Genomic DNA, 115,343 nt, shown 5'->3' with positions numbered 1-115,343 from the left:
CCACCGCGTTATTCGGCTCCAACCACCCGCAAGGCCGCATCCCCGGCGAAGGCGCGGCCGGCCTGCTGCTGGCCGACGCCGTCCAGGCCAGGCTGCTGGCGTTCGGCGCCGAACTGCCGCAATTGCTGGCCATGAGCAGCGGCCAGCTGGCTCACTCCGCCGATGCATCGAAGCGCTCCAGCGCCGACCTGCTGCAAGAACTCAGCACCAAGGCGCTGCACGGCGCCGGCCGCGAAGCATCCTCCATCGCGCTGATCGCCGCCGACACCGACCACCGCACCAGCCGCGTCATGGAGTTGATGGGTGTGGTGTCGGCATCGACGCCGCAGCTCGATCCCGGCGTAGATGTGCTCAGCGTCGGCGCCAGCTGCGGCAGCTGCGGCGGCGTTACCTGGTTGACCGCGCTGGCATTAGCGCGGCAGGAAGCCGAGAGCCGCAACGCGGCCATCCTGTGCATCAGTAATCTTGACCCGTTCCGGCGCGATGTCGCCGTGATCGGCCCCGCCGTTGCCGTACCCGTTTGATTTTGACGAATTTTTCTAGAGCCCCAATCATGATGCAAAAAACCTGGCAATTCCTGACGACCCGCAACAGCCTGATCGTGATAGGCTGGCTGGCTTTCGCCGCCTGCTTGCTGATCGCCGCCGCCATCTTCGAATGGCCGGCCAGCGTCGCCTGGATCGTGCTGGCGATCGCGCTGCTGTTCGGCGCCATCGTCTGGCTATGGCGCCGTCAACGCCGCCAGCGCGCCGGCGCGCAACTGGGCGACATGCTGGAACAGCAGGTCAACAAGGCGCCCGGCAAACCCGATCCGGCCCAGCGCCAGGAAACGGACGTGATCCGCAAGCGCCTGCTGGATGCCATCTCCACCATCAAGGGTTCGAAGATCGGCCAGTTCTCCGGCAACGCCGCGCTGTACGAACTGCCGTGGTATATGGTGATCGGCAATCCGGCCGCCGGCAAGAGCACGGCCATCGCCAGCTCCGGCTTGCAGTTCCCGTTCGCCGACACCAAGATCGTGCAAGGCGTGGGCGGCACCCGTAACTGCGACTGGTTCTTCACCACCGACGGCATCCTGCTCGACACGGCCGGCCGCTACTCGGTCGTCGACGAAGACCGCGGCGAGTGGTTCGGCTTCCTCGACCTGCTGAAAAAATACCGCAAGAAGGCGCCGATCAACGGCGTCATCATCGCCGTCAGCATCGCCGAGTTGACACGCAACCGTCCGGAATTCGCCATCAACCTGGCCAAGAACCTGCGCCAGCGCGTGCAGGAACTGACCGAGCGCCTCGAAGTATATGCACCGGTGTACGTGGTCTTCACCAAGGCCGACCTGATCACCGGCTTCAACGAATTCTTCCAGGACGCCGAACGCGGCGAACGCGATAAGATCTGGGGCGCCACCCTGCCCTACAGCCAGTCCACCACCAGCGAGCAGATACTCGACCAGTTCGACGCCCGTTTCGATGAGCTGTACGACGGCCTGAAAGACCTGAGCCAGGCCAATATGGCGCTGCAATGGCGCGAGCGCATGCCGTCCGGCGTGTTCACCTTCCCGCTGGAATTCAGCTCGATCAAACCGTCGCTGCGCGCCTTCATCGCCACGCTGTTTGAAGAAAACCCATTCCAGTTCAAGCCCGTGTTCCGCGGCTTCTACTTCACCAGCGCCTTGCAGGAAGGCGAATCCGTCTCCGCCTCCTCGCACCGCGTGGCGCAGCGCTTCGACCTGAAGCTGCAGCCGCAGGAACACGAAGAAACCCATCAACAGCAAGGCTACTTCCTGCTTAACCTGTTCCGCAAAGTGATCTTCGCGGACAAGGACCTGGTCGCCCAATACGCCAGCCCGGCCAAGACGCGCATGCGCTACGCCGCCTTCTTCGCCGCCACCGCCTTCGTCGGCCTGGCGCTGGCCGGCTGGAGCTGGTCGTACATGAACAACCGCCAGCTGGTCGCCAACGTCCAGGCGGACCTGGACCAGGCCATCAAGGTGCAACAGAACCGCATGGACCTGCAATCGCGCTTCCAGGCGCTGGAGATCCTGCAAGACCGCATCGAGCAGCTGGACGGCTACCGTGAACACCGCCCTCTGTCGCTGGGCCTGGGCCTGTACCAGGGCGATCTGCTGGAGCGCAAGCTGCGCGAGGAATACTTCGCCGGCGTGCGTGAAGTGATGCTCAAGCCAGTGGGCCAGTCGCTGGAAGCCTTCCTCGCGGAAGTCAACAGCGGCGCCGCACAACTGCAACCGATGGCCAAGCCGGTGACGGCCGCCGTCACCGCCGCAGCCGGCGGCCCAGCTACCGACACCAGCGCATCCGCCGCCCCGGTCAACAACGGCGCCACCCAGTTCAAGGACGCTTCGCCCGCCAACGCGGAAGACGCCTACAACGCGCTGAAAACCTACCTGATGCTGAGCGATAAATCGCGCGCCGAAGCCGGCCACCTGAACGACCAGCTGACCCGCTTCTGGCGCGTCTGGCTGGACGGGAACCGTGGCGCCATGCCGCGCGAGCAAATGATACGCAGCGCCGAACGCATGATCTCCTTCTACCTGGCGCAGGTCAACGACACGTCGTGGCCGCAGATCGACGGCAAACTGGCGCTGGTCGACCAGACCCGCGACAACCTGCGCCGCGTGGTGCGCGGCATGCCGGCGCGCGAGCGCGTCTACGCCGACGTCAAGGCCCGCGCCGCAACCCGCTTCCCATCGATGACCGTGGCCCGCATCGTCGGCGACCAGGACAAGGAACTGGTACTGGGCAGCTACGCCATTCCAGGCAGCTTCACGCGCCAGGCGTGGGAAGGCTTTGTGCAGGAGGCCTTCCGCGACGCCGCCAACCGCGAAATGCAAAGCGCCGACTGGGTGCTGAAAACCTCCGCCAAGGACGACCTGACACTGGAAGGCAGCCCGGAACAGATCCAGAAAGCGCTGGTTGAACTGTACAAGAACGACTACGCCAAGGAATGGGGCAAGTTCATTCAAGGCGTCACCATCCGCGACCTGGAAGGCTTCGACAACGCCGCCGCCGCGATGAACCGCCTGGGCGATCCGCAAACCTCGCCGATCAACAAGCTGGTCACCACGGTCTACGAACAAACCTCGTGGGATAACCCGTCGCTGCTGGACGCCGGCCTGCAACGCGCGCAACGCGGCGTGTCCGGCTGGTTCCGCGAAACCATCCTGCGCCAGAAACCGTCGCAGCTCAACATCAACGTCAGCAGCTCCGGCAATGTGCAGAACGCCGCGCTGCCGCTCGGCCCTGTCGGCCGCGAGTTCTCCGGCGTCGCCCGCCTGGTGGTCACCAAGGACAAGGACGCGTCGCTGATGCGCGGCTATATGGAGCAAATGTCCAAGCTGCGCACCCGCTTCAACCAGATCAAGAACCAGGGAGACCCAGGCCCGGGCGCCAAGCAGCTGATGCAGCAAACGCTGGACGGCACCGGCTCCGAACTGGCCGACGCGCTCAAATACGTCGACGAGCAAATGCTGACCGGGATGACCGATGCGCAGAAGCTGGCGGTTCGCCCGCTGCTGGTGCGTCCGCTGATGCAGACCTTCGCCGTCATCGTCAAGCCGACCGAGACTGAAATCAACAAGGTGTGGGCCGCGCAAGTGCTGCAACCGTTCAGCAAGAACCTGGCGCTGAAGTATCCGTTCGCGACCGAATCGCGCGCGGAAGCCACCAACGCCGAAATCGGCGAGATCTTCGGACCGGACGGCGCCATCGCCAAGTTCTTCAACACCACCATTGGCCCGTTGGTCGTGCGTCGCGGCGATTCGCTGAGCGCCAAGACCTGGGCCGACATGGGCGTCAACCTGGCGCCGCCAGTGGTGGCGGCCTTCCCTAACTGGATCGCACCGCTGTCGGCGGCCGGCGTCGCCAACACCGCGGCATCCAGCGGCGGCGAAGCTCAGACCATGTTCGACTTGCAGGCGTTGGGCGCCGTCGGCGCGACCGAGTTCACCATCGAGATCGACGGCCAGTCGCTGCGCTGGCGCGGCCAGCCGCAGCCTTGGGTGCACATGGCGTGGCCGAATCCGCAAGGCGTGCCTGGCTCGAAGATCACCGCGATCACGCCGGAAGGCCGCACCGTCAGCCTGCTGAGCGAACCGGGTCACTTCGGTCTGAAGAAAATGATCGACGCCGCCAAACGCAAGCGCAAGGACAACGGCGTGTTTGAACTGAGCTGGGACAACGCCGGCGTGGTCGTCACCGCCAACCTGAAGATCGTCACCACCACGCAGGCCCCGGCGCCGCAACCGGTGCAGGCGGCGCAAGGCTTCAAGCGCCTGCGCCTGCCTGAATCGATCATCGCCGCCGGTACGCTCGCCGCACCAGCTGCACCGGCTGCACCAATGGCGCCTGCTGCGCCGGCCGCTCCGGCCGTTCCAGCCGCGCCGGCGGGAACGCCCGCGCCCAAGCCGCCGGCCGCGCCGTCGCGCACCGCCGCCGCCGCTGCGGGAGCCGTTCAATGAGCCGCGGCGCCACGCCGATCAGCGTCGGCTACTTCGGCAAGATTCCAAGCCGGGGCGATTTCGTCAAAGGCAGCGACAGCCCGGCACTGATCAAGGTGCTGGATGACTGGCTGTCGCAGGCGATGGACCTGATGAGCACCGACGCCCGCTGGAAACTGAACTACGACGCCGTCGCCCCGCTGCACTTCGCCTTTGTCGGGCCGCGCCGCCGGCACGCCATCGCCGGCCACATTGTCGCCAGCAGCGACCAGTCCAGCCGCCGCTACCCCTTCCTGATGATGGGCGCGATGGAGGTGGCCGAACCGACCGCCTTCGTGGAGAACTCCCCGCTGGTGCTAACACGGCTGTGGAACCGCCTTGAAACGCTGACCAAGGGCGTGCGCGAAGCGGGCGACCCCACGCAGCCGCTGCAGAGCGCCGCCAACCATATGATCGAACTCGATCTGCGTCCGGCCGCCTACGATGCCGCCTTCGAGGACTTCCTCGAGCTGCAAACCGTGGGCGCGCTCGACGCCATGCTGGCGCAGACCGGCTTCCAGGGCTCGGTGAGGCAGATCCTGCTGGCCCTGGGCATGCTGCTACAACCCGTCATGGCTAGCAGTTCCAGCCGCCTGGAGAAAAGCCTGCTGCTGCCGCTGCCGACCGATCCGATGTACCGCAACCTGGTCGCCGCTTTCTGGATGCACCTGATTACGCCATTCCTGGCGCGCGCCGATTTCGAACTGGCGCTGTTCGTCACCCGCATCGGGCAACGGCCGTCGCTGGTGCTGGGTTTCAGCGGCGCTTCGGCACAGACGCTGCGGGCCATCATGGACCCGCAAACGGCGCTGGAACACCACATCGACTTCGAACAACTGGATTGGGTGGAAGAGCAGATCGACACCGACTATGGCGTCAAGAAGCTGTCCACCTATCTGGCGCAAGCCAACCTGTCACTCAAGTCCGCGCTGGATTCCGTCGGCGCGGCGTTTATCGGAACCTGACCATGCGCTCTAATCAAATCATCGCCAACGCCCTGCTAGCAGCCCTGTGCGCGCTCGGCGCCGCCGGCGCCAGCGCCCAGAACCCAGGCCTGGCACCCGCCGCGCCGGAACCGGGCCAGGTACTGGCCAGCGGCACCGTGCCGGACGAAGGCAGCAAGGCCGCAGTCCTGGCCAAGCTGCGCGAAGTCTATGGCGCCGACAAGGTGGTCGACCAGATCGCCATCGGCCCGGTCGCCATGCCGGCCAACTGGAACGGCTACGTACAAAAGCTCATCACGCCCGATCTGAAGCAGATCAGCCGCGGCCAGCTGAAAATCGACGGCAGCAACGTCAGCCTGCGCGGCGAAGTAGCCAACGAGTCGGTGCGCCAGCGCATCGCCAGCACCGTCGCCACCAGCCTCAATCCGACCTACACCGTCAACAACGGCCTGCGCGTATCGGCGGCGGACCAGAATATCCTGGACACCACGCTGGCCAACCGCACCGTCGAATTCGAAAGCGGCAAGGCGACACTGACGCCGGCCGGCAAAGCCATCCTCGACGAGATGCTGGCGGCGCTGCTCAAGCTCAAAGGCCGCAAGGTCGAGATCATCGGCCACACAGACAGCGCCGGCCTGCGCGCCACCAACCTGGGCCTGAGCCAGGCCCGCGCGGAGACCGTCAAAACCTACTTCGCCGGCCACGGCCTGAATGGCGACCTGCTGACCGCCAGCGGCCAGGGTCCCGACCGGCCTATCGCCAGCAACGACAGTGCGGACGGACGCGCGCGCAACCGCCGCATCGAGTTCCGCATGGCCCAATAATCGAACAGAGGACATCATGTTTTCAGCAGAGCAGTTATTAATCCCCATCAGCGACAGCCGCCCTTCCGGCGAGGACCTGTCCTTCTCGCCAGACCTGGACGCCATCGGCCAGGCGCGCAAGTACGACGACCCATCGCTGGATCAAGGCGAGTGGGTGACGGAGTTGAAGGAAGCGGATTGGGAATTCGTCGTCAAGCGCTGCTCGGCGCTGTTGACGGAAAAGAGCAAGGACCTGCGCCTGGCAGTATGGCTGACCGAGGCCGCCGCCAAGCAGCATCACCTGCGCGGCCTGGCGGAAGGCTATCGCCTGTTGGCGGGCCTGTGCGAGCAGTATTGGGACATGGGATTGTTCCCGGAAGCCGACGGCGGCGACAACGACCAGCGCATCGGCAACTTAAGCTGGATATTGGCACGCACCCGCACGCTGATCCGCGAGCTGCCGCTGACGGAAGGCCGCAACACGGCCTACTCCACCATCGACTTCGAGTATGCCCGCAAGCGCGCCACTGGCAGCGACGATCAATCCGGCGCGCCCAAACTGGCGGACATGGAAGCGGCCAAGCGCTCCAACTCCGCACAGTTCTGCGCCAAGTTCGTCGCCGATGCGCAGTACTGCATGGACGCCTTGCTACAACTGGAGAAAGCGGCGGACGCAAAGCTGGGCCAGGACAGCCCCGGCTTCTCGGCCGCGCGCGACGCCGTGCAATCGATGCTGCACGTGATGCCGGCGGCGAGCAAATCCAACGGCGCAGCCGAAGCCCAGGCCGACGATTACGCCGATGAGCAGCCGTCGCACGGGGAAAACGGCGCAGCGGCGCCGCAGCAACGCGAAGGCGCCTCAGGCCCGATCCGCAACCGTACGCACGCGATCGCGCAACTGCGGGCGGTGGCGAAGTTCTTCCGCGATACCGAGCCACATAGCCCGGTTTCCTACTTCGCCGAGAAGGCCGCCACCGCCGGCGAACAAGACCTGCACACCTGGCTGCGTTCCGTCATCAAGGACGAAGGCTCGCTCTCCCACATCGAAGAGATGTTGGGAGTGCGACCTCCTAACTAACCAGAGTCATTCCCGCGCACGCGGGAATCCATACTGAGCATATGTCTGACGCGCTGCATGGATTCCCGCTTTCGCGGGAATGACGTTGCTTGAGTGTTATTCGCCGACCAGCTGGACGGCGTCTACTTCCTTGTAGCCATGCTGGACGTTGTTGGCGATGGTGATCTTGACGCCTTTGACTTTATAAGCAGTCTTGTCGAAGGTGCGCACGAACCAGGTGCGGCTGCCGCGCCGGTCCTGCTTTACCTCGCTGATGCCGGACCAGATGGTGTTCCACTTGCCATCCGTGTCCTGCAACTCCACCTTGTTCATCGCCTCCACACCATTGCCGCCGGGGATAATCACCCGCACCTCGGTCGCGTTGACCGGCTTGGCGTAGCTCACTTCCAGCCAGTCGAATCCCTTGTCCTGGTTGTTGTTAGTCCAGCTGCGGTCATCCGATGGGCCGGCGGTATTCTTGGCCACATTGACGTCCGACGGCGTCTTGCCATCGTCGTCGCCAAAGGTCGAACTGGCCTTCGCAGTCGCTGCCCACTGTCCCTTAGGATCGTTCAGGTACTTATCTTCCATCGTGCCGTAATCGAGCAAGGCCTGCTTCTTGGCCATTTCCTCCTGCTGCTCGGTCAGTTGCGCAGCGGCTGGCGCTGGCGCGGCAGGAACAGCTGCCGGCGCTGGCGCAGCGGCGACCGGCGCCTCTTCCTGCTTGTCCTTCTTGTGACATGCGGTCAGGATCAACGCAGACATCAAGATCGCAATAGTGGCTGGGTGTTTCATCATCGTGAATCTCCTTATTTAACGGTGTACTTGAATTGGCCCTGCTTGTTGGCGCTGACCTTGATCTTGCTGATCGCGGCGCCTTCGGCCATCTTGGTCAATACGGATTCCGCCACCTCAGGCAGCAGCGTGCCATTCAGGATATTGTCGACATTGCGGGCGCCGGAATCGACTTCCGTGCAACGCGCCAGCACCGCTTCGACCAATGCCTCGTCGTAGCTGAACTCCGCCTTGTGATTGACGCTGATGCGCTGCTGGATCTTGCCCAGTTTGAGCTTGATGATCTCCACCAGCACGTCGTCGGGTATCGGATAGTACGGGATCACCTTCAGGCGGCCCAGGAAGGCCGGCTTGAACTGCTTCATCAGGTGCGGACGAATCAGCTCCTCAAGCGCCGCCGGATCGGGCAGCTCGTCGCCGGTCTTGTTCAGGCAGGCCTGCATCATCGCGGCGGACGCCACGTTCGACGTCAGGATGATGATGGTGTTCTTGAAGTCGATCTCGCGGCCTTCCGCATCGTCCATCACGCCCTTGTCGAACACCTGGAAGAACAGCTCCATCACGTCCGGGTGGGCCTTTTCCACCTCATCCAGCAGCACCACGCTGTACGGATTACGGCGCACGGCCTCGGTCAATACGCCGCCTTCGCCATAGCCCACATAGCCCGGCGGCGAACCTTTCAGGCCGGAGACGCTGTGCGCTTCCTGGTATTCGCTCATGTTGATGGTGATGAGTTTGCGCTCTCCGCCGTACAGCACATCGGCCAGCGCCAGCGCGGTTTCGGTCTTGCCGATACCGGATGGGCCGACGAACAGGAACACGCCCTTGGGTTTGTTCGGATCGTCCAGGTTGGCGCGCGAAGTGCGTACGCGCTGCGCCACCGCTTCGATCGCATGCGGCTGGCCCAGCACGCGCTGTTCCAGCATCGGTTTCAGGTTCAGCACCGTCTTGATCTCGTCCTTGACCATTTTGCCCAGCGGGATGCCAGTCCAGCCGGCGACAATCTCCGCCACCACATGACCGTCCACCTGCACCGGCACCATCGGCGTTTCGCCTTGCAGCGACTTCAGTTCCGTTTGCAGCGCCTGCAAGTCCTTGCTTTGACCTGCACCGCCCTCGCCGCCGCCCTCCAATGCGACGCGACCGGACTTGATCTGCTCCGTCAGCGCCTTCTCCTTCTCCCAGCGCGCCGACAAATCGGCATGCTGCGCGGCGGCGGCGACGCGGCCGGCTTCCAGTTCCGCCAGGCGGGCGACGTGTGCGCTGCCGCCGGTGCTCTGCTCACGTTGCAGCGACACCGATTCCGCAGCGATGCGTTCCAGCTTGCGCGCCAGGTTTTCGATCAACGCCGGCGTGGCGTTCTGGCCCAGTGCGACTTTGGCGCAGGCGGTATCGAGCACGCTGATTGCCTTGTCCGGCAGCTGGCGGCCCATGATGTAGCGGTGCGACAAGCGCACCGCCTCGGTGATCGCCTCGTCGTACACGCGCACGCCGAAGTGCTTTTCCATCAGCGGCGCCATGCCGCGCAACATGGCGCAAGCCAGTTCCTCGCTCGGTTCCTCGACCTTGACGACCTGGAAACGGCGCGCCAATGCGGCGTCTTTTTCAAAATACTTCTTGTACTCGCCCCAGGTGGTAGCGGCGATGGTGCGCAGTTCGCCGCGCGCCAATGCTGGCTTCAGCAGGTTGGCTGCGTCGTTCTGGCCGGCCTGGCCGCCGGCGCCGATCATCGTATGCGCCTCATCGATGAACAGGATGATGGCGTGCGGGCTTTTCTTCACTTCGTCGATGACGTTCTTCAGGCGGTTCTCGAACTCGCCCTTGACGCTGGCGCCGGCTTGCAGCAGGCCCATGTCCAGCGTGTGGATCTCCACGCCCTTCAACACGTCCGGCACGTCGTTCAACGCGATGCGCAGCGCCAGGCCTTCCACCACGGCGGTCTTGCCGACGCCGGCCTCGCCGGTGAGGATAGGGTTGTTCTGGCGGCGGCGCATCAGGATGTCGATGGCCTGGCGGATTTCCATATCGCGGCCGATCACCGGATCGACCTTGCCGTCGCGCGCGCGCTGCGTCAGGTTGGTGGTGAACTGGTCCAGCGCCGGCGTCTTGGTCGCGGCCTTGGCCGACAGGTCGCCAACCGGATCGCCATCCAGCTCTTCATGCTCGCCGCCCTGCTGCGCCGCCACCGCCTCATCCGAGCCCGCGGTCAGCTTGTCCAGGTTATGCTTGATCTGGTCCACTTCAAATTTGGCGAACAGCTTGGAGCCGCGATACGCCAGTTGCGCCAGCTCCGGCTCCGTCAGCAACGCCTGCAGCAAGTGGCCGCTGCGGATCTTGGCCTGCTGGCCCGCTTGCAGGTCGAGCGATGCGATCAGCCATGCGTGTTCGAACAGCTTGGGCAAGCGCTCCGAGAACACCGGCGTACGGGAATTGCCCGTCTTCAGGCGCGCGATCTCCGCCTGTAAATCGGCCTCCAACATGCTGACGCTGATCCCGCTCTGCCGCGCGATGACGACGAAATCGCTCTTGGTCTGCTCCAGCAGCGCCAGGAACAGGTGTTCGATGTCCACCTCGTACTGCCCCAGCGAGACACACAGGCTGGCGGCGCGGGTGGCTGCCATGCGGCTGGTGTCGTTCAGTTTTCCGATCAGTGTTTTCAGGTTGATGCTCATGATGGTTCCTTTATTTTTTATACTGTATGAATCTCATAGCGCACATCGGCGCGGTCTTGCGTCTGGACGTCGGTGACAAGGAAGCTGTCCCACCCCAGTCGTCCGCCAACGCGATCATCTTCCAGCCGCGCCCCTTGCACGTCGGCCGCGCGCAGCACCAGCTGCACCTCGTACTCCAGCGAGAGGCCGGTAAACATGGTCAACATGCTTTCCAGCGCCTTCGCCGCTTTACCGCCGGGCAGGAAGGATTCGTAGCCTTCCAGGTCCAGCGGGCCTATCACCAAGCGCAATCGCAGGTCGCGCTGCCACACGCGCGAGCCGGCCATTGCGCCCGCGCCCAGCATGGCGTTGCCCATGCCAAGCATGGTCTGCTGCTCTTGCGGCACGTCGTACCAGCAGCCGATGAACTGCTCGGCCTTGATCTTCTGGTTGAAATACTCCGACAGCACCTTCGCTATCTGCACCGCCGACGCGGGACGCTGGCGCATGGCGGTGGCGAAGTAGCCGATCGACTCATCGAGCACGCCATCGCCGCCGTCCGACAGGCGCCGGCGCAGCGACTCGTTGCCCATGCCGGCCAGCGACAGCAGCAGCGGCAAGAAGGTGTCCTTGCCGTCGACCTGGTACTTCAGCTCCAGCCGGTACTTGCGCCAGGCCTCGTAGAACAGGGCCAGCGCGCGGTTGGAGAAGGTATCCAGGAAAGCGCGCGGACCATCGTCCTTTTCGTACAGGGCGTGCGCCGCGATGCGTTCCGTGTAATGAGCAGGCAGCGTGCCGCTACTGCCCAGGAAGCCCATGAAGGCCGGCGTGATGCGGATGTACTTCAGCTGCGCCGATTGCAGCGCCTCCGCCAGCGCGCGAGCGTCGGTCGGTACTTCGCGCGGCTCCGGCTGCATCGCTTCCAGCTGGCTGGCCGGGAAGTTGAGCGAAGTCGAATTCTGGAAGCGCAAATAGTTGGCGACCGCGCCCTCGCCCGGCGCGCCATGGCGCTTGAGCCACAGCTCCAGCATGCGCACAGCCTGGAAATACTCGAACCGGTACGGCTGCGCGAACAGCCGCTCGATTACAGCAGGCTCAAATCGCCGCTTCGTGGCGTGCATCGCAACAGCTCCTCTCCAGTTTTATTCGATACGATCACCAGTTGGGTGAAGCTGTTGGCGTGCACGTACAGGCCGAGGAAGCGCTCGATGATGTGGGCGAAAGCGTGGATGCCGCTACCGACGAAGGCTTCCTCGTCGATGGTCAGGCGCACCTCGATGCCGCGCACCAGGCAGGCGAACGGGTTTCCCGGCAGCCAGGTGTTGGCCGCCTTGTGCGCCACCGCCAGGATGCCGCCGATCTGCCGCTGCGACGATGGTGAGCGCGGCAGGTCGTACAGCGTCAGCATCTCGCGGAATGCATCCAGGCCGCCGTCCGACAGCGACAAATGGTTCAGCGACAGGTGCGAGATCAGGCGCCAGTGCGCGCCGCGGCCACGCTCGAAGCGGTGCGAGGACGTCGGCTTGCGCAGGAAGCTGATGGCGCGCACGCTGGAGCCGCCTTCCAGGAACAGGTCGCCGCCGCGCTGGCCGTAGCTCAGCGAGGCCGGCAGGTCGCGATTGGTGCAGCTCAGCTCCAGGCTCAGGGTATCTGTCTCCACCTCGGCCGGATCGAAATCGATGTCGACGATGGAGATCTGGGTTTCGTAGCCGGGGCTTTTCTCGGCGATGATGTCGTCGCGCCGCATGACCCAGTAGTGGCCATTCTTTTCCGGCGTCTGGCCGTGGCGCAGCGAGTAGAACGGGCGGAACTCCAGCACCGATTCGCCCTGCGGCGTTTGCCGCACCAGCTTCACGGAATCGATGGACTGCACCTCGTACGCAAACGCTCGGCGGGCGTCGGCCAGCACCGGATAGCTGGCGGTGGTGTGCGTCAGGCGTATCGGCTCGCCGCGCTGGCAGAACAGGTTGACCACCGGCGTGCAGCCCAGCAGCACGTTATTGATGTTCAGCGTGCCGAGCATACGCGCGGTGTTTGAATCGGTGCGCATGCCGGACAAGGCCAGGTGCAGCGTCACCGACTTGCAGCCGACCGGCAGCACGCCGGCCAGCGCGTGCAGGTCGATATCGAAGAAGTTGAACTTCTCCGGGAAGCAGAAATACTCGGTCAGCAGGCGATAAGCGGCGTGCGAGCGCGCCGAAAAATCGATCAGCGATTCTTCCTCGTCGAAGCCGGCCGGGGTCACCGGGATTTTATGCAGCGGTATCCAACGGCCATTGCCGTCCGCTTCCGCATAGGCGCACACGCCGCGCATGAACAGCGCATCGCGCAGCGCGGCGCAGAAGGACGGCTCGCCGTCGATGAACACGCGCAGCTTGGACAGTCCAAGCTGCGGCACCGCGACCTGGGCCGAAGTGCTGGAAATGGTCAGGCTGATGCTGGAGGTGGCGTTGGGCGGCGTACGCGTCGCTTCCGGCGCATCGATGATGGCGGCGAAAGCAGCATGCGTCAGCGCCAGCGGCGCGACCGTCACCGGATACGCGGTGCGGAAGGTACACACGGCGCCGCGCACGGGGCGCGTGGTCAGCTGCGTGCCGCGCGGGATCTCGCTGGCGGTGGTCAGCTGCGCCGCGGCGCCGCTGAAGTCCATGCGCGCGATCGAGCACGATGGAAACGGCCGCAGGTAATGCGGATACAGCACCTCGAACAGTGCTTCGGTAAATTCTGGATAGTCGTCGTCGAGCCGTTTGGCGATGCGCGAATTGAGCAGCGCGAACGATTCGATCATGCGCTCGATGTGCGGGTCTTCGCACACCTCGCCGCCGATCAGCAGCCGGCCGGCGATTTTTGGGTAGCGTTCGGAAAATTCGCGCGAATAGCGGCGCAGGAATCCCAGCTCCCTTTCGTAATACGGTAATAATTGGTCCAACTCAGGCTCCCGATTGCGCCACGCGGCGCGCCTTGCTTATGGTGTAGTGCAGGCTGGACGGCTGCAACACAGCATCAAAATTGACCGGTTCATGGGCCGAACTCACCACCAGCAGCGCCGTGATGGCGAAGTTGAGGCGGTTGATGGAGTCAGCGCGCAGTTCGAGCGAAGCCTGCACATTGCGCAGGCGTGGCTCGTGGCGCGCGATGGCTTTTTCAAGACATCGGCAAATAAAAGCGCGATCGTCGGTGCTCGACAGCGACAAGCCGGCAAAGTCATTCAAGCCGTATGTCACGATCGAGCGTCCGCATTCGGGATACCGCTTCAGCAGCTCTTCCGGGATCACGGTGCGCGTGTTGAGGAGCGCTTCCAGATCGCGCGCGACCGAGTCCTTCAAGTCCTCGATCGACAAGCGCGATACCGTGCCGCTGGAGGCGCCGTTGACTGGCATATCCATCAGCCGGTCAAACAGTCCCGGCGTAAAACCCTTCATCGGTATCCCATCAAACAGTCAGTCGATTACGCGGTCTTGTTAGCCGACAGATCCCAGCCACCCGAGGTGTTACCGCCCGAACCGCCGCCAACTTTTTGTTGGGTGTACTTCCACTTCACTTTCGAATACTTGATCGCCACGTCTTCAGTCAGGATGTTGCCCTGCTTGACGGTTGGTGCAACGCTGCTGATCAGAACATTTTCCAGTTCGATTTCGAAGTACTTGATACGCTCGCCATTGCCGTCGGCGCGCAGGAATTCCAGCTTAGCCTTAGGAATGGTTTTACCCGACGAGCAGGTTTGCAGCAGCAGAGGAGTAGCCAGGTCGGCCAGCTTCGAGACCACGATGTCTTTGTGCTCGGTACGCTCGGCGGTGTGGCCGCCGCCGGTCGATGCGGTAGCCGACTTAGGCTGCAGCACTTCCCATTGAACGGTCGATACCTCGATCCAGTCCTTGTGGGTAGCATCGGCGGATTCGCCTTTGATACCATCGATTTGCAGATAGACGTCGATTGCCATTGTTATTCCTTTCGGTTGTTAAAGTAAGTACTACGGTTGCTTAGTTTTTGGTCGATGCAGGGAGCTCCGCGACCAAACGGAGTGAAACGGACAGCTCGTCGAGCTGGAAGTGCGGACGCAGGAACGACACGGCGCGGTACACGCCCGGACGGCCCGGCACTTCGGATACTTGTACCGACGCTTCGCGCAGCGGGAACTGGGCTTTCTGTTCCTGGCTGGCGTTATCGTCCAGCAGCACGTACTGGGTCAGCCAGCGGTTCAGGAAGTCTTCCACGTTCGAGGCGGCGGCGAAGCTGCCGATTTTGTCGCGCATCATCGCCTTCATGTAGTGGGCGATGCGCGAGACGGCGAAGATGTATTGCAGCTGCGCCGACAGCACAGCGTTGGCGTTGGCGGCCTCGCTGTTGTACTTGCGGGCTTTCTGCGCCGATTGCGCGCCGAAGAAGGCGGCGTAGTCGGTGTTCTTGCAGTGGACCAGAGAGATGAAACCGAGGTCGCTCAGTTCTTTTTCGCGGCGGTCGGTGATGGCGATTTCGGTCGGGCACTTGAGCGCCACTTCGCCTTCGTCGGTCTTGAAGGTGTGGGTCGGCAGGTCTTCCACCAGGCCGCCGCCTTCCACGCCGCGGATCGCCGCGCACCAGCCGTAGTCCTCGAAGGCCGCGGTCAGCTTGGTGCCGAAGGCGTAGGCGGCGTTACACCACAGGTATTTCTGGTGATCGGTGCCATCCACGTCCTCGACGAAGTTGAAGCCTTCGGTGGTGGCGCCATCGGCCGGGTTGAACGGCAGGCGGCCCAGGAAGCGCGGCAAGGTCAGGCCGACGTAGCGCGAGTCTTCCGATTCGCGGAACGACTTCCACTTCGCGTATTCGACGGTGTCGAACACCTTGGACAGGTCGCGCGGCTTACCCAGGTCGCTGTAGCTCTCCAGGCCAAACAGCTCCGGCGACGCGGCCGAAATGAACGGCGCGTGCGCGGCGGCGGCCACGTGCGACATCTGCTCAATGAAGTACATGTCTTCCGGCTGGCGGGTGATCTCGTAGTCGCCCAGCAGCGCGCCGAACGGCGCACCGCCGAAGGTGCCGAATTCTTCTTCGTAGACCTTCTTGAACATGGTGCTCTGGTCGAACTCCAGCGCGGACTGGAAGTCCTTGACCAATTCCTTCTTGGTCGCGTTGAGCATCTTGATCTTCAGGTTCTGGCCGGTGGCGGTGTTGCGCACCAGGTAGTTCAAGCCGGTCCAGCTGCTTTCCAGCTTCTGGAATTCCGGCGCGTGCATCACGGCCGACAGCTGCGCCGAAATCATGCGGTCCAGTTCCGCGACGCGGGCGTCGATGGTGGCGGCCAGGTTGTCGGAAACGACCACGGTGCCGTCCATGACCTGGTTCACCAGTTCGGAAATCAAATCCTTGGCGCGCGCGTGTTCGGCGCTGGATTTGGCGACCTTGCTTTGCTCGACGATCTGGTCGAGCAAAGCCATTTCAGTGGCGGCGGCGGGCGCGCCGCCTGGAGTCAGTTGAGCGGACATGATCAGGCTTTCGTGGTTTGTTGGCCCAGTTCGGCCAATTTCTCGGTGCTGTTCAAGACGTCGTTGAGGATGTCTTCCAGCTTGTCGTTACCGGCCAGCTTGTTGCGCAGGTCGGCCAGCTTGGTGCGCGCTTCGAGCAGCTTGCGCAGCGGCTCCACCTGCTGCACCACGGCTTCGGGACGGAAGTCGTCCATCGACTTGAATTTCAGGTCGACCGCGAACTGGCCGGCTTCATCGCTCAACTCATTCGCTACGCGATAGGCGGCGCGCGGTTCGACGGCTTTCAGCACCTCGTCGAAGTTATCGCGGTCGATGCCGACAAAGCTGCGGTCCTTCAGGCGCTTTTGCTCGACTTCCGAATTGCCGCCGAAATCGCCGACCACGCCCATCACGAAAGGCAGTTCCTTGTTTTCGATGGCGTCGCCGATTTCAACGTCATAGGTCATCTGGACCCGTGGCGGACGGATTTTTTGTAGTTTCTTCTGGACGCTGGTATTTTTTGACATGGGAATCCCCTATCGTTGGGTTAAATGCGAAACGTTTTACTTACTTCAAAGCGTTGAAAGGATTGGCGCTCGAATCATCATCGGCCTTGGCCTTGCCTTTTTTGCCTTTGGCGGCAGTGCTGCTGTTATTGTTGCGAGCCGGATTGGAGGCTTGCGAAGGCTGCGGCGGCACCAGCACGGATTCGCCCAGGCTTTCGCGCAGCAGCTTGGCCAGGTCCTGCGACTCGGTGCGCAGCGATCCGGACAGATTGTTCTGGCGGCTCAGGTCCGACAGCGCGCGCGTCGACAAACGCAGGCCGCTGATGGCGATGATGCTGTTGGCCAGGCGGTCGTTCGGATCGCGCACCAGCACTTCCTGTGCGCTGGTAATGGCTTCGCCGTATTGACCGGCTTCATAACGGGTTTGCGCGATATTGGTCCACGGCGCCTTGTCGGCCGGGTAGGCCACGGCCGCCTCTTTCCACAACGTTACGGCTTGTTCTTTCTGTCCCGAACCGCTGGCCTGGCTGGCTTTGGCCAACATATCTTCCATGCTTGGCAGGGCTGGCTTCTGGGCGACCGGGGTGGTCATGCAAGCGCTGAGCGATGCGGCGCAGACAGCGGCGCCAATGAAACGGCCGATGCGGCCGAGGGAAATAACGGTATTCATGCTGTCCTCAAACTAAATATCAAAAAAGAATGCTTAATCACTAATTTATCCAACAGGCGCCACGTTATCAGAAATTTATTATTGACCGCGTTCAATTGAATTTTTGGTTGGGAAGAGGAATTTTTTAGTGCCGCAGAGGTCCGAGTTGCCTATTTTTTAAGCTGCGCACGATAGAAACCAAGCGGGCGCGGTAATTGGACAAGAAATGTTATTGTTCTGCTACTTAACAAATGGCATCAATGCGCCACACTCTCAAGGACGCACGCATGAGCAGCAAAATTCTATGGGGCGAAGGCTTATTCCTGCGCCCGCAGCACTTCCAGCAACAGGACCAGTATCACGAGCAGCGCCTGCATCAGAGCATGCTGGCACTGCATCCCTACGCCTGGGGCGTGAACCAGCTGCAGATCGACCGTGACGCCCTGGCCAACAACACCTTGCGCGTGCTGGAGTTGTCGCTGCGCTTCCAGGACGGTGAGCTGTACAGCGCGCCCGGCGAAGACGAACTGCCCGATGCCGTAGACCTGAGCCAGATGCTGCAATCGCAGCAGAGCGTGACCTTCTACGCCGCCCTGCCCGCGTTCAAGCCCTTCGGCGGCAATTTCGGCGACGGCGCCAGTGGCGGCAACGCGGTGCGCTTCCTGCAATCGAACCGCGAGACGCCAGACCTGTACACCCAAGCCGCGTCGGCGCAACTGAGCTACCTGAAGAAAACCGTGCGCCTGGTGTCGGAGTTCGAGCCGCGCGATTCGTACACCCACTTCCCGCTGCTGCGCCTGCGCCGCGCCGCCACCGGCGGCTTCGAACTGGATGCCGCGTTTGTCGCGCCCAGCCTGTCGATCCGCAGCTCGCCGCTGCTGTTCCTGCAACTGCGCCGCCTGATCGACGCGCTGCAGGCGAAAGTCAGCGCGCTGTACGGCCACCATCGCGAGCCGAGCAAACATGTGATCGAATTCCGCTCCGGCGACATGTCGTCTTTCTGGCTGCTGCACACGGCCAGTTCGGCGTTTGCCTCGCTGTCGCACTACTTCCATCATCCAACGCTGCATCCGGAACGGCTGTACGAACAGCTGCTGTCGCTGGCTGGCGCGCTGATGACCTTCTCGAAAAGCTGGACCCTGGCCGACCTGCCGCCGTATCTGCACACCGATCCCGGCCCGGGCTTCGCCCAACTGCACCAGATCATCCGCGAGCTGCTCGACACGGTGATCTCGTCGAAGTACTTCGCCATCGCACTCAAGGAAGTCAAGCCTTCGTACCACCATGGCATGCTGGACTCGCAGAAGATCGACGACAAAACCACCTTCTACATCGCCGTCTCGGCCGACCTGCCGGCCAGCGAGCTGGTGGACATCGTGCCGCTGCGCTTCAAGATCGGCGCGCCGGACGACGTCGAGAAATTCGTGCTGTCGGCCATGCCGGGCGTGCGCCTGACGCACGCGCCGCAAGTGCCGGCCGCCGTGCCGGTACGTCCGGACGCCTGCTACTTCGCGCTCGAAGCCAAGGGCCAGATGTACGAGCGCATGATTCAAGCCCAATCGATTTCCATTTACGTCCCCGGCGGCATGCACGACCTGAAGCTGGACCTGGTGGCCGTTACTTCCTGAACTGAGGATCAAAAATGAACGCAGTTACCGCACCTTCCCTGATGGGCGCCGGCGCCCCGGCCAGCGCCGCCAGCGCTCCGCAAACCCTGCTCGACCTGATGTACGACGGCTTCTACGCGCTGTTCATGCTCAAGAACGGCAACGGCCCGCAGGACGACGGCGAGTTCGCCCGCAAGATGACAGCCTTCCTGGACGACTTCGGCCGTGGCGCGAAAAAGCACAACGCCTCGCCGGACGATATCGACAACGCAAAATACGCCTTCTGCGCGGCGGTCGACGAGATCATCCTGCGCTCCACCTTCAGCATCCGCGACGCGTGGGAACGCCGTCCGCTGCAACTGGTGCTGTTCGGCGACCAGCTGGCCGGTGAAAACTTCTACAACCGCCTGGAGAACCTGCGCGCACGCGGCAGCGCGCACATGCAGGCGCTGGAAGTGTTCCATATGTGTTTGCTGCTGGGCTTCCAGGGCAAGTACATCCTCGAAGGCTCGGAAAAGCTGAACTACCTGACCTCGCGCCTGGGCGACGAAATCGCCCACATGAAGGGCAAGCGCGGCGGCTTCGCTCCGCACGCCGAACGCCCGGACCAGATCAAGCACAAACTGCGCAGCGACCTGCCGGTATGGGTGCTGTGCTCCGTGTTCGGATTGATCTGCGTACTGGGCTACATCGGCCTGCGCACTTCGCTGGACCACAATGCCGCCAACCGCATGAACGCGTATAACGACGTGGTCAAAATGGCGCCGCGCGCCGCCAACCTGACGATCACCCTGCCCTGATGGACCTGCTGTCACAAATTCCCTCGGCGCTCGGCCTGTTCGGCACGGGCCTGAGCCAACACGCGCGGCTGCTCACGCTGGCCAGCGCCCAGGATTCCGGCCTGCCCGAATCGCTGATGGCCGAACACTTCAGCGGCCGCGAAGGCGTCAACGAACTGTATGCGTTCGAGGTGGACGCGTTGAGCGTATCGACCGATCTGGATCTGACGATCTTCATCGGCGAAGAGCTGACCGTCACGCTATTGCAGCCGGATGGCAGCAAACGCGCATGGCACGGCATCTGCACCGAAGCCGCATGGCTGGGCGCGGACGGCGGCGTGGCGCGCTATCGTTTGCACCTGGAGCCTGCGCTGTCGCTGCTGCGGCTGCGCCGCGACAGCTATATTTTCCAGGACAAGAACGCCCAGGACATCGTCACCGAACTGCTGGCCGACTATCCGCAGCTGCGCTTTGAATTCGACGTCACGCAAACGCTTGAGCCGCGCGCCATCTGCACGCAGTACCGCGAAAGCGACCTCGAATTCTTCACGCGCCTGCTGGCTTCCGAAGGCCTGAGCTGGCGCTTCGAACACGACCAGGCCGACGATGAGAGTCAGGACGGCCAGGCCAAGCACAAGCTGGTCATCTTCGACAGCAAGGCGCGCGCACCGGATACGCCGGGCGACGCCGAGATCCGCTTCCACGGCGTGCGCGCCACCGACACCGACGACGCCATCGACCACTTCGCCGCGCGGCGCCAGGTGCAGGCCAACGCTATCAGCATCAGCAGCTGGGATCCGGCGCAGTTGTTGGCGCCATCGGCCGAACAGACATCCAGCCTGGATGCGGGTGAACTGCCGGTGCTGGCCGTGTACGACGGCAGCGGCGAGCGCATCGCCAGCGGCGCCGACAACGGCGTCGCCGCCGATCCGCACAGCCAGTTGATGCTGCAGGCGCTGGAACTGGAGAACAAGGTCTTCGAAGGCAAAGGCGCGGTACGCCGCCTGGCTGCGGGCCACGGCTTCCAGCTGACGCAGCACGAACGCTATGCCGACGGCGACAACCGCTTCCTGGTGCTGTGGGTGCGCCACGAGGCGCGCAATAACATCCAGTCGCAGATCAAGACGGCCGCCTCGCTGATCGGCGGCGGCATCGAGAACGGCACCTATCGCAACAGCTTCGGCTGCGTGCGCGACAGCGTGGCCGTGGTGCCGCGCGCCACCGCCGCGCCGCACGCCAGCACCGCGTTGGGGCCGCAGACGGCGACAGTGGTCGGCCTGGCCAGCGCGGTCGCCACCACGGATCGCGATCACCAGGTCAAGATCCAGTTCAGCTGGCAGCGCGGACAAAGCGCCAACGCCGGCGGCATGAGCCACAACACCGACAGCAAGGGCAACGCGCCCGGCGACGAAAGCTCCGGCACCTGGGTGCGGGTGGCGGAAGCGCTGGCCGGCCCGAACTGGGGCTCGCAATTCACGCCGCGCATCGGCACCGAGGTGCTGGTCGACTTTATCGAAGGCGATATGGACCGGCCGATGGTGGTGGCGCAGCTGTACACCGGTTCCGACTTGCCGCCGTTTTCGGCAGGCGTGGACTCGGGCGCAAATCATGCGGGCACGCTGTCCGGCATCCACAGCCACAACTTCGACGGCGGCGGCTACAACCAATGGCAGCTGGACGACACGCCAGGCCAGGTGCGCACGCGCCTCGCCACCAGCAGCGCCGCGACGCAGCTGAACCTGGGTTATTTGATTCAACAAGATCCCTCCTCCGCCCAGCGCGGCGCCTATCGCGGCAGCGGTTTTGAACTGCGCACGGACGCCTGGGCCACGGTACGCGGCGCTGAAGGTGTGCTGTTGACCACCAGCGCGCGCGCAGCACAAGGCAGCAGCGTGACGTCGACGCAGATGGATGCGGACGAGGCGCTCGGTGCATTGAAATCGTCGAAGGAACTGGCGGATAAGCTCAGCGAAGCGGCCACGCAGCAGCAGGCTTTGTCCAGCAAGCCGGCCGCCGAGGCACACAAGGATTTCATCGCGCAGCTCGATCCCAAGGAAAAAGGCAAGCATACCGGCGCGGTCAATGGCCAGCAGGCCGTCAAGGCCAAGGACGGTGCGCGCGATCTCGACGCGGCCAAGCCGGTGGAAAAATTCGGCGCCCCGCTGGTGCTGATGGACGCACCATCCAGCATCAACTGGGCCACGCCGGCATCAACCGTGCTGTTCGCGGGCCAGCAGCTGCACTGGGTGTCGCAAGGCGACGTGCACATGACGGCCGGGTTCACGGTATCGTCGGTGGCGGCCAATGCGGTGAGCTACTTCTCGCACGCGGGCGGCATCCAGGCCATCGCCGGCAACGGACCGGTATCGTTACAGGCGCACACCGACCAGCTGGAGATCCTGGCCGACAAGTCGATCACCGTCATCTCGGTCAACGACAGCATCGAGATCAAGGCCAACCAGAAGATCGTGCTGCAAGCGGGCCAGTCGTCGATCACGCTGGAAGGCGGCGACATCACGTTCGCCTGCCCTGGCAACTTCACCGTCAAGGGTGGAAAGCATGTGTTTGAGGGCGGTAGCAGTAAGCCAGCGCAGACTATTCCGTTACCGGATGGGCAAAGTAAGTTCAATAACTTCATAGCATTGAACTATAGAGATTTTTATGGCGAGCCAATGGAGGGAGTCGGCTACAAGATTCTTTTTGCCGGTGGAGCAATCATTTCTGGAAAACTAGACCAACAGGGGAATGCACATCACGATAACGTACCAGAAAAACCAATCTCTGCAGAGTACGAGGCACGGGAGCCTATGCCGGAGAAGCCATGGACCACTTTAAAAGAAATGCTCACAAAAGCTGAAGACAAATTCCGGGGAACAGACTCATTTTCCGGTACACAGAAGGTTAAAGGTTAATGAATGACGAATTTGAAAACGCGCTAGCTTGGTTTAGCGCCGCGCCTAAACGCTGGCTCGCCAGTGCAAAATCGGATCTCAGCGCGTGCGCCGAGTGGATCTGGGGAGTGCTACAAGGAGATTTCAATGAGGGAGCAAGTACCGCACAAGTGGCGACTGGCACAGTCATTTCCATGATTCCTTTTGTAGACCAGATCTGCGACGTGCGCGACGTCATCGCAAATTGTAAAAAAATCAATGGCGAACCACGGGAGGTTTGGCATTGGGTGGCGCTGGTCCTCACGTTAATCGGATTGTTCCCAACTCTGGGGTCCCTATTAAAAGGCTGTGGCAAAGTGGCCTTTTCATCCATACGTAAAGCCGCACACGTCAGCGGAGCAACGCCCCAAATCGCTCATTTGATTGAACAAGCTATTATTCAGCTGAATAAATTTCTGGCTCGTCCAGAGGTGGTCAAAACACTTAAAGCATTAAAAATCGACAATCCTTATAAATATCTTGCTACAAAATTTAGAGAACTGGCCAGTCAGATCAATGTTGGCAAACTGCTGACAGCTTTTGATGAAGCAAAAAAAGCAGCGAATAGTATGCTCGAGTTGGTTAAACGCTGGGGCGGCGAGACCATGGCAAAAAAAGTAACAGAGCTTTTGCATATGATTGATGGAGTTCGACGCCAAGCCGATCAAATGTTGGCCAAGGCACTGAAACCTGTTCAGGATATACTTAACAGGCTTGCTCGAAGGCTGGATATCGAGGCCGATATGGCATTTAGGGCGCACTTGAACGTCCGAAATCCACATGCAACCACACGTGTAACGGCCGCAATTGAAGAAGCTGAAATTAATGCAGGCCACCCGGCATGGGCAAAAGTCAATGGTGTTGAAACCTACCCTGGAAAGAGAAATGCTCCGCCCGCGAAGCCCGGTTGGAGAAGTACCGTGCCGGATCCTGGAGGGAAAAGCCATCCTATGGACAACAAGCATACGACCTTTCATACGATGGACCCTGTAGTCATTCCGCCGGGAGAGACCTTATATAGGGTGCTCGATCCGCAATCGGCTGACAATAGCATTTGCTGGATGAGAAAGGCAGAATTCGATAAGCTCAAATCCAAAGATGACTGGCGCAAACGATTTGCCGTATGGGCCAGTTGGAACAGCAACGGAGAATTCGTTACCTACGTAGTTCCTCCGGGACAAGGCCTGCATGTTTGGGAAGGAATTACGGCTTCCCAAACAATGGGGAAAAATAAAATCGTTCTAGAAGGTGGGGCGATTCAAATTGTCGTGAACCCAGATGACTTGATCAAAGAGGCAGTAGGGAAACGTCAGCGCACGCCTTGGAGCGGCGGCTACACCGATTTCGGCGGTGGAACTCTGGTTGGCGTTCCTGTTCTTAAAAACAATTGGTATGAAAAGAAATAGATGACTACAAAAATTAATCCTCAAGAAATTTTTCTTCTTGAACGTTACATCTCCGTCGCATATTTTGGCAAGCTGCGCGATGTATGGGCTGAAATGATTGTCCACGTAGAAAAATGCCTTGATGATTTCATGGTTCGCTTGCCCTTGGACTATCGAAATCGGCCATTGCCAGAACAACCAGACGTCGTGTGGGGAGAGCGTATATTGCCGAATTTTCGGAATACGTTTCAAGAGCTCTGCGATGGCTATATTTTATTATCCGGCGGTAGTCTCTCCGGCCTGAGCTATTGTCATGGGCCTATTAACGACTTTAAAGGCCAACAGGAATTTTGGTCAGGATGGATGAACTCCGATGATGAGACACGCTATCGAAAACTGCTGATCACTGCAACAAACATGGCAGGAAATATCGCGGCCACAGAGGGAGCTCACTGGGAGCTGTTTGAACTTGACAGGGACTATATGGAACCGTTGAGAGGGCCACTTGATTTGCCGGAGCATTGGCCCGTCTATCAAATTGATCAAAATACGACTGTTCTGACTGGTGATAAGCCTACTGTTGCTGGTATCTATGTGCCTGACGTCGAGAACAGCTGCGCAGAATATTTAAGCATCGAATTTTCCGAGGCGCCTGCTTGCCGCGCTTGGGTGCGTAGTGATAAGTTGATCGACGACAGGACAGGTAAGCAATATGGCACATCTGAGATTTTTGAAAATCAGCCGTGCAGATGGACTCTCGTCAAACGAATGAGCGAAGCTGGAATCTCTACGCAGCCATCGCTGCTTGCGTCGAAAGCGGGCCGTGTTCCGGCCGGTAGCCCCTGTCCGGAGTCAGGCTTTTATTTTACCCCGGCCAAAGAAAACTCAAGGGCACGCTTTATCGCAGGCGAAAAAATGCCCCAGTTCGACAGCAAGTATGGAGTCGTAATTTGGCAATGGGATACAAATCAATAAGACAATCCTGGCGGCTTCGCACAACATCGGCCTGCGCACTTCGCTGGACCACAATGCCGCCAACCGCATGAACGCGTATAACGACGTGGTCAAAATGGCGCCGCGCGCCGCCAACCTGACGATCACCCTGCCCTGATGGACCTGCTGTCACAAATTCCCTCGGCGCTCGGCCTGTTCGGCACGGGCCTGAGCCAACACGCGCGCCTGCTTACGCTGGCCAGCGCCCAGGATTCGGGCCTGCCCGAATCGCTGATGGCCGAACATTTCAGCGGCCGCGAAGGCGTCAACGAACTGTATGCGTTCGAAGTGGACGCGCTGAGCGTATCGACCGACCTGGATCTGACCATCTTCATCGGCGAAGAACTGACCGTCACGCTATTGCAGCCGGATGGCAGCAAACGCGCTTGGCACGGCATCTGCACCGAAGCCGCTTGGCTGGGCGCGGACGGTGGCGTGGCGCGCTATCGTTTGCAATTGGAACCCGCGCTGTCGCTGCTGCGGCTGCGCCGTGACAGCTATATTTTCCAGGACAAGAACGCTCAGGACATCGTCACCGAACTGCTGGCCGACTATCCGCAGCTGCGCTTTGAATTCGACGTCACGCAGACGCTGGAGCCGCGCGCGATCTGCACGCAGTACCGCGAAAGCGACCTCGAATTCTTCACGCGCCTGCTGGCTTCCGAAGGCCTGAGCTGGCGCTTCGAACACGACCAGGCCGACGATGAGAGCAAAAACGGCCAGGCCAAGCACAAGCTGGTCATCTTCGACAGCAAGGCACGCGCGCCGGATACGCCGGGCGACGCCGAGATCCGTTTCCACGGCGTGCGCGCCACCGACACCGACGACGCCATCGACCACTTCACCGCGCGGCGCCAGGTGCAGGCCAACGCCATCAGCATCAGCAGCTGGGATCCGGCGCAGTTGCTGGCGCCATCGGCCGAACAGACATCCAGCCTGGATGCTGGCGAGCTGCCGGTGCTGGCCGTGTACGACGGCAGCGGCGAACGCATCGCCAGCGGCGCGGACAACGGTGTCGCCGCAGATCCGCACAGCCAGTTGATGCTGCAAGCGCTGGAGCTGGAGAACAAGGTCTTCGAAGGCAAAGGCGCGGTACGCCGCCTGGCTGCGGGCCACGGCTTCCAGCTGACGCAGCACGAACGCTATGCCGACGGCGACAACCGCTTCATGGTGCTGTGGGTGCGCCACGAGGCGCGCAACAACATCCAGTCGCAAATCAAGACGGCCGCCTCGCTGATCGGCGGCGGCATCGAGAACGGCACCTACCGCAACAGCTTCGGCTGCGTGCGCGACAGCGTGGCCGTGGTGCCGCGCGCCACCGCCGCGCCGCACGCCAGCACCGCGTTGGGCCCGCAGACGGCGACAGTGGTCGGCCTGGCCAGCGCGGTCGCCACCACGGACGCGATCACCAGGTCAAGATCCAGTTCAGCTGGCAGCGCGGACAAAGCGCCAACGCCGGCGGCATGAGCCACAACACCGACAGCAAGGGCAACGCGCCCGGCGACGAAAGCTCCGGCACCTGGGTGCGCGTGGCGGAAGCGCTGGCCGGCCCGAACTGGGGTTCGCAATTCACGCCGCGCATCGGCACCGAGGTGCTGGTTGACTTCATCGAAGGCGATATGGACCGGCCGATGGTGGTGGCGCAGCTGTACACCGGTTCCGACTTGCCGCCGTTTTCGGCGGGCGTGGATTCGGGCGCCAATCATGCGGGTACGCTGTCCGGCATCCACAGCCACAACTTCGACGGCGGCGGCTACAACCAATGGCAGTTGGACGATACGCCAGGCCAGGTGCGCACGCGCCTCGCCACCAGCAGCGCCGCGACGCAGCTGAACCTGGGTTATTTGATTCAACAAGATCCCTCCTCCGCCCAGCGCGGCGCCTATCGCGGCAGTGGTTTCGAACTGCGCACCGACGCATGGGCCACGGTGCGCGGCGCGGAAGGCGTGCTGCTGACCACCAGCGCGCGCACCGCACAAGGCAGCAGCGTCACGTCCACGCAGATGGATGCGAACGAGGCGCTCGGCTCATTGAAATCGTCGATGGAGCTGGCGGAACGGCTCAGCGAAGCGGCCACGCAGCAGCAGGCTCTGTCCAGCAAGCCGGCCGCCGAAGCGCACAAGGATTTCATCGCGCAACTCGATCCCAAGGAAAAAGGCAAGCATGCCGGCGCAGTCAATGGCCAGCAAGCCAGTAAAGCGAAAGATAGCGCGCGCGATCTGGATGCGGCCAAGCCGGTGGAAAAATTCGGCGCCCCGCTGGTGCTGATGGATGCACCGTCCAGCATCAACTGGGCCACGCCGGCATCAACCGTGCTGTTCGCGGGCCAGCAGCTGCACTGGGTATCGCAAGGCGACCTGCACATGACGGCTGGGTTCACGGTATCGTCGGTGGCGGCCAATGCGGTGAGCTACTTCTCGCATGCAGGCGGCATCCAGGCCATCGCCGGCAACGGCCCGGTGTCGCTGCAAGCGCATACCGACCAGCTGGAGATCCTGGCCGACAAGTCGATCACCGTCATCTCCGTCAACGACAGCATCGAGATCAAAGCCAGCCAGAAAATCGTGCTGCAAGCCGGCCAGTCCTCGATCACGCTGGAAGGCGGCGACATCACGTTCGCATGCCCTGGTAACTTCACCGTCAAGGGTGGGCAGCATGTATTTGAAGGTGGTGCCAGCGCACCGGCTACGCTCCCGGTGCTGCCCGAAGGCGAACTTCCACCAGATACCTTGTATTTGGATCATCGCTATCATGATGACCAGCCGCTGGCCGGAGCCGCCTATTTTGTCAAACTGGCCGACGGCACCGAACGCACCGGCAAGCTCGATGCACAAGGCCGCGCGGTGATTACTAACATTAAGACGGGGATGGCTCAGGTTAGTTTTGGTCCGATGCCGGGCGCGTTCCAGCGAGTGGACAAAACGCCGACGCCCAATTACGATGCTGCCCCCTCCGGCGCGAAGATCGACAGCCTGATCGACAAGTATCTTAAATCGGACAACACCGGCAACGCCGTCTGAAAAGGAATAAGCATAATGAGCGACACGCAGAATCCTCCAGCCGGTTGGACACTAAGCCATTTTAAGGCTGTCTGTGCCGATGTGGGGAGCTGGACTTGGGGTACGGTTCAAGGGGCTTTCAACGAAAAAGCAAGCATCACCCAAATTATTGTGGACGCGGTCATCGGCATGATTCCGCTGGTCGGCGATGCAACAGCCGTGCGCGATCTGATCGCCGTTGTCTTTGGCCTGGCCGATGATGAGGAAAAACGCAATTCAACATGGCACTGGGTATTGCTTGTTGTTTTGCTGTTCGCACTGATCCCGGTGTTCGGCGGCGTCGTCAAAGGCGTGGGCCGTATCATCGTCAAGGTTGCCGGGGAGGCCGTCCATATGGCAGCGGCAGCCAGGGTGGCGCACATGGTCGAAGGCGCCAAGGAAATCATCGAGTTTCTGAACCGAATCGGCGTCAAGGATGCCGAGAAGTGGTTGCTCAAGCTGCGCATCGGCGACCACACAGGGCCCTTGCTCGAAAAGTTCGCGCACCTAATGGTCACTCTCGACAATATCCTGATTAAAACCGGTAACAAAATTTCCGGCGTGGCACCAAAGCTGGCCGAGCGTGTCAAGGATCTGCGCAAGAGTCTCGCCGAGGTCGCAAAAAAGGGCAAGGAAATGATACCGAACGCGGTAAAAGAATTCGATCAGAAACTGCGTGAGATTCAGGCTTACATCCGATCAGGTGGCGAGACGACTAGTCGCTTAGCAATGCATGAAGTAGCCACAGGTCAAAAGTTGGCGACACGTGCTGAAGAGCGGCGGCTGATTGAAGATGGTGTGCTGCCAGCACGGAATTCGCGGGGTGGATTTAACCAGAATCCGGATGCAGACTTAGCGGAAATTGCAAAATATTACAAGCCTGTACCTGGTTTTCCAGACCTGACCCACGCACCCGACCCAATAACCAAGAAATATAACAGTGTGGCCGCATACGCCGGGAAAATGGTCAATCGCGAATTGAAAGACGGCGAAGAAGTTTTCCGATTCTTCGGACCATCACGGACAACGCATGGAGTCCCGGTAGATGAGGCTGGGTCGGGCGGTGTTTGGTGGGGAGTAGGTCCCCCTCCCAAAACCGCCAAAGAATGGCGAGAGCAGGCGGCTGTGCTTGATAGCTTCAACGGCGACGGCTTCTATGTGTCAGCTAAAGTAGTCGGAAAAACCCGGCCGAAGGCTGTGGTGGGTACAGTATCGGAACAATTTGGTAAAAAAATTCCGGGGCAACATCTCGGCGGCGGAGCAACTCAAGCGTTCTTTCTTTTAGATCCGGGATTCAAAAAGATGCTAAACAAAGCCGGGCAGGATTTCGCTAACGGTATCCAACAGAGTAAGATTTTCGATCCCATTACGGGTCTCGAATTTACATTTTTTAAAACTGGTTGGACCGATGCAAATGGTATTTGGGGCTACCTCCACGCTCCAGGTATCACCACGACCCAAACCGCGCGCGTAGGCAGTCGTGAACAAGCAGCGAAACATAACGAACAGGTAGTCATTCATCCATGAGCCAATCTAAATCCTATCACTTCAATTCACTCCCCTCCGATTTGCACCGGCAGCAGATCTTTTATTGGCTACAGCGAGTCAGTTCGGTCACAGCTTGGCGGCGTATCTTGGGATACTATGAAGCTTGGGCTACGGCTACCGAAAATAGCGTACGTGAAGCTGATGAGAACGGTTGGAACGACCAGACATCTCTTCCGCAAGCTGAATATGCGCTTGTATTAAAGTGCTTGGCGCACTGCGAAGAAGGCGTCAATAGACTGGCCAAGGGTGACAAACGGGTATTCAGATTTGATGCGAATGGTGAATTTGCGATGGCTCAGCGTATGATTTTTCATTGGGCGGAAATGCTTTCGCGTATAGAACTGGGCGAGAACGTCATCAAAGAAAATACGCCTCTCTGGGCTGAGTTTTGCGAAGCGTTGACGTCGGCAGGTCAAGCTTGGCAAGAGTGCGCTCAACATATCTTGGAACCCCACTATCTCGACGAGCCTGGCCTTACATACTACGGGCCATGGTTGGAGGCGGAGCTCAAGACGATGTCCTTCCCTAGCGAACTGGAATCTGTCCCCGACCCGATTGACAATACGTTTGTACGTACGAACGAATACACGCCTTGCACAGGAATTTGGGAGCCGGTGGACTTACCAAAACCACCATTCCTGAGCTTACTTACGCGCGCGCCCAAGCCGCAACCGCCTTTCAAAATTGTCGGTGCAATGAACTACTTGCACGGAGGTTCGAAAGCTCCTCAGATCAAAATACAAACTGAGGACGGCAGTTTCCCTTGCGACACGACGTGGCGATTATTGTGGCGGGATGACCGCTATAAGGATGGATCCCTCCCCGAAGAAGAGTCGCATTACACCTTTACTCAACCTGAAGCAATTCGGGCTCCTCGCCCTGCGGTTTGGGTGGCGAAGGAAACTATTTGGGCAGAAACCGGCACTGTAGCTCAAGCTGCCGGAAAATGGCTGGTTGAATCTGATTTAAACGCAAGCGTCATACTGCAAAAAGGCGAGAAGCTGCCACTGCACCAAGGCCGCGAGGTGCGTTGGGTGTTAGCTGACAATTGATGACGAACGAAGTCTCCACATCTTAGTCGCGCCTCGATGAGCCAACCTGGTCCCGAAAATTCCGCCAAGCTGCCATCCGATTTGGAGCGGCAACAGATCTTTTACTGGTTGCAACGAATCAGTTCGGTCACGGCATGGCTCCGCCTTTTTGAATTCTATAAAGCATGGGCAACGGCCACAGAAAACAGCCTACGCGAGGCCGATGAGCACGGCTGGGGGCAGGAGACCTCGCTTCCTCAGTCTGAATATGCTCTCATTTTAAAGTGCTTGGCGCACTGCGAAGAAGGTGTCAATCGACTGAAAAAAGGCGATAAACGGGTATTTAAATTTTACGCAAATGGTGAATTTGCAATGGCTCGACGCATGCTTTCTCATTGGACGCAGATGCTTGAGCGTATTGAGTTGGGCGAGAATGGCATCAAAGAAAATACCCCGCTCTGGGCCGAATTTTGCGAGGCACTAATCTCGTTAGGCCAAGCATGGGGAGAGTGCGCCGTGCATATTCTTGAACCTCGTTACCTTGGCGAACCAGGTCTCACGTTGTACGGTTCCTGGCTTCAGGCTGAGTTGAAAACAATGCCTTTTCCAAAGGAGCTAAAGCCGGTCCCCGATCCGATCGATAACATCTTCGTGCGTACCAACGATTACACGCCGTGCTCTGGGGTTTGGGAACCGGTAGAAGCCCCAAAACCCTCGCTCTTGAGTTTAATTACTCGCGTTCCCAAACCTCAACCGCCCTTCAAGGTTGTCGGCGCCATGAACTACTTGCACGGTGGGTCGAGAGCACCAAGGATCACAGTGGAGACAGCGTCCGACAACATTGATCTAGACACCACATGGCGTTTGCTGTGGCGAGACGACCGCTATACCGACGGTACGATTCCAGAAGAGGAAGCACACTATCGGTTCAACAAACCGGACGCAGTTCTTCCCCCGGCTCCATTGATCTGGGTACCGAAAGAGACCATTTGGGCTGAGAGCGGGATTGCTGCTCCGTTCGCAGGAAAATGGCTAGCCGAGACGGACTTAAGCGCCAGTGTCATGCTGCAAAAAGGCGAAAAACTGCCGCTGCACCAAGGCAGCGAGGTGCGTTGGGTGTTGGCTGACGATTGAGGTCGAACAGAGTCTATGGATCTTGCATCGCGCCCAGCGAGCCGCCATGCAGCCGAAAGTAAGACGAATGAATTGAAAAACACGATGCAACAACCTCCATTTCAATTAAGCACACGACAAAAAATCCATGTCAGTCTGCTCTATCACTTTGCGTCGCTCGACTATCTCCAGGGATTGCAACAACGCTTACGCGCATTGATGGCTTCTATCGATCCAACGCTGGATCTGGCCAAGCTACAGCAGCGCGACGAGATCCTGACAGATGCCCGCTGGGACACACGCAACACATCAGAAAATTGGGGTAATAATGGTTGGCCATTCTTGGCTGACTTCGAGCTGTCCGTAGCCACCCATATTGCAAAACGTGCGTATGAAGTCTATTCGATCACCGGAGCCAATCAATGCGGACGCGGCATGGCTGAAATATCGCTCGACTGGATGACGCCTGATGAGCAAAGCGACTTTGAAGTTCGTTTTGAAGAGCTCTCCGTCTATGCAGGAAACATCGACGACACGATGAATCAAACCGAGGACACAGGTCGTTGGGACGATTTCAGCCTCGCGCTCGGAAGCAAGGAATTTCCCGAAGCCTTGGCACAAGCGCCCGCATTGCGGCTGCGCGCAGACGTCACAGCAAGAACCGGCATGGTTCCCGCACGTACAGGTGTCTACATTCCGATAGACGATCCGCGTGGTACTCCCCAATTCTGCTGGACCGGCAAACCTGCTGGCAGACTCTTAGCGTGCAGCACCTTCAACGATTTGGGACTGGAGGCTTTAGCGGAAGTTAATCCCGCCGATCTTTGGATCAACGAAGATCGTATGCATGCGTTCGTGCAGGATCATATAAGCGATCCGCGTCTGACATGTGATCCACTCTTCACGCGAAGTATAGCCAAGGCAAAATTGGCGCCAAGCCTAGTCGCTCGGAATGCTTTTACTTCCCGCCCATGCACTTGGATATTTGTGGAGCAGATTCACGACGAAATGCGCATTGAAGCTCATACAAGCGGCATCCAACCATGATCTTACACATGATTCGAGCTGTGCTTTTTACGCTCCTTTCCATGACAGCGGTCCTGTCGCAAGCTGCAGCAGAGCGGGATTCAAAAGATTCAGTTGAAGACATCGTGAACAATCAACGCCTGAGTCGCGCTAATCTCAAGTTCTTGACCGACGAACTCGCCATTGGCACAACGGAAGTCCGAGTGAATATCGTCAATCATCTAGAGAAGCTTGGTTTGGGGATGGATACGCCTACGACGGACAAGTTTCCAATTATCCGCGACCAGACAATTATTCGGGCGCTAGTGACGGGCGGTTTTGCCAAAGACGACGCCGCAACAAGCCGTGCCGCGACTATTTTGACCGAGCGCTGCAAGCCATCTGATCTGGCAGCGTTTAGCGGCGTCTACGCCGCTTCGCTACAACAATCGAAAGGCCAATACCTGTATATCGCCGCCAAAGCAAAAATACTGGAGGCGCGCCCATCTGTCGAGAAAATGGCGTTGCAGCCCAAGTGGCGTGACGAACCAGAACGACGCGCAGCGATTCGGATTGCTCAAGCAGCCCTGGGCAATACTCAAGTTGAAGATGAGTTCATCAATGCCGTCATCCAGGCAGAGAAATCCGCACCGCCCGCACCACCTAATCGCTTCTACAACGTGGGGGCAGCCAAAGACGGTACTGAATTAGCAAAGCGGTTAGAACCACTTGGCCTGATCGGCACACGACGTAGCCTTTTGCTTGTATGCAGCTACCTCCGCTCACCGCTGAAAAGCTACGTTCCCGATGTAAGCGAAAAATCGGTCCGGTATGCCGCGCTCGAGGCCCTGCTCTACAATTTTCCTGACGAGCGGGTATTGGACAACCCGCGAGATCTTCCAGGCTGGAGCACTGCCGAGCAGTTCTGCATTAAGAACCTCGGCGCGGTGTTCGACGGCCCGACTCCCGACATTCCGCCACATCAGGCCTACCCCACCAGACTACTCCCACCACCAATGCGCAAATAACCAGCGTTAGGCTAACCGCTCCCCATGGACCAACCTATTCCCAACGATACAGTCATGCTGCCAACCGATATGGAACGACAGCAGATTTTTTACTGGCTACAAAAAGTCAGTTCTGTGACGGCTTGGCGCCATATTCTTGAACTCTATAAAGCGTGGGCAGCCGTCACTGAAAATAGCGTGCGCGAGGCAGATAGGCACGGCTTTGGTAGTGAAACCTCTCTTCCGCCATCGGATTATTCGCTCATTTTAAAGGGACTGGTCCCCTTGGAGGCTGGCGTCAATCGACTGGCCAAGGGTGACAAACGCGTATTCAATTTTGACCTGTTTGGTGAGTTCGAAACGGCTGGACGTCCTCTTGGTCATTGGTCGGAAATGCTCTACCGAATACAAACGGGTGAAAATGCCATCAGCAAGCACACTCCATTCTGGGCAGACTTTGACGAGGCGCTGTCCAAGTTGGCCTATGCCTGGGGGGACTGCACCATGGCTATACACCCGTGTCGTGATCGTAGTTTGGCAACCCCTATATTTTATGGCACATGGCTCAAAGCTCAGTTGAAGACTCTGGACTTCCCAAATGAACTGGATCTGGTTCCCGACCCGATTGAGAACACTTTCGTTCGCACATACAGATCCTTGCCCTGCGCCGGAATCTGGGAGCCGATCGAAACACAGAAGACCTCATTCCTGCGTTCGCTAATCAAACCGCCGAAACCTCAACCTCCGTTCAAAGTTGTCGGCGCCATGAACTACTTTACCAGCGGGGCGTGCGCCCCACATTTGTCAGTAGAAACAGAAACCGATTACATCTATCGCTCCACAACGTGGCGTTTGCTTTGGCGGGACGACCGCTATACTGACGGCACGATCCCAGAAAAAGAAGCTCACTATAACTTCACCAACCCGAACACATCACCGGAGCGGCGCCTAGCAATTACAGAAACAGGACAATGGATCGGTGGGAATAGCGGAAGACCTGCCCGTTTCAGCGGAAGATGGTTAGTCGAATCGGATTTATCCGTCAGTGTCACGCTAAAAGAAGGCGACGAACTACCGCTGCACCAAGGCCTTGAAGTTCGCTGGGCGCTAGCTAAGAGTTGACACCAAATGAAATCTGAAATTTACAATGCTTCATCAACTACACATGCAATCCGGATAAACGCAAAGTTAAGCGCAGCCTTTGCAGCGATGTTCCTCCTTGCAGGCTGCGACAAGCCACCCGCCGCGCCTGCGGAGGAAGAATCGCAGGTAGGTGAACAAGTGGCACTGGAAAGTTTGCCTGCAGTGACGCCGCTGACGGTTGAACAAAGATCCTACGTGGAATTTCTGCTCAAGTCCATTTGCGAGGCTGTTCAAGCTAACCGGTCGTTGGCCGAAAAGGACTTGATATTCGGAAGCGGAAAATTTTTCTGGCCGAAAGATCCCAAGTACCCTACAAAAGCGCTGATCAGCTATGGTGCCCCGAATTTCAAAATCCGAAATATCGATATTGACTTCAGCCGTGTGGACGCGAACAGCCCGTGGCGCAGCGGCTCGATCTTCATGAGGCCTCGAAATTTCCCATTCGGCATTTATGATATGGGCTTGCGGAAGGAATTTTTCACACACATGACGTTGGAAAATTCTTACGTTAAGAAAAATGAGCACACTGCAATAAAAATCGCCAATGTTTTTGAGTACAGGCTACGCGAAGGTGGGAAAAATATGAGGTTGATATTTTGGGGTCGGCCCGATGTGTCGAGCATTGAAGACAAATACCCACGCAGCTTCTATGCATTCGAGGCTGAGTTAATTGACGAATGAAACCAAGAAATGCGAGACAATTCCATTCAGCGCCGAACGCCACTATGCTGTCGCTTCGTTATTGGCTCGGCCATTTTATGCACCCTACTTTATAGTTCTGCCCACGCAGCACCGAACGTTGCGTTCAAAATAATAGATCATTGGCATACAAGCCAGGTCAGAGTCTACGACTAATTCAAGCTGCTGCTCAAGGCGTTCGCCGCCCTTGATGAGGAGTTGGTACCAGAGTTGGATGCCAGCTTGGCAGTCGAGCTGAACATTCCGCCGCCACCGGAAACGGGATTGCCCGCCGGCGTGTCAGCGTCGGCGATGCGGGACTTGGGCGTGCGGGCGGAATACGAAGCGGCTTTGAACACGAATCAGAAGCATGCGAAGAACGCCATCTATCAGCATCGGCTACGCGAGAGCGAGAGCAGAGTGGAGAACGCGCTGAAAGCACTGGTCACCAAGGCCGCGCCGAGACAATTGAAACAAATGAACGTCAGTCTCTACCGCTCGAAACTGAGTGCACAACGCAAGATGCAAGTAGCAGCAATCCTGACAAGCGCTGCGATTGTTGAAAAATAGCCTTTAACGTCCCTGACGGAACTACCACAGAATGAATTCAACGAAAATGAAAACGCTTGTCGCATATTGCACCCTGGCCCTCACGCTGGCTTTGGCGCCTCCTGCTCACGCCGACGTCGCCTCCAGCCAGCAAGGCCTGCATCAATGGCCGGCCTTGAAAGGCAAGTTGGTCATGGTGGCAGGCACGGTCAGCGATGTGTTGCGCTACAAGCGCAGCATGACCTTCTACTTTGAAGCCAAGCCGGGCGAAGACTGGATCCACGTCCCCATCGTGAAGTCGCAAGATGACCAACAGGAAACCTGGTTCAACGTCTCCCACGGCGAAACAACCATGGTCGACGGCTTCGTGGCTGCACGCGGCGGCGACGTCTACCTGATTGAAGCGGCCGTCAGCGAATCGCCGGCGGGCATCAAGGCCAGCTGGTACAAACTTACCATCGACGATCCCGCCTATCCCGACGGCCCGTTCTACCTGCTCAAGCCGGTCGGCCAAAAATTCTACCCCGATGGAAAAGACCTGACGGTCGAGTGGGTGCTGAAGAAAGAGGCCGCCGTCAAACCTGAAAACCGAGTCAAGCGATAGGGCGGCCTTAGTTTTTGCTTACTTGACCACGGCTTCAGGCATCGCCGACGAATGGTGATTCAGGATCTTCCATGCGCCGTCCACTTTCTTGTAGACATAGGTGTAGCGCGCATGAACCTGTTGCGGCTTGCCGTCCTTGGTCACATTGAAGGTGTAGACGCCGGTGTCCAGCGCCGCGTCCGCACCGAGCAAACGGATCTGGCGATAGTTGATGGTGCCGGCCGGTTTCATCTTCAGGAACTTGACGAAGTAGTCCTTGATCCCCGCCGGCGTCGACCGCACCTCGTTCGACACGGTCGGTTCCAGCACGCCATCCGCTGCATACAAGCGCGTCACCTGCTCCGCATCACCGGTGGCCAGCGCGGCGTTCCAGCGGTCGAACAGGCCGGCGATTTCGGCTTCGCGGGCATCGGCCGGCGCGGCCACCACGTCCAGATAGACTTTCGGCGATTGCGTTACGTCGGCATGCGCCAGGCTGCTTGCGGCCAGCGCCAGGGTGATGAGAATTCGTTTCATAGTCAGCTCCAGTGGTTGAGTCGGCGAGCGCGGTATTGGCCGCCGATGCAATCAGTATCGCGTGGCCCTCGGCACAAAAAATCTGCCGCTCGGGGGTATTCGCGTATGCCGAGTGGCATATAATTCCCAGAAACCGCCATATGCCGCCCATGCCCAACGACACCGCCCTCCCCACTGCCCGCGCCGCGCGCAGCCGCTACCGACAGATCGAAAGCAGCGTCGCCCGCTGGCGCCTGCTGACCGACGCCGCCGGCGTATTGGCCAGCGAAGGCGCACGTCCCGGCGCGCTCGCCACCATCCTGTCCAAGACGCTGGCCTTCCTGTCGCTGGACGACGGCCTGCTGATGACCACCCAGGACGACGGCCTGCAAGTCTGTGCCAGCCAGGGCCAGACGCTGCCGGTCGGCGCCCGCCTCGGCCACGCGGCCACCTTGCAGGCCGCGCTGCAACCCGGCCCTCAACCGCCGGTGGTGCGGCAAGACGTCATCAGCGCCCTGCGCATAGGCCGCGAACAAAAGACCGGACTCGAAGTGCTGGTGCCACTGTGCCTGGACGGAAAAAATCGCGGCATCCTCGCCCTGCTCGGCACGCAACACGCGCCGCCGCCCAGCGTCGACGACCTGGCCACACTGCAAGCGCTGGCTACGCTGCTGGCCGCCGCCCTGTCCACACCCCGCCAGACCGCACCACGCGTGGCCGCGCCGGACGCCGCTGCCGCGCTCAAGCTGCTGACCCCGCGCGAGCTGGAAGTGTTCGCGCTGCTGCCCAGCGGCTGGACCAACGCCGCCATGGGCGAGCACCTGGGCATCGCCGCCGGCACCGTCAAGGTCCACGTCGAGCGCATCCTGCACAAGCTGGACCTACACGACCGCACCCAAGCGGCCGTGCGCGCCGCCGATTTCGGACTCGGCGCATGAACCGCCTGCTTCATCCTCGCCACTGGTCGTTGGGCGTCAAGGGCGGCGTCATCATCGCGGCCTCGCTGGCGCTGCTGCTGGGTTCGGCCGCGACCAGCTACACGCTGGAACGCAGCACCGCCGCCGCCACCGCCGACATGCTGCGCACCATGCAGGTGCAGGCCGACATCCAGCGCCTGCACACGCAGATCGCCGAAGCGGCCACCGGCGTGCGCGGCTATCTGCTGACGGGCCGCGACGACTTCCTCACGCCCTACCGCGTCGCCAGCCTGCAACTGCCGGCCACCATGGCCCGCTTGCAGGAAACCGTGAACGATCCCGAACAGCGCCGCCGCCTTGAGAAGGTGCAGCCGCTGCTGCAAAACAAGCTGGACAGCCTGGACGTGCTGCGCGGCCAGCGCAACGCCAGCAGCGTCGTACTGCAACAGCATCTGCTGGCCAGCAAACAGGTGCTCGACCAATTGCGCGCGGAAATCGGCGCCATGAACCTGCACGAGACCGAGTTGGTGGCGCAACGCACGCTGGCCTTGCAGCAGGCATCGAACCGCAACCTGTGGATGACCATCGCCGTCATCGCCGCCGGCCTGACCGGTGCGCTGGCGACGCTGGCCTTCACCTTCGGCCTGGTGCGCCGGGTGCGTCTGGCGGCCGAGAACGCCGAACGCCTGAACAGCGACCTGCCGCTCAAGCCGACGCAGTCCACCACCGACGAGCTGGGCCAGCTGTCCGACCGTTTGCACCAGGCCAGCGTGCTGCTGGCCGGCCGCGCAACGGCGGCGCAGGCGGCCAGCCAGGCCAAGACCGAATTCCTGGCGCGCACCAGCCACGAACTACGCACGCCGCTGAACGCCATCCTCGGCTACGCCCAGCTGCTGGAAAGCGGACTAAGCGACCAGCGCGACCACGAACACGCGGTGCAAATCCGCCAGGCCGGCCAGCATCTGCTGTCGCTGATCGACGAAGTGCTGGACATCGGCCGCATCGAAGCGGGCAAGCTGACGCTCGATTGCACGCCGGTGGCGCTGGCGCCGCTGCTGAACGAGGCGATCACGCTGCTGCGCCCGCTGGCGCAGCAACGCTCGGTGCGGCTGCAGCATGGCGACATCGGCACGCTGGCCGTGATGGCGGACCGCCAGCGCCTGCTGCAAGTGCTGCTCAACGTGGTCTCCAACGGCATCAAGTACGGCGCCGCCGGCGGCCAGGTCGGCATCGTCTGCGCGCAGCAAGATGGCGGCATCGCCATCCACATCGACGACAACGGCCCCGGCATTCCCGCCGCGATGGAGGAACGGTTGTTCACGCCCTTCGACCGCCTCGGCATCGAGCGTGGCAAAACCGAAGGCGCAGGCTTGGGGCTGGCCGTGTCGAAGAGCCTGATGCAGGCGATGCACGGCGATATCCGCCACCACCCCGGCTCCGGCACGCGCTTCACGCTGACGCTGCCCGCCGCCGCCGCGCCCGCCATCGGCAACGCAAGCGGGACGGCGCCAACCCAAGCACCAGCCGCACCGGTAGTCGCGGCCACCCACAGCATGGTCTGCATCGACGACGACGCCGCCACCCGCACCCTGATCGCCACGCTGATGCTGCGGCGGCCGCACTGGCGCATCGCCACCGTCGCCGGTGCCGTCGAGGGCGCCGCGTTGGCCGCGCAATGGCAGCCCGACTTGCTGCTGGTCGCCAGCGGCCAGGCCAGCGCCGAGCTGCGCGCCTCGGGCCGCCCGCTCGTGCTGCTGGGTGCAGCCCCGGATGCGGACTCGCCGGAGCGTCACCTGGCCAAGCCACTCAACGTACCGGCCTTCTTCGCCCTGTTGGACCTGATGGAGCAAACCCGATGATGGAAAACGAAGTTCTGGCCTCCCGCATCCTGATCATCGACGACCAGCCCGCCAACCTGCGGCTGCTGGAAGACCTGTTCATCGGCGAAGGCCTGACCCACGTGGTCGGCACCACCGACGCCAAGACCGCGCTCGACCTGTACACCGCCTTCGATCCCGACCTGATCGTGCTGGACCTGATGATGCCGGACCTGGACGGCTACGCGGTGCTGGAACGGCTCAAGCGGCGCGGCGATCCCTACGATTTCCGCCCGGTGCTGGTCATCACTGCCGACGCCACGGCCGAAGCCAAGCGCCGCTCGCTGGCCTTGGGCGCCAAGGACTTCCTGACCAAGCCCTTCGACACGCTGGAAGCCATGCTGCGCGTCTGGAATCTGCTGGAAACCCGGGTGCTCTACAAGCGCCTGCAGGCCCTGGCCCCGAAAGAAAATCTGGCGCCGCAGAGCTACCGCAGCCGCAGCTGACCGAATGTGTGCGGTTTCGTGACTCGCAAGCGGAAGTTTCGCGCGCTGCGATTCCCTTATGGCAACACATATGATCTAATGGCATCTTAATGAAAGCCGATCGCTCACGCCGGCTGTAACGTAATGGAAATGCCAAGCAAAACTGCGACCGGACAATTGTTGAAACGACGTACCCTATGCCTTGCACTGCTGGCCCAGTCCCTGGCGATCGCCGGCTGCGGCGACGGCAGTCATGCGTCCCCAGCGGCGCAGGTGGTGCCGCCGACCGTCATCACGGCCCTGGTCTGGGCGCCGGACTGGCCGCAGGAAATGCACCACATCGCCGCCGCCTTCACGCGCGCGCATCCCGACATCAAGGTCAACGTCCAGTTCATGATCGGCAATTCGGTCGAGGAAAACCTGAAACCCAGGGTCGCCTCGAACCAGCTGCCGGATTTGATCTCGGTAAATCCCAATGCCTACGCCGCCGGCCTCGCCGCGCAAGGCTTGCTGGCGGACGTCAGCGGCACGGCGGCGTGGAGCAATATGCTGGACCTGCTCAAGCCCGACTGGACCGCCGCCAACGGCCAGCACTTCGGCATCGCCAGCGGTGTCGCGGCCACGCTCATCTACTACAACAAAGCCATGTTCCAGCGGGCGGGCATCCACCGGCTGCCGACCAACTTCGACGAGTTCCTGGCCGCCTGCGCACTGCTCAAGAAAGCCGGCCTGACGCCGCTGATCCTCGACGGCGGTTTCCCCAACATGCTGGGCAACGGCCCATTCAGCTACGGCTTCGCCAACAACGTCGCGGCGGGCAAGCCGGACTGGCGCCGGCAACTGGCAAGCGGCCAGCTCGACCTCGACACCGCAGAGACCGCCGACATCTTCGCCAAGATCAAGCTGCTGGCCGCGCGCGGCTACGTGCAGCATGGCTATATGAACACCTCCTATGACCAGGGCATACGCATGTTCGCGGAGGGCAAGGCGGCCATGGCCTTCGAAGGCAGCTGGGCCGCCGGCCGCCTGTTGGGCGGCAAAACGGTCGATGCCGGCGTATTCATCCCGCCCTGGAACGCGGCCGGCAAGACCGTGGTGCCGGTGGTCGGCAGCGAGACCGGCATCGCCGTCTGCAATACGCGCAACCGCGCGGCGGCCATGCTGCTGTTGGAGTTTATGGCCAACGCCGGCTATCCGATCCAGCAAAATGCCCGCCACAACATTTCGTCGATGAAGCGCGTCGATGGCAAGCTGCTGACCGACCCGCAACTGGACGCCTATATGCAGCAAGTCAGCCAGTACGCCAGCGCCGTGCCGCCCTACTATGCCTTCCTGCCCGCCAACAGCATCGAGACCTTGCACCCTTTGCTGCAGGACGTATTGTCCGGCAAGATCACGCCGCGCCAGGCCGCCCGCAAACTGGACGCCTCGGTGCGCAGCGAATCCACGGCGAGCCGCAAGGACTGAACCATGCTGCCGTTACGCTTGCAACCCGCCGCTCTGATGCGCCAGATTGCCATCCGCTACCGCCTGTTCGGCGCACTGATCCTGATCTCGCTGCTGCCGCTGCTGGTGACCGGCTATATATCCTGGGCCGAATCGAGCAAGGCGATCCAGCAAAAAAGCCGCCTGTTCGCCACCGAGATCGTCAAGCAGGTCGCCAAGAACCTGCAGCTGCGCATGGCCGACATCGAGGCAGGCAGCGAAGCGCTGGTGCTGTCGGACCCGGTGCAAGCCGCGCTGGCGCGCTACGCCGGCGACAGCCCGGCCGACCAGGGCCGCGCGCGCGCCGACCTGACCCGAATCCTGCTGGCCAACTACGGCTCGTTCCAGGACGTCGACCAGAAATACTTCCTGACGCCGGACAACCAGGTACTCGACCCGCAGGTGTTCGCCCAACTGGGCCAGGGCGTCACCGACTTCAGCCGGGCCGCCGCGTCGCGCAAAGGGCGTCCCTATTGGGGCACGCTGGATTTGTGGGACGGCCAGCAAAGCATCGCCATGGCGCGTCAGATTTACTTCAAGAGCGACAACCGGCTGGCCGGCAGTCTGTTCCTCGGCATGCGCACGACCCGGTTTTCCACCATCTTCGACAACGTCAACCTCGGCGCCGGCAGCGAGATCTTCATCCTCGACCTGCGCGCCGGCCGCCGCCTGATCCAAAGCAACGAAGGCGCCGGCAATGCGGTCGCACCGGCATTGCTGAAGCAGATCGCCGCAGCCAGCCAGAACGGCGAAACCACCGGCCATCTGGCCTACACCGCCATAGCGTCCGGCGCCACGCGGCCATCCGGCTACCTGGCCGTGTACACGCCGGTGGCGCGCACCAACTGGTACGTGGTCAGCACGCTGCCGAATGATTTGCTGCTGGCCGAGGCCCAAACGGTGCGCGACGACATCGTGCTGATCGGCGTGATCTCCTTTCTTTGCGCGCTGCTGATGGGCTATGGCATTGCCCGCAGCATCTCGTCGCCGTTGGAAAAGCTGGCCGGCATCATGCGCGAAACGAAGCCGGGCAACTACGCGCTGCGCATGCATGACGAAGGCAAGGACGAGATTGCGCTGCTGGCGCAAAAGTTCAACGAGATGGCGGCCAACATCGCGCTATCGCACGAACAGCTGGAACAGCGCGTGGCAGAACGCACACGCGACCTCGAACAGGCCAACCTCAAGCTGTCGGCGCTGAGCATGACGGACAGCCTGACCGGCATCGCCAACCGCCGCCGCTTCGACGAAGTGCTGGCCGCGGAACTGTCGGCCACGCTGCAACGCGCCACCCAGCCGCTGGCGCTGCTGATGATCGATGTCGACTACTTCAAAGCCTACAACGACCACTACGGCCACCAGGCGGGCGACGCCTGCCTGCGCCAGGTAACGACCATGTTGCACACCCATGCGCGCCGCGCCAGCGACCTGGCGGCCCGCTACGGCGGCGAGGAATTCGTCATGCTGGCGGCCGACACCGATGAGGACACGGCGCTCGCGCTGGCCGAATCGATACGCGCCACGCTGGAACAGATGCAACTGCCCCATGAAGGCTCGCCGCTCGGCCATATCGCCGTCAGCGTCGGCGTGGCCGTATTGCCGCCCGGCGCCGCACCAAGCGCCGAATCCTTTATCCGCGCGGCCGACCAAGCCCTGTACCTGGCCAAGAAACAGGGCCGCAACCAGGTGGTGCTGGACCGGCAGTAGGAATTTTTTATATTATTGAAACCTTTTTCTTGTTGTCGGGAATATACGGTTGGCTGGCCCCAGGCGAGCCCCTTCCAACCCTATATGGACCAATGACATGAAAAAACTGCTACTGAAGGCCATCACCATCGCCGGCATCGCCGCTGCCGCCAACGCCCACGCCGTCACCGACCCGGCCGGTGACTTCCTCGCGGTCTACACCGGCAGCCACACCGCCGCGTTCGACGTGCTGTCGGCCGATGTCGGCTACAACGCCACCACCAACGAATTCGTGTTCCGCACCACCGCCGCCGGCCCGATCGCCGGCGTGGCCGGCGCGGCCTATGTGTTCGGGCTGGATGTGGGCGGCTCGACCAACGCGCCGTTCGCCTCGGTCGGCCTGCCGGGCGTGACCTTCAACTCGGTTGTGACGCTGCGCGCCGACGGCACCGGCAGCATCGGCGCCAACGCCTTGAGCACCCACATCGTCGGCAACGAAATCTACTCAACGGTGTCGGCTTCGCTGCTGCCATCCAAGGGCCTGGCGTTCAAGGACTACACCTGGACCGTGTGGTCGATCGACAGCCGTGTCTCCGGCCTGGGCCGGCTGGCCGACTTCGCGCCGAACGCCAACATCACGGTCAGCGCCGTACCGGAGCCTGCCACCTACGGCATGCTGGCCGCCGGCCTGGGCTTGCTGGGCATGGTCGCCCGCCGCCGCGCGCGCGCCGCCGGCAGCGATATGGCCGGCTGAGTATAGATGCTATCGGCGCGGCCCAGTCACAGCCGCGCCGGCGTCACGTAGGATGCGCTTTCAATAAGGAGACTCCTATGGATAACGCTCAAACGTCCGAACCGCGTTTCAACGCCGAACAACTGGCGGTGCTGGAACCGATACAAAACTATTTCCGGGGCCATGCCCAGGATAACGCCGACTTCATGCGCAAGGCTTTCCTGCCGACCGCGCACATCGAATCGATGCGCGAAGGCGTGTTCACGTCGTGGCCGCTGGATGTGTATTGCGAGCGTTTCAAAGGCACGCCGGCCGCAGACGAAGCGCAACGCCGCCGCACCACAGACTGGATCGAAGTGCACGGCAATGCCGCCTGCGCCCGCATCACGCTGGTACATGGCGCGATGACTTTCGTCGACTACTTCGTGCTGCTCAAGACGGAGCAAGGATGGAAGATCGCCAACAAGGCCTTCCAGGGCCAAGCCACCTGACCCGAAATCCCTGTCGTTCCCGCATAGGCGGGAACCCATACGCTGCAGGGTCATAGGGGCAGCATGGGTTCCCGCGTGCGCGGGAACGACGAATCCAGGTGCGTAGTCGTCAATTAGCGGCGGGGCCAGGTATCGGCATCGGCCACGCGATCTCGAACATCGCGCCGCCGGCGTCGCCGCGCCGGTAGGAGGCGACGCCGCCGTGTGCCTCGGCAATCGCGCGCACCACCGCCAGGCCCAAGCCGCTGCCGCCCACCGCGCCGGCGCGCGCATGCTCGCCACGGTGGAAGGCCAGGAACAGCTTGCCTTCCAACTCTTCATCGATGCCGGGGCCGGCATCCTCCACCTGCAACAAATACTGAGCGCCCAGCACCCGCGTGCGGATGCGGATCACGCCCGGGTCCGCATAGCGCCCGGCGTTGTCCAGCAAGGCCAGCAGGATCTGCCGCATGCGCGCGGCATCGCAGCAGATGCGCCCTTCCGCCAGGTCCAGCGCCAGCTTGTAGCCGGCCGCCTCCATCTGCGGCGCCAGCAGATGCGCGACATCGCGGATGGCGCCGGCCAGGTCGCAATCGGCCAGTTCCAGCTTCAGATGGCCGCTGTCGAACATGCTCAACATGCGCAAGTCGTCGATCAGGCGCGACAAGCCTTCCACCTGATGCAGCAAGCCGCGGAACTGTTTTTCATCGGGCTGGAATACGCCTTCCGCCAGGCCCTGCAAGCGGCCGCGCAGAATCGTCACCGGCGTGCGCAGTTCGTGGGCGATGGCGGCGTTCCACGTCACCATCTCGCGTTCCATGCGCTGCAAGCGTTCCGCCATGGCGTTGAAGTCGTCGACCAGCAAGGCTGTCTCGCCCAACGAACGGTCGCCCGCCACCGCGCGCGCGGCCAGGTCGCCATGCGCTACGCGGCGCACGCTGTCGGCCACTGAATTCAACGGCGCCAGAATGCGCCTGGCCAAACGCGCCGAGGCCCAGATCGCGAACACCAGCGCGACCATCGTCACGGAGGCCATCCAGATCCATTCGGTGCTGGTGGGGATCATGTCGGTCGGGCCGGAAAGCAGGTCCGGCCGGTACTCGATCACCAGCGCGTAGAACACGTAGGAGCCCAGCAGCACGACCAGGGTCATGCCCAGCGACACGGCCAGCATCGCCAGCGTGATCTGCCGGTTCAGGCCGGGGCCGCGCATCATTCCGCGTCCTCCAGCCGGTAGCCGACGCCGCGCAGGCTGGTCAACGCACCGGTCAGGCCGCTGTCTTCCAGCTTCTTGCGCAGCTTGCTGACGTGGCTGTCCACCGTGCGTTCCAGCGCGTTGCCTTCGGGCAGGCAGGCAAGCAGCAACTCGGCCCGCGTGAACACCCGCTTGGGCGCGCGCGCCATGTGGGTCAGCAGGCGGAACTCGGTCAGCGTCAGGTTCAGCGGCGTGCGCTGGCCGTTCACTTCGGCGCTGGCCTGGTAGGTTTCAAGGTCGATCTCCAGCGGTCCGCAGCGCAGCACGCCGGCGGCCGGTCCGGCGTTGCGCGCGGCGGCGCGGCGCAGCACGGCGCCCACGCGCGCGGCCACCTCGGCCGGATTGAAGGGCTTGACCACGTAATCGTCGGCGCCGATGCGCAGGCCCATCAGCTTGTCGATGTCCTGGTCGTGCGCGGTCAGCATGATCACCGGCGTGTCGCCGCGCAGGCGCAGTTCGGACAGCACCTTCCAGCCGTCCACGCGCGGCATTTGCACGTCCAGCAGCACCAGGTCCGGCTTCAGCGACAGGTGCAGGTCGAGCGCGATGCGGCCGTCGGCCGCGTGGACGGTGCGCAGGCCGTCGCGCGCCAGGTAGGCTTGCAGGATTTGGGCAATTTCGGATTCGTCCTCGGCGATGAGCACCAACGGGGTTCCGGGAGAACTAGACATGAATGTATTGAAAATAAGTAACGATCTCCATCATATCTCCATATTTCCTCAATAGATAGGTCACGTTAGGTGTTTAAAGTTGCTAGTCCTGCATTCCCTCACGGAGGGAAAACACTTTGGACGACTAGCTATGCACATCACGAAGATTTCACCCAAGGCCCTCCTGTCAGGGCTGACCCTGTTGACCCTGGCCGCCTGCCATCAGGCCCCGCCCGACGAGGCGCCGCCGTCGCCGAAAGTCTCTGCGCTGACCGTTGCCGCCGGCCCGGTGGAGCTGGCCGAGGACCTGCCCGGCCGCGTCACCGCCTTCCGCACGGCGGAGATCCGGCCGCAGGTGGGCGGCATCATCCAGCGCCGCCTGTTCGAGCAAGGCGCCGAAGTGAAGGCCGGCACGCCGCTGTTCCAGATCCACACCGCGCCTTTCCAGGCCGACGCCGACACGGCCGCCGCCGCGCTGCAACGCGCCGAAGCGGCGCTGGTGCGCGCCAAAATCCAGGCCGAGCGCATCCGCCCGCTGGTACAGGCCGACGCCGTCAGCCAGCAAACCTATGACGACGCCGTCTCGCAACGCGACCAGGCCCAGGCCGAAGTGGCCCAGGCCAAGGCCACGCTGGCGCGCCGCCGCCTCGACCTCGGTTACGCGACCGTCACCGCGCCGATTTCGGGCCGGATCGGCGAGGAGCTGGTAACCGAAGGCGCATTGGTGGCACAAACCGACGCCACGCCGATGGCCCGCATCCAGCAAATCGACCAGGTGTACGTGGATGTACGCCAGCCGGCCTCCATGCTGCGCACGCTGCGCGGCGACTCGGCCCATCCGCCCAAGGCTTACATCCTGGACGGCAGCGGCAACAACTACGGCCTCGACGCGCGCATCCTGTTCTCCGGCATCAACGTCGATACCGGCACCGGCGACATGGTGCTGCGCATCCTGGTCGACAACCGCGACCGCCAGCTGCTGCCCGGCATGTTCGTGCGCGCCCGCATCGCCCGCATGGCCGACGCCGACGGCATCCTGGTGCCGCAGCAAGCCGTGCTGCACACCGGCTCCACCCGCGTGTGGGTGGTGGATGCCGGCAACAAGGCCGTGCTGCGCGATGTCAAGCTGGGCGGCATGGTCGGCCACAACTACCTCATCACCCAGGGGCTGAAGGCCGGCGAGAAGATCGCCGTCGAAGGACTGGACCGCATCCAGCCCGACACCAAACTGGACATCACGCCATGGGGCCGCGCGCCTGTCACCACCCCTGTCGCCGCCATGGCCAGCGCGCCAGCGCAGCGCTGATACTGCAAGGATTAAGTCATGCCTCAATTTTTCATCGACCGCCCCATCTTCGGCTGGGTGATCGCCATCTTCATCGTCCTGTTCGGACTGATCGCCATCCCGCAATTGCCGGTTGAGCGTTATCCGTCGGTGGCGCCGCCCAGCGTCAGCATCAGCGCCAGCTATCCCGGCGCCACGCCGCAGACCATGAACGACGCCGTGGTCAGCCTGATCGAACGAGAACTCTCCAGCGTCAAGAACCTGCTGTACTTCGAATCGTCGGCCGATACTTCCGGCTCGGCGCAGATCACCGCCACCTTCAAGCCCGGCACCAACCCGGAGCTGGCGCAGGTGGACGTGCAAAACCGCCTCAAATCGGTCGAGCCGCGCCTGCCGCAGGCGGTGCGCCAAAACGGCCTGTCGGTCGAATCGGCCGGTTCCGGCTTCCTGATGATCGTCGGCCTGAGCGCCAGCAACGGCAAATACGACGAGATCGACCTGAGCGACTACATGGCCCGCAACGTCGTCGAGGAACTGCGCCGCATCCCCGGCGTCGGCCGCGTGCAGCTGTTCGGCGCCGAGAAAGCCATGCGCATCTGGGTTGATCCCAACAAGCTGGTTTCCTACAAGCTGACCATGGGCGACCTGAGCACGGCCGTCGCCCAGCAGAACGCCCAGATCGCACCGGGCCGCATCGGCGATACGCCCACCCTGCCCGGCCAGCGCGTATCGATCCCGCTGACCGTGCAAGGCCAGCTGCAAACGCCGGAACAGTTCGCCGCCATCGTATTGCGCGCCAACCTGGACGGCTCCAAGGTCGTCATGGGCGACGTCGCCCGCGTCGAGCTGGGCGCGCAGAATTACGCCAGCGCCACGCGTGAGAACGGCCGCGCCGCCACCGGCGCCGCCGTGCAGCTGTCGCCCGGCGCCAACGCGGTCAAGACGGCGCAGGCTGTGCGCGAACGCATGCAAGAACTGAGCAAGACCCTGCCGGCCGGCATCAGCTACTCGGTGCCTTTCGATACCGCGCCGTTCGTCAAGATCTCCATTGAAAAGGTGGTGCATACGCTGCTGGAAGCGATGGTGCTGGTGTTCCTGGTCATGTACCTGTTCCTGCAAAAGATACGCTACACGCTGATCCCGGCCATTGTCGCGCCGATCGCGCTGCTGGGCACGTTTGCCGTCATGCTGTTGCTGGGGTTCTCGGTCAACGTGCTGACCATGTTCGGCATGGTGCTGGCGATCGGCATCATCGTCGACGATGCCATCGTGGTGGTCGAGAACGTCGAGCGCCTGATGGCGACCGAAGGCTTGTCGCCCAAGGCCGCCACCTCGAAGGCGATGCGCGAAATCACCGGCGCCGTCATCGGCATCACACTGGTGCTGACGGCGGTGTTCATCCCGATGGCGCTGGCCAGTGGTTCGGTGGGCGCCATCTATCGCCAGTTCACGCTGTCGATGGCGGTCTCCATCCTGTTCTCCGCCTTCCTGGCGCTGACGCTGACGCCGGCCCTGTGCGCCACCCTGCTCAAACCGGTCGATCCGCTGCATCACGAGAAGACCGGCTTCTTCGGCTGGTTCAACCGCAAGTTCGACCGCATGAACGCCCGCTATGAAAGCGGCGTGGCGCGCATCGTCAAGCGTTCGGGCCGCGTGATGCTGGTGTTCGCCGTGCTGGTCGGCCTGCTGGCCTTCGGCTTCCGCCTGCTGCCGGCATCCTTCCTGCCGGAGGAAGACCAGGGCTATTTCATCACCTCGATCCAGCTGCCGTCCGATGCCAGCACCGAACGCACGCTCGACATCGTCAAGAAATTCGAGGATCACCTGGTGACGCGCAACGGCATCAGCAACAACCAGTCGATACTCGGCTGGAGCTTCACCGGCAGCGGCCCGAACGCGGCCATCGCCTTCACCATGCTGAAGGACTGGGACAAACGCGACGGCGCCACCGTGCAGCACGAGGTGGAACTGGCCCAGGCGGCCATGTCGCAGACCAACGAGGGCATGGTGATGAGCGTGATGCCGCCTGCCATCGACGATCTCGGCAACTCGTCGGGCTTCTCGCTGCGCCTGCAGGACCGCGCCAACCAAGGCGATGCGGCGCTGAAGGCGGCGCAGAACAAGCTGCTGGAACTGGCTTCGCACAGCAAGCTGGTCGCGGGTGCCTATCCCGAGGGCCTGCCGAACGGCGCCAGCATCCAGCTCGATATCGACCGCCAGAAAGCGGAAGCGCTGGGCGTGGCCTTCACCAGCATCAGCGAAACGCTGTCGGCCGCGATGGGCTCGCAGTATGTGAACGACTTCCCCAACCACGGCCGCATGCAGCAGGTGATCATCCAGGCCGACGCCGGCGCCCGCATGCAGCTGGACGACGTGCTGCGCCTGCACGTGCGCAACGCGGCCGGCGGCATGGTGCGCCTGAGCGAAGTGGTCACGCCGCAGTGGCGCGACACGCCGCTGCAGATGGTGCGCTACCAGGGCTATCCGTCGGCGCGCATCGGCGGCAGCGCCGCGCCCGGTGCGTCCAGCGGCGAGGCCATGGCGGAGATGGAACGGCTGGCCAAGCAGCTGCCGCCCGGCTATGCGGTCGCATGGACCGGCATCTCGCTGCAGGAGAAGCAGTCCGCCGCGCAGGCGCCGATGCTGATGGCGCTGTCGATGCTGGTAGTGTTCCTGGTGCTGGCGGCGCTGTACGAGAGCTGGTCGATACCGCTGTCGGTGATGCTGGTGGTGCCGCTGGGCCTGATCGGCTGCGTGGCCGCCGTGCTGATACGCGGCTTGCCGAATGACGTGTTCTTCAAGGTCGGCATGATCACGGTGATCGGCCTGTCCGCCAAGAACGCCATCCTGATCATCGAGTTCGCCAAGCAGATGCACCAGGACGGCAAGGGCCTGCTGGAGTCGGCCATCGAAGCGGCGCGCTTGCGCCTGCGCCCCATCCTGATGACGTCGCTGGCCTTCGCGCTGGGCGTGCTGCCGCTGATGCTGGCTGGCGGCGCCAGCTCGGAGACGCAACACGCGATCGGTACCGGCGTGTTCGGCGGCATGGTCACCGCGACCATCCTGGCGATCTTCTTTGTGCCGGTGTTTTATGTGTTTGTACTAGGTCTCGTTGAACGGTTCGGCGCCAAGCGCCAGCCGGCGGCGAGCATCGCAGTGAAGGAAGCATGATGAGCAATATCCACATCCCGGCGGCGCTAAGCCTGGCGCTGTTGCTGGGCGCCTGTTCGCTGACGCCGGTCCTGGAAAAGCCGGTGGCGCCGGTGCCGAGCAGTTTTGGCGCCACCGCTGGCGTAGGCGCCAGCGGCGCCGACCTTGGCTGGCAATCGATGTTCGGCGATCCGCGCCTGCAGGCCCTGATCGATCTGGCGCTGAAAAACAACCGCGACCTGCGGCTGGCCCTGCTCAACGTGCAGTCCGTGCGCGCGCAGTTCGATATCCAGGACAGCACCCGCCTGCCGACGGTGAACGCCAACGCCGGCCTGGTGAAGCAGCGCAGCGCCGCCAACGGCGCGGTCGCCGCATCGGTGGACAGCCAGAAGTCCGCCGGCATCGGCATCAGCGCGTTCGAGCTCGACTTGTTCGGCCGCGTGGCCGCGCTGTCCGAGGCGGCATTTGCGCGTTACGTCGCCAGCGACGAGAGCCGTCGCGCCGCGCAGATCGCGCTGGTCGGCGCCGTCGCGGATGCCTACTTCACCCAACGCCTGGCGGAAGAACAGCTGCAACTGACCGAGCACACCCTGGCCGACTGGCAGCGCTCGCTGGAACTGGCCCAGCAACTGAAGGCCGCCCGCCAGCGCAGCGGCCTCGACGTCGCAGAAGCGGAAGGCCAGGTCGCCACCGCGCAGGCGGACCGCGAGGCGCGCCTGCGCGCCGTGGCGCTGGCCGGCAATGCGCTGGACCTGCTGACCGGTGTCCACGCGGCGGGAGGCCTGCCATCCGGCATCGCGCTGGACCGGCAGCCGGTGCTGGTGCAACTGCCGGCAGGCCTGCCGTCCGAGTTGCTGACGCGCCGTCCCGACATCCGCCAGGCCGAGCAGGCACTGGTGGCCGCCAACGCCGACATCGGCGCCGCCAAGGCCGCGTTCTTCCCGCAGATCTCGCTGACGGCGAATCTGGGTTTTGCGAGCCTGTCGCTGTCCGGCATGTTCGACAGCAGCCAGCGGACCTGGTCGTTCGCGCCGCAGATCACGCAGCCGCTGTTCAACCACGGCAAGCTGCGCTCTGAACTGCGGCTGGCCGAACTGCGCAAGTCCGCCGCCGTGGTGGAGTACGAAAAGGCCGTGCAAACCGCCTTCCGCGAAGTGGCGGATGGACTGGCCGGGCGCGCCACCTACGGTCGCCAGATCGAGGCGCAGACCCGCGTGGTCGGCAGCGCCGAGCGGCGCCTGGCCTTGTCCCGGCTGCGCTACGACGCCGGCCAAGACAGCCGCCTGGCGCTGCTGGACGCGCAGCGCCTGCTGTACGCCAGCCAGCAAACCCTGCTGGAACTGCGGCGCAACGAGTTCGGCAACGCGGTGGCGCTGTACAAGGCGCTGGGCGGCGGCCTGAACGCGAGCTAAGGCCATCGGCGGCGGAACTGTGGCGTGGCCAGGGAGTCTAACTGTCTAGCCTCGCCACCGTGCCGCGCAAGGAGCCGCCATGAAACTAGTTCTGATCGTGTACTACTCCCGAACCGAAGTCACCGCCAAGGTGGCCACTGCGCTGGCCCGGGCTTGCGGCGCGGATCTGGAACGGATACAAGACCTGCGTCCGCGCACAGGCATCTCGGGTTTTCTGCGCTCGGCATGGCAAGCTTTGCGCGGCACCGCCGTCGACATCGCCCCGGCCATGCGCAACCCGGCCGACTATGCCTTCGTCATCCTGGGCACGCCGGTTTGGGCCGGACGCATGAGCGCCCCCATGCGCAGCTACATTCTGCAACAGCGCCCCCATTTCCGCCGCATCGGCCTGTTCTGCACCATGGGCGGCAGCGGCGGCCGGGATGTGCTGAGTGCGATGGCCGATCTGTGCAACAAACTGCCGGTCGCCAGCATGTGCCTGCGCCAGAAGGACGTGCTGGCGGACGACTATCGCGTCGCGCTCACCAGCTTTGCCGATGAACTGACCGTGCTGCAGTCCGCGACGCCTGTGGCGGTGGCAAAGCCATCCTGATCCATCGTTCACGGCACCGGAAAATCTCATGCAAGCACTGGACCGCACCCACCGCCAGTTCATCCTCAACCTGCTCGCCGCCACGCATGACATGACGCTGGCCACGGTGCGGCCGGACGGTTTTCCGCAAGCCACCGTCATCAGCTTCGTCAACGATGGCCTGACGCTGTATGCAGGCATCGGCCTCGACAGCCAGAAGGCGCACAACATCCGCCAGAACGACAAGGTGTCCGCCACCATCACGCCGCCGTACGCGGACTGGCGCCACATCCGCGGCCTGTCGCTGGCCGGCCATGCCGCCATCGTCGCCGGCGCCGAGGAAACGGCGCACGCGGCCGACCTGATGCTGTTCCGTTTCCCCCAGTTGCGCCAGCTGATCCCAGCCAACGGCCCCACCTGGCCGGGCGCGGTCTTCATGCGCATCGTACCGTCCGTTATTTCCGTTCTGGACTATGAGCTGGGCTTCGGGCACACGGCACTCTTTGAGGTATTGCCGGATATTTGATTCAGATCATATATTTTGCGGATACCGTTTGTTAGCCTGAGTTTTTCATCTGATCAGGAGAACGTCATGTCCTACAAAAGCATACTCGTCCATGTAGACAACTCGGACCACGCCCCGGAACGCATCGCCCTGGCTGCCCGCCTGGCCAGCCAGCAGGACGCGCACCTGATCGGCGCGGCCACCACCGGCATCGCCGGGGAACTCCTCCGCACCAGCGCCATGATGTATGCCGGCATGGTGCCGCAGGAGCAGCTTGATGAACTAGTCAGCAACGCCGAGCAGGCGTTGGCCAAATTTGAAACCCAGGCCAGCGCTGCCGACGTGCGCTACGAGCGCCGCATCAGCGACGACGATCCCCAGGACGGGCTGGTGCTCCAGGCCCGTTATGCCGACCTGGTGGTGCTCAGCCAGTGCGAGCCGGGCGAAGAAGGCCTGCTGATGGGACCCGGCCTGGCCGCCCACCTGGCGCTGAACGGTGGCCGGCCGGTGCTGGTGGTGCCGTACGCCGGCACCTACCCGCACATGGACCGCCACGCACTGGTCGCCTGGGATGGCAGCCGTTCCGCCACCCGCGCCGTCACCGACGCGCTGCCCCTGCTGCGCCGCAGCGCCCGCGTGACACTGGCGGTATTCGATGCGGCACACCAGTACGGCGTGCATGGCGCCGAACCGGGCGCCGATATCGCGCTGTTCCTGGCCCGCCACGGCGTCAAGGTCGAAGTGTCGCAGCAGCCCAAGCCGGAAGGCGCCAGCATAGGCGAAGCACTGTTGTCGCTGTCGGCCGATCTCGGCGCCGACCTGCTGGTGATGGGCGCCTACGGCCACATGCGCTGGCGCGAAACCGTGCTGGGCGGAGTCACCCGCACGCTGCTGGCGTCGATGACGCTGCCTGTACTGATGTCGCATTGAGGCCCGACGATGAGCTATAAAACCATCGTCGTGCACTGCGACCAGTCGCCGCACGCGGCCGGCCGCTACGCGCTGGCGTCCAGGGTCGCCCTGGCCACCGGCGCCCACCTGACCGGGGTCGCGCTGACCGGTATTTCGCGCTATGCGGAATGGAACGACAGCCTTGGCGCCTGGCCGCTGCCGCCGCACGTGCTCGACCACCTGCGCCATCAAGCCGCCGCCGCGCTGGCCAACTTCGAACGCGAGGTGGCGGGCGCGGGCGTCAAGCTGTGGTCCAGCAACTTGTACGAGGACGACGCCGAAAGCGGCCTGCTGCTGCACGCCCGCTATGCCGACCTGCTGGTGCTGAGCCAGACCGATCCCGGCGAGATCCAGTTTGGCGTCAGCCGCCCGCTGCCGCCGGAACTGCTGCTGCAAGGCGGCCGCCCGTTGCTGCTGGCGCCGGCCTCGACCAGCGCCGGCAGTGCAGCCGATGCGATCCGCCATCCGCTGCTGGCCTGGGACGGCAGCGCGCAGGCGGCGCGCGCCTTCAGCGACGCCCTGCCCTTGCTGCGCCTGGCCCAACGCGTCACGCTGCTGGTGCTCAATGCTGACCGCGACCCGGCCCGTCACGGCAAGGAGCCGGGCGCCGACATGGCGCTGTTCCTGTCTCGCCACGGCGTGCAGGTGGACGTCATGCGCGAGTTCACCACGGTGGAAATCGGCTCGGCCCTGTTGTGCGCCGCGGCCGAACGGGGCTGCGACTTGCTGGTGATGGGCGGCTACGGCCACCACCGCCTGCATGAAACCCTGCTGGGCGGCGCCACCCGCAGCATATTGCGCGAGATGACGCTGCCGGTGCTGATCTCGCACTAAGACTGAGGCAGCGCCGCATCCGCGCTGCCTTAGTGCTGCCTTAGTGCTGCAGCACGAAGCTGCCTGGCGCCGGACCCAGTACCCGGCCCAGGCCCATCGCCGGCGGCGCCTCACGCTGCCGGCTTGCATGGCGCACCAGCCATTGCTGCCAGTGCGGCCACCATGAACCTTCGGTGCGCTCGGCGCTGTTCAGCCATTCGTCAGGACTGCTGTAGCCCGCCGCCGTATTGGCGGGGTGGCTGCGGTAGCTGCGGTTGGCGTGGCCGGGCTCGGAGACGATGCCGGCGTTGTGGCCGCCGGAGGCCAGCACGAAATCAATCGCCGCGCCGCTCAGCAGATGGATCTTGTAGACCGACCGCCATGGCGACACATGGTCGCGCTCGGTCCCGACGACAAACATCGGCGTGCGGATGTCGGACAGCGCGATCGGCTTGCCCTGCGCCAGATAGCGCCCCTCGGCCAGGTCGTTGTGCAGGAACAGTCCGTGCAGGTACTCGCTGTGCATGCGGAACGGCAAGCGCGTGCTGTCGGCGTTCCAGGACATCAGGTCGTTCGGCGCGGTGCGCTCCCCCATCAGGTACTCGCGCATCATGCGCGACCACACCAGGTCGCGCGCATGCAGCAGCTGGAAGGACGCGGCCATCTGGTCGCCGTCCAGATAACCCTGGTCCCACATCAGCGCATCGAGAAAAGCCAGTTCGCTGTCGTCGATGAACAGTCCCAGCTCGCCCGGTTCGCTGAAATCGGTCTGCGCCGCCAGCAGCGAGATCGAGGCCAGCTTGCCGCGCTGGCTGTGCTCGCCCGAATCGATGGCGGCGGCGGCGATCGCCAGCAGCGTGCCGCCCAGGCAATAACCCACCGCGTGCACCGGCGCGCCGCCGCCCAGCTGGTCGGCCTGCTCCAGCGCGGCAAACACGCCGTGTTGCAGGTAATCGTCCATGCCCATGTCACGGTCGTGCCGGTCGGGATTGCGCCAGGACAACATCAACACCGTATGGCCCTGTTGCACCAGGTAACGCACCAGCGAATTATGGGGCGACAGGTCGAGGATGTAGTACTTCATGATCCACGACGGCACGATCAGCACCGGCTCGCGGTAGACCTGCTCGGTCTGCGGCGTGTATTGGATCAGTTCGATCAACTCGTTGCTGAAGATGACATGGCCCGGCGTGACCGCCACGTCCTGTCCCGGCACGTAGCTCGGCCCGGTCGGTTCCGGCACCGCCATGTCGGGCGGCGCCAGGTGGCGGCACAGGTCCCTGCGCCAGTTGAGCGCGCCGTCGATCAGGCTGCGCCCCCCGCTGGCGGCCGCAGCCTGCAGCACTTCGGGATTGGTCCAGAGAAAATTCGACGGCGAGTACATGTCCAGCAACTGGCGCGCGGTGAACGCCACCACCTGCGCATGATGCGGCGCCACGCCGCGCACGCCGGTGGTGGCCGCGCGCCAAAACTGCTCGGCTTGCTTGAAGCTGTTCACATACTGTGAAAACGGCCATTGACGCCAGGCAAAATTATCGAAGCGCTTGTCTTCGCCGGTGGCGGGCGCGCCCGTCGCGGCCAGCGCGCCCAGGCATTGGGCCGCCAGCTCGCTGCGCTTGCCCGGCGAGACGGCCAGGTGCTGCCACCAGTCCTGGAACGCCAGCGACATCGCGATCGGCGACACGCCGCCGGTCAGCCGCGCCACCTGGCTTTGCAGGTACAGGTCAAGCGCATTGCCGTCCTCCCTGACCGGCGGCGTCGACGCCGCCGTGGCCGGAACTAATTTCAACTGTGCAGTATTCACATGCCCTCCTGGATTGACGATGCACAGATTATGGTTGGGGGGCGTCCCGGAAGTATTTGATGTGGATCAAATACTTCCCCGACCGCGCTCACTAGACTGCCCTGCATCACCCACCATATCCGCCTGCCATGAACGAACCCGACGACATCATTGAAAACATCACCTACGACGAATTGCGTGTAGGCCAGAGCGCGCGCCTGAGCCGAACGCTCAGCAAGGACGACATCGCCGCCTTCGCGGCCGTCTCCGGCGACGTCAATCCCGCCCACGTCGATCCGGAGTACGCCGGCCACACCCTGTTCCACGGCGTGATCGCGCACGGCATGTGGGGCGCGGCGCTGATCTCGCGCCTGCTGGGCACCTGCCTGCCCGGCCCCGGCACCATCTACCTGGCGCAGACGCTGCAGTTCCTCAAGCCGGTGCGCATCGGCGACGAGTTGCGCATCACGGCCACCGTGACGGCCATGGAGCCGGTCAAGAAACACGTGCTGCTCGATTGCGAGATCAAGAACCAGACCGGCGCCGTGGTGCTGACCGGCGTCGCCACGGTGATCGCACCGAGCGAAAAGGTGCGCCGTCCACGCATCCATTTACCTTCGCTGAACCTGTCCCAGGTGCACGCCAATTATGCCAGCCTGATGGAGGCCGCGGCGCCACTGACACCGGTGCGCTGCGCCGTGGTCCATCCCTGCGACGAAGCCTCCCTGCGCGGCGCCCTCGACGCCGCCAAGCACGGCCTGATCGTGCCGGTGCTGGTCGGCCCGCAGGCGCGCCTGCGGGCGCTGGCCGAGGGCGCCGACCTGCCGCTAGCCGGCGTCGAGCTGGTCGATGTGCCGCACAGCCATGCGGCAGCCGCACGCGCCGCTGCCATGGCCGCCGCCGGCGAAGTGGAAATGTTGATGAAAGGCAGTCTGCACACCGACGAACTGATGGCCGCCGTGCTGGCCATACCGGGGCTGCGCACCGCGCGGCGCCTGTCGCACGTGTTCCGGGTCGAAGTGCCGCTGTACGACAAGGTGCTGCTGATCTCGGACGGCGCGCTCAACATCCAGCCCACGCTGGCGGACAAGGTCGACATCGTACAAAACGCCATCGAACTGGCGCATGCGCTGGGCACGGCCGAACCCAAGGTCGCCATCCTGTCTGCAGTGGAAACGGTGACGCCGAAAATCCCGTCCACGCTGGACGCGGCGGCCCTGTGCAAGATGGCCGAACGCGGCCAGATCAGCGGCGCCCTGCTGGACGGCCCGCTGGCCTTCGACAACGCCATCTCGCCGATGGCCGCGCGCGCCAAGGGCATCGTCTCGCAGGTGGCCGGCCACGCCGACATCCTGATCGCGCCCGACCTGGAGGCCGGCAACCTGCTGGCCAAGCAATTGGAGTACCTGGCCGGCGCCGCCGTCTGCGGCGTGGTGCTGGGGGCGGCCGTGCCGATCGCCTTGACCAGCCGCGCCGACGACGCCGCCGCCCGCACCGCCTCGGCGGCGCTGGCGCTGATGCTGGCCCATCGCTACCGCCAGCAGCGGCCGTAAGCGCCCCATGGACGGCGGCCCCCGCTTGCCGCCGTCCATTTGTTGATTTTTGATCTACATCAATTACACGCGCTTGACTGTCGCCGTACACTGCATCCGCCGCTTGACTGTCGGCATCACCCAGCACCGTTCAAGGAGTTTCACTATGTTCCAGCCTGCGCTGTTCGCCAGGCCGCGCACCGCCATGACCGCGGCCGCGCTCGCCGCCGCAATGCTGCTGCCAGGCTGCGGCTCGATGGCGCCGCAGTATGTGCGGCCCCCGCTGCCGGTGGCTGCCGGCTATGCCGCTCCCGCTGCCAGCGCCACCGCCGCAACGCCGACCGCCGCGCTGCCCGAGTGGCGCGCCTATTTTGCCGCGCCGGCGCTGCAGGCGCTGATCGACGAAGCGCTGGCGCAGAACCGCGACCTGCGCATCGCCGCGCTGCGGGTTGAACAGGTGCGCGCCGCGTACGGCATCGAACGCGCGGCCCGCCTGCCGCTGCTGGCGGCCCAGGCGAGCGGCCAACGCCAGCAGGTTCCGGCCGACCTCAGCCTGACCCGCCACGAGATGATCACCAGCCAGTACCAGGCCGGGATCGGCGTGAGCGCCTGGGAGATCGACCTGTGGGGCCGCCTGGCCAGCCTGCGCGACGCCGCCCTGCAAGACTACCTGGCCAGCGACGCCGCGCGCCGGGCCATCACCATGGCCTTGATCACCCATGTGGCCGAGGGCTATTTCGACCTGCGCGAAATCGACCAGCGCATCGCGCTGGCACGGCGCACGCTGGCCACCCGGCAGGAAAGCTACCGCATCTACTCGCGCCGGGTGGCGGTGGGTTCCACTTCGCGCCTGAACCTGACGCAGGTCGAAACCCTGCTGTTGCAGGCGCAGGCGCTCACCAGCCAGCTGGAGCAGGAACGCGAGCGCAAGCGCCACGCGCTGCAACTGCTGGTCGGCAGCGCCACCGCGTTGACGGCGCTGGACGCTGCAGGCCAGGCAACCGGTTCGGCCGCAAACCCGGTCGCAAGCCGCGCCGCCGGCGTGGATGTCGGCTTGGCCGATGCGCTGCCCGCACTTGCCCCCGGCCTGCCGTCCGCGCTGCTGGAGCGGCGCGCCGACATCGTCGCCGCCGAGCACCAGCTGCAGTCAGCCAACGCCAGCATCGGCGCGGCGCGCGCCGCCTTCTTCCCGCAGGTCAGCCTGACCGCCGCGCTGGGCACCGCCAGCGCCGAGCTGGACGGCCTGTTCGCCAGCGGCAGCCGCTCGTGGACCTTCGCCCCCAGCATCACGCTGCCGCTGTTCGACGGCGACCGCCGGCGCCAGAACCTGAGCCTGGCCGAAGCGCGCCGCGACAGCGCCATCGCCAACTACGAGAAAACCATCCAGGGCGCCTTCCGCGACGTCGCCGACGCGCTGTCGGCCCAGGCCTGGCTGAGCCAGCAATTGGCCATCGCCGAACGCGCGCTGCAGGTGCAGCGCGAACGCGCCCGCCTGTCGCAGCTGCGCTACGACAGCGGCGCCGCCGCCTTCCTCGACGTGCTCGACGCCCAGCGCGACCTGCTCAGCGCCGAACAACAATTGATCCAGCTGCGCCGCGCCCTGCTGGGCGCCGGCATAGCCCTGTACAGCGCGCTCGGCGGCGATCCCGTCGTCGCCGCGCCGCCGCTGGCCGCCATCTCCCACCTGCCCCACTCCCGCCCATGACTCCTGACCTGACACGCAAACTCGGCGCCGCCGCCGTCGCCCTGGCCCTGCTGGCCGGCGCAGCCTACGCCTGGCAGCGCATGCATCCCACCGGCCCCGGCCCCGAATTCGCCAGCGGCAACGGCCGCATCGAGGCGACCGAAATCGACGTCGCCGCCAAGCTGGCGGGACGGCTGCAGGACATCGCCGTCAACGAAGGCGACTTCGTGGCCGCCGGCCAGGTGCTGGCCCACATGCAGGCGACCTCGCTGCAAGCCCAGCGCGACGAAGCCGTGGCACGCCAGGCGCAAGCGCAAACCGCAGTCGCCAGCGCCGACGCCATGATCGCCGTGCGCCAGAGCGACTACCAGGCCGCGCAAGCGCTGGTGGTGCAGCGCGAAAGCGAACTCGACGCCGCACAGCGCCGCCTCAAGCGCTCCGAGACGCTGGTGCTGGAAGGCGCCTCGTCCGAGCAGGAAGTGGACGACGACCGCAGCCGCGTGCGTTCCGTCAGCGCCGTGATCCGCGCCGCCCAGGCCCAGGCCGAAGCGGCCCGCAGCGCCATCGACGCCGCCCGCACCCAGGCCGGCGGCGCCCGCGCCTCGGTCACAGCCGCCCAGGCCACGGTCGACCGCATCGACGTCGACCTGGCCGACAGCGCGCTGACCGCGCCGCGCGCCGGCCGGGTGCAGTACCGCATCGCGCAACCCGGCGAAGTGCTGGGCAGCGGCGGCAAGGTGCTCAACCTGGTCGACCTGGCCGACGTCTACATGACCTTCTTCGTGCCCGAGCAGGCGGCCGGCAAGCTGGCGCTGGGCGCGCCGGTGCGCGTGGTGCTCGACGCCGCGCCGCAGTACGTGCTGCCGGCGCGCGTGTCCTTCGTCGCCAGTACCGCGCAGTTCACCCCCAAGACGGTGGAAACGGCCAGCGAACGCCAGAAGCTGATGTTCCGCGTCAAGGCCCAGATCGATCCGGCGCTGCTGCGAAAGCATGTGAAACTGGTCAAGACCGGCCTGCCCGGCGTGGCCTGGGTGCAGCTTGACGCCAGGACGCCGTGGCCGGCCGAGCTGGAAATCAAGGTGCCGCAATGAGCGACACCGCAGCGGCCGGCGTCGCCGGCCTGCGCGGCGTCACATTGCAATACGGCGCCACCCGCGCGCTGCGCGCCATCGACCTCGACCTGCCGGCCGGCTGCATGATAGGTCTGATCGGCCCCGACGGCGTCGGCAAATCCAGCCTGCTGTCGCTGGTGGCCGGCGCCCGCGCCGTGCAGCAAGGCAGCGTGACGGTGCTGGGCGGCGACATGCGCGGCAAGCGCCACCGCGACGCCGTCTGCCCGCGCATCGCCTACATGCCGCAGGGCCTGGGCCGCAACCTGTATCCCACCTTGTCGGTGGAAGAGAACCTGCAATTCTTCGGCCGCCTGTTCGGCCACGACGCCGCCAGCCGCCGCCGTCGCATCGACCAGCTGACCGCCGGCACCGGCCTGGCGCCCTTCCTGCAACGGCCGGCCGGCAAGCTGTCCGGCGGCATGAAGCAGAAGCTGGGCCTGTGCTGCGCGCTGATCCACGACCCCGACCTGCTGATCCTGGACGAACCAACCACCGGCGTCGACCCGCTGTCGCGCGCGCAGTTCTGGGACTTGATCGCCCGTATCCGCCGCCAGCGCCCGGCCATGAGCGTGGTGGTGGCCACCGCCTACATGGAAGAAGCCGACCGCTTCGACTGGCTGGTGGCGATGGACGACGGCCAGGTGCTGGCCACCGGCACGCCGCAGGAACTGCGCGCGCGCACCGCCACGGCGACGCTGGAACAAGCCTTCATCGCGCTGCTGCCGGACGAAAAGCGCGGCGACCATCGGGCGGTGACGGTGCCGCCGTTCCAGCCGGCCGAGGACAGCGACAGCATCGCCATCGAAGCGCAGGGCCTGACGATGGTGTTCGGCGACTTCACTGCGGTCGATCATGTGGACTTCCGCATCCGCCGCGGCGAGATCTTCGGCTTCCTCGGTTCCAACGGCTGCGGCAAGTCGACCACGATGAAAATGCTGACCGGCCTGCTGCCCGCCACCGAGGGCAGCGCCCTGCTGTTCGGGCGCGCGGTCGACGCCAACGACATGGCGACCCGCCGCCGCGTCGGCTACATGTCGCAGGCGTTCTCGCTGTACGGCGAGCTGACGGTGCACCAGAACCTGGTGCTGCACGCGCGCATGTTCAGCGTGCCGGAGGCCGAGATCGCCGGCCGCGTGGCAGACATGGCGCAGCGCTTCGGCCTGGCCGGCGCGCTCGACACGCTGCCGGAACAGCTGCCGCTGGGCGTGCGCCAGCGCCTGTCGCTGGCGGTGGCGATGGTGCACAAGCCGGAACTGCTGATCCTCGACGAACCGACCTCCGGCGTAGACCCGGTCGCGCGCGACCTGTTCTGGCGCCTGATGATCGACCTGGCACGCAACGACCAGGTCACCATCTTCATCTCGACCCACTTCATGAACGAGGCCGAGCGCTGCGACCGCATCTCGCTGATGCACGCCGGCCGCGTGCTGGTCAGCGCCGCGCCGGCGGAGCTGCCGGCCATGCGCGGCGTGGCCACGCTGGAACAGGCTTTCATCTCCTACCTGGAAGAAGCGGCCGGCAATGCCGCGCCGCCTGCCGAGGCGCCGGCGCCTCCCGCAGTGGCCGCCGCACCGCGCGCCGGCTGGCGCCGCAGCCTGCAACGCGCCTACAGCTACACGCTGCGCGAGACACTGGAACTGCGCCGCGATCCGGTGCGCGCCACGCTCGCGCTGCTGGGCACGGCCATCCTGATGTTCATCATCGGCTACGGCATCAACATGGACGTCGAGAATCTGTCCTACGCTGTGCTGGACCGCGACCAGAGCGGCCTGAGTCAAAACTACGCGCTCAACCTGTCCGGCTCGCGCTACTTCATCGAGCGCGCGCCGCTGGCCGACTACGACGACCTGGACCGCCGCATGCGCAGCGGCGAACTGGCGCTGGCGATCGAGATCCCGCCCGGCTTCGGCCGCGACCTGCAACGCGGCGCCCCGGTGACGGTCGGCGCCTGGGTCGACGGCGCCATGCCGATGCGGGCCGAGACCACGCGCGGCTATGTGCAGGCCATGCACATGGGCTGGCTGGCCGACCTGGCGCAGCACCGGCTGGGCATGAAGCTGGCCGGCGCCGGCACGCTGGAGACGCGCTACCGCTACAACCCCGACGTCAAGAGCCTGCCGGCCATGATCCCGGCCGTGATCCCGATGCTGCTGATGATGATCCCGGCGATGCTGAGCGCGCTGTCGGTGGTGCGCGAGAAAGAGCTGGGCTCCATCCTCAACCTGTACGTGACGCCGGTAACGCGGCTGGAATTCTTGCTCGGCAAGCAGGTGCCCTACGTCGCGCTGGGCATGCTGAATTTCGCGCTGCTGACCGTGCTGGCGGCCACCGTGTTCGGCGTGCCGGTCAAAGGCAGCCTGCTGGCGCTGACCCTGGCCGCGCTGGTGTACGTGATCTGCGCCACCGGCCTGGGCCTGCTGGTGTCGACCTTCACCCGCAGCCAGATCGCCGCGCTGTTCGTGACCATGATAGGCACCATCATCCCCTGCGTGCAGTTTGCGGGGCTGCTCAATCCGGTGTCCGGCCTGAGCGGCATCGGCGCGCTGATCGGCCGCATCTACCCGGCCACCCATTTCCTGACCATCAGCCGCGGCGTGTTCAGCAAGGCGCTGGGCCTGGGCGAGCTGGGCGGCTCATTCTGGCCGCTGCTGCTGGCGGTGCCGGTGATCCTGACCTTGTCGGCGCTGCTGCTGGACAAACAGGAGCGATGAGCATGCGCATTCCCCTCCATACGCGCGTGGCGCACATCTACCGGCTGGGCATCAAGGAGCTGTGGAGCCTGCTGCGCGACCCGGCCATGCTGGTGCTGATCGTCTACACCTTCTCGCTGTCGATCTACGTGGCCGCCACGGCGATGCCGGAAAGCCTGCACAACGCCGCCATCGCCATCGTCGACCTGGATGGCTCACCCTTGTCGGCGCGGATCGCCGCCGGTTTCTATCCGCCGCACTTCCGCACGCCGTCGCTGGTGAGCGCCGACCAGGCGGACGCCGGCCTGGACAGCGGCAACTACACCTTCGTGCTGGCCATCCCGCCCGACTACCAGTCGTGACACGCTGGCCGGCCGCGCGCCGGCGATCCAACTCAACATCGACGCCACGCGCATGAGCCAGGCCTTCACCGGCAACGGCTATATCCAGCAGATCGTCGGCGCCGAGGTGGGCGATTTCCTGCGCCGCCAGCAGGAAGCCGTCGCGCCGCCGGTCGCGCTGGACCTGCGCATGCGCTTCAATCCCAACCTGGAGCAGTCGTGGTTTGGCTCGCTGATGGAGATCATCAACAACGTCACCATGCTGTCCATCATCCTGACCGGTGCCGCATTGATACGCGAGCGCGAACACGGCACCATCGAGCACCTGCTGGTGATGCCGGTGACGCCGATGGAGATCATGCTGGCCAAGGTGTGGTCGATGGGGACAGTGGTGGTGCTGGCGGCTTTGGCGTCGCTGGTGTTCATCGTGCAGGGCGCGCTGCACGTGCCGATCACCGGTTCGATAGCGCTGTTCGTGCTGGTGACGGCGCTGCACCTGTTCGCCACCACTTCGATGGGGATCTTCCTCGCCACGCTGGCGCGCAGCATGCCGCAATTTGGCATGCTGCTGGTGCTGGTGCTGCTGCCGCTGCAAATGCTGTCGGGCGGCTCGACGCCGCGCGAGAGCATGCCGGTGCTGGTGCAGGACATCATGCTGGCGGCGCCGACCACCCACTTCGTGGCGGCCGCCCAGGCCATCCTGTACCGGGGCGCCGGTTTCAGCGTGATCTGGCCGCAGATGCTAGCGCTGGTGGCGATCGGCGCGCTACTGTTTGCACTGTCGCTGCGCCGCTTCCGCAAGACCATCGGGCAGATGGCCTGAGCGGCGTCAGTCGTGGAAGGCGTCGACCACCTTGCGTTGGCCGAGCATGAAGGCGTCCGCCACATGGCGCAGCGGCGCCACGTCGACGTCGGCGCGGCCTTCCTTGACCAGACCGGCAAAGCGGCGGTACAGCGACGGATACTCGGCTTCCTTGTCGAGCGGCTGTTCGACGCCGTGCACCCACAGGCGCGCGCCGCCGTCGCTCAGTTTCAGCTCGCCATCCGCAGTCTGGACCACGATGTCCCAGCTTTGCTTGCCGGTCTGGCGCCAGTCGAACACGGCGTGCACCGGCACCCCGGCGCCATCCTGGAAATGCAGCTCGGCGGCGATGGGCGCGTCGCGGTTTTCGGGGAATTCCAGCGTGGCGCGGTTCAGGAAGATCAGCGACGGCAGGATCTCGGTGACGATGGACAGCGCATTGATGCCCGGATCGAACACCCCCAAACCGCCGGCCTGCCATATCCACTCCTGGTTCGGGTGCCATTGACGTACGTCTTCCTTCCAGGTGACCTGCATGCCGGTCGGCGCGTGGGCGGCCAGGTAAGCCTTGGCCGGCTGCACCGCCGGCGCGTAGCGCGAGTGCCAGCTGGTGAACAGGGTCAGGCCCCTGGCGGCGGCCAGCGCCTCCAGGTCGGCCACTTCGGACAGGGTCGCACCCGGCGGCTTTTCCAGGAATACGTGCTTGCCGGCGGCCAGCGCCACGCGGGCGGCCTGGTAACGGTACTGCGGCGGCATGCACAGCGACACGGCGTCGATCCCAGGCACGGCCGCCAGCATCTCCTCGATGGACTTGAAACCGGGCAGGCCGTCGACGGTGTTGTGCCGGCTGGCCGAGGCCACCAGCTGGAAATCCGCGTTGGCCGCGATGGCGGGCAGGTGCTGGTCGTGGACGATCTTGCCGACGCCTACGATCGCGAGTTTGATTGCTGACATCATCTGTCTTTCATAAAGTGGGTGCTTGTGCACCACCATGCTACGACGAACGATGCCCGCTTCACCAATCATTTTTATCGCTGCAAACATACCGAAATGGCATGGGAGCCTACTGAAACCGGCCCAATAGTGCGAAAATACTCGGATTTGCCACCGTCCAAAGATTACGCATGCCCCTGCCCGCCGTCTCTCCCCTCCTCGCGCGCGACGCCCGCCGTATCGAACGCTATGCGGCCATGGCCGATACCGCCCGTTTCCTACACCCGATCCAGCAAGCCTTGCTGCACCGGCGCGGCTGGCTCAGGATGCTGGCTCCGCGCGCCAGCGGCGGCGCCGAGCTGCCTTTGCCGCAAGCGGTGCGACTGGAGGAAGCGGTTGCCGCCGTCGACGGCAGCATGGGCTGGGTGCTGACGCTGTGCGCGGGCGCGGGATGGTTCGCCGGCTTCCTGCCGCCGGCGCTGGCGCGCGACATCATCGGCAGCAAACGGGTTTGCCTCGGCGGCAGCGGCGCGCCGACCGGCTACGCCGACCAGGACGGCGATGGGGAAGCCGCAGGGTTCCGCATCACCGGCCGCTGGGACTACGCCAGCGGCGCGCCGATCGCCACGCATTTCACCTTGAACGCGGTGCTGCGCGCCGACGGCCAGCCGCTGCTGGACGAACAAGGCGCGCCGCGCATCCGCGCTTTCCTGGTGCCGGCGGAGCAAGTGCAGATAGTGCCCTCCTGGGGCAGCATCGGCATGCGCGCCAGCGCCTCGCACAGCTACCGCATCGACGGCGCGTGGGTGGGCAAGGAGCACGGCTTCACGATCAGCCCAGCCACCGCCACGGCAGATGGCCCGCTGTATCGTTTTCCGTTTTATTCACTGGCTTTCGTCACGCTGGCGGCCAACGTGGCCGGCATGGCGAGCCATTTCATGCAGTTGGCGCGGCCGTGCATGAGCCGCCGCCGGCACGCCCTCAAGAACCTGCCGCTGCTGGAGGTCCCCGAAGTCGCGGTCCTGTTGCGCGATAAGGAAGCAACCCATGCCGCCGCCCGCGCGAACTTCTACGACGTGCTGGATCGCAGCTGGGCGCTGGTGGAAAGCGGCACGCCACTCACTGCGGACGATATGGAGGCTGTGCAAGCCAGTTCTTTGGCGCTGGTCGCGGCCTCGCGAGCGGCGGTCGATGAACTGTATCCTTATTGCGGCCTGTACGCCGCCCATGAAGACAGCGCCATCAACCGCGTCTGGCGCGACTTCCACACCGCCAGCCAGCATTCGCTGCTGCTGCCGTAAAAATACGCCATGAAATCGCCAACGTCGGCCTCCGGATTCGCCTTGTTGTTGTCGGTCCTGTGCGCGCCGGCTTCCAGCGCCACGCCAGGCGCACACTGGAGTGCCGTGTCCGAACCAAGCGCTGCATGCCGCGCCGGCCTCGCCGAGGCGCATGACTACTTGAAGACGCTGCCCAGCACCTCGATGCTGGCGGTACGCGACGGCCAGGTCCTGACCAGCTACGGCCCTGTGGATCAAGCCAACCAGGTATATTCGATACGCAAAAGCGTACTGGCCATGATGTACGGCCCCTTCATCGCCGATGGCACGATCTCGCTGAGCCGCAGCCTGGCGTCGCTGGACATCGACGATGTCGGCGGCCTGCTGCCGCTGGAGCGCACGGCCACGGTGGGCGATCTGCTGGCGGCGCGCTCCGGCGTCTATCACGCGCCATCCAATCCCGGTGACGATGCCGATGCGGCGCCACCGCGCGGCTCGCAAACACCGGGCGCCTACTTCTTGTACAACAACTGGGATTTCAATGTCGCCGGCACCGTGTACGAACAGCTGACGCGGCGTGATATCTACCAAAGCTTCGAAGACGAACTGGCAAAGCCGCTGCAAATGGAGGACTTCCGTCTGTCGCAGCAGCACCGCAACGGCGATCCGACCCGTTCGCACCATCTGGCCTACCACTTCCACCTGTCCACCCGCGACATGGCGCGCCTTGGACAACTGATGCTGCAACAGGGAAGCTGGAACGGCCGGCAGCTGCTGCCCGCCGACTGGATCACCCGTATCACCACGCCGGTGACGCGAGCCACCGACATGCATCCGCCATCGACCGCGCGGCGCGGGCTCGATTACGGACTGTTATGGTGGATACCGGCCATGCCGGCGGGATCGCCGCTGGAGGGCGCCTACATGGCTTGGGGTTACTACGGCCAGTACATCCTGGTCATCCCACGACAGCACATGGTGATCAGTCACCAGCGCGTGGTGGTAGCCGCGCAGGCAAATACGGCGCGCAAGGTCAGCCCGGCCGAGTTCCTGCGATTTGCCGAGCAGCTGGCACGGGCGCCCTGCTCGCCCGCGCGCGTCGAGCCAGCAGAAAAATAGCAGGCGCGCGGCCCGTTTGCTCAGGGTGTGGCCACGATGACCGTGAAGTGTTTGTCTGCCACGGTCGGCAGATACAGGCTGCCGCTCTCATGGTCCATGGCCATGGTGCGCGCGCCCTTCTCGGTGCGCAGGATCGTTGCCCTGGCATAGTGATCGGCGTCGTCCTGATGGATGACGCTGAGGGTACCATCACCATTAGAGGAGAACACCGTGGCGCTGGCGGCGTCAAACACCACCGCATCGGAATGTTGGCCGATGGCGGCGCGCGCCACAACCTTGCCGTTGCTGGCGTCGGTGATTGCCAGCACGCCGTTCTGGCAAGCCGAGAACAGGCGCTGGTGCGCTGCGTCGAGTGCAAGGCCGGTCGGCTCCTCGCAGCCGTTCAACGCCCAGCGCGCGACTTGACGGTCACCAGCGATGTCGATCACCGCGATCTCGCTCTTGTCCTCGATGTTGACGTAGATGCGATTACCGTCGGTGACCGCGAATTCAGGCTTGCCGCCGACAGCGATGGTCGCTTTCAGCGCCATCGTGACAGCGTCGAACACCGAGACATTGTTGGTCTTTCCATTGAAGGCGTAAAGCTTGCCGCTGCCTTCATCAAACAGGATGGCATCGGGATTGGCGCCCGACACCTTCACTTCCTGGCGGATTTGCAGCGTCGCCAGATCGAAAACAACGATGCTGTTACCGCCGCCACTACTGGCAAAACCCAGGTTGAGCTTCTGCGCGAATGCCACGCCGTGCGCGCTCTGCAAGCCGCCGATCTGGCCGGCCACTTTGCCCGACGGCAGATCGAGCACCTGCACCCGATCGCCGCGCGTCATGAACAGGCGATGGCGCACAGGATCGACTTCAAGATAGTCCCAACGGCCTGCCTGGTCCAGCGTCCAAGTCTGCCGTACGCCGTATTCGGCCGCGTGGACAGCCGGCTGGGTTGCAGCCAGCAGCAGGCCAAGTGACAACAGCGCGCTCGATATTGTAGTTTTCATTGCATTATGCCCAAGTCAGTGAGAACCCAGGCATTTTCGCACGAATGGTGAGGCCTCTCAGAATGCGCCGACGTAGTTCTCCGCCAGCGCCGTCGCCATCGCCCGCGAGCTGACCACGCATTCCAGTTCGGCGCGCTGAACCTCGCGCTGGAACGGCGTGGCGTCGGCAAAGGTGTGCAACAGGCTGGTCATCCACCACGAGAAGTATTCGGCGCGCCAGACGCGCTTCAGCGCCGCCTCCGTGTAGCCATGCAGCCGCTCCTCGCTGCCCTGGCGATAGAACTGCTCCAGTCCCTGCGCCAACAACGCCACGTCCGACACGGCCAGGTTCATGCCCTTGGCGCCGGTCGGCGGCACAATGTGCGCCGCGTCGCCGGCCAGGAACAGACGGCCCGACTGCATCGGTGTCGACACGAAGCTGCGCATGCCGATGATATTTTTCTGGAAGATGCGGCCTTCGTTGACACGCCAACCATCGTTGTTCTCCAGCCGTGCGTGCAACTCGGCCCAGATGCGGTCATCCGACCAGTTGTCGACATGGTCGGCCGGATCGCACTGGAAGTACAGCCGCTGCACGGTCGGCGTTCGGGTGCTGACCAGCGCGAAGCCGCGCTCATGGCGCGCATAAATCAGTTCATCCGACGATGGCGCCGACTCCACCAGCACGCCAAACCATCCAAAGCCGTAGTCGCGCTTGAAGTCCTGCCGCCCTGCCCCCGGCATCGCCGGCCGCGTCACGCCGTGATAGCCGTCGCAACCGATGACGAAATCCGCCTCGATGCTGACCGCCTCGCCACGATGGATGAAGCCCACCGACGGCGTGGCGGTGTCGACGCCATGCAGCTCCACGCCGCTGACTTCGAACAGCAACTGCCCCTGCGCCGCCAGCCGCGCCGCCACCAGGTCCTTGATCACTTCATGCTGCGGGTAGACGGTGATCGCCTTGCCTGTCAATTCGGTCAGGTCGATCCGGTGGCGCTGGCCGCCGAACGCCAGCTCTATGCCGTGGTGCAGCGCACCCTCGGCCTGCATGCGGGCGCCGACGCCGGCGTTGTTGAGAATGTCCATGGTGCCCTGTTCCAGCACACCGGCGCGGATAGTGGCCTCGATCTCGGCCTGGCTGCGCGATTCCAGCACGATCGATTCGATGCCGTTCAAATGCAGCAGATGGGATAGCAGCAGGCCCGCTGGGCCGGCGCCGATGATGGCTACCTGGGTACGCATGATGTCTCCGTTATGGTGTTAGTGTGCTGCCATCGTAGCGCCGGCCCGTTGCAAAAAAAATGGATGAAACTTCCTAAAACTTGTACTATTTCGACACTCCATTCTTTTGAACGGCACGCCCCTCCATGCCTCGCACCGCCCGTCCAGCACTACCCGACGTCCCGCAGTTTGGCCTGTACGGCGAGCAATCACGGGGAGATAACGCCGAATTCGTGCACATCGAGTTGATCGAAACGCGCAGCCGGGTGCACCACTGGCATATCGAAAAGCACACGCATAGCGGACTGTTTCAGGTACTTTTCCTCTACGGCGGCGAGGTCCGCGCCAGCGTCGATGGCGCCGTCTGGGAATGCCGCGCGCCGACCGTCATCACCCTCCACCCGTCGGTGGTGCACGGCTTCGACTTCTCGGCGGAGGCGCACGGCTATGTGCTGACGGTGGATCAGAACGTGATGTATGCGGGCCACGGCGATCTGTATTCCTCGCTGTTCGTGGAACCGCTGGCGATCGACCTGGCCGGCCAGCCGGAACTGCACGCGCGCCTGGAATCGCTGCTGCAAAACCTGTTGACGGAGGCGGCCTGGCCGCAGTACGGCCATACGCTGATGCTGGAGTGGCTGGCGCGCAGCGCCTTGCTGCTGCTGGTGCGCCTGCACGCGGAACGCCGCCTGGCAGACCAGTCGGGCCGCAGCGATTTTGAGTTGTTCAGCCGCTTTCGCGCGGAAGTGGAACGGCGCTACAAGGAGCAATGGCAGGTCGGCCAATATGCCGAAGCGCTGCGGGCCACGCCGACGCGGCTCAATCGCCTGTGCCTCAAGCTATCCGGCAAATCGGCGTTCGACATCACCCAGGACCGGCTGATGCTGGAAGCCTGCCGCAAGCTGACCTATCTTCCGGCCAGCATCGCCAGCATCGCCTACGAGCTGGGATTCCAGGACCCGGCCTACTTCAGCCGCCTGTTCAAGAAGCGCATGGGCCTGACGCCGAAGGCTTTCCGGGGCGGCTGAAGCGCACCGGACTTACTACAGCAAGGCGTTCAGTTCGACCTGGATCTTGATCAGCGCCGGCAGGCAGCGCTCCACCATCTGCTCGCGCGGCATGCGGCCGGCGTGAACGCTGATGTTCATCGCCGCCACCACCTCGCCACGGAAATTCTTCAGCGGCACGGCGATGGTGCGCAAGCCCAGTTCCAGCTCCTGGTCCACCAGCGCATAGCCTTGCGCGCGGGCGCGGGCGATCTCCAGCGCCAGGCGCTCCTTGCCGACGATGGTGTGCTCGGTGATCCGTTCCGGCTGCGCGCGTTCCAGGAAGTCGTCGATCTGCTGCTGCGGCAGGTGCGCCAGCAATATGCGGCCGTTGGCGGTGCAGTAGGCCGGCACGCGGGTGCCCGGCTGCAGCGTGACCGACACCAGCTGCCCGGCGCTGACCGCAGCCACGCACACCAGCTGATCGTGATCGAGCACACCGACCGATGCCGCCTCACCCAGCGCATAGGCCAGCCGATATAACAAGGGCTGCACGATGCGCGGCAGACGCGCCGAATGCAAGTAGGACTGGCCGAGCCGCAGCACCATGGGCGTCAGCGCGAACAGCTTGTTCTCGTGCCGCATATAGCCCAGATGCGTCAGCGTGATCAGGTAGCGGCGCGCCGCCGCCCGCGTCAGGCCGGTGCGCTCGGCCACTTCGGCGATGCTCAGACGGCTGCGCTCCTGGTCGAAAGCGGCGATCACCAGCAGGCCTTTTTCCAGGCCCGCCACCAGGTCGCGCTGGGCTGGGACGTCGTCTTCAGCAGTCATAAGGCAGAAATTGAGTGATTTGTGCGAGTATCGCACAAAATGGGCGCATAGCGGACTTCATCGACCATACACGTATTGTGACGCGGCGCGGCCTTCCCTAACATCGTCTCCACACAACACAACAACCATCAGGAGGCCCGCCTTGAACTTCGATGCCATCCCGTCCGGCGTCTACCCGGAACTGATCTACGCGCCCTACAAGTCCACGCTCAAGCGCGGCCCCACCCAGCCGCTGCTGCGCATCCGCGCCGACCAGCCGGTGCAGGACAATGTGATCGCCTCGCCGCGCATCCTGCTGCCGAACGATATGGACCTGACGGCGCACGGCCACGGCGCGCCGCTGGGCGAGAAGATCGTCGTCACCGGCCGCGTGGTCGACGAAGACGGCAAGCCGGTGCGCAATTCGCTGCTGGAAGTCTGGCAGTGCAATTCGGCCGGCCGCTATTGGCACAAGAAGGACCAGCACGACGCCCCGCTCGATCCGAATTTCTACGGCATCGGCAAGATGATGACCGACGACGATGGCCGCTACCGCTTCGTCACCATCAAGCCCGGCCCCTACCCGTGGGGCAATCACGACAAGGCATGGCGCCCGGCGCACATCCACTTCTCCTTGTTCGGCAACGTGTATGCGCAGCGCCTGGTCACGCAGATGTACTTCCCCAGCGATCCGCTGTTCGACTACGATCCGATCTTCCAGAGCATCCCGGACCTGGCCGCGCGCCAGCGCCTGGTCTCCCGCTATAGCCTGGAACACACCGACAGCGACAAGATGCTGGGCTATGAATTCGATATCGTGCTGCGCGGCCGCGACGCCACGCCCATGGGCATTTAAAGGAGCTATCGGCATGAGCCACATCACCACCTCACAAACCATCGGACCGTTCTCGCATGCAGCCTGGCAGTGGGCGGCCGACGCCAGCGCCGCCGGCCAGCTGGAAACCAGCGCGCCCACCATCACCGTCAGCGGCATCATCTACGATGGCGACGGCACGCCGATCAACGACGCCCAAATCGAAGCCTGGCAACCGGAAGCCGCCGGTGCGGAAGCGGCGCAGGCGCTGCCTGGTTTCCGCCGTGTGCCCAGCGGCGAGCAGGGAGAATTCAGCCTGCGCTTATCGCAATGCGCGGCGCCGTCCAGCGGCGCGCCGGCCACCTTCATCACCGTGTTCGCTCGCGGCCTGGTCAAGCATCAGTTCACCGCTGTGTTCCTGGAGGACGACAGCGGACTGGCAGAATCGGCGATATTGCAGCAGGTGCCGGCCGCGCGCCGCCCCACGCTGATCGCCCGCAAGACGGCGCCGGGGGTCTATCATTGGGACATCTGGATGCAGTCCGAAAAAGAGACCGTATTCTTCGACTATGTCTGACCTGCCAGCGGAGTTCTCTTGAGCGTATCCATCTTCGACAGTTTTCTCACCACGCCAGACATGATCGCCGTCTTCGACGACGCCGCGATCGTGCAGGCCATGCTGCGCTTCGAGCAGGCGTTGGCGGAAGCCCAGGCCAGGCAAGGCATGCTGCCGCCGGAATCGGCGCGCGCCATCGCCGGTGTCTGCAACGCGCAGCTGTACGACATTCCGGCCATCGTCAACGCCGGACGGCGCGCCGGCAGCCTGGCCATTCCGCTGGTGCGTGAGCTGACGCGTACCGTGGCGCTGTACGACGCCGAGGCCGCAGCCCGCGTCCATTGGGGCAGCACCAGCCAGGACGTGATCGACACCGCCATGGTGCTCGCCACGCGCGACGCGCTGCAACTGCTGGACGACGGCTTGCACGACCTGACCGGACGCCTGCTGCAACTGGCGGACCAGCATGCGGCAACGCCTGTGCTGGCGCGCACGCTGATGCAGCCGGCGCAGGTGAGCAGCTTCGGTTTCAAGATCGCCGGCTGGCTGGCGCCGCTGGTGCGCGCCCGCGCGCGCCTGCGCGAGTGCGCCGCGCGCGCGCTGCAGCTGCAACTGGGCGGCGCCGTCGGCACATTGGCGGTGATGGGTGAACAAGGCGCGGCCGTGGCGGCGCTGGTGGCCGCCGATCTGGGCCTGAAACTGGCGGATGCGGCCTGGCACACGCAGCGCGACGAGTGGGTGCGACTGGGGTTGGAAGTGGCGGTGCTAACCGGCAGCATGGGCAAGATAGCCACCGACATCAGCCTGATGGCGCAAGGCGAGATCGCCGAACTGGCCGAGCCGTCCGGCAATGGCCGGGGCGGTTCTTCCGCCATGCCGCACAAGCGCAATCCGGTATCGGCCATGATCGCGCTGGCCGCCGCCACCCGCGCGCCGCAGCACGCCGCAGCGCTGTTGGCCAGCATGGGACAACAGCATGAACGCGGCTTGGGCAACTGGCAGGCCGAACTCGCCGAATGGCCAGGCCTGTTCCTCAGCGCGCACGGCGCGTTACAAGCAATGAACGACGCCTTCGCCGGCCTGCATGTCGACCCGACGCGCATGCTGCGCAATATCGACGCCTTGCAGGGACTGGTGTTCGCCGAGGCGGCATCTGCCTGGCTGGCGGGCGCCATCGGCCGTCCGGCGGCCCACAGCCTGCTGGAAGAAATGAGCGCCGAGGCTTTGGCCGGCGGGCGCAATCTGGCCGAGGTGCTGGCCGATGCGGTGCAGGCCGACGAGCAGCTGCGCAAGCAGGTCGACCCGGCCGCGCTGGCGTCGCTGTTCGATCCGACCATCGCCGCAGGCCCGGCCCAACGCCTGGCGCAGCAGCAGCTGCATGGCCTGCGCAAGGACATCGCCGCGCTGAACTCCAACCCATTCCATCTCAGGACACCCGCATGAGCTTCGATCCCATCGACCACGACTTCGAGCGTGGACTGAACAACCGCCGCGCCATCCTCGGCGACGCCTGGGTGGATAAATCCCTGGCAAACGCCAACAGCTTCAACGCCGAGTTCCAGAACATGATCACGCGTTTTGCATGGAACGAGATCTGGGGCCGCCCTGGCCTGGAACAGAAGACCCGGCGCGCCATGGTGCTCGCCACCACTGTCGCGCTGGGCCGCTGGGAGGAATTCGAACTGCACGTGCGCGCCGCTCTGCTGGGCGATGCGGCAAACCGGCTATCGCCGGACGAACTGAAGGAAGTACTGATGCAGTCGGCGATTTACGCTGGCGTCCCCGCCGCCAACACAGCCTTCGGCTATGCGATGGCGATCCTGCGCGAGGTCGGTCCGCAAATCGGTTACACGCTGGAGCCGTCGGCACCGGCCGCCGCCAGCCATCCTGGCGTTGGCCGCGAGGGCCGCAGCACCGGCCAGCCTGCGCTGCACTACACGGTGCGCGAGCCGCGCAACGGCAAGGCTCCGCGCCACACGGTGGTGCTGAGCCACGCCCTGGGTTGCGACCTGGCGATGTGGGACGGCCTGGCCAACCAGCTGGCCGCCGACTGCCGCGTGATCGCCTATGACCATCGCGGCCATGGCGGCTCGGCCGCACCGCAAGGCCTGTACAGCATGGCCGATCTGGCCGACGACGCCGCAGCGCTGCTGCGCGAACTCGATACCGGCCCGGTGGTGTGGGTGGGTCTGTCGATGGGTGGCATGGTCGGCCAGGAGCTGGCGTTGCGCCATCCATCGCTGGTTCGCGCCCTTGTGCTGGGCAATACCACCTCCCGCTATCCCGAGGCGGCGCGCGAGGCCTGGCAGCAGCGCATTGCCACCGTGCGTGAACAAGGCATCGAAGCGATTGCCGACGCGGTGATGGGCCGCTACTTCCACGACGCATTCCGCGCCGAGCACGCGGCCACGGTGGCGCGCTTCCGCCGCCGCCTGCTCAGCACAGACAGCAGCGGCTATATGGGCTGCTGCAATGCGGTTGGCACGGTCGACACGACGGAGCGGCTGGCCGCCATCGCCGTGCCAACGCTGGTCATCGCCGGTGAGCTGGACCAGGGCACGCCGGTCAGCATGTCGGAAACCGTGCAGCAAGCCATTCAGGGCGCCGCGCTGGTCGTGCTGCCCAATGCGTCACACCTGGGCGCGGTCGAACAGCCGGCGCTGTTCGCGTCGGCCGTCGCCGGCTTCATCGCCGGCTTGTAGGTCCAGCGCTACACGCCCGGGTCGCGCACCTTGTCGGCCTGGTCGAACTCGATGTTGTAGAAGGAGCCGGCGCTGGCTTCGGCCTTGCGGATGTACACGGTCTGCACGATGTCGCGGCTGGCGGCATCGATGCTGACCGGGCCGCGCACGCTGGTCCACGCCATGCCCTTCATCGCCGCCAGCAGCTTGTCGCCGTCGCTGTCGCCGTTGGTCTGTTTGAGCGCCTGGTACAGCAGATGCATGCCGTCGTAGGCGCCGACCGAATGGAAGTTGGGCCGCATCCCCGGGTTGGCCTTGCCGAAGGCTTCCACATAGGCCTTGTTCTCGGCCGATGGATGGGCCGCCGAATAGTGATGGCTGCTGACCACACCCGCCGCGGCAGGGCCGATACTGGCCATCAGGTCGTCGTCCAGCACATCGCCGGTGCAGATCAACCGTATGCCGGCGGCGGCCAGGCCGCGCTCGGTGAACTGCTTGAGCACCGCAGCGCCCTCGCCCGATGGTACGAACACAAACAACGCATCCGGCTTCAAGTCCCGCACCCGCGCCAGGAACGGCGCATAGTCCGGGTTGCGCAGCGGCGCGCGCAGGCTGTCGACCACCTTGCCGCCGCCTTCAAGCAAACCTTTGACGAATACCTTTTCCGCATCCAGCCCCGGCCCGTAGTCGCTGACCAGCGTCACCGCACTCTTGATCTTGTTCTTGGCCGCCCACTGCGCCATCGGTGCCGTCACCTGCGCCAGCGTGAAGCCGGTGCGCACGATGTACGGAGAGCGCTGCGGCACCGCCGACGCGGCAGCCGCCATCACGATCATCGGCACCTTGGCCTGGGTGGCGACCGGCGCTGCGGCGAAAGCCAGCGGCGTCAGGCCAAAGCCGGCCAGCACCTGCACCTTGTCGCGCGAGACCATTTCCTGCGCCAGCCGCTTGGTCACGTCCGGGGCCACGCCGCCGTCGTCCTTGAGGATGATCTCGATCTGGCGGCCGGCGACGCTGGCGCCGTTCTGCCGTATGTACAGCTTGACCGCCGCCTCGATCTGGCGGCCGGTGGAAGCGAACGGGCCGGACATCGGCACGATCAAACCGACTTTCAGCGGCTCAGTGGCGGCCGTGGCGACGTTGGGCAGAACTCCGGCCGACAAGGCGGCGGCGCCCAGCAACAACTGGCGGCGTTGGGAATTCATATGGCCTGGCATGGTGTCTCCTTTTTTATAGGTCCAGCAGCAACGTGCCGGTTTTGGAACGTGAACAACAAGGGGTAAATTGGTCGTTGGCGGCTTGCTCCGATTCGTCCAAGTACAGGTCGCGGTGGTCCGGCACGCCGTCCAGCACGCGCGTCAGGCAGGTGCCGCACACGCCCTGCTCGCAGGATGCGGGTATGAATACGCCGGCATCGGTGAGCACGCGCAGTACGGTGCTGTCGGCCGGGATGGCGTACACATTGCCGCTGGAGGCCAGCTTCACCTCGAATGGCTGATCGCCGTCCGCCGCTGGCGTGGCTGCGGCGCCAAAGTATTCGAGGTGCAGCTGCTCCGGCGGCCATTGTTGCGCCTTGGACGTGACCTTGACATGGTCGATGAATCCGGACGGGCCGCAAAAATAGATGTGCGTCTTGCGGTCCAGTTGCGCCAGCAGCGCGGGCAGGTCCAGCTTCTGCGCGGCGTCGCCGCTGTCGTAATGGAAGTGCACCTGCGGCGCAAACGGCGCAGCGGCGATGCGTTGACGGAACGCGGTGCGTTCAGGTGAGCGCGCGCAGTAGTGCATCTGGAACGCGGCACCACGCGCCGACAATGCCTCCGCCATCGCCAGGATGGGCGTGACGCCGATGCCGCCAGCCAGCAGCAGGCTGCGTTCGGCGTCGGCCAGCGGGAAGTGGTTCTTCGGTACGCTGATCTGCAGCGTGGCGCCGGCCAGCACTTCTTCATGCATGGTCTTGGAGCCGCCACGCGACGAAGGATCGCGCAGCACACCAATCAGGTAACGGTGCCGCTCCTGTGGCGGGTTGCAGAGCGAGTACTGCCGCACCAGGCCGGCGCCAACATGGACGTCGATGTGCGCACCGGCGGTGAAAGGCGGCAGCGGCGCACCATCCGCGCTGACCAGTTCATAGGTGCAGATATCCTCGGCCTCCACATGGCGGCGTTCTACCCTCACCTGGAGCAGTTCGGTACTCATGCGCGCTGCTCCTTTTCCAGCCACTGATCCAGCACGCGGCGCGACTGCACGCCGCCGGCGTCGATATTCAGCATCAGCAGCTTGCGCTCCGGGTGGCGCAGGATGTTGGCCTGCTGTAGCTCCAGCATCTCCCGGTCCTCGCCGAAGATCTTGCCCTGGCCGGTGCGTATGGTGGCGGTCAGTTCCTCGTCGTCCGGCTTGAAGTTGCGCGCCATGCCCCAGAAGTACCAGTGCGAGATCTCGCTTTCCGGTGTAATGAAATCGACCACGATGCTGGAAGCCTTGTGCTCCGGCGCGGCGTCGTAGCCACCCTTGCCCGCATGCGCCACGCCGACTTCGATCATCACATGGCTAGGCGCCGTGAAGCGGCAGATCTGCCAGCGGTCCACCGGCACGTCGTCGGCCAGGCCGTTGCCGCGCAAGGCCGCGCGCCAGAACGGCGGCGCCATGATGTTCTCCATATAGCGGCTGGTGATCACCTCCTCACCCTCGACCCGCGTGTTGACCGGCGCCTCATCGATCTCCTTCTGGCCGATGCTCGACGCATGCACATAGGTCTCGTGCGTCAGGTCCATCAGGTTATCGATCATCAGGCGGTATTCGCAGTTGATGTGATACAGGCCGCCGCCGTAGGCCCACTCAGGATTGTCCGCCCACTCCAGGTGATGGATCAGCGCCGGGTCGGCCAGTTCGCGTTCACCGGTCCAGACCCAGATAAAGCCGTAGCGCTCCTCCACCGGATAGCTGCGGATGCAGGGAAATCCGCGCACGCGCTGGCCCGGCATGCTGATCACCTTGCCGTCGCAGCCCATCTCCAGGCCGTGATAGCCGCACACGAGTTGACCGTCGCGGACGAAGCCCAGCGACAGCGGCGCGCCGCGGTGCGGGCAAAAGTCCTCCACCGCCGCCACCTTGCCTTCCGCGCCACGATAAAACACGATCTTCTCGCCGCAGATCTGCCGGCCCAGCGGCTTGCCATCGATTTCATCCGGCGTGCAGGCCACGTACCAGGTATTTTTCGGGTACATCTTGTCTCCTTGTTCGATTTTCAGTTTATATTCAGTGCACTGAATGTTGTAAAGTATAGACCGTAAATCGGCAAAGTAAACGCCCCGACCAAATTCTTTTTACGCAGAGGCCATGCCATGCCAGACACAGAGAGCAAATTGATTAACCTGTACGAACATCCCGGCCACTTGCTGCGCCGCGCGCAACAGATCTCGGTGTCGATTTTTTACGACGAGATGGGCGAAGAGCTGACGCCGGTGCAGTACGCGATGCTGCGCAACCTGGAAAGCCACGGGGGCATCGACCAGGTATCGCTGTCGGCCATCAGCGGCATCGACACCTCGACCGGCGCCACCGTCTGTGCGCGGCTGGAGGAAAAGGGACTGCTAACGCGGACCGTGATTCCGACCAACCGCCGCCAGCGATCCCTCACCATCACCGGCGCCGGCGAACAGCTGCTGAGCGATCTGATACCCGGTTCGCAGCGCTTGCGACGCCGTTTGCTCGCGCCCCTGTCCAGCACAGAACAGCTGCAATTCATGTCGCTGCTGACCAAGCTTGTGCAGGAAAACAACGAGCAAAGCCGCGCACCGCTCACGGATGGCGTGACGGTCGCGCGCGAGGTAAGCTGATAGCGGCACACTTGAATGCCGCGATCATCAAAACAGGAGACCCAATGAAACGCTATGCCATCGCCGGCCTGACCGCCATGCTGCTTATGCCTGCCCTGCCCGTCCTCGCACAAAACGCCAGCAAGGCCGACGCCATCGCCCTGGTCGACAAGGCCGTCGCGAACATCCAGAAAAAAGGGATAGAACAGGCGTGCAAAGACTTCGCCGATCCGAAGGGCGGCTTTATGCAGGGCGACCTGTACGTGTTCGTGCAGGACGCGCAGATGATGATGGTCTGCCACGCCACCACGCCCAAGATGAACGGCAAGGACATGTCGCAGCTGAAGGACGCCAACGGCAAGAAGTTCGTGCAGGAGATGCGCGATATCGCCCAGTCGAAGAAACCCGGCTGGGTCGACTACGTCTGGGTCAATCCGGTCACCAAGGCCTTGGAGGACAAGGCCTCGTATATCCGCCAGGCCGAGGATAAATACACCGTCGGCGCCGGCATCTACAAACCTAAATAAAACGCCTCAGGCCACGGCGACCAGGCGATCCAGCTTGTCGCCGTCGGCCAGCAGGCTGGCGCTGTCCGAGTCGTGCACGATGCGGCCACGATCAAGCACAATGGCGCGCTGGGTCAGCGACAACGCCAGCCGCGCATGCTGCTCCACCACGATCACCGACATGCCCTCCTCCTTCACCAGCCGGCGTATCACCCGCACCAGCTCCTGCACGATGATGGGGGCGAGGCCTTCCATCGGCTCGTCCAGCAGCAGGATACGCGGGTTGGTCATCAACGCGCGGGCGATCGCCACCATTTGCTGCTCGCCGCCGGACAACTGGTTGCCCATGTTGGCGCGGCGTTCGTGCAGGCGCGGAAAGATCTCGTAGATCTTTTGCAGATTCCAGCGGCCGGGCCGCGCCACCACCGTCAGATGCTCCTCCACCGTCAGCGACGGGAACATATGCCGTTCCTGCGGCACCCAGCCCAGGCCAGCGCGCGAGCGCCGGTGCGTGGGCATGCGCGCGATGTCGCTACCTGCCCAGCGGATGCCGCCGCCGTGCAGTCGCGTCAATCCCATCAGCGTCACCAGCAGGCTGGTTTTTCCAACGCCGTTGCGGCCCAATAGCGCCAAGCTGTCGCCTTCGTTCAGCGTGAACGATACGTCTTCCAACACGATAGACTCGCCATAGCCGGCGGTGACTTTATCGAGCGCCAGTAATTCAGCCATGTTCGGCCTCCCCCAGATAAACTTCTTTGACGCGCGGGTCGGCCGCGATCTCCGCCGGCGTACCCTCGGTCAGCACTTTGCCGCCGACCAGCACCGTGATGCGGTCGGCGAAGCGGAACACCAGTCCCATATCGTGTTCGATAAACAGCACCGTGACGTCGCGCGGCAGCTGCGCCAGCACTTCGAATAGCTCCTTGCTCTCCGCCTGCGGGATGCCGGCGGCCGGTTCGTCCAGCAGCAGGATACGAGGCTTGGTGGCCAGTGCCAGTGCGATTTCCACCAGCCGCTGCTTACCGTAAGCCATGCTGCGCGTGACGCTGTTGGCCTGGTCGGTAAGCTTGAGCGTGGCCAGCAAGGCCATCGCCTCGTCGATCACGTCGGCGTGTTTAGCCACCGTCTTGTACCAGACCGATTGCAGGCCGCGCCGCTCGCAGATCGCCAGCGCCACCGATTCCAGCACCGTCATGCCAGCGAACAGGGTGTTGAGCTGGAAGGTACGCGTCATGCCGCGCCGTACCCGCTGGTGCTGCAGCAGGTGCGTGATGTCCTCGCCGCCCAGGTAGACCTTGCCGCTGCTGGGCATAAAGCCGCCCGTCAGCAGATTGATGAAGGTGGTCTTGCCGGCGCCATTGGGGCCGATCAGCGCGTGGCGCGCGCCCGGCTCGAAGGTCAGGCTCACATCGCTGTTGGCGACGAACGGGCCCCAGCGCTTGGTCAAGCCTTCCGTGCGCAGTGTGATGTCCTGGCTCATGCCTGCTCCTTCCGTTTGAAACGCGACGCCATCTTTTCCAGCCCGCCAAGGATGCCGCCGCGCGCGAACAGCACGATCACCATCAGCAGCAGGCCGATATAAAACTGCCAATAAGCCGGATTGAGGCCGGCGATGTAGTCCTGCGCCAGCATGAACACGGCGGCGCCGACCAGCGCGCCGTACAGCCGGCCGGTCCCACCCAACACCAGCATGATCAGCAGCTCGGCCGAACGCGGAAAGCCCAGCGAATCCAGTCCGACGAACTGCGTGGTCTGCGCCAGCAGCGCGCCGGCCAGCCCTGCCACCGTGGCGGCCAGCGTGAACACGGCCACCAGGCGACGGTTGACGTCCACGCCCAGTGCAGGCATGCGGCGCGCGCCCTCGCGAATACCGATCAAGCTCAAACCGAACGGCGACTTCACCACCCGGCGCAGCACCACGAACACGATGAACAGCACGGCGAAGCTGTAGCAATAAGCCACGTTACCGTTCAAATCAAATTCGAAAGCGCCGAACAATTTACCTACCATCATGCCGGACAAGCCGTCCACGCCCCCCGTGAGGAAGGATGCCTTGTTGGCCGCTTCGAACAGCATCAGGCCTATGCCCAGCGTGACCATCAGGCGCGTCAAGTCCTGGCCGCGCACCACCAGGAAGGACATGACGAAGCCAAACAAACCGGCCACCACTGCGCCGGCCAGCAGGCCGCTAAACGGCTCGCTCCAGCCGTGCACCGACAACAGCCCGGCAGTGTAGGCGCCCAGGCCGAAGAAAGCGGCGTGGCCCAGCGAGACGATACCGGCATAGCCCAGCATCAAATCCAGCGACAGCGCGAACAGGCCGACGATCATGATCTGGCTGATCAACACCAGATAACCAGGGAAGGCGAAATACGCTGCCACCGGCAGCAGCCAGAAGGCGATTTCCAGCGGCGACCAGCGGTCGTCGGGCAAACGGAGTAGGCTCATGCTCTGCACCTTGTTGACGGCGGCGGGCGCCGGTTTGACTTCAGCATCGGCGAAGGCGTTCATGCTTTCCTCCTGATCAGGCCTGCCGGGAACAGGATCAGCAGCACCACCATCAAGCCATAGATGACGAAGGCGCCAATCTGCGGCACGTAGTATTTGCCTGCGACGTCGAACACGCCCAGTATCAGCGCCGCCAGCAGCGGCCCCTTGATGGTGCCGGCGCCACCCACGGCGACCACCAGCAGGAAGTAGACCATGTATTTGATCGGGAAGGTCGGATCCAGTCCCAGCACATCGATGCCCAGGCCTCCGCCCAGGCCGGCCAAGCCGGAGCCCAGCGCGAAGGTCAGGCTGAACACCAGGCCGACATTGATGCCCAAGCCGGCGGACGCGGTTTGATTGTCCACCGACGCGCGGATCTGCGCGCCGAAACGGGTGCGCTCGATCAGCAGTCCCAGCGCCAGCGTGACCAGCACCACCACGCCGATCAGGAACAGGCGATACGCGCCAACCTCAAGGCCGAGCAGCGATACCTGCCCGCGCAGCCAGTCCGGCAGCGTGACCGGCTGCTGCGATGGGCCGAACAGCCAGGTCGCACCGGCCACCGACATGAAGGTCAGGCCGATCGAGAACAGGACCTGATCCAGATGGCTGGCCCGGTACAGGCGGCGGTACAGCAGCCGCTCCAGCACCAGCCCGGCCGCGGCGGAGGCCAGGAAGGCCAGCGGCAGCGAGGCCAGGAACGGCACGCCGAGCCGCGACAACACCGTCACGCTGACATAGCCGCCCAGCATGGCAAAGGCGCCGTGGGCCAGGTTAATGAAGTTCATCATGCCCATCGTGACCGACAGGCCGACGCTGATGAGGAACAGCAGGCTGCCGTAGGCGATGCCGTCGAACAGCACACCGGCGAAATTGGCTAGCATATCGGCCTCCTCGTTTGAATTGTTTTATACATTTTTTGTCTCCACTACTACTCTACAAACTACATTGAATCACACTCTTTCGATAATCATCGCAATGCCCTGCCCTACGCCTATGCACATGGTGCACAGCGCGTAGCGGCCGCCGCTGCGATGCAGCTGGTAGGTCGCGGTAGTGACCAAGCGCGCGCCGCTCATGCCCAGCGGATGGCCCAGCGCGATGGCGCCGCCGTTGGGATTGACGCGCGCATCGTCGTCCCGCAGGCCGAGCTGGCGCAGCACGGCCAGTCCCTGCGCGGCGAAGGCTTCATTCAGTTCGATGACGTCCATCTGCTCCAGCGTCAGGCCGGTCTGGCGCAGCAGCTTTTGCACCGCAGGCACCGGACCTATGCCCATCACGCGCGGCGCCACGCCGGCCGTCGCCATGCCGACGATGCGCGCCAGCGGCTTCAGGCCGTGTCGCTTGGCCGCGTCGCCGCTGGCGATCAGCAGAGCGCAAGCGCCGTCGTTGATGCCGGAAGCGTTACCTGCGGTGACACTGCCCTCGGGACGTACCACGCCTTTCAGCTTGGACAGCGCCTCGATGGTGGTGGCGCGCGGATGCTCGTCCTGCGCGAACAACAGAGGATCGCCTTTCCGCTGCGGCAGCGACACCGGCACGATCTCGCGCGCGAAGACGCCTTCGGCGATGGCGATGGCGGTCTTGTTCTGGCTTGCCAGCGCAAACGCATCCTGGTCGGCGCGGCTGACGCCATAATCCTGGGCGACGTTTTCCGCCGTCTCCGGCATGGTTTCGACGCCGTAGGCTTCCTTCAGCGCCTTGTTGACGAAGCGCCAGCCCATCGTCGTGTCCTGCAAGGCCGCGTTGCGCGAGAACGCCGCATCCGGCTTGCCCATGACGAAAGGCGCGCGCGTCATCGATTCCACGCCGCCGGCGATCATCAGGCAGGCATCGCCCGCCTGGATCGCTCGCGCCGCCGTGCCGATGGCGTCCATGCCGGAGCCGCACAGGCGATTGACGGTGGAACCCGGCACCTCCTGCGGCAGCCCCGCCAGCAGCGCCGACATGCGCGCCACGTTGCGATTGTCTTCACCGGCCTGGTTGGCGCAGCCGTAGATCACGTCATCCACCTGGTCCCACTGCACGTCGGGATTGCGACGCATCAGTTCCCGCAGCGGTACCGCGCCCAGATCGTCGGCGCGCACATCCTTCAGCGCGCCGCCGTAACGGCCGATCGGCGTGCGTACCGCATCGCAGATATATGCTTCGTTCATAGTGTCTCCTCTTATTTCAGCGGCAGCAAAGGCGCGCCGGTGGCGGCCTGCAGCTCTTCAAAACTCAATCCCGGCGCCATCTCGCGCACCGCCAGCCCGGCCGGCGTCACGTCCAGCACGGCCAGATCGGTGTAGATGCGGTTGACGCAAGCGACGCCGGTCAGCGGATAGCTGCACTGGCTGACGATTTTGCTTTCGCCGGTCTTGGTCTGGTGCTCCATCATGACGAACACCTGCTTGGCGCCGATCGCCAGGTCCATCGCGCCGCCGACGGCCGGTATCGCATCCGGCGCGCCGGTGTGCCAGTTGGCCAGGTCGCCGTTGGCCGCCACCTGGAAGGCGCCCAGCACGCACACGTCCAGATGGCCGCCGCGCATCATGGCGAAGGAATCGGCGTGATGGAAGTAGGCGCCGCCGGTCAACAGCGTGACCGGCTGCTTGCCGGCGTTGATCAGGTCTTCGTCTTCCTCGCCGGGAGCCGGCGCCGGGCCCATGCCCAGCAGGCCATTCTCGCTATGCAGGAACACTTCACGCTCGGCCGGCAGGTGGTCGGCCACCTTGGTCGGCAGTCCGATGCCCAGGTTGACGTAGGCGCCTTCGGGAATGTCCTGTGCCACGCGAGCCGCCATCTGGTCGCGGGTATATTTGTTCGTCATACAGCCTCCTTCACTACGCGCTGCACAAAGATGCCGGGGGTGATGATAGCTTCGGGATCGAGCTCGCCCAATGCCACCACCTGCTGCACCTGGGCGATGGTGGTCTTGGCCGCCATCGCCATGATGGGGCCGAAATTGCGCGCCGTCTTGCGGTACACCAGATTGCCCCAACGGTCTCCGCGCAGCGCCTTGATCAGCGCGAAATCCGCATGGATCGGCGATTCCAGCACATAGTGGCGGCCGTCGATCAAGCGCGTTTCCTTGCCCTCGGCCAGCTGCGTGCCGTAGCCGGTCGGCGAGAAGAAGCCGCCGATGCCGGCGCCGGCGGCGCGGATGCGTTCCGCCAAGTTGCCTTGCGGGGTCAGTTCCAGCTCGATCTCGCCGGCGCGGTACAGCGCGTCGAAATGATGGGAGTCGGCCTGGCGCGGGAAGGAGCAGATGATCTTGCGCACCCGCTTGGCCTTGAGCAGCGCGGCCAGTCCCGTTTCGCCGTTGCCGGCGTTGTTGTTGACGATGGTGAGGTCGCGCGCGCCCTGCGCGATCAGCGCGTCGATCAGCGCGGACGGCATGCCGGCATTGCCGAAGCCGCCGATCATGACCGTCGCGCCGTCATGGATGTCAGCCACGGCGCCCTCCAGTGATGCAAATGTTTTGTCGATCATATGCCTGCCTTTTAAGTTCGGTGTGCGATAATCGAACTAATGATTGATTACCGCACATCCAGTGTAGCAACGTAAGCGCGCCACGGTCAACAAAAAAACACCTATCGAACCTGCCTACTGCATTAAAATCACGCCATGTCCAAGACCACCAAACCCAAAACCAGCGTCGCCGAGGCTGAGCCGGAGCACGAACCCAGCATCTCCGAACAGATCGACGCCCTGACCGATCCCAGTTTCATGACCTCGCTGGCGCGCGGCCTGGCCGTGGTGCGCGCCTTCAGCGATTCGCGCAAGCCGCAGACCATCGCCAACATCAGCCAGAAGACCGGCATTCCACGCGCCGCCGTGCGGCGCTGCCTGCATACGCTGCGCGAGCTGGGTTATGTCGATGCGGAGTTGAACAATTTTTCGCTGCGCCCCAAGGTGCTGACGCTGGGTTATTCCTACCTGTCGTCGACGCCGCTGACGGTGTCGGCCCAGCCCTACCTGAACAACATCAGCCGCGCGCTGAACGAATCGAGTTCGCTGGCGGTGCTGGACGATGACGAAGTGCTCTACGTGGCGCGCGCCGCCACCTCGCGCGTGATGTCGGTGGCGCTCAATACCGGCAGCCGCCTGCCCGCCTACTGCACCTCGCTGGGCCGCGTGATGCTGGCGCACCTGCCGCCGGCGGAGCTGGACCAGTACCTGGCCCGCACCGCGCTGCGGCCGATGACGGAAAACACGGTGGTCAACCAGAAGCGCCTGCGCGAAATCCTGTCCGGCGTGCGCCAGGCCGGGTATGCCGTCAACGATGAAGAGCTGGAACTGGGATTGCGCTCCATCGCGGTGCCCGTGCGCGGCGCATCCGGGACTGTGCTGGCGGCGTTGAACGTCGGCGCGCAGGCATCGCGCGTCAGCGTCAAGCAGTTGGAAAAAGAGTTCCTGCCCGTGCTGCTGCGCGGGGCCCAGGAACTCTCCATACTACTTCCTTAGAAACTGTGGCGCAGGCCGGCCATGACGCCGTTCTGCGACAGGCCGGCGCCAACGGTGCCGCCGGCATCCAGCGCCACTGCCGATGCGCCTGAGTTCTTCATTTTGCCCAACGCGCCATACACGGCGGTGCGCTTCGACAGGTAGTAGGTCAAGCGGGCCACCACCATGTTGACGTCCGAGCTGCTGTTCTTGGTGTCGCGGCGCGCCACCTGCACATCCAGCGTGGACAGCGGCGTAACCGGATAGCTCACACCCAGGAAGTACAGATCCGATTCGGTCACGCCGGTGACCGCGCGCGTGGTGCGGTCGACGATGCCGCCGCCGATCTTGGCCGCGCCCACCTTGGCATAGCCGTTGACGGTGATGCGCTTGTCGCTGTTGTCGCTGCTGGTCAGGCCACCGGCCGCGCCGACGTTACCGTACATGATGTCGTAGGAAGTGTTCAGGCCATATTCCGGAGTCTCGTAGCCCACCATGCCGGTAATCTGACGGCAGGCCTTGGAATTGCCCGCCACTTCGCCAGGGCAGCCGGTGGCAGCCGGGCCGCCAGCGGCCGACGCATCGCGCCCGGTGCTGTAGGTGGCGCCAACCACGAAGTTGTTGAAGTTGCCCAGGTAGCCGATGGCGTTGTCGCTGCGCGCGTTCGGCAGATAGGGATCGATGCTGCCGATCGCGAACAGGTTGGGTCCCAGCACGTCGCCCTTCATCGAGGCGATATAAGTCATGTTGATCTGGCGGCCCAGCGTCACCGTGCCGAACGCGCCTTTCAAACCCACCGAGGCCTGGCGGCCGAACAGTCGATTACCCTGCCCCATGGTGCCGGTATCCATCGACAGCCCCATCTCCAGCGTGAACACGGCCTGCAAGCCGTCACCCAGGTCCTCGCTGCCACGGAAGCCCAGGCGCGACGGGAAGGAGCCCGTCAACGACGGCATCTTGGTGATGCTGGCACCTGCGGCATTGGCGTTGGTCGTATAAACCAGGCCTGTATCGACAAGGCCGTACACCGTGACACTGCTTTGCGCCATGGCGCCGGATGCGCTGACTCCAGCCAGCAGCGCGGCAGCGCATCGGATTGCGTTCTTCATTCCAGTCTCCTGTTGTTTTGAATATGTCGTTTTTAAGATGTGCGATTATCGAACAATAGGCTGTTAATCGCACATAGATTGAGATACTATGCATGAAGCGATGCGCTGTCAACCAACGCCGCGTGGCAAAATTGAAGCCCGCCGCCGCCGCCGATTGCCGCGACTAGCCATTCTTCATAGAGAAAACAGAAACGCACAGGAGACCAACATGACGTTGAAAAAATTTGTAGCAATCGCCACACTCGCCACCACCGCGTGGTCGGCAATGCCACTGGCGCAGGCCCAGGACACCATCAAGATCGGCGTGATCGCCGCCTTCTCCGGTCCCTTCGCCGATTACGGCAAGCAGATGGAGGGCGGCATCAAGGCATGGGTTGCGCAGAACGGCGCCACGGTCGCCGGCAAGAAGATCGAGATCATCTACAAGGACACCACCGGGCCTTCGCCCGAAATCGCCAAGCGGCTGGCGCAGGAACTGGTGGTGCGCGACAAGGTCGACTTCCTGGCGGGCTTCGGCCTGACGCCGGAAGCATTGGCCGTGGCGCCCATCGCCGAGCAGGCGAAGAAGCCGATGATCATCATGAACGCCGCCACTTCCATCATCACCACCAAGTCCAACTACATCGCACGCTTCTCGATGACGCTGCCGCAGATCTCCGCGCCGATGGCGACATGGGCGGCCAAGAACAACATCAAGAAGGTGGTGACGCTGGTGGCGGACTACGGCCCCGGCATCGACGCCGAAACGGCCTTCAAGAATGAGCTGGTCAAAGGCGGCGGCGCGGTGACGGAAGCGATCCGCGTCCCGCTGCGCAATCCGGAATTCGCGCCCTACATCCAGCGCATCAAGGACGCCAAGCCGGATGCGGTGTTCATCTTTGTTCCGGCGGGCGAACAAGGCATCGCCTTCATGAAGGGCTACCGCGAGCGCGGGCTGGCCGCAGCGGGCATCAAAGTGATCGCCACCGGCGACCTGACCGACGACCACGTGCTGCCGGCGATGGGCGACGCCACGCTGGGCGTGATCACCACCTTCCACTATTCGGCCGCGCACAAGTCGCCGGAAAACGCCGCCTTCCTGAAGAGTTTTGCGGCCGCGAATCCGGGTGCGGGACGTCCGAACTTCATGGCCGTGGCGGCGTATGACGGCATGGCGGCGATCTACGAAGTGACGCGCAAATTGAACGGCAAGATAGACGGCGACCAGGCCATGGCCATCCTGAAGACCATGCAGCTCACCAGCCCGCGCGGACCGATCAGCATCGATCCGCAAACCCGCGATATCGTGCAGACGGTCTACGTGCGCAAGGTCGAAAAGGTCGGCAGCGAATTCTATAACGTCGAATTCGACCAGTTCACCAACCAGAAAGACCCGGGCAAGTAAGCCGCCTGCCCTGGTCTTTTGCTCCTCTACTTGCAGCTGAAGTTGGCCGCATCCTCGATACTGCCGCTGCCGTTGTACTTGGCCACCTGCGGATAAGGACACAGCGGCCGGGTGCGGCTCGGCGACCATGACGCCGGCACGTCGGTATTGACGCCGCCGGCGTTGCCCGCACCGCGCGCGCTTGCCAGCACACGTTCCGGAGCCTGCCCCTTCTCGACCCAGTTGACCAGGGGCGTCAGCATGTCGAATTGATCGGTGGCTGGCCCTGCGGAACAGTGGTTCATGCCAGGCACCCGGAAGAAGCGCGCGAAGTTGGAGGCGTCGCCGCCGTTCGCGGCACGCAGATTGTCGTACCACGCCGTGGTGTCGTCGCTGGAGAAGATCGGATCGCTGGTGCCGTGGTAAAGCATCATCTTGGCGCCACGGTTCTTCACGGTGCTGTAGTCGGTCAGGTGTGGCGGCAGCATGAAGGACATCGCGCTTTCGGTGTAAGTGCCGTCGGTCGCGGCGACCTGCGTCAGCAAGGTGTCGATGCTGGACGTCAGCGCGAAGTTGGCGCCGTTGAAGGTGGCCGGATTCACCGGCGGCACTTTCCAGATCATCGCCACCGCGCCCGAATCGAGCTGCAATGGGCTGAAGAACTTCCAGAACGCCCAATTGCCGGTGCCCAGGCCGGAGTCATACGGGAAGCTTGAATAGAACTTGCTCTTGGCGCCGGTGAGCGCGCCCGTGAACAGCTGCCCGATCGCCGTCTTCTGAGCGGTGCTGAGACAGGTGCCGTCGCGGCCTTGCGCGCCGCAGGACGGGACGTCGCGCTCCAGGCTAAAGGCAGCCTGGCAGGCGCTGGTGTCCTGCACCAGTCCATCCTTCACGCCATCGAGCGCATCGCACTTGTCCAGTACCGCGTTCGACACCAGCGCGCGTTCGGCGGGCGTAAAGCCGGTCGACAGGTCACCCTGCGTGGTCGCCAGCGCCGCATAGGATTGGCCACCGGCGATATTGGCGATCGCCGCCAGCGGCAGCCGGAAGCCGGGATCGCCAACCAGATAGCCGTCGAACTGCTCGCCGTAGCGGGACGCAGCCACCATCGTGTGACGGCCACCGTTGGAACAGCCGCCGAAATACGACCGGTCCGGCCCCTTGCCGTAGGCGGTCTGGATCACGCTCTTGGCCATCGGCGCCAGCTTGCCCGACGCCTGGTAGCCGTAGTCCAGCCGCGCCTGCGGATCGAGTCCGAACAAAGGCGTCGCCGCGCCATGGCCGGCGTCGGAACTGATCACCGCAAAGCCCTGGTTCAACGCACTGTCCAGCTGCCCGCCGCCACCGACATCGCCGGTCGCAGTGACGACCGAGCCGTCAAGGCCGCCGTTGGCCTGATAGAAGAAGCGGCCGTTCCAGTCGACCGGCAGCCGCATCTCGAAACCGATCGCGTAATTTTGTCCATCCACCGGGCCTACGCGCTGAAACATCGATCCTTTCACCAGGCAGTGCGCCGGCACCGGCTTGCCGGCAACCGTCAGCACACCGGCAGCCACCGAGGCCGCGCTGGTGATCGTCGTATTGGGATAGGCGATCTTGCTGGCCAAATCCGTGCAGGTGGACAGTTTGGCGCCGCTGGCCGCAGCCAACTGCGGCAACGCCGCCGTGGCGCTTGGAACGGTGCCGCCATCTCCCCCGCAACCACTCAATGCCACCGCCGACAGGCAAAGCGCTGCCAGCGGCGTGCCGTTCAAGACACGTCGTTCGATCTTCATGGGATATCTCCTTAGTTGGGGCTGACGTCGCGCAGCACGGCGATCGGCTCGTTCACCAGCTTGCCGTTGACCTTCTTCACTTCGCGGATGTACATGTTCTGCACGATGTCGCGCGTGGCCGGATCGATGCTGATCGGTCCACGCGGACTGTCGCGCTTCATCCCGGCCAACACCTGCATCGCCTTGTCGCCGTTGACGGCGCCGCCGAGTTTGCGGACGGTCTCGTAGATCATGCCCATGGTGTCATAGGCCGCCACCGTGACGAAGGTGGCCGGCGGCCGGCCCGGATTGGCCTGCGCATAGGATTTCAGGAAGGCCTTGTTGGTGTCGTTGTCCAGCGTCGGCGCGTAGTTCAGCACCGTTACCGCACCCAGCGCGCGGTCGCCCAGCGCCTCCAGCGTCGGCGTCTCGCTGGTCATGTCGCCCACGCCGAGGAATTTGATGCCCGCCTTGTCCAGGCCCTTGTCGCTGAAAGCTTTCAGCAGGCCGATGCCATCCTCCACGCCGGGCGCGAAGAAGAACAGCGCGTCCGGCTTCTCATCCTTGATGCGCTGGATGAAGGGGGAATAGTCGGGATTGGCCAGCGGCGCCCGTGCCGAACCCACCACCTTGCCGCCGCCGGCGTTGAACTCCTTGGTGAAGCGCGCCTCCGCATCCAGCCCGGTGCTGTAGTCGCTGACCAGGGTGTAGACCTTGCCGATCTTGTTCTTCGCCGTCCAGGTGCCGAACGGCCCGGTCATCTGGTGCATGGTCATGCTGGTGCGCAGCATGTACGGCGATTTGGCGGTGATGCCGTTGGTGACCGCGTTCATCACGATCATCGGCATCTTGGCCTGTGTGGCGATGGGCGCTACCGCCATCGCGCTGGGCGTCAGCGAAAAGCCGATCAGGAAGCTGACCTTTTCACGCGTGATCAGCTCCTGGGCCGCCCGCTTGGACTGGTCGACATTGGTGCCGCCATCATCGCGGTAGATGATCTCGATCTTCCGGCCGGCCACCTGGTCGCCATATTGCAGCATATAGGTCTTGATGCCGTCCTCGAACGGCTTGCCGGTGTTGGCGAACGGCCCGGTGAGCGCGGCAATGACGCCGATGCGGATGGGTTCCTGGGATTGGGCCTGTACTTGGCCGGCCGCCAACATGGCGGTCGCTACGGCGATAAGGGCGCTGCGCTTCATCGTGTCTCCTCGATGGATGGTTTAAGGATAATTAGTTATGTTTTATAATGATTATAGAATATACGCATTTTCGAGACATTGCAAGCAGCAGGATGGCCGGGACGGCGCTTCTTTGCTAGAATCGGACAATGACCACGCAGCCCAAAAAAAAGAAACCAACTTTAATCGATGCCGTCCAGGAGGCGGCAGAGCAGCCGCTGGACCAGAGCATGCTCCTCGGCCTGGTGGGCTATAACTGCCGCCGCGCCTACATCAATATCTTGCCGTTGTTTGAAAAGCGGATGGCGAAGTACGAGCTGCGGCCGGTGGATTTCAGTGTACTCAGCCTGCTGAAGGCGAATCCCAACATCAACCAGAAACGGCTGTCGGATGCGGTGAACGTGTCGCCGCCCAACCTCGCCATCCTGCTGGACAAGCTGCAGGAGCGCGGGCTGCTACTGCGCCAGCGTAGTCCGCTGGACCGGCGTTCGCAGACGCTGGCGCTGACGGCCGCAGGGCTGAGCATGTGCGCAAAGGCGGAAAAGACCGCCAGCGAGTTGGAAGTGGATGCGACGTCCGCGCTGACCGATGCCGAGCGCGCGCAGCTCGTCAAGCTGCTGCAGAAGATCTACCTGGAGTGACCGGCGCAGTTCATCAGGTTCAGCCCTGCTGGAGCTTCTTCATCCGGTAGGACAGCTGCGGCCGCGTCAGGCCCAATGTGCGCGCCGCCGCCGACAGATTGCCGTCGGCCCGCTTCACCGCCGCCAGTATCAGTGTGCTTTCCAGATTGTCCAGCGACCAGTCCTGCCCGTGTTCCGACGCCTGCCGCAGCATCTCGGGCAGCACGTCGAGCAACGCACCGGAGGGAGCCGGCAGCGGCGCGGCCGCTTCGTGGCTGGTCAGGCGTCCCGTCTGGGCCAGCGAAAAATACGAGGTCCGCGATTCCTCGCCGCTGGTGAACAGGTGCGGCAAATCGATGGGACCATCCTCGTCGGCGTAGATCACGCCGCGCTCCACCAGGTTTTGCAGCTCACGGATATTCCCCGGGAAGTCGTAGTTGAGCAGCGCATCGACCGCGCGCGCCGTGAAGCCGGTCACGCGGCGCTGGTGCTTCTGGCCGTAGTGCCGCATGAAGTAGCCCATCAACAGGGGGATGTCATCGCGCCGGTCGCGCAGCGGCGGCAGGCGGATCGGGAACACGTTCAGGCGGAAGAACAGGTCTTCGCGGAAGCGGCCCTGCCGGATCTCCTCGCGCAGATCGACATTGGTGGCCGCCACCAGCCGCACGTCCACCTTGACGCTGCGCACGCCCCCTACCCGCTCGATCTCGCCCTCCTGTAGCGCGCGCAGCAGCTTGCCCTGCGCCACCAGGCTAAGCGTGCCTATCTCGTCGAGGAACAGCGTGCCGCCGGAAGCGCGCTCGAAGCGGCCGGGCCGCGACTGGCTCGCGCCGGTGAAGGCGCCGCGCTCCACGCCGAACAGTTCGGACTCGATCAGCGTCTCGGGGATCGCCGCGCAGTTGACCGCCACGAAAGGCTGCTCCTTGCGGGCGCCGATCTGGTGCAGCATGTAGGCGAACAGCTCCTTGCCGACGCCCGACTCGCCGGTGAACAGCACCGTGGCGGCGGTTGGCGCCACGCGCTTGAGCATATGGCAGGCCGCGTTGAAGGCCGATGACACGCCCACCATTTCCTTGTCGCCGTAAGGACGTCCGTCATCGCCCGGCAGCACCGCAGCCTGCTGATGCTGTCCCGGCCCGCCGTAAGCGGTGGTGCTGACGAACGATTCCGCGTTCAGGAAGCGCAGGTCTTCCTCCACATTATCCCATTCGTCGGCAGGCTTGCCGACCAGGCGGCAGTGCTTGTGGCCCATCGCCGTGCACTCAACCTCGCGGTAGATGGTCAGCCGTCCGATCATCGCGCTGGTGTAGCCGATGGCGTATCCGGTCTGCATCCAGCACGCCGGCTCAGTGCCGACGCCGAAATCAGCGGTATGCACCTCAGCCTCGCTGGAATGGTGCCACAGGAATTCGCCGTGGTAGGTGCCGCGTTCGAAGTCGAATTCAAAATGCAGCGGCTCGACCTTGACCGCGCCTTCCAGCGAATGCATGCGCGGCCCGGCCGCGAACAGCGAGCCGGGTTCGGCGTCGGGCCAGCGTTCGCGCAGCAGCTGCGCATCGCGCGCGCCGGCCGAATAGCCCACCCGTGTCAGCAGGCCGCGCGTGCGCTCGGGGCCTATGCTCTCCAGCAGTTCGCGCCGCATCGCGCCCAGCGACGAGATATGCAGCAGCTGCATGCGCTGGCCGTTGAGCCAGATGCGGCCATCGCCGGGCGAGAAATGCAGGCTTTGCGTCAGGTCGTCCAGCGTGGGCGCGGCGCCGGCTTTCAAATGCTGGCTGTCGCCCTGCGCCATCTCCGCCAGCGATACGCGAGGGGGTTTGCTCATGTCTCTACTTTCGTCGTCATTCACCAAATCATACATCGGCAGTTCTCCCATTTGATCATTTCATCAATCGCCGGCTCATCTTCTTTTTGCTGCGCTGCGCCGTGCCGGCCCGTTGAATGCCACACCGGCGCCCAGCGTAGAAGCCACATGGTGCGCCGCAATAAGCACGATGCACAAAGAGCTGGCACACAACTTGTAATAGCTAAGGCAAGAGCGGTAAGCAGACCTTCATGCAACTAGCGTGCTAGCAGGCTGACTTCCCCACCCACCCATCATTCAAAGGAGACAGCATGACCAACGCGAATGCGCTTTTGCACCCATCGATCTGGCAGGGCCTCATCTTCAACGGCGACTGGATCGCCGCCCACGGCGGCAGCCACACCTTCACCGAACCCGCGACGGGCGAACAACTGGGCCGTGTAGGCTTGGCCAACGCCGACGACGTGGCGCGCGCAGCCACGCAAGCACGTGCCGCGCAGGCCGCGTGGGCCGCCAGCGACTACAAGGAACGCGCCGCCATCTTCCGCCGCGCCGCCGCCGTCATCGCCGAACACCATGACGAACTGGCGACATGGATCGTGCGAGAGACCGGCGCGATTCGCCCCAAGGCCGACCTGGAACTGCGCGAGGCCAGCGCCCACCTGCAGGAAGCCGCCTCCATGCTCACCCAGCCCAAGGGCCAGCTGCTGGCCTCCGGCAGCGGCGAGATGAGCATCGCGCGGCGCGTGCCGCACGGCGTGGTGGGTGTGATCTCGCCGTTCAACTTCCCGCTGATCCTGTCGATCCGCTCGATCGCGCCGGCGCTCGCCACCGGTAACGCCGTGGTCCACAAGCCTGACCTGCAAACGCCGGTCAGCGGCGGCGTGCTGATCGCCCGCATCTTCGAGGAGGCTGGCCTGCCCAAGGGCGTGCTGCACGTGCTGCCCGGCGCCGCCGAAGCGGGACAGACGATGTGCAGCCATCCCGACATCGCCATGATCGCCTTCACCGGATCGACCGCGGTGGGCCGCAGCATCGGCGAACTGGCCGGCCGCAACCTGAAGAAAATGTCGCTGGAACTGGGCGGCAAGAACTCGCTGGTCATCCTCGACGACGCCGATCCCGACATCGCCGCCGCCGCCGTGGCTTGGGGCGCCTACCTGCACCAGGGCCAGATCTGCATGGCCTCCGGCCGCATCCTGCTCCAGCGCGGCATCGCCGACGCCGTCATCGACCGCGTCGTCGCCAAGGCAAAGAACCTGCCGGTGGGCGATCCGATGAGCGGAAAGGTGGCGCTTGGACCATTGATCAATGCGCGCCAGGTGCAGCGCGTGCACGCCATCGTGCAGGACAGCGTGGCCGCCGGCGCTACGCTGCTGGCCGGTGGCACCTACGAAAACCAGTACTACCAGCCCACCGTTTTGACCGGCGTGCGCCCCGGCATGCGCTGCTTCGAGGAAGAGCTGTTCGGCCCCGTGGCCTCGGTCACCGTGTTCGACACCGACCAGGAAGCGATCGCACTGGCCTCCGCCACCTCCGGCTGCCTGGCGCTGGGCGTGATTACGCCGACGCTGGCGCGCGCCATGTTCATCGTCGACCGCGTGCCGGCTGGCCATGCCCACATCAACGACCAGACCGTACTGGCCGAAGCGCACGCGCCGTTCGGCGGCGGCGGCACCTCGGGCAACGGCGGCCGCCACGGCGGTAGCTCCGACTGGGACGAGTTCACCCAATGGCAGTGGCTGACGGTGAAGACCGAAGCGCCGCGCTATCCCTTCTAACGACACCACCAACAAGGAGACCACATGAAGTTACGTAACAAGACCATCGTCGTCACCGGCGCCGCATCCGGCATCGGCGCCGAAGTGGCGCGCCTGGCGCGCTTTGAAGGCGCCACCGTGATCGGCATGGACCGCACCGAACCTGGCCTGACGCTGGACGGTTTTATCTCCGTCGACCTGGGCCATCCCGCCAGCATCGACACCGCCATCGCCCAACTGCCTCAACGCGTGGACGCTCTGTGCAACATCGCCGGCGTGCCCGGCACCGCCGATCCGGCACTGCTGGCGCGGGTCAACTACCTCGGCCTGCGCCACCTGACCGAAGCGGTGCTGCCGCGCATGCCGGCCGGCGGCTCCATCGTCAACGTCGCCTCCATCCTGGGCGCGGAATGGGCGGAGCGGTTGGACCTGCACAAGCAGTTGGCCGCCATCCGAGGCTACACCGAAGGCCAGGCTTGGCTGGACGCGCATCCCGTGCCCGCCGACACCTGCTACCAGTACTTCAAAGAGGCGCTGATCGTCTGGACCTACGTCCAATCGCAGAAATGGTTCATGCAGCACTCGGTGCGCATGAACAGCGTGGCGCCCGGCCCCGTCTTCACGCCCATCCTCGGCGACTTCGTATCGATGCTGGGCGAGGAGCGAGTGCAACGCGACGCCCACCGCATGAAGCGCCCGGCCTATGCCGACGAAGTCGCCGCCGCCATCAGCTTCCTGTGCAGCGACGAATCGCGCTGGATCAGCGGTATCAACCTGCCCGTGGACGGAGGGTTGGCTTCGACCTTTATCTGATGCCTGCCATCCGCCCGGCCGCGCGTCAGCGGCCACACAACTATAACGAGGAGACAAACCATGCAAGCGAATAAACGCCTGAGTCCAACCCTGCTGGCATTAGCCGTGGCGGCCGCCGTGCCGGCCGCCCACGCCTTCGAGTTCGAGACCGACAATCCCGACCTCAAGATCAGCTGGAACAACACCTTCAAATACAGCAGCGCCTATCGCCTCAAGGATGCCGATGCGCGCCTGCTGGCGGGCGGCTACCCATCGTCCGGCGCCGGCGACTTCACCGGCTATAACCTCGACGACGGCAACCAGAATTTCCGCCGCAAAGGCATCGTCTCCAGCCGCGTCGACTGGCTGTCCGAGTTCGACGCCGGCACCCGCAACCTGGGCATGCGCGTCAGCGCCGCCGCCTGGTACGACAGCTCGTACACCGGCAGCAACGACAACGCCTCCGCCTCCAGCAACGCCGTCACACTGGCCGGCAAAGCCGGCAACACCTTCGCCGAGGGCACCCGCCTGCTACACGGCCGCAACGCCGAACTGCTGGACGCCTTCGTCTTCGCTAAGGGTTCATTGGGCGAGCTGCCCGGCACCGTGCGCGTCGGCCGCCACACACTGCAGTATGGCGAAAGCCTGTTCTTCGGCGCCAACGGCATCGCCAACGCACAGGGACCGGTGGACCTGGTCAAGCTGCTCAGCGTACCGGGCGCCCAGTTCAAGGAGATCCTGCGGCCGGTCAACCAGGTATCGGGCCAATTGCAAGTGCTACCCAACGTATCGATCGGCGGCTACTACCAGTTCGAATGGCGCCCCACCCAGATACCGGGCGTCGGCAGCTACCTCAGTTCCTACGACGCCGCAGGCGCCGGCAGCAGCGCCTTCCTGGTGGCGCCGACCAACAGCGGCGCGCCGGCTTTCTACACCATCGCCGACATGAAGGCGAAGAATTCGGGCCAGGGCGGCATGCAGATCAAGTTCTCGCCGGCCGGCTCCGATGTTGAATACGGTTTCTATGCCGCGCGCTACCACGACAAGACGCCCTACTTCTACCTGGGCTTCAAGCCCGGCTTCCCTCCCGGCGCGCCGTCCACCGTGCAGGCCGTGTACGCGGAAGGCATCCGCACCTTCGGCGCCAGCGCCAGCACCGTGCTGCTGGGCGCGAACGTGGCGGCCGAGATCTCGGTACGCCGCAACACGCCACTGGTCAGCGACCCTACGCCCAACTTCCTGTCGCGCGCCGGCACCGGCGTGTTCGCCGATAACAGCGGCAACCCAGCCTACGCGGTCGGCAACACGGCGCACGTCAACCTGTCGGCGATCTACGTGATGCCGACCAATCCATTCTTCCAGGGCGCTTCGCTGCTGGGTGAACTGGCGTGGAACCGCGCCACCAGCGTGACCTGGCAAGGCTCGCTCGATCCCAACACCACGCGCGACGCCACCTCCGCGCGCATGATCTTCGAGCCGGCCTACTACCAGGTGATCAATGGCCTCGACCTGTCGATCCCGATCGGCGTCGGCTACAACATCGACGGCCGCTCGCGCGCCGTGTTCAACTTCAACGGCGGCAGCTCGCACGGGGGCGACTTCAATATCGGCGTCAACGCCACCTACCACCAGGACTGGAAGTTCGGCATCAGCTACGTGCGCTTCCTCGGCGCGGCTGGCACCTTCCTGAAAAATAATCCGGTCACCAACACGCCCATCCTGAGCTATGCCCAGTCGCTGGCGGACCGCGATTACATCTCCTTCAACATCAAACGCGCATTCTAAGGACAAAACTATAATGAAGACGACCCTGAATTTCGCCGCCGCCCCGCTGGCCCTGGCCCTGGCCTTCGCCCTGCCGCATGCCGGCGCCGCCGTCACCGCCGACGAAGCGGCCAAGCTGCACTCCACACTGACCCCGCTGGGCGCCGAAAAAGCCGGCAACAAGGAAGCCACCATTCCAGCCTGGGACGGCGCCTACGCCAAGGTGCCGGCTGGTTTCAAGGCTGGCGACTTCCGCGCCGATCCCTTCGCCGCCGAGAAGCCGACGCTGGCCATCACCGGCAAGAACGTGGACCAGTATGCGGCCAAGCTGTCCGCCGCCACAGTGGCGCTGTTGAAAAAATATCCGACCTACCGGATCGACGTCTATCCAACCCATCGCACCGGCGGCGCGCCGGCCTGGGTGTATGAGAACACCTTCAAGAACGCCACCCGCGCCAAGTCCATCGACGGCGGCTTCGGCGTGGAAGGCGCGTTCGGCGGCATCCCGTTCCCGATCCCGAAGACCGGCTACGAGGCCATGATGAACCACCGCCTGGCCTGGACCGGCGAAACCACCGTGTTCCCGCTGCGGACCACCATCGTCACGCCCGACGGCAAGCGCGCCACCGCCACCGAAGCCGAACAGACCATCATGCGGCCGTACTACTTCAAGGACGGCAGCCTGGAAAAATTCGACGGCATCTTCCAGTTCGGCCGCCTGATCACGCGCGCGCCGGCCTCCAAGGCGGGCGAAGGTATCCTGGTCCACGACGGCATCAGCGAGGCGCAGCCGCGCGCGATCTGGCAGTACCTGGTGGGCCAGCGCCGCGTGCGGCGCGCGCCGTCGGTGTCCTACGACACGCCGGACTCGGTCACTTCCGGCATCGGCCTGTTCGACGAGGCGTTCATGCTGTTCGGCCCTATCGACCACCATGAGCTCAAGCTGGTCGGCAAGAAGGAGATGTACATCCCCTATAACAACAACCGCGCCGCAGCCGCCAAGATCAGCGACCTGGTTGGGCCGCAGTTCCTCAATCCCGACCTGGTGCGCTGGGAGCTGCACCGCGTGTGGGAAGTGGAAGCGAGCCTGATCCCCGGCAAGCGCCACGTGGTCACCAAGCGCCGCTACTACCTGGACGAAGACACCTGGCAGATCATCCTGGTCGACGGCTATGACGCCCAAGGCCAGATCTGGCGCGGCAACTACACGCTGACGCTGCTGGCGCCGGACCTGCCGGCCGTGGTGGGCAACGTCATGTGGGGCACCTACAACGTGCAGACCGGCGCCTACTTGCTGAACGAAGCTTCGAACGACCTGGCGACCCAGTACAAGACCATTCCGCGCCTGCCGGCCAGCTATTTCGGCCCAGAGGAACTGGCCAACCAGGGCTCACGCTAAGTGAAGGGGCGCTCGATGAACAAGTTGAATCCACACGCGGCCCGCCGCACGGCGCTGGCGGCATTGTTCGCAGCGTTGTTCGCCGCGTGCTGCGCGCTGGCGCCGGCGGCATCGGCCGAAGGCGCCGCCGCTGCGACGGTCGCTCCTGCAGCGTTGACGCAGCCGGCGCTGGTCACGCCCAAGGCCTTGAACGCCGCCATGCTGGCCATCGCCGCCGCCGGCCAGCGGCTGGTGGCGGCCGGCGAACGCGGCACCATCCTGTACTCGGATGATGCCGGCGCCTCCTGGCGCCAGGCCAGCGTGCCGGTCGGGGTCAGCCTGACGGCCGTGCAGTTCATCGACGCCCGGCAAGGATGGGCGGTCGGCCATCAAGGCGTGGTGCTGCACAGCGCCGACGGCGGCGCCACCTGGAGCAAGCAGTTGGACGGCATCCAGGCCGCCGCACTGGTGCTCAAAGCGGCCGCCGACGTCACGCCCCAGGACCGGGAACGTGCCCTGGCCGACGCCCGGCATCTGGTGGCGGACGGGCCGGACAAGCCCTTCCTCGACCTGCACTTCGCCAGCGCCCGCAGCGGCTACGTGCTGGGCGCCTACAACCTGCTGTTCAAGACCGACGACGGCGGCGCCACCTGGCAACCGTGGCAGCAGCATGTCGCCAATCCCAAGGGCCTGCACCTGTACGGTATGCGCGGCGCGGGCGACGCGCTCTATCTGGCCGGCGAACAGGGCCTGCTGCTGCGCTCCACCGACCAGGGGGCCAGCTTCAGCGCCCTCGCCAGCCCATACAAGGGCAGCTACTTCGGCCTGCTGGCCACGCGCGGCGGCGCATTGGTCGCCTACGGATTGCGCGGCAACGCCTACTGGTCCGGCGACCAGGGCGCCAGCTGGAGCAAGGTCGACACCGGCGTCCAGGCGTCGCTGGCCGGCGGCGCCGAACTGGCCGACGGCACGCTGGTGCTGGTCAGCCAGGGCGGCGACGTGCTGCTCAGCCGCGACCAGGGCCGCAGCTTCGCCCCGCAGGCCGGCGCCGCCCTGCCGCCGGCATTGCCGTTGGCCGCCGTGGCCCAAGCCCGCGACGGCGCGCTGGTGGTGGCCGGGCTGCGCGGCCTGCGCCGGGTGGCCGCGCCGGCCACACCGCGTTAAGCGCTAGCGCCCTTCTCCTTTATACGAACATGGCTGGAACATCATGCACACAGATCAAGATTTGGAACAACAGCCGATAGTACGACGGCTACAGGACTTCGACACCAGCTCCGGCAACCTGGGCGAGCGCGCGCTGTTCAATTACCGGCCGCTGGTCATCCTGCTTTGCCTGCTGGCGACCATCGTGCTGGGCTACCAGGCCACGCGCATCAAGCTCAATGCCAGCTTCGAGAAGATGATCCCCAGCGCCCATCCCTACGTGGTCAACTACCTCGCCAACAAGGCCGACCTGAATGGACTGGGCAACTCGGTGCGCATCGCCGTCGAAGCGAACGGCGGCACCATCTACGACCGCGCCTACCTCGACACCCTGCAGCGCCTGAACGATGAAGTGTTCCTGCTGCCGGGCGTGGACCGGCCCTTCATGAAATCGTTGTGGACGCCCAGCACGCGCTGGGCCGCCGTGACCGAGGAAGGCCTGGACGGCGGCACCGTCATCCCGGATGGCTACGACGGCTCGGCCGACAGCATGGCGCAATTGCGCGCCAACGTCGCCCGCTCCGGCGAAATCGGCCAGCTGGTGGCGGCCGACTTCAAGTCCAGCATCGTCTTCGTGCCGCTGCTGGAACAGAATCCGCAGACCGGCCAGGCACTCGACTACGGCGCCATGTCGGAACGGCTGGAGCAGATCCGCGCCAAATACCAGAAGGAAGGCGTGCGTATCCACATCACCGGCTTCGCCAAGATCGTCGGCGACTTGATCGACGGCCTGCAACAGGTGCTGATGTTCTTCCTGCTGGCGATCGCCATCGCCGCCGCTGTACTGTTCTGGTACACGCGCTGCTGGCGCAGCACCACGCTGGTGGTCATGTGTTCGCTGGTGGCGGTGCTGTGGCAGTGCGGCCTGCTGGCGGCGCTGCACTACGAACTGGATCCGTATTCCGTGCTGGTGCCCTTCCTGGTGTTCGCCATCGGCATGAGCCACGGCGCCCAGAAGATGAACGGCATCATGCAGGACGTGGGCCGCGGCACGCATCGCGTGGTGGCGGCGCGCTACACCTTCCGCCGCCTGTTCGCCGCCGGCCTCACCGCGCTGCTGTGCGACGCGGTCGGCTTCGCGGTTCTGGTCAGCATCCAGATCAAGGTGATCCAGGACCTTGCCATCATCGCCAGCATCGGCGTGGCGGTGCTGATCTTCACCAACCTGGTGCTGCTGCCGGTGCTGCTGTCGTACACCGGCGTCAGCGCCAAGGCCGCCGCCCGCAGCCTGCAAGCCGACAGCGCCGACGGCGCGGCCCAGCCCTGGCTGTGGACCTTCCTCGACCGCTTCACGCAGCGCCGCTGGGCCGCCGTCACAGTGGCTTCCAGCCTGCTGCTAGGCGGACTGGGCTACCTGTACAGCCTTAACCTGAAGGTGGGCGACCTCGATCCCGGCGCGCCGGAACTGCGTGCCGATTCGCGCTACAACCGCGACAACGGCTTCATGGTCGCCAACTACGCGGCCAGTTCCGACATCCTGGTGGTGATGATCAAGACCGCGCCCGACCAGTGCACCCGCTACGCCACGCTGGCCAGCGTGGACAAGCTGGCCTGGCAGCTGGAGCAGCTGCCAGGCGTCGACTCGACCAACTCGATGGCGGCGTTGAGCAAGCTGGCCACCACCGGCTACAACGAGGGCAACTTCAAATGGTATGACTTGATACCCAACGCCGGAGCATTGGGCGCGGTGCAGACCAGGGCCCCGCGCGAACTGTTCAACCAAAGCTGCTCGCTGCTGTCGCTGTACGTCTACCTGAAGGACCACAAGGCCGCCACGCTGACCCGCGGGGTCGACGCGGTCGAAGCCTTTGCCGCCACCCACAACACACCGGAGGTGCAGTTCCAGCTGGCAGCCGGCAGCGCCGGCATCGAGGCCGCCACCAATATCGTCGTCAAGCAGGCCATGCACGACATGCTGTTCTGGGTGTATGGTGCGGTGATCCTGCTGTGCTACGCCACCTTCCGCAGCTGGCGCGCGGTGCTGGTGGCCATCCTGCCGCTGGTGCTCACCTCCATCCTGTGCGAAGTGCTGATGGTGGTGCTGGGCATGGGCGTCAAGGTCGCCACACTGCCGGTGATCGCGCTCGGCGTCGGCATCGGCGTGGACTACGCGCTGTATGTGCTGAGCGTGATGCTGACCCGCATGCGCGCCGGCGCCAGCCTGTCCGACGCCTACCTGCATGCGCTGCGCTTCACCGGCCGGGTGGTGATACTGACCGGCGTGACGCTGGCCGTGGCGGTCGCCACGTGGCTGTTCTCGCCGATCAAATTCCAGGCCGACATGGGCATCCTGCTGGCCTTCATGTTCCTGTGGAATATGGTGGGCGCGCTGGTGCTGGTGCCGGCGCTGGCCTACTTCCTGATGCCACCCAAGCCCGCGCGCATGGATGCGGCGACGCAGGCGCAGGAACGCGCCGTGGCCGGGATCCACTGACGCCATGGCTACTTCCGACATGAGCATCGGCGCCCGCCTGCGCCTCGGCTTCGGCCTGATCCTGGCGCTGCTGGTCGCCGTCGTGGCGCTCGGCCTGGTGCACATGCAGCAGATGCAGCTGCGCACCGACCAGATCACGCTGGTCGGCAACGTCAAGACCCGGCTCGCCACCCAGATGCGCGACACCGTGTACGAACGCATGATCGCGCTGCGTAACATGGCGCTGATCGGTTCCCTGTCCTACCTCCAGCCGGAAGCGGAACGGATGCAGGACCAGGCCAGGCGTTACGCCAGCGCCGAAAAGCGTTTGCGCGAACTGCTGGCCGGCGCCGCGACGGCGGAGGAAAGCGCCTTGCTGGCGCAGATCGGCCAGCAAAATACGGCGGCCCGGGCGCCGATTGCACAAGCGATGGATCTGGCCATGCGCAGCGAGTCGGACCAGATCTACACCGTGCTGGTCGAACGCCTGCTGCCGGTCCAGACCCGCTGGATGACAGCGCTGGAACAGCTGGTCCTGCTGGAGACCAGCCAGAGCGAACTGGCCGCCGCACAGGGCCGCTCGTCCGATGCCGGCGCGCGCAGTTGGATACTGGCGCTGGGTGTCGCGGCCCTGCTGCTGGGCGGCCTGCTGTGCTGGCGCCTGACGCGCGGCATCCTCGAACAGCTGGGCGGCGAACCGGCCTACGCGGTCAAGATCGCCGGCCGCACCGCCGCCGGCGACCTGGCGGGGAATGTCAGCCTGCGCGGCGGTGATGCTTCCAGCCTGCTGTTCGCGATGCACACCATGCGCACCGGACTGGCCTCGATGGTCGGCCAGGTGCGGCGCGGCGCCGACCATATCGCCGGAGCGGCCAGCGAAATCGCCGGCGGCCACCAGGACCTGACGAGGCGCAGCGACAGCCAGCGCAAATCGCTGCGCGCCACCGCCGGTTGTGTGGCGCAGCTGGCGGAGGCCGTGCGCGACAACGCCGGCCACGCACGCCAGGCCACCGAACTGGCCGCCAACGCCAGCGCGGTGGCGCGCGACGGTGGCAAGGTGGCGGCGGAAGTGATCCTGACGATGGACTCCATCACCGGCTCGGCCCACCGCATCGGCGAAATCATCGGCGTCATCGACGGCATCGCGTTCCAGACCAATATCCTGGCCCTGAACGCGGCGGTCGAAGCGGCGCGCGCCGGCGAACAGGGGCGCGGCTTCGCCGTCGTCGCCGGCGAAGTGCGCAACCTGGCGCAACGCTCCGCCACCGCCGCGCGCGAAATCCGTACTCTGATCGGCCACTCGGTGAGCCAGGTCGAAGCCGGCAACCGGCTGGTGGCACGCGCCGGCGCCACCATGAACGAGGTTGTCGCCAGTGTTCAGCAGGTCAGCGTCATCATCGGCCGCATCGCCGCCGCCAGCCTCCAGCAACAGGCACGCATCGAACAGGCAGGCGCCGCGTTGCAGGCGATGGAGCTGGTGACGCAACAGAACTCGGAACTGGTCGAACAGGCCACCGGCGCTACCGCCGGCATGCGCCAACAGGCGGCGGAACTGGCGCGGCTGGTGCATACCTTCAAACTACAAGAGGAATTCAATCATGCCTGACATCCTGCTCCATGCCGCAGATTCGCTGCGCCACACCGCGCTAGGTCACGTGGTGGGCCGCGCCGATCGCCACAACACCCACGCCTGGCTGGGACTGCCGTATGCGCAGCCGCCTGTCGGCCCGCTGCGCTGGAAGGCGCCGCGTCCACCTCAGCCCTGGGCGGGCGTGCGCGAAGCGCTGGCCTGCGGCAGGCCAGCGCTGCAACTGGCCGGCGCCACGCTGGAACTGCCTCCCGACCAATGGGGCCAGTTGGCCGGCTCGGAAGACTGCCTGACGCTGAACGTGTTCGCGCCGCAGATGACTTCCGAAGAAGCGCGGCTGGCCGCGCTGCCGGTGATGTTCTGGATCCACGGCGGCGCCAACACCGCCGGCACCGCCGCCACCTACACCACGTTGCGCAACTTGGCCGGCCAAGACCAGGTACTCGTGGTGTCGGCCAACTACCGCCTCGGCATCCTCGGCTGGTTCAGCCTCGACGAGCTGACGCAGGACGACGACAGCCCCGCCGACCGCTCCGGTAACTTCGGCACGCTGGACCTGGTAGCTGCGCTGCAGTGGGTGCGCCAACACATCGCGGCTTTCGGCGGCGATCCCGATAACGTCACGGTGTTCGGCGAATCGGCCGGTGGACTGAATGCCTATACCCTGCTGGCCAGCCCATTGGCCAAGGGCCTGTTTCATCGCGCCATCCTGCAATCGCCTCTGACTGTCAGCTACACGCAGGCGCAAGCCCGCAACTACGCGGACGACATCCAGCCCGGCCACGCCCTCAGCTCGCGTGAGCTGCTGTGCCAGTGGTTGCAGCGCGACGGCCGCGCCGCCGACCGCACCGCCGCCAAGGCCTTGATCGCCTCCATGCCGGCCGCCGACATCGCCGACTACGTGCGCGGCCTGCCCGCCGCAGCCCTGCTGGCGCCGATCACGCCGGGAGCGCTCAGCTTCTACGACGCACCATGCGTGCTCCAGGACGGCCACGTGCTGCCCGCCATGCCGCTGGCCGAGGTGTTCGCCGACCGTGGCCGCTACAACGCGGTGCCGGTCATCATCGGCACCAACCGCGACGAATACAAGCTGTTCATGTCCAACAATCCCGACTACGTGCACATGCTGTTCGGCCGCATTCCGCTGATGCGCAACCGCGCCCGCTACCAGCGCCACGCGGCCTACATGTCCGCCCTGTGGCAGGCCGCCGGTGCGCTGGAACCGGCCAGCGCCATGGTGGCCTCGGGCCACCACGACGTGTGGACCTACCGCTTCGATTGGGACGAGCAGCCCGCAATACCGTTGATCGCGCCGCGCATACTGCTGGGCGCAGCGCACGTGCTGGATGTGGCCTTCGTCCTGCGCGACCTCGATGGCGAGTTCGATCCATTCCGCTGCTTCACCGCCGCCAACCTGCCAGGCCGCAAGGAAGTCTCCGACGCCATGGCCGGCTACTGGACCCACTTCGCTCGCCACGGCGAGCCAGCCGCCGGCCCGGCCAACGCGCTGCCGGAATGGCGGCGCTGGAGCGCCGACGCCAGCGCTGCGCGCCTGATGGTGTTCGACACCAATGCCGACGGCGGCACCCGCATGGTGGTCCACGAGAACAGCCTCGCTTCGCTGAAGGCAGCGCTAGCCGGCGACCCCGCGTTGCACAGCAATCCGCGCGAACGCTGCGAACTATTCGGCCGTATGTTCCTGTGGTCGATCTTCGGCCGCTACGAAGCACCCAATGCGCTGGAGGCCTTCGCCCTCTCCCACGGCTACGCCGGTCCGACCGGACAACTGCGTCCCAGCTACTGGCCATGAACAAGAACGCCAACCAGGGTTTCTTCCAGAGCTACGACGACCTGTGGCTGATCGACGGCCTGCGCACGCCGTTGGCCGACTACTGCGGCGCCTTCAGCCAGGTCTCGCCCACGGATCTTGGCATCAAGGCCGCGCGCGCGGTCCTCAAGCGCAGCGGCGTGCCGGCCATCGACATCGGCTCCGTCATCAGCGGCAGCATGGCGCCGGGCGACTGCTACCAGTACATGCTGCCACGCCATATCGGCCTGTACGCCGGCGTGCCGCTGACAGTGCCGGCGCTGAACGTGCAGCGCATCTGCGGCACCGGCTTCGAGTTGTTCCGCCAGGCCGGCGACCAGATCGCGCTGGGCTACGCGGACGCCGTGCTGGTGGTGGGCACCGAATCGATGACGCGCAATCCCATCGCCGCCTTCAACCACCGCAGCGGTTTCAAACTGGGCGCACCGGTCGGCTTCGAGGACTTCCTGTGGGAAGCGCTGACCGATCCCGCGCCGGGGATCACAATGCCGCAAACCGCCGAAAACCTGGCGCGCCGCTACGGCATCACGCGCGCCGAAGTGGACAAATTCGCCGCGCAGTCGCATGCCCGCGCGCTTGACGCCAGGGCGGCCGGCTTCCACGCAGGCGAGATCGTCGCCGTCGGCAACGAGGTCTTCACGCTGGACGACTATGCGGACCGCCGCATCCGGCTTTCCGGACCGATGACGGAGCTGGCGCAGGACACCCATCCGCGCATCTCGCCGCCGTCGGTGCTAGCCACGCTGCGCCCGCTGTATCCGCACGGTGTGCAAACCGGCGGCAACAGCTGCGCGCTGGCCGACGGCGCGGCGGCGGCCATCGTCGCTTCCGGCGCCTATGCGATGCACGGCGGGCATCGGCCGCAGGCGCGCATCGTGGCGGCGGCGGTGGTCGGCGTGCCGCCCGAAGTCATGGGCATCGGCCCGGCGCCGGCGATCCGCCTGCTGCTCGACCGCAGCGGACTGGGCATACAGCAAATCGGCCTGTTTGAAATCAATGAAGCGCAAGGCGCGCAGATCATCGCGGTGGAGCGTGAACTGAAGCTGGACCGGGACCGTCTCAACATCCACGGCGGCGCGATCGCGCTGGGCCATCCGCTGGCGGCGACCGGCGTGCGCCTGACCATCACGCTGGCGCGCGCGCTCGACCTGCGGCGCCAGCGCTACGGGGTGGCGGCGGCCTGCGTCGGCGGCGGCCAGGGCATCGCCCTGTTGTTGGAGAATCCGCGCTGGCGGCAGTTACAGCACGATGGCGCTCAGTGACCGCAACAGCACGCGCAGTTGCGCATGCAGTTCGCCGCGCTGGTCGGCGTCCAGTTCGGCCAGCATCGCGCGTTCCAGCTCCGCCACCGCGGCGTCGCCCTGGCGCAGCAAGGCGCTGCCTTCGTCGCTGAGGCGCAGATGGATAATGCGGCCATGATTGGCGTCGGCCTGGCGCACCACCCAGCCGCGCGCCTCCATCGCCTTGACCATCTCGTTGGCCGACTGCGGCGAGATCATCGAACGCTCGGCCAGTTGCGCGTTCGACAGTTGCTGCTGGGTATCGAGCACCGACAGTGCCGTGTACTGGGCCGCCGTCATGCCCAGCAAACCGAGGCTGTCGCGCAGGCGCCGGCTCAGCACATGGTCGATGCGGCCGATCAGGTAGGCGATGCCGGTGGGTTTGTCGTGCGCGGCGGAAGGAGGTTTTTTCATCGTGATCCAGAATTCAAAAGAAAGCGTTCGAAAAGCGCTTGCATTACAGCCCAAGCAGCATATATTATAAGTCACGTATCAGGCAACCTGATATCAACCTAACATAAAGTGAGACCGAAATGAGCCAATACGACAACCGCTGGAGCACCGTAAAAGTCGACATCACCGGCGGCATCGCCTGGGTGACCCTGAACCGCCCGGAAAAGCGCAACGCCATGAGCCCGACGCTGAACCGCGAAATGATCGACGTGCTGGAAACCCTGGAACTGGACGCCGAGGCCGAAGTGCTGGTGCTGACCGGCGCCGGCGACAGCTGGACCGCCGGCATGGACCTGAAGGAGTACTTCCGCGAAAACGACGGCAAGCCGGAGATCTACCAGGAGAAGCTGCGCCGCGACTGCTCGCAGTGGCAATGGAAGCTGCTGCGCATGTACAGCAAGCCGACCATCGCCATGGTCAACGGCTGGTGCTTCGGCGGCGCCTTCTCGCCGCTGGTCGCCTGCGACCTGGCCATCTCCGCCGACGAAGCCGTGTACGGCCTGTCGGAGATCAACTGGGGCATCCCGCCGGGTAACCTGGTCAGCAAAGCGGTCGCCGACACCATGGGCCACCGTCAGGCGCTACACTACATCATGACCGGCGACACCTTCACCGGCAAGGAAGCCGCCGCAATGGGACTGGTGAACAAGAGCGTGCCGCTGGCGCAGCTGCGCGAAGCCACCATCGAACTGGCGGAGAAGCTGCTGGCAAAATCGCCGACCGTGCTGCGCATCGCCAAGAACGGCTTCAAGCGCTGCCGCGAACTGACCTGGGAGCAGAATGAAGACTACCTGTACGCCAAAGTCGACCAGTCCAACTACCGTGACCCGGAAAAAGGCCGCGCCCAGGGCCTCAAGCAGTTCCTGGACGATAAGACCATCAAACCAGGCCTGCAAACCTACAAGCGCGCATAAGACGCACACCACGCCAACAACACAGGAGATACGCCATGCTTGAAGCCCGTTTGCTGATCGGAGGCCTGGACCAGGCCTCATCCACCGGCGCCACTTACCAGCGCCTCAACCCGGCCACCGGCGACACCGCCTCGGTGGCAGCCGCCGCCACGCTGGACGATGCCGACGCCGCCGTCGCCGCCGCGCAGGCGGCCTTCCCCGGCTGGTCCGCCACCGCGCCGGGCGAGCGTCGCCGCCTGCTGCTCAAGGCGGCCGACTGCCTGCAAGCGCGCGCGCCCGAGTTCATCGCCGCCGGCGTGGCCGAAGCGGGCGGCGTGGCCGGCTGGTACGGCTTCAATGTGATGCTGGCGTCCTCCATGCTGCGCGAAGCGGCCTCGCTGACCACCCAGATCGCCGGCGAGGTGATCCCCTCCGACGTGCCGGGCCTGATGGCGATGGGCGTGCGCCAGGCCTGCGGCGTGGTGCTGGGCATCGCGCCGTGGAACGCGCCGGTGATCCTGGGCACGCGCGCCATCGCCACGCCCCTGGCCTGCGGTAACACGGTGGTGCTCAAGTCGTCCGAGGTGTGCCCCGCCGTGCACCGCCTGATCGGCAAGGTGTTCGAGGACGCGGGCTTCCCGCCCGGCGTGGTCAACGTCATCAGCAACGCGCCGCAGGACGCCGCCGCCGTGGTGGCGCGCCTGATCGCCCATCCGGCCGTCAAGCGCATCAACTTCACCGGTTCGACCAAGGTGGGACGCATCATCGCCCAGCAGGCCGCGCAGCATCTGAAGCCGGTGGTGCTGGAATTGGGCGGCAAGAATCCACTGCTGGTGCTGGACGACGCCGACCTCGACGAGGCGGTGCAGGCGGCCGCCTTCGGCTCCTTCTTCAACCAGGGCCAGATCTGCATGTCGACCGACCGCATCATCGTCGACAGCAAGGTGGCCGACGCCTTCGTCGACAAGCTGCGCATCAAGACCGCCGGCCTGCGCGCCGGCAAGCCAGGCCAGGAAGGCGCCGTATTGGGCGGCATGGTCGACGCCTCCGCAGCCAGCCGCGTGGCCGCCATGATCGCCGACGCCCAGGCCAAGGGCGCGCAGATCGTCTGCGGCAGCGCCGCAAGCGACGGCAACCTGCTGCAGCCGGCCATCATCGACCACATCACGCCGGACATGGCGGTGTACCAGGAAGAGTCGTTCGGTCCCATCGTCGGCATCATCCGCGTCGACGGCGACGAGGCGGCGCTGGCCGAGGCCAACGCCAGCGAATACGGCCTGTCCGCCGCCGTCTTCAGCCGCGACATCTCGCGCGCGCTGGCGCTGGCGCGCCGCATCGAATCGGGCATCTGCCACATCAACAGCTCCACCGTGGCCGATGAAGCGCAGATGCCGTTCGGCGGCGTCAAGGCCAGTGGCTACGGGCGCTTCGGTGGCAAGGCCGGCATCGCCGAATTCACCGACCTGCGCTGGATCACCATCCAGAGCGGCCACCGCCACTATCCGGTCTGATGGAGGAGCATGCAATGACGCAGCTCCCCACCACCGCCGCGACGCTGGACCTGTCGCGCTATCGCCCGGTGCGCGTCGGCGGCGCGCCGGTGCGGATCGAGAACGATGCCCAGGGCGCCTGGCGGCTGGCGTCGGAAGAAGCGCTGGGCGCCTACCCAGACCGCATCACCGACTGCCTGGTGCGCGGCGCCGAGCGCCATCCCGAGCGCACGCTGGCCGCGCGGCGCGGGGCCGACGGCGCCTGGCAGCACCTCAGCTACCGGCAGATGTTGGAGCAGGCGCGCGCCGTCGGCCAGGCCTTGCTGGACCGTGGCCTGTCGGCCGAACGTCCGCTGATGATCTTGTCCGGTAACGATCTGCAGCACCTGCAACTGGCGTTGGGCGCGCTGTACGCCGGCATCCCGTATTGCCCGGTCTCGCCGGCAGCTTCCGGCGCCGCCACCGACCACGCCAAGCTGACCCACTTCGTGCGCCATCTGACGCCGGGCATGATCTACGCCACCGACGGCGGCGCCTGCGCGGCGGCATTGGCGGCGGCGGTGCCGGAAGACGTCGAGATCGTGATCGACCACGGCGACGCCGGCCGCGCCAGCACGCCGCTGGCGCAACTACTGGCGACCGCGCCGCGCACGGTGGACGCGGCCAACGCCGCCATCGGCCCGCACACCATCGCCAAGTTCCTGTTCACGTCGGGATCGACCAAGCTGCCCAAGGCGGTGGTGACCACCCAGCGCATGTTGTGTGCCAACCAGCAGATGCTGCTGCAAAGCTTCCCTGCCTTCGGCGACAAGCCGCCGGTGCTGCTGGACTGGCTGCCATGGAGCCACACCTTCGGCGGCAGCCATAATGTCGGCATCGCGCTGTACAACGGCGGCAGCTACTACATCGACGACGGCAAGCCCACCGCGCGCGACTTCGCCATCACGGTGCGCAACCTGAAGGAAATCGCGCCGACGGTGTTCTTCAATGTGCCCAAGGGCTGGGAGCTGCTGACCGCAGCGCTGGACAACGACCCGGATCTGTGCCGCCACTTCTTCTCGCAGATGGAGCTGTTCTTCTTCGCCGGCGCCGGCCTGTCGCAGGCCGCGTGGGATGCTCTGGAGCGCGTCAGCGAAAACCGCTGCGGCCAGCGGATCCGCATCATGGCCGGCCTGGGCATGACGGAGACGGCGCCGTCATGCACCTTCACCACCGGCCCGGTGATGATGGCCGGTTATGTGGGTCTGCCGGCGCCGGCCTGCGAGGTCAAGCTGGTGCAAGTGGAAGGCAAGTACGAGGCGCGCTTTCGCGGCCCCCACGTCATGCCGGGCTATTGGCGCGCGCCGCAAGCCACCGCCGACGCCTTCGACGAGGAAGGCTACTACCGCAGCGGTGACGCGGTGCGCTTCGTCGATCCAGCACGGCCGGAACTGGGCTTGATGTTCGACGGCCGCATCGCCGAGGACTTTAAACTGAGCAGCGGCACTTTCGTCAGCGTCGGGCCATTGCGGGCGCGTGTCATCAGCGCCGGCGCGCCCTACATCCAGGACGTGGTGGTGGCCGGCATCGATCGTGACAGCATAGGCTTGCTGGTGTTCCCGCGCCTGGACCAGTGCCAGTTGTTGTCCGGGCTAGGCGCCGATGCAGATGTCGCAGCGGTACTATCCAGCACTCCGGTGCGCAACCACTTCCAGCAACTGCTGGCGCAATTGAACGCGGTGGCCACCGGTTCGGCGTCCCGCGTGGAACGCCTGCTGCTGCTGGAGGAAGCGCCGTCGGTGACGGCCGGCGAGCAGACCGACAAGGGATCGATCAACCAGCGCCTGGTGCTGGAGCGGCGCGCGGCGCTGGTGACGGCGATGTACGAAGGATCCAGCGCGGCGGTGTTGACCGCCACCTGAACTTATTTGCCTTTGTAGATACCGGCTTCGAGGATGATGTCGCCCTGCTTGACGAAGTAGGTCGACTTCTTCTCGATTTCGCCGGTGGTTGGATTGTTGTAGCGGTAGTCCACCCAGCCCTTGCCTTTGGCCTTGGCCGTTTCGATGATCTCCTTGCGGAACAACTTGCCGTCCGCATCAGGCAGCACCACCATGTTCTTGCCAACCAGCTTGGGGTTGGTCGGATGCGCCAGTTGCGTGCCGTCCATCGCCCGCACTGTCAGGTAGGTGTTCTCGTTGACGAACTCGGGATTCTTGTTGTTGACTTCCTTGATCAGGGCGTCCTTGCCATTTTTCTGCAGGTAGCTGGCGCCCTTGTCCACCATCGCCACGGCGGCGGCGGACGCGTCGGCGGCCAGCGCCGGCAAGGATGTCAGCGCGGTTGCGGCCAGCAATACGGACAGGATAGTATTTTTCATTGTGTCTCCGAAAGTAGTAAATCGCCGCTGCATTGGCGGCAAGTTACTATATCAGTTCTACACTTGGGATCGGTCACTCCAGCGCTACGTAATTTCCCTTATTGGCGACGGCCTAGCGCAGCCGCTCCAGCATCAGGAAGTACCACATTCCCAGCGCCAACATGTGCCGCCCCAGCCAGTCGCCGACCGGCGCCCGCACGTGGCTGAAGCGCTGGAACACGTCGAACTGGTCCATCGTCCCGGAGATGGCCTTGGCCATCACCTCGCCGACGATGTGCGAGGTGGCCAGGCCGTGCCCCGAGTAGCCTTGCGCGTACCAGACATTG

The 115,343-nt window shown here is 64.2% G+C and carries 97 protein-coding genes and 1 pseudogene (2 of these 98 only partly in view); 64 read left to right on the top strand and 34 right to left on the bottom strand.

Features of this window, described 5'->3' with window-relative positions:
- The 5 genes in view from V6M89_RS03125 to tssA are tightly spaced (at most 32 nt apart) and all read left to right on the top strand, a layout consistent with a single transcriptional unit that may run on beyond the window.
- A protein-coding gene (locus V6M89_RS03125) for a hypothetical protein (protein WP_332851779.1) crosses the window boundary here: on the top strand, positions 1–524 show its 3' portion. Its footprint begins 859 nt before the window's first position; only the last 524 of its 1,383 coding nucleotides appear in the window; its start codon lies beyond the left edge, outside the window; its stop codon occupies positions 522–524.
- Positions 525–556: 32 nt separating this feature from the next.
- On the top strand, positions 557–4,474 hold the full coding sequence (gene tssM / locus V6M89_RS03120; protein ID WP_332851900.1) for a type VI secretion system membrane subunit TssM: 3,918 nt from the start codon (positions 557–559) through the stop codon (positions 4,472–4,474).
- A complete protein-coding gene (gene tagF, locus V6M89_RS03115) occupies positions 4,471–5,457 on the top strand; it encodes a type VI secretion system-associated protein TagF (protein ID WP_332851778.1) in 987 nt (328 codons plus the stop codon). Before tssM ends, tagF begins: the two co-directional genes overlap by 4 nt.
- 2 nt (positions 5,458–5,459) lie before the next feature.
- Entirely contained in the window at positions 5,460–6,260 is an 801-nt protein-coding gene (locus tag V6M89_RS03110) for an OmpA family protein (RefSeq protein ID WP_332851777.1), read from the top strand.
- A 16-nt stretch (positions 6,261–6,276) separates the two neighbouring features.
- Positions 6,277–7,317, top strand: a complete 1,041-nt coding sequence (gene tssA, locus V6M89_RS03105) for a type VI secretion system protein TssA (RefSeq protein WP_332851776.1) — start codon at positions 6,277–6,279, stop codon at positions 7,315–7,317.
- Between the two features lie 96 nt (positions 7,318–7,413).
- Here tssA and V6M89_RS03100 read toward each other — a convergent pair whose 3' ends face one another.
- The 9 genes from V6M89_RS03100 to V6M89_RS03060 are packed head-to-tail and all read right to left on the bottom strand — an operon-like array spanning position 7,414 to position 17,362.
- The gene (locus V6M89_RS03100; RefSeq protein WP_332851775.1) at positions 7,414–8,094 is read right to left on the bottom strand and encodes a hypothetical protein; all 681 of its coding nucleotides are present in this window, start codon (positions 8,092–8,094) and stop codon (positions 7,414–7,416) included.
- Positions 8,095–8,105: 11 nt separating this feature from the next.
- Positions 8,106–10,763: a type VI secretion system ATPase TssH gene (tssH, locus tag V6M89_RS03095; RefSeq protein WP_332851774.1), complete on the bottom strand. Its 2,658-nt coding sequence runs from the start codon at positions 10,761–10,763 to the stop codon at positions 8,106–8,108.
- A 17-nt stretch (positions 10,764–10,780) separates the two neighbouring features.
- A complete protein-coding gene (tssG, locus tag V6M89_RS03090) occupies positions 10,781–11,863 on the bottom strand; it encodes a type VI secretion system baseplate subunit TssG (RefSeq protein WP_332851773.1) in 1,083 nt (360 codons plus the stop codon).
- On the bottom strand, positions 11,827–13,671 hold the full coding sequence (gene tssF / locus V6M89_RS03085) for a type VI secretion system baseplate subunit TssF (RefSeq protein WP_332851772.1): 1,845 nt from the start codon (positions 13,669–13,671) through the stop codon (positions 11,827–11,829). The genes tssG and tssF overlap by 37 nt, the downstream gene beginning before the upstream one ends.
- 1 nt (position 13,672) lies before the next feature.
- A complete protein-coding gene (gene tssE, locus V6M89_RS03080; protein ID WP_020702961.1) occupies positions 13,673–14,164 on the bottom strand; it encodes a type VI secretion system baseplate subunit TssE in 492 nt (163 codons plus the stop codon).
- A 26-nt stretch (positions 14,165–14,190) separates the two neighbouring features.
- Positions 14,191–14,682 (bottom strand): Hcp family type VI secretion system effector, encoded by a 492-nt coding sequence (locus V6M89_RS03075; protein WP_008449053.1) that lies wholly within the window; start codon positions 14,680–14,682, stop codon positions 14,191–14,193.
- 40 nt (positions 14,683–14,722) lie between these two features.
- A complete protein-coding gene (gene tssC, locus V6M89_RS03070) occupies positions 14,723–16,207 on the bottom strand; it encodes a type VI secretion system contractile sheath large subunit (RefSeq protein ID WP_116989051.1) in 1,485 nt (494 codons plus the stop codon).
- Between the two features lie 2 nt (positions 16,208–16,209).
- Positions 16,210–16,713: a type VI secretion system contractile sheath small subunit gene (gene tssB / locus V6M89_RS03065; protein WP_332851771.1), complete on the bottom strand. Its 504-nt coding sequence runs from the start codon at positions 16,711–16,713 to the stop codon at positions 16,210–16,212.
- Positions 16,714–16,753: 40 nt separating this feature from the next.
- A complete protein-coding gene (locus V6M89_RS03060) occupies positions 16,754–17,362 on the bottom strand; it encodes a tetratricopeptide repeat protein (RefSeq protein WP_332851770.1) in 609 nt (202 codons plus the stop codon).
- 266 nt (positions 17,363–17,628) lie between these two features.
- Here V6M89_RS03060 and tssK point away from each other — a divergent pair, with 266 nt between their 5' ends.
- From tssK to V6M89_RS02980, 16 genes are all read left to right on the top strand, one after another.
- Positions 17,629–18,969, top strand: a complete 1,341-nt coding sequence (gene tssK / locus V6M89_RS03055) for a type VI secretion system baseplate subunit TssK (RefSeq protein WP_332851769.1) — start codon at positions 17,629–17,631, stop codon at positions 18,967–18,969.
- Positions 18,970–18,983: 14 nt separating this feature from the next.
- Positions 18,984–19,748, top strand: a complete 765-nt coding sequence (icmH, locus tag V6M89_RS03050; RefSeq protein ID WP_442881945.1) for a type IVB secretion system protein IcmH/DotU — start codon at positions 18,984–18,986, stop codon at positions 19,746–19,748.
- Positions 19,748–22,639, top strand: coding sequence for a type VI secretion system Vgr family protein (locus V6M89_RS03045; RefSeq protein ID WP_332851768.1), 2,892 nt, complete (start codon positions 19,748–19,750; stop codon positions 22,637–22,639). Before icmH ends, V6M89_RS03045 begins: the two co-directional genes overlap by 1 nt.
- Positions 22,639–24,063 (top strand): hypothetical protein, encoded by a 1,425-nt coding sequence (locus V6M89_RS03040; RefSeq protein WP_332851767.1) that lies wholly within the window; start codon positions 22,639–22,641, stop codon positions 24,061–24,063. Before V6M89_RS03045 ends, V6M89_RS03040 begins: the two co-directional genes overlap by 1 nt.
- Entirely contained in the window at positions 24,064–25,017 is a 954-nt protein-coding gene (locus V6M89_RS03035; protein ID WP_332851766.1) for a hypothetical protein, read from the top strand.
- Between the two features lie 135 nt (positions 25,018–25,152).
- On the top strand, positions 25,153–26,502 hold the full coding sequence (locus V6M89_RS03030) for a type VI secretion system Vgr family protein (RefSeq protein ID WP_332851765.1): 1,350 nt from the start codon (positions 25,153–25,155) through the stop codon (positions 26,500–26,502).
- On the top strand, positions 26,499–28,055 hold the full coding sequence (locus tag V6M89_RS03025; protein ID WP_332851764.1) for a DUF2345 domain-containing protein: 1,557 nt from the start codon (positions 26,499–26,501) through the stop codon (positions 28,053–28,055). The genes V6M89_RS03030 and V6M89_RS03025 overlap by 4 nt, the downstream gene beginning before the upstream one ends.
- A 15-nt stretch (positions 28,056–28,070) precedes the next feature.
- Entirely contained in the window at positions 28,071–29,600 is a 1,530-nt protein-coding gene (locus tag V6M89_RS03020; protein WP_332851763.1) for a hypothetical protein, read from the top strand.
- Positions 29,597–30,673 (top strand): Imm71 family immunity protein, encoded by a 1,077-nt coding sequence (locus V6M89_RS03015; RefSeq protein ID WP_332851762.1) that lies wholly within the window; start codon positions 29,597–29,599, stop codon positions 30,671–30,673. Before V6M89_RS03020 ends, V6M89_RS03015 begins: the two co-directional genes overlap by 4 nt.
- A 36-nt stretch (positions 30,674–30,709) precedes the next feature.
- On the top strand, positions 30,710–31,786 hold the full coding sequence (locus V6M89_RS03010) for an Imm71 family immunity protein (RefSeq protein ID WP_332851761.1): 1,077 nt from the start codon (positions 30,710–30,712) through the stop codon (positions 31,784–31,786).
- Between the two features lie 15 nt (positions 31,787–31,801).
- Complete coding sequence (locus V6M89_RS03005; protein ID WP_332851760.1) at positions 31,802–32,812, top strand: hypothetical protein; 1,011 nt, start codon at positions 31,802–31,804, stop codon at positions 32,810–32,812.
- Positions 32,809–33,798, top strand: coding sequence for a hypothetical protein (locus V6M89_RS03000; RefSeq protein WP_332851759.1), 990 nt, complete (start codon positions 32,809–32,811; stop codon positions 33,796–33,798). The genes V6M89_RS03005 and V6M89_RS03000 overlap by 4 nt, the downstream gene beginning before the upstream one ends.
- Positions 33,799–33,852: 54 nt before the next feature.
- Positions 33,853–34,899, top strand: coding sequence for an Imm71 family immunity protein (locus V6M89_RS02995; protein ID WP_332851758.1), 1,047 nt, complete (start codon positions 33,853–33,855; stop codon positions 34,897–34,899).
- Between the two features lie 6 nt (positions 34,900–34,905).
- Positions 34,906–35,601: a hypothetical protein gene (locus V6M89_RS02990; protein ID WP_332851757.1), complete on the top strand. Its 696-nt coding sequence runs from the start codon at positions 34,906–34,908 to the stop codon at positions 35,599–35,601.
- Positions 35,602–35,841: 240 nt separating this feature from the next.
- On the top strand, positions 35,842–36,168 hold the full coding sequence (locus V6M89_RS02985; protein WP_332851756.1) for a hypothetical protein: 327 nt from the start codon (positions 35,842–35,844) through the stop codon (positions 36,166–36,168).
- Between the two features lie 46 nt (positions 36,169–36,214).
- Positions 36,215–36,751: a hypothetical protein gene (locus V6M89_RS02980; protein WP_332851755.1), complete on the top strand. Its 537-nt coding sequence runs from the start codon at positions 36,215–36,217 to the stop codon at positions 36,749–36,751.
- Positions 36,752–36,769: 18 nt separating this feature from the next.
- Here V6M89_RS02980 and V6M89_RS02975 read toward each other — a convergent pair whose 3' ends face one another.
- Positions 36,770–37,267, bottom strand: coding sequence for an SgcJ/EcaC family oxidoreductase (locus tag V6M89_RS02975; RefSeq protein ID WP_332851754.1), 498 nt, complete (start codon positions 37,265–37,267; stop codon positions 36,770–36,772).
- 140 nt (positions 37,268–37,407) lie between these two features.
- Between V6M89_RS02975 and V6M89_RS02970 the strand changes: the two genes are divergently transcribed.
- The 7 genes from V6M89_RS02970 to V6M89_RS02940 all read left to right on the top strand — a co-directional run bounded on the left by V6M89_RS02970 (position 37,408) and on the right by V6M89_RS02940 (position 44,860).
- Entirely contained in the window at positions 37,408–38,184 is a 777-nt protein-coding gene (locus V6M89_RS02970) for a response regulator transcription factor (protein WP_332851753.1), read from the top strand.
- Positions 38,181–40,022: a hybrid sensor histidine kinase/response regulator gene (locus V6M89_RS02965; protein ID WP_332851752.1), complete on the top strand. Its 1,842-nt coding sequence runs from the start codon at positions 38,181–38,183 to the stop codon at positions 40,020–40,022. The genes V6M89_RS02970 and V6M89_RS02965 overlap by 4 nt, the downstream gene beginning before the upstream one ends.
- The gene (locus V6M89_RS02960; protein ID WP_332851751.1) at positions 40,019–40,486 is read left to right on the top strand and encodes a response regulator; all 468 of its coding nucleotides are present in this window, start codon (positions 40,019–40,021) and stop codon (positions 40,484–40,486) included. The genes V6M89_RS02965 and V6M89_RS02960 overlap by 4 nt, the downstream gene beginning before the upstream one ends.
- 186 nt (positions 40,487–40,672) lie before the next feature.
- Positions 40,673–41,932 (top strand): ABC transporter substrate-binding protein, encoded by a 1,260-nt coding sequence (locus V6M89_RS02955; protein WP_442881947.1) that lies wholly within the window; start codon positions 40,673–40,675, stop codon positions 41,930–41,932.
- Positions 41,933–41,935: 3 nt separating this feature from the next.
- Positions 41,936–43,657: a diguanylate cyclase gene (locus V6M89_RS02950; protein WP_332851750.1), complete on the top strand. Its 1,722-nt coding sequence runs from the start codon at positions 41,936–41,938 to the stop codon at positions 43,655–43,657.
- A 97-nt stretch (positions 43,658–43,754) separates the two neighbouring features.
- Positions 43,755–44,390: a PEP-CTERM sorting domain-containing protein gene (locus V6M89_RS02945; RefSeq protein ID WP_332851749.1), complete on the top strand. Its 636-nt coding sequence runs from the start codon at positions 43,755–43,757 to the stop codon at positions 44,388–44,390.
- A gap of 77 nt (positions 44,391–44,467) precedes the next feature.
- Positions 44,468–44,860 carry a nuclear transport factor 2 family protein gene (locus V6M89_RS02940; RefSeq protein ID WP_332851748.1) on the top strand — a complete coding sequence of 131 codons (393 nt, stop codon included), beginning with the start codon at positions 44,468–44,470 and terminating at the stop codon, positions 44,858–44,860.
- A 109-nt stretch (positions 44,861–44,969) separates the two neighbouring features.
- Here the strand turns inward: V6M89_RS02940 and V6M89_RS02935 are convergent, their stop codons facing one another.
- Together V6M89_RS02935 and V6M89_RS02930 are read right to left on the bottom strand one after the other, a co-directional pair.
- On the bottom strand, positions 44,970–46,052 hold the full coding sequence (locus V6M89_RS02935; RefSeq protein WP_442881946.1) for an ATP-binding protein: 1,083 nt from the start codon (positions 46,050–46,052) through the stop codon (positions 44,970–44,972).
- The gene (locus V6M89_RS02930) at positions 46,052–46,765 is read right to left on the bottom strand and encodes a response regulator (protein WP_332851746.1); all 714 of its coding nucleotides are present in this window, start codon (positions 46,763–46,765) and stop codon (positions 46,052–46,054) included. Before V6M89_RS02930 ends, V6M89_RS02935 begins: the two co-directional genes overlap by 1 nt.
- A 130-nt stretch (positions 46,766–46,895) precedes the next feature.
- Between V6M89_RS02930 and V6M89_RS02925 the strand changes: the two genes are divergently transcribed.
- The 7 genes from V6M89_RS02925 (at position 46,896) to V6M89_RS02895 (ending at position 55,452) form a co-directional block, all read left to right on the top strand.
- Positions 46,896–48,050, top strand: coding sequence for an efflux RND transporter periplasmic adaptor subunit (locus tag V6M89_RS02925; protein ID WP_332851745.1), 1,155 nt, complete (start codon positions 46,896–46,898; stop codon positions 48,048–48,050).
- 18 nt (positions 48,051–48,068) lie between these two features.
- Entirely contained in the window at positions 48,069–51,200 is a 3,132-nt protein-coding gene (locus V6M89_RS02920) for an efflux RND transporter permease subunit (protein ID WP_332851744.1), read from the top strand.
- On the top strand, positions 51,200–52,591 hold the full coding sequence (locus V6M89_RS02915) for an efflux transporter outer membrane subunit (RefSeq protein ID WP_332851897.1): 1,392 nt from the start codon (positions 51,200–51,202) through the stop codon (positions 52,589–52,591). The genes V6M89_RS02920 and V6M89_RS02915 overlap by 1 nt, the downstream gene beginning before the upstream one ends.
- Before the next feature lie 79 nt (positions 52,592–52,670).
- Positions 52,671–53,183 carry a flavodoxin family protein gene (locus V6M89_RS02910; RefSeq protein WP_332851743.1) on the top strand — a complete coding sequence of 171 codons (513 nt, stop codon included), beginning with the start codon at positions 52,671–52,673 and terminating at the stop codon, positions 53,181–53,183.
- Positions 53,184–53,211: 28 nt separating this feature from the next.
- On the top strand, positions 53,212–53,688 hold the full coding sequence (locus V6M89_RS02905; protein WP_332851742.1) for a pyridoxamine 5'-phosphate oxidase family protein: 477 nt from the start codon (positions 53,212–53,214) through the stop codon (positions 53,686–53,688).
- Between the two features lie 66 nt (positions 53,689–53,754).
- Positions 53,755–54,597 (top strand): universal stress protein, encoded by an 843-nt coding sequence (locus V6M89_RS02900; protein WP_332851741.1) that lies wholly within the window; start codon positions 53,755–53,757, stop codon positions 54,595–54,597.
- Between the two features lie 9 nt (positions 54,598–54,606).
- Positions 54,607–55,452, top strand: a complete 846-nt coding sequence (locus tag V6M89_RS02895; RefSeq protein WP_332851740.1) for a universal stress protein — start codon at positions 54,607–54,609, stop codon at positions 55,450–55,452.
- A gap of 40 nt (positions 55,453–55,492) precedes the next feature.
- Here the strand turns inward: V6M89_RS02895 and V6M89_RS02890 are convergent, their stop codons facing one another.
- A complete protein-coding gene (locus V6M89_RS02890; protein ID WP_442881944.1) occupies positions 55,493–57,235 on the bottom strand; it encodes a PHA/PHB synthase family protein in 1,743 nt (580 codons plus the stop codon).
- Positions 57,236–57,363: 128 nt separating this feature from the next.
- On the opposite strand from V6M89_RS02890, the gene V6M89_RS02885 reads away from it, so the two are divergent.
- The 5 genes and pseudogenes from V6M89_RS02885 (at position 57,364) to V6M89_RS02865 (ending at position 65,396) form a co-directional block, all read left to right on the top strand.
- Entirely contained in the window at positions 57,364–58,767 is a 1,404-nt protein-coding gene (locus V6M89_RS02885) for a bifunctional enoyl-CoA hydratase/phosphate acetyltransferase (protein ID WP_332851739.1), read from the top strand.
- A gap of 145 nt (positions 58,768–58,912) precedes the next feature.
- Positions 58,913–60,451, top strand: a complete 1,539-nt coding sequence (locus V6M89_RS02880) for an efflux transporter outer membrane subunit (RefSeq protein ID WP_332851738.1) — start codon at positions 58,913–58,915, stop codon at positions 60,449–60,451.
- Positions 60,448–61,521 (top strand): HlyD family secretion protein, encoded by a 1,074-nt coding sequence (locus V6M89_RS02875; protein ID WP_332851737.1) that lies wholly within the window; start codon positions 60,448–60,450, stop codon positions 61,519–61,521. The genes V6M89_RS02880 and V6M89_RS02875 overlap by 4 nt, the downstream gene beginning before the upstream one ends.
- Positions 61,518–64,253, top strand: coding sequence for a ribosome-associated ATPase/putative transporter RbbA (gene rbbA / locus V6M89_RS02870; protein WP_332851736.1), 2,736 nt, complete (start codon positions 61,518–61,520; stop codon positions 64,251–64,253). Before V6M89_RS02875 ends, rbbA begins: the two co-directional genes overlap by 4 nt.
- Positions 64,254–64,255: 2 nt before the next feature.
- Positions 64,256–65,396 (top strand): annotated as a pseudogene (locus V6M89_RS02865) (ABC transporter permease).
- Between the two features lie 6 nt (positions 65,397–65,402).
- Here the strand turns inward: V6M89_RS02865 and V6M89_RS02860 are convergent.
- The gene (locus tag V6M89_RS02860) at positions 65,403–66,332 is read right to left on the bottom strand and encodes a Gfo/Idh/MocA family protein (RefSeq protein ID WP_332851735.1); all 930 of its coding nucleotides are present in this window, start codon (positions 66,330–66,332) and stop codon (positions 65,403–65,405) included.
- A 167-nt stretch (positions 66,333–66,499) separates the two neighbouring features.
- On the opposite strand from V6M89_RS02860, the gene V6M89_RS02855 reads away from it, so the two are divergent.
- Complete coding sequence (locus tag V6M89_RS02855; RefSeq protein WP_332851734.1) at positions 66,500–67,609, top strand: acyl-CoA dehydrogenase; 1,110 nt, start codon at positions 66,500–66,502, stop codon at positions 67,607–67,609.
- Positions 67,610–67,618: 9 nt separating this feature from the next.
- Positions 67,619–68,707 carry a serine hydrolase domain-containing protein gene (locus V6M89_RS02850; protein ID WP_332851733.1) on the top strand — a complete coding sequence of 363 codons (1,089 nt, stop codon included), beginning with the start codon at positions 67,619–67,621 and terminating at the stop codon, positions 68,705–68,707.
- A 20-nt stretch (positions 68,708–68,727) separates the two neighbouring features.
- Here the strand turns inward: V6M89_RS02850 and V6M89_RS02845 are convergent, their stop codons facing one another.
- Together V6M89_RS02845 and V6M89_RS02840 are read right to left on the bottom strand one after the other, a co-directional pair.
- Positions 68,728–69,699 (bottom strand): YncE family protein, encoded by a 972-nt coding sequence (locus V6M89_RS02845; protein ID WP_332851732.1) that lies wholly within the window; start codon positions 69,697–69,699, stop codon positions 68,728–68,730.
- Positions 69,700–69,756: 57 nt separating this feature from the next.
- Complete coding sequence (locus V6M89_RS02840; protein WP_332851731.1) at positions 69,757–70,923, bottom strand: 4-hydroxybenzoate 3-monooxygenase; 1,167 nt, start codon at positions 70,921–70,923, stop codon at positions 69,757–69,759.
- 125 nt (positions 70,924–71,048) lie between these two features.
- Between V6M89_RS02840 and V6M89_RS02835 the strand changes: the two genes are divergently transcribed.
- A complete protein-coding gene (locus V6M89_RS02835) occupies positions 71,049–71,930 on the top strand; it encodes a helix-turn-helix domain-containing protein (RefSeq protein WP_332851730.1) in 882 nt (293 codons plus the stop codon).
- A gap of 15 nt (positions 71,931–71,945) precedes the next feature.
- On the opposite strand, the gene V6M89_RS02830 is transcribed toward V6M89_RS02835, so the two are convergent.
- On the bottom strand, positions 71,946–72,719 hold the full coding sequence (locus tag V6M89_RS02830) for an IclR family transcriptional regulator domain-containing protein (protein WP_332851729.1): 774 nt from the start codon (positions 72,717–72,719) through the stop codon (positions 71,946–71,948).
- Positions 72,720–72,861: 142 nt separating this feature from the next.
- On the opposite strand from V6M89_RS02830, the gene pcaH reads away from it, so the two are divergent.
- The 4 genes from pcaH to pcaCD are packed head-to-tail and all read left to right on the top strand — an operon-like array spanning position 72,862 to position 76,770.
- On the top strand, positions 72,862–73,554 hold the full coding sequence (gene pcaH, locus V6M89_RS02825; RefSeq protein ID WP_332851728.1) for a protocatechuate 3,4-dioxygenase subunit beta: 693 nt from the start codon (positions 72,862–72,864) through the stop codon (positions 73,552–73,554).
- A gap of 13 nt (positions 73,555–73,567) precedes the next feature.
- Entirely contained in the window at positions 73,568–74,089 is a 522-nt protein-coding gene (locus V6M89_RS02820; RefSeq protein ID WP_332851727.1) for a protocatechuate 3,4-dioxygenase, read from the top strand.
- 18 nt (positions 74,090–74,107) lie between these two features.
- Positions 74,108–75,511 carry a 3-carboxy-cis,cis-muconate cycloisomerase gene (gene pcaB, locus V6M89_RS02815; RefSeq protein WP_332851726.1) on the top strand — a complete coding sequence of 468 codons (1,404 nt, stop codon included), beginning with the start codon at positions 74,108–74,110 and terminating at the stop codon, positions 75,509–75,511.
- Positions 75,508–76,770, top strand: a complete 1,263-nt coding sequence (gene pcaCD, locus V6M89_RS02810; protein WP_332851725.1) for a bifunctional 4-carboxymuconolactone decarboxylase/3-oxoadipate enol-lactonase PcaCD — start codon at positions 75,508–75,510, stop codon at positions 76,768–76,770. The genes pcaB and pcaCD overlap by 4 nt, the downstream gene beginning before the upstream one ends.
- 8 nt (positions 76,771–76,778) lie before the next feature.
- Here the strand turns inward: pcaCD and V6M89_RS02805 are convergent, their stop codons facing one another.
- Genes V6M89_RS02805 through V6M89_RS02795 form a run of 3 tightly spaced genes read right to left on the bottom strand, consistent with a single transcriptional unit; the run spans position 76,779 to position 79,973 of the window.
- Positions 76,779–77,966, bottom strand: a complete 1,188-nt coding sequence (locus tag V6M89_RS02805) for an ABC transporter substrate-binding protein (protein ID WP_332851724.1) — start codon at positions 77,964–77,966, stop codon at positions 76,779–76,781.
- A gap of 13 nt (positions 77,967–77,979) precedes the next feature.
- Positions 77,980–78,945 (bottom strand): PDR/VanB family oxidoreductase, encoded by a 966-nt coding sequence (locus V6M89_RS02800; RefSeq protein WP_332851723.1) that lies wholly within the window; start codon positions 78,943–78,945, stop codon positions 77,980–77,982.
- On the bottom strand, positions 78,942–79,973 hold the full coding sequence (locus tag V6M89_RS02795; RefSeq protein ID WP_332851722.1) for an aromatic ring-hydroxylating dioxygenase subunit alpha: 1,032 nt from the start codon (positions 79,971–79,973) through the stop codon (positions 78,942–78,944). Before V6M89_RS02795 ends, V6M89_RS02800 begins: the two co-directional genes overlap by 4 nt.
- A gap of 117 nt (positions 79,974–80,090) precedes the next feature.
- On the opposite strand from V6M89_RS02795, the gene V6M89_RS02790 reads away from it, so the two are divergent.
- The gene (locus V6M89_RS02790) at positions 80,091–80,585 is read left to right on the top strand and encodes a MarR family winged helix-turn-helix transcriptional regulator (protein ID WP_332851721.1); all 495 of its coding nucleotides are present in this window, start codon (positions 80,091–80,093) and stop codon (positions 80,583–80,585) included.
- A gap of 44 nt (positions 80,586–80,629) precedes the next feature.
- Positions 80,630–81,091: a cache domain-containing protein gene (locus V6M89_RS02785; RefSeq protein ID WP_332851720.1), complete on the top strand. Its 462-nt coding sequence runs from the start codon at positions 80,630–80,632 to the stop codon at positions 81,089–81,091.
- A 6-nt stretch (positions 81,092–81,097) separates the two neighbouring features.
- Here V6M89_RS02785 and V6M89_RS02780 read toward each other — a convergent pair whose 3' ends face one another.
- The 7 genes from V6M89_RS02780 to V6M89_RS02750 all read right to left on the bottom strand — a co-directional run bounded on the left by V6M89_RS02780 (position 81,098) and on the right by V6M89_RS02750 (position 87,034).
- Positions 81,098–81,799 carry an ABC transporter ATP-binding protein gene (locus V6M89_RS02780; protein ID WP_332851719.1) on the bottom strand — a complete coding sequence of 234 codons (702 nt, stop codon included), beginning with the start codon at positions 81,797–81,799 and terminating at the stop codon, positions 81,098–81,100.
- The gene (locus V6M89_RS02775) at positions 81,792–82,550 is read right to left on the bottom strand and encodes an ABC transporter ATP-binding protein (protein ID WP_332851718.1); all 759 of its coding nucleotides are present in this window, start codon (positions 82,548–82,550) and stop codon (positions 81,792–81,794) included. Before V6M89_RS02775 ends, V6M89_RS02780 begins: the two co-directional genes overlap by 8 nt.
- A complete protein-coding gene (locus V6M89_RS02770; protein ID WP_442881943.1) occupies positions 82,547–83,581 on the bottom strand; it encodes a branched-chain amino acid ABC transporter permease in 1,035 nt (344 codons plus the stop codon). The genes V6M89_RS02775 and V6M89_RS02770 overlap by 4 nt, the downstream gene beginning before the upstream one ends.
- A complete protein-coding gene (locus V6M89_RS02765) occupies positions 83,578–84,444 on the bottom strand; it encodes a branched-chain amino acid ABC transporter permease (protein WP_332851717.1) in 867 nt (288 codons plus the stop codon). Before V6M89_RS02765 ends, V6M89_RS02770 begins: the two co-directional genes overlap by 4 nt.
- A gap of 69 nt (positions 84,445–84,513) precedes the next feature.
- Complete coding sequence (pcaF, locus tag V6M89_RS02760; protein WP_332851716.1) at positions 84,514–85,716, bottom strand: 3-oxoadipyl-CoA thiolase; 1,203 nt, start codon at positions 85,714–85,716, stop codon at positions 84,514–84,516.
- A gap of 11 nt (positions 85,717–85,727) precedes the next feature.
- A complete protein-coding gene (locus V6M89_RS02755; protein WP_332851715.1) occupies positions 85,728–86,372 on the bottom strand; it encodes a CoA transferase subunit B in 645 nt (214 codons plus the stop codon).
- On the bottom strand, positions 86,369–87,034 hold the full coding sequence (locus V6M89_RS02750; RefSeq protein ID WP_332851714.1) for a 3-oxoacid CoA-transferase subunit A: 666 nt from the start codon (positions 87,032–87,034) through the stop codon (positions 86,369–86,371). Before V6M89_RS02750 ends, V6M89_RS02755 begins: the two co-directional genes overlap by 4 nt.
- Before the next feature lie 135 nt (positions 87,035–87,169).
- Between V6M89_RS02750 and V6M89_RS02745 the strand changes: the two genes are divergently transcribed.
- On the top strand, positions 87,170–88,009 hold the full coding sequence (locus V6M89_RS02745) for an IclR family transcriptional regulator domain-containing protein (RefSeq protein WP_332851713.1): 840 nt from the start codon (positions 87,170–87,172) through the stop codon (positions 88,007–88,009).
- Here the strand turns inward: V6M89_RS02745 and V6M89_RS02740 are convergent.
- Positions 88,006–89,097, bottom strand: coding sequence for a porin (locus tag V6M89_RS02740; protein WP_332851712.1), 1,092 nt, complete (start codon positions 89,095–89,097; stop codon positions 88,006–88,008). The two genes, V6M89_RS02745 and V6M89_RS02740, sit on opposite strands and share 4 nt — an antisense overlap.
- Before the next feature lie 208 nt (positions 89,098–89,305).
- Here V6M89_RS02740 and V6M89_RS02735 point away from each other — a divergent pair, with 208 nt between their 5' ends.
- Positions 89,306–90,481, top strand: coding sequence for an ABC transporter substrate-binding protein (locus V6M89_RS02735; protein ID WP_332851711.1), 1,176 nt, complete (start codon positions 89,306–89,308; stop codon positions 90,479–90,481).
- Between the two features lie 26 nt (positions 90,482–90,507).
- Here V6M89_RS02735 and V6M89_RS02730 read toward each other — a convergent pair whose 3' ends face one another.
- Positions 90,508–92,235, bottom strand: a complete 1,728-nt coding sequence (locus tag V6M89_RS02730) for a tannase/feruloyl esterase family alpha/beta hydrolase (protein WP_332851710.1) — start codon at positions 92,233–92,235, stop codon at positions 90,508–90,510.
- A gap of 11 nt (positions 92,236–92,246) precedes the next feature.
- Positions 92,247–93,413, bottom strand: coding sequence for an ABC transporter substrate-binding protein (locus V6M89_RS02725; protein WP_332851709.1), 1,167 nt, complete (start codon positions 93,411–93,413; stop codon positions 92,247–92,249).
- A 128-nt stretch (positions 93,414–93,541) separates the two neighbouring features.
- On the opposite strand from V6M89_RS02725, the gene V6M89_RS02720 reads away from it, so the two are divergent.
- Positions 93,542–94,033: a MarR family winged helix-turn-helix transcriptional regulator gene (locus V6M89_RS02720; RefSeq protein WP_332851708.1), complete on the top strand. Its 492-nt coding sequence runs from the start codon at positions 93,542–93,544 to the stop codon at positions 94,031–94,033.
- A gap of 19 nt (positions 94,034–94,052) precedes the next feature.
- On the opposite strand, the gene V6M89_RS02715 is transcribed toward V6M89_RS02720, so the two are convergent.
- Complete coding sequence (locus V6M89_RS02715; protein ID WP_332851707.1) at positions 94,053–95,837, bottom strand: sigma-54-dependent Fis family transcriptional regulator; 1,785 nt, start codon at positions 95,835–95,837, stop codon at positions 94,053–94,055.
- Between the two features lie 290 nt (positions 95,838–96,127).
- On the opposite strand from V6M89_RS02715, the gene V6M89_RS02710 reads away from it, so the two are divergent.
- From V6M89_RS02710 to V6M89_RS02670, 9 genes are read left to right on the top strand one after another with little or no spacing between them, the layout of a single operon-like run.
- Positions 96,128–97,597: a benzaldehyde dehydrogenase gene (locus V6M89_RS02710; RefSeq protein WP_332851706.1), complete on the top strand. Its 1,470-nt coding sequence runs from the start codon at positions 96,128–96,130 to the stop codon at positions 97,595–97,597.
- A gap of 24 nt (positions 97,598–97,621) precedes the next feature.
- A complete protein-coding gene (locus V6M89_RS02705; protein WP_332851705.1) occupies positions 97,622–98,389 on the top strand; it encodes a coniferyl-alcohol dehydrogenase in 768 nt (255 codons plus the stop codon).
- A gap of 60 nt (positions 98,390–98,449) precedes the next feature.
- Positions 98,450–100,153 (top strand): DUF1302 domain-containing protein, encoded by a 1,704-nt coding sequence (locus V6M89_RS02700; RefSeq protein WP_332851704.1) that lies wholly within the window; start codon positions 98,450–98,452, stop codon positions 100,151–100,153.
- 13 nt (positions 100,154–100,166) lie between these two features.
- Positions 100,167–101,531: a DUF1329 domain-containing protein gene (locus V6M89_RS02695; RefSeq protein ID WP_332851703.1), complete on the top strand. Its 1,365-nt coding sequence runs from the start codon at positions 100,167–100,169 to the stop codon at positions 101,529–101,531.
- Positions 101,532–101,546: 15 nt separating this feature from the next.
- Positions 101,547–102,674, top strand: a complete 1,128-nt coding sequence (locus V6M89_RS02690) for a YCF48-related protein (protein ID WP_332851702.1) — start codon at positions 101,547–101,549, stop codon at positions 102,672–102,674.
- Between the two features lie 43 nt (positions 102,675–102,717).
- Complete coding sequence (locus V6M89_RS02685) at positions 102,718–105,147, top strand: efflux RND transporter permease subunit (protein WP_332851701.1); 2,430 nt, start codon at positions 102,718–102,720, stop codon at positions 105,145–105,147.
- Positions 105,148–105,151: 4 nt separating this feature from the next.
- A complete protein-coding gene (locus V6M89_RS02680) occupies positions 105,152–106,732 on the top strand; it encodes a methyl-accepting chemotaxis protein (RefSeq protein WP_332851700.1) in 1,581 nt (526 codons plus the stop codon).
- Entirely contained in the window at positions 106,725–108,524 is a 1,800-nt protein-coding gene (locus V6M89_RS02675; RefSeq protein ID WP_332851699.1) for a carboxylesterase/lipase family protein, read from the top strand. The genes V6M89_RS02680 and V6M89_RS02675 overlap by 8 nt, the downstream gene beginning before the upstream one ends.
- Positions 108,521–109,804 carry a thiolase family protein gene (locus V6M89_RS02670; protein WP_332851698.1) on the top strand — a complete coding sequence of 428 codons (1,284 nt, stop codon included), beginning with the start codon at positions 108,521–108,523 and terminating at the stop codon, positions 109,802–109,804. The genes V6M89_RS02675 and V6M89_RS02670 overlap by 4 nt, the downstream gene beginning before the upstream one ends.
- On the opposite strand, the gene V6M89_RS02665 is transcribed toward V6M89_RS02670, so the two are convergent.
- Positions 109,781–110,236, bottom strand: coding sequence for a MarR family winged helix-turn-helix transcriptional regulator (locus tag V6M89_RS02665; protein ID WP_116988942.1), 456 nt, complete (start codon positions 110,234–110,236; stop codon positions 109,781–109,783). The two genes, V6M89_RS02670 and V6M89_RS02665, sit on opposite strands and share 24 nt — an antisense overlap.
- Before the next feature lie 119 nt (positions 110,237–110,355).
- On the opposite strand from V6M89_RS02665, the gene V6M89_RS02660 reads away from it, so the two are divergent.
- Genes V6M89_RS02660 through V6M89_RS02650 form a run of 3 tightly spaced genes read left to right on the top strand, consistent with a single transcriptional unit; the run spans position 110,356 to position 114,559 of the window.
- A complete protein-coding gene (locus tag V6M89_RS02660) occupies positions 110,356–111,189 on the top strand; it encodes a p-hydroxycinnamoyl CoA hydratase/lyase (RefSeq protein ID WP_332851697.1) in 834 nt (277 codons plus the stop codon).
- 35 nt (positions 111,190–111,224) lie between these two features.
- A complete protein-coding gene (locus V6M89_RS02655; RefSeq protein ID WP_332851696.1) occupies positions 111,225–112,679 on the top strand; it encodes an aldehyde dehydrogenase in 1,455 nt (484 codons plus the stop codon).
- Between the two features lie 14 nt (positions 112,680–112,693).
- Positions 112,694–114,559, top strand: coding sequence for a feruloyl-CoA synthase (locus tag V6M89_RS02650; protein ID WP_332851695.1), 1,866 nt, complete (start codon positions 112,694–112,696; stop codon positions 114,557–114,559).
- Between the two features lie 2 nt (positions 114,560–114,561).
- Here V6M89_RS02650 and V6M89_RS02645 read toward each other — a convergent pair whose 3' ends face one another.
- Both V6M89_RS02645 and V6M89_RS02640 read right to left on the bottom strand, forming a co-directional pair.
- Positions 114,562–115,017, bottom strand: coding sequence for a cache domain-containing protein (locus V6M89_RS02645; protein ID WP_332851694.1), 456 nt, complete (start codon positions 115,015–115,017; stop codon positions 114,562–114,564).
- A 112-nt stretch (positions 115,018–115,129) separates the two neighbouring features.
- On the bottom strand, positions 115,130–115,343 hold the 3' portion of the coding sequence (locus tag V6M89_RS02640; protein WP_332851693.1) for an NAD(P)/FAD-dependent oxidoreductase. Its footprint extends 1,076 nt past the window's final position; only the last 214 of its 1,290 coding nucleotides appear in the window; its start codon lies beyond the right edge, outside the window; its stop codon occupies positions 115,130–115,132.

The sequence above is a fragment of the Duganella sp. S19_KUP01_CR8 genome (genome assembly GCF_036688705.1).
Lineage (GTDB): Bacteria > Pseudomonadota > Gammaproteobacteria > Burkholderiales > Burkholderiaceae_D > Rugamonas.
Note: the sequence above shows the minus strand (reverse complement) of the source record. Positions and strands in the feature narration are given on the sequence as shown.

Bases quoted from the DNA above. Each gene is read 5' to 3' on its own strand.
- V6M89_RS02735 (WP_332851711.1), top strand. From the start codon at position 89,306: ATGACGTTGAAAAAATTTGTAGCAATCGCCACACTCGCCACCACCGCG.
- V6M89_RS02670 (WP_332851698.1), top strand. From the start codon at position 108,521: ATGAACAAGAACGCCAACCAGGGTTTCTTCCAGAGCTACGACGACCTG.
- V6M89_RS02770 (WP_442881943.1), bottom strand. From the start codon at position 83,581: ATGAACGCCTTCGCCGATGCTGAAGTCAAACCGGCGCCCGCCGCCGTC.
- tssA (WP_332851776.1), top strand. From the start codon at position 6,277: ATGTTTTCAGCAGAGCAGTTATTAATCCCCATCAGCGACAGCCGCCCT.
- V6M89_RS03075 (WP_008449053.1), bottom strand. From the start codon at position 14,682: ATGGCAATCGACGTCTATCTGCAAATCGATGGTATCAAAGGCGAATCC.
- tssM (WP_332851900.1), top strand. From the start codon at position 557: ATGCAAAAAACCTGGCAATTCCTGACGACCCGCAACAGCCTGATCGTG.
- V6M89_RS02950 (WP_332851750.1), top strand. From the start codon at position 41,936: ATGCTGCCGTTACGCTTGCAACCCGCCGCTCTGATGCGCCAGATTGCC.
- V6M89_RS02730 (WP_332851710.1), bottom strand. From the start codon at position 92,235: ATGAAGATCGAACGACGTGTCTTGAACGGCACGCCGCTGGCAGCGCTT.
- tssK (WP_332851769.1), top strand. From the start codon at position 17,629: ATGAGCAGCAAAATTCTATGGGGCGAAGGCTTATTCCTGCGCCCGCAG.
- tssC (WP_116989051.1), bottom strand. From the start codon at position 16,207: ATGTCCGCTCAACTGACTCCAGGCGGCGCGCCCGCCGCCGCCACTGAA.
- V6M89_RS03015 (WP_332851762.1), top strand. From the start codon at position 29,597: ATGAGCCAATCTAAATCCTATCACTTCAATTCACTCCCCTCCGATTTG.
- V6M89_RS02880 (WP_332851738.1), top strand. From the start codon at position 58,913: ATGTTCCAGCCTGCGCTGTTCGCCAGGCCGCGCACCGCCATGACCGCG.
- V6M89_RS02875 (WP_332851737.1), top strand. From the start codon at position 60,448: ATGACTCCTGACCTGACACGCAAACTCGGCGCCGCCGCCGTCGCCCTG.
- pcaF (WP_332851716.1), bottom strand. From the start codon at position 85,716: ATGAACGAAGCATATATCTGCGATGCGGTACGCACGCCGATCGGCCGT.
- V6M89_RS02840 (WP_332851731.1), bottom strand. From the start codon at position 70,923: ATGCGTACCCAGGTAGCCATCATCGGCGCCGGCCCAGCGGGCCTGCTG.
- V6M89_RS03010 (WP_332851761.1), top strand. From the start codon at position 30,710: ATGAGCCAACCTGGTCCCGAAAATTCCGCCAAGCTGCCATCCGATTTG.
- V6M89_RS02915 (WP_332851897.1), top strand. From the start codon at position 51,200: ATGAGCAATATCCACATCCCGGCGGCGCTAAGCCTGGCGCTGTTGCTG.
- V6M89_RS02665 (WP_116988942.1), bottom strand. From the start codon at position 110,236: ATGAAAAAACCTCCTTCCGCCGCGCACGACAAACCCACCGGCATCGCC.
- V6M89_RS02700 (WP_332851704.1), top strand. From the start codon at position 98,450: ATGCAAGCGAATAAACGCCTGAGTCCAACCCTGCTGGCATTAGCCGTG.
- V6M89_RS02650 (WP_332851695.1), top strand. From the start codon at position 112,694: ATGACGCAGCTCCCCACCACCGCCGCGACGCTGGACCTGTCGCGCTAT.
- V6M89_RS02675 (WP_332851699.1), top strand. From the start codon at position 106,725: ATGCCTGACATCCTGCTCCATGCCGCAGATTCGCTGCGCCACACCGCG.
- V6M89_RS03030 (WP_332851765.1), top strand. From the start codon at position 25,153: ATGGACCTGCTGTCACAAATTCCCTCGGCGCTCGGCCTGTTCGGCACG.
- V6M89_RS02775 (WP_332851718.1), bottom strand. From the start codon at position 82,550: ATGAGCCAGGACATCACACTGCGCACGGAAGGCTTGACCAAGCGCTGG.
- V6M89_RS02920 (WP_332851744.1), top strand. From the start codon at position 48,069: ATGCCTCAATTTTTCATCGACCGCCCCATCTTCGGCTGGGTGATCGCC.
- V6M89_RS02900 (WP_332851741.1), top strand. From the start codon at position 53,755: ATGTCCTACAAAAGCATACTCGTCCATGTAGACAACTCGGACCACGCC.
- V6M89_RS02750 (WP_332851714.1), bottom strand. From the start codon at position 87,034: ATGATCGACAAAACATTTGCATCACTGGAGGGCGCCGTGGCTGACATC.
- V6M89_RS03035 (WP_332851766.1), top strand. From the start codon at position 24,064: ATGACTACAAAAATTAATCCTCAAGAAATTTTTCTTCTTGAACGTTAC.
- V6M89_RS02885 (WP_332851739.1), top strand. From the start codon at position 57,364: ATGAACGAACCCGACGACATCATTGAAAACATCACCTACGACGAATTG.
- tssE (WP_020702961.1), bottom strand. From the start codon at position 14,164: ATGAAGGGTTTTACGCCGGGACTGTTTGACCGGCTGATGGATATGCCA.
- V6M89_RS02850 (WP_332851733.1), top strand. From the start codon at position 67,619: ATGAAATCGCCAACGTCGGCCTCCGGATTCGCCTTGTTGTTGTCGGTC.
- V6M89_RS02740 (WP_332851712.1), bottom strand. From the start codon at position 89,097: ATGAAGAACGCAATCCGATGCGCTGCCGCGCTGCTGGCTGGAGTCAGC.
- V6M89_RS02935 (WP_442881946.1), bottom strand. From the start codon at position 46,052: ATGCGCGGCCCCGGCCTGAACCGGCAGATCACGCTGGCGATGCTGGCC.
- V6M89_RS02905 (WP_332851742.1), top strand. From the start codon at position 53,212: ATGCAAGCACTGGACCGCACCCACCGCCAGTTCATCCTCAACCTGCTC.
- V6M89_RS03110 (WP_332851777.1), top strand. From the start codon at position 5,460: ATGCGCTCTAATCAAATCATCGCCAACGCCCTGCTAGCAGCCCTGTGC.
- V6M89_RS02710 (WP_332851706.1), top strand. From the start codon at position 96,128: ATGACCAACGCGAATGCGCTTTTGCACCCATCGATCTGGCAGGGCCTC.
- V6M89_RS03045 (WP_332851768.1), top strand. From the start codon at position 19,748: ATGGACCTGCTGTCACAAATTCCCTCGGCGCTCGGCCTGTTCGGCACG.
- V6M89_RS02715 (WP_332851707.1), bottom strand. From the start codon at position 95,837: ATGAGCAAACCCCCTCGCGTATCGCTGGCGGAGATGGCGCAGGGCGAC.
- V6M89_RS02990 (WP_332851757.1), top strand. From the start codon at position 34,906: ATGAAATCTGAAATTTACAATGCTTCATCAACTACACATGCAATCCGG.
- V6M89_RS02795 (WP_332851722.1), bottom strand. From the start codon at position 79,973: ATGTACCCGAAAAATACCTGGTACGTGGCCTGCACGCCGGATGAAATC.
- V6M89_RS02910 (WP_332851743.1), top strand. From the start codon at position 52,671: ATGAAACTAGTTCTGATCGTGTACTACTCCCGAACCGAAGTCACCGCC.
- V6M89_RS02995 (WP_332851758.1), top strand. From the start codon at position 33,853: ATGCTGCCAACCGATATGGAACGACAGCAGATTTTTTACTGGCTACAA.
- V6M89_RS02660 (WP_332851697.1), top strand. From the start codon at position 110,356: ATGAGCCAATACGACAACCGCTGGAGCACCGTAAAAGTCGACATCACC.
- V6M89_RS02855 (WP_332851734.1), top strand. From the start codon at position 66,500: ATGCCCCTGCCCGCCGTCTCTCCCCTCCTCGCGCGCGACGCCCGCCGT.
- V6M89_RS02645 (WP_332851694.1), bottom strand. From the start codon at position 115,017: ATGAAAAATACTATCCTGTCCGTATTGCTGGCCGCAACCGCGCTGACA.
- icmH (WP_442881945.1), top strand. From the start codon at position 18,984: ATGAACGCAGTTACCGCACCTTCCCTGATGGGCGCCGGCGCCCCGGCC.
- V6M89_RS02680 (WP_332851700.1), top strand. From the start codon at position 105,152: ATGGCTACTTCCGACATGAGCATCGGCGCCCGCCTGCGCCTCGGCTTC.
- V6M89_RS02980 (WP_332851755.1), top strand. From the start codon at position 36,215: ATGAAAACGCTTGTCGCATATTGCACCCTGGCCCTCACGCTGGCTTTG.
- pcaCD (WP_332851725.1), top strand. From the start codon at position 75,508: ATGAGCTTCGATCCCATCGACCACGACTTCGAGCGTGGACTGAACAAC.
- V6M89_RS02705 (WP_332851705.1), top strand. From the start codon at position 97,622: ATGAAGTTACGTAACAAGACCATCGTCGTCACCGGCGCCGCATCCGGC.
- V6M89_RS02800 (WP_332851723.1), bottom strand. From the start codon at position 78,945: ATGAGTACCGAACTGCTCCAGGTGAGGGTAGAACGCCGCCATGTGGAG.
- V6M89_RS02845 (WP_332851732.1), bottom strand. From the start codon at position 69,699: ATGAAAACTACAATATCGAGCGCGCTGTTGTCACTTGGCCTGCTGCTG.
- V6M89_RS02755 (WP_332851715.1), bottom strand. From the start codon at position 86,372: ATGACGAACAAATATACCCGCGACCAGATGGCGGCTCGCGTGGCACAG.
- V6M89_RS03025 (WP_332851764.1), top strand. From the start codon at position 26,499: ATGAGCCACAACACCGACAGCAAGGGCAACGCGCCCGGCGACGAAAGC.
- V6M89_RS02685 (WP_332851701.1), top strand. From the start codon at position 102,718: ATGCACACAGATCAAGATTTGGAACAACAGCCGATAGTACGACGGCTA.
- V6M89_RS02970 (WP_332851753.1), top strand. From the start codon at position 37,408: ATGCCGCCCATGCCCAACGACACCGCCCTCCCCACTGCCCGCGCCGCG.
- tagF (WP_332851778.1), top strand. From the start codon at position 4,471: ATGAGCCGCGGCGCCACGCCGATCAGCGTCGGCTACTTCGGCAAGATT.
- V6M89_RS02655 (WP_332851696.1), top strand. From the start codon at position 111,225: ATGCTTGAAGCCCGTTTGCTGATCGGAGGCCTGGACCAGGCCTCATCC.
- V6M89_RS02785 (WP_332851720.1), top strand. From the start codon at position 80,630: ATGAAACGCTATGCCATCGCCGGCCTGACCGCCATGCTGCTTATGCCT.
- V6M89_RS02805 (WP_332851724.1), bottom strand. From the start codon at position 77,966: ATGCCAGGCCATATGAATTCCCAACGCCGCCAGTTGTTGCTGGGCGCC.
- V6M89_RS03000 (WP_332851759.1), top strand. From the start codon at position 32,809: ATGATCTTACACATGATTCGAGCTGTGCTTTTTACGCTCCTTTCCATG.
- V6M89_RS03020 (WP_332851763.1), top strand. From the start codon at position 28,071: ATGAGCGACACGCAGAATCCTCCAGCCGGTTGGACACTAAGCCATTTT.
- V6M89_RS03040 (WP_332851767.1), top strand. From the start codon at position 22,639: ATGAATGACGAATTTGAAAACGCGCTAGCTTGGTTTAGCGCCGCGCCT.
- V6M89_RS02930 (WP_332851746.1), bottom strand. From the start codon at position 46,765: ATGTCTAGTTCTCCCGGAACCCCGTTGGTGCTCATCGCCGAGGACGAA.
- V6M89_RS02965 (WP_332851752.1), top strand. From the start codon at position 38,181: ATGAACCGCCTGCTTCATCCTCGCCACTGGTCGTTGGGCGTCAAGGGC.
- V6M89_RS02860 (WP_332851735.1), bottom strand. From the start codon at position 66,332: ATGATGTCAGCAATCAAACTCGCGATCGTAGGCGTCGGCAAGATCGTC.
- tssH (WP_332851774.1), bottom strand. From the start codon at position 10,763: ATGAGCATCAACCTGAAAACACTGATCGGAAAACTGAACGACACCAGC.
- V6M89_RS02960 (WP_332851751.1), top strand. From the start codon at position 40,019: ATGATGGAAAACGAAGTTCTGGCCTCCCGCATCCTGATCATCGACGAC.
- V6M89_RS02895 (WP_332851740.1), top strand. From the start codon at position 54,607: ATGAGCTATAAAACCATCGTCGTGCACTGCGACCAGTCGCCGCACGCG.
- V6M89_RS02745 (WP_332851713.1), top strand. From the start codon at position 87,170: ATGTCCAAGACCACCAAACCCAAAACCAGCGTCGCCGAGGCTGAGCCG.
- V6M89_RS02835 (WP_332851730.1), top strand. From the start codon at position 71,049: ATGCCTCGCACCGCCCGTCCAGCACTACCCGACGTCCCGCAGTTTGGC.
- V6M89_RS02780 (WP_332851719.1), bottom strand. From the start codon at position 81,799: ATGGCTGAATTACTGGCGCTCGATAAAGTCACCGCCGGCTATGGCGAG.
- V6M89_RS02820 (WP_332851727.1), top strand. From the start codon at position 73,568: ATGAGCCACATCACCACCTCACAAACCATCGGACCGTTCTCGCATGCA.
- V6M89_RS02945 (WP_332851749.1), top strand. From the start codon at position 43,755: ATGAAAAAACTGCTACTGAAGGCCATCACCATCGCCGGCATCGCCGCT.
- V6M89_RS02720 (WP_332851708.1), top strand. From the start codon at position 93,542: ATGACCACGCAGCCCAAAAAAAAGAAACCAACTTTAATCGATGCCGTC.
- V6M89_RS02925 (WP_332851745.1), top strand. From the start codon at position 46,896: ATGCACATCACGAAGATTTCACCCAAGGCCCTCCTGTCAGGGCTGACC.
- V6M89_RS02690 (WP_332851702.1), top strand. From the start codon at position 101,547: ATGAACAAGTTGAATCCACACGCGGCCCGCCGCACGGCGCTGGCGGCA.
- rbbA (WP_332851736.1), top strand. From the start codon at position 61,518: ATGAGCGACACCGCAGCGGCCGGCGTCGCCGGCCTGCGCGGCGTCACA.
- V6M89_RS02790 (WP_332851721.1), top strand. From the start codon at position 80,091: ATGCCAGACACAGAGAGCAAATTGATTAACCTGTACGAACATCCCGGC.
- V6M89_RS02725 (WP_332851709.1), bottom strand. From the start codon at position 93,413: ATGAAGCGCAGCGCCCTTATCGCCGTAGCGACCGCCATGTTGGCGGCC.
- V6M89_RS02695 (WP_332851703.1), top strand. From the start codon at position 100,167: ATGAAGACGACCCTGAATTTCGCCGCCGCCCCGCTGGCCCTGGCCCTG.
- V6M89_RS03100 (WP_332851775.1), bottom strand. From the start codon at position 8,094: ATGATGAAACACCCAGCCACTATTGCGATCTTGATGTCTGCGTTGATC.
- V6M89_RS03005 (WP_332851760.1), top strand. From the start codon at position 31,802: ATGGATCTTGCATCGCGCCCAGCGAGCCGCCATGCAGCCGAAAGTAAG.
- V6M89_RS03060 (WP_332851770.1), bottom strand. From the start codon at position 17,362: ATGAATACCGTTATTTCCCTCGGCCGCATCGGCCGTTTCATTGGCGCC.
- V6M89_RS02940 (WP_332851748.1), top strand. From the start codon at position 44,468: ATGGATAACGCTCAAACGTCCGAACCGCGTTTCAACGCCGAACAACTG.
- V6M89_RS02975 (WP_332851754.1), bottom strand. From the start codon at position 37,267: ATGAAACGAATTCTCATCACCCTGGCGCTGGCCGCAAGCAGCCTGGCG.
- tssG (WP_332851773.1), bottom strand. From the start codon at position 11,863: ATGCACGCCACGAAGCGGCGATTTGAGCCTGCTGTAATCGAGCGGCTG.
- V6M89_RS02830 (WP_332851729.1), bottom strand. From the start codon at position 72,719: ATGACTGCTGAAGACGACGTCCCAGCCCAGCGCGACCTGGTGGCGGGC.
- V6M89_RS02765 (WP_332851717.1), bottom strand. From the start codon at position 84,444: ATGCTAGCCAATTTCGCCGGTGTGCTGTTCGACGGCATCGCCTACGGC.
- tssB (WP_332851771.1), bottom strand. From the start codon at position 16,713: ATGTCAAAAAATACCAGCGTCCAGAAGAAACTACAAAAAATCCGTCCG.